Below are 90,395 nucleotides of genomic sequence, written 5' to 3' on the forward strand. Positions count from 1 at the left end.
TACTCGACCGCATCCACGATCACAAGATCAACCGGCTCGACGAGCTCCTGCCGTGGAACTGGACGCCCATTGCCGCCGCTCAGGCCGAGGCCGCCTGATCAGCCGCGGTACCAACCGGGTGGTTACGGAACAAGGGCCGCATCATCGGCCAGAAACGCCCACTTATGCCGCGGCATGTTTGGTCCATTCGCGTCCGTCTCGAGATGGCAGGCAATGCGCGCGACCTCGCGTTGTTCAACATGGCGGTCGACAGCAAGCTTCGCGGCTGCGACCTCGTCGCCCTCCGGGTCCGCGATGTCTTCGCCGCCGGGCGCGTCAAGGAGCGGACCTCGATGATCCAGAGCAAGACCGGCAAGCCGGTCCGGTTCGAGATCACCGAGACCACGAGAGTTTCCCTCGAACGATGGATCGGCGACCCTGAGATGATCGGCCGAGAGTTCCTGTGGCCCAGCCGGATCCATTGCAGTTCGCACCTGTCCACGAGACAGTATGCGCGGATTGTCCGGGGTTGGGTTATGTCTTTGGGCTTGGAACCGAGTGCCTACGGCACGCATTCCATGCGGCGGACCAAGGTCGCGCAGATCTACAAGAAGACGGGCAACCTGCGCGCGGTCCAGCTGCTGCTTGGGCATACGAAGATGGACAGCACGGTGCGCTACCTCGGCGTCGATATCGAGGACGCCTTGTCACTCTCGGAGGGAATAGACCTGTAAACACCCCACCGACCGGGGCCCCAGGCGCCGGTCGGCCCTAAGCGGTCATTCGAATTCGTCCCCGATATGACGGTGAGTTACAGTTCCGAACGTCATCCATGCGGAATTGGCTCGGTCGTGCCAAAAAGCCAATGCCCCAAGTGGAGACGGACAGTGACGACGATCAGGAGCGCAAAGATAGCACAAACAGCGCATGGTGTGGAGCAGCCCATAACCGATGCCCTAGTGCGCCAAAATCACGCTTCCGCACTATCGCAAGTCAAGAAATACCGTTTCTATTCCGCGAGAGCCACACAGTTGCGCCCTGATGCCTTTGCAGCATAGAGCGCGGAATCAGCCCTCGATAGGAGGGATTGCGCGCGCTCCCCGGGCAAATGCGTTGCAACGCCGAAACTCGCAGTGATGCTAACTTCCCCATAGCCGGGAAGCGTGATTGTGCTCTCTCGGATCGCCAACCGTATCCGCTCCGCCAAATGCTCCGCCTCAGCAGCGTTTGTGTTCGGCGCTAGGATAACGAACTCTTCCCCGCCGATTCGGGCCAGCACATCAAACGCCCGGACAATTTCTGTCAATCGCGCAGCGGTCACAATCAAAACACGGTCACCGGCCGCGTGGCCAAAACGATCATTGATGGATTTGAAGTGGTCTAGATCGACTATAATTAGCGAAAGCGGTGCGCCCGTGCGGTCGAACCGGGCCTCTTCTTCCGCTAGACGATCATTGAAAAACCTGCGGTTATGTATGCCGGTAAGAGGGTCGATGATAACATCGCGCTCCAGCTCGGCGAGACGCGCAACATCACTGACAGTCTGCGCAGACAGAAAAGCAACGGATAACACAAACAACGAGCCCAGAACCATTATCGAGCTGATCACGGCGAGTAAGATGGGGTCAGCAGATCTCGGTAGTGCGGCAATTAGGAAAGCATAGCCTGCGATAAAGCCGATGATCATAAGGCCAAGGAACGACCATGAAATGCGGAGGGATCGCGATCGTGTGAGCCTTAACAGTCTGACTACTGGCAAAAGTCCTAGTAGCAGGAAGCCCATTCCAAGTAGGAGCGCCAAACTCGTGAAGTCTATGGCAATCATTTTTTCTCACCTTAGATCGCTATAGTTTTGACCTTGGCTCCAGAGCTCGAAATCAGCTCACACAACTTCTTCGTCTTTACGACTTTCCGTGAAATAGTGATCAATATGGGATGTATACTAACTCGCAAGGCTTCGATTCTAGGACGCATGCGGGTGTTCCCTGTTATGACCGCATGGATTCAAGGTTTCTTGGGGCAGGCAACTCCTGCTATTCTCGCCCGATAGCTTCAATGCGGATGTTCGCGGTTGCTACCAACGGGCCCGAGTAATCATATCGCGGCTCGGTGCGTCATTCTACCTTAGTCCCGATAACTTAGGCGACAGCGCCCCATTACCCCCAAACTAACTATTGCGCTGCAGCCCCAATGGCGTTCTTCCGAGCTTATTGTGGTAGTGAGCTGTTGCCCAGTGAACTTCCGACATCACAACAGCGCCGATGCAACCTTTAGCCGATGCTGACTTATCCACTCCTTCAGTTCTTCTTCAGAGAGGGCTGGGGCGAACAAGAATCCTTGGAGCGCATCGCAGCCCAGGCTGGCCAGAATTTCCGCCTGCGCTTGAACCTCGACACCCTCGGCTGTCATCGGGATGTTCAGCCTCTGGCACATTTCCGCAATGGTCTCTACCAGAGGGTTGGTAGTCACTCCGGAGCTAGCAAGAGAAGCCACAAGTCGACGATCTAGCTTGATTCGATCCGGTCGCATTTTGAGCAAGGTCGTTAGGGAGGCGTTGCCACTTCCGAAATCGTCAAGCTCGATGGTTATTCCAGAAGCCCTGATCTTTTCTACAATTGGTTCTAGCTGCGCGTAGTTCTGGCTGTAATCGACGGTTTCGAGAAGTTCGACGGCGATGTCGCAGGACCACGGTCGGAACTTGTCTACCACCTCTAGGACCCGCACGACCTCAGGCTCGCTCAGGCGCGCATTGAGCGATAGTTTCGGGACGTGTAGCCCATCTGCCTTCAAGCGCTGAACCATCAAAATGGACTCTCGCGCTACAAGTTCCTCAACATCAGTGAGAAGACCGAACTCCTGCGCTAAGGGAATAAAAGTATTCGGAGGGATCCAACCTTCCGTCGGATGATGCCAACGGGCTAATACCTCGACGCCGACAAAGGCATGATCAAGTGCGCTCACCTGAGGCTGGAAATGGGGCCTGATCTGACTTGATGCGATCGCGTCGACCAACTCGTCAGCCATCCACTTCCTTGTCTCAGCCAGCGCCCGCATCTCTGGCGTGAATAGGTGGTATTGACCACGGCCTGACTGTTTTGCCTTCCGCAAGGCTATATCGGCATTCTCGATAAGGCTGACGCAGCCGCGATCGTCTGACATGGACAAGCCTAGGCTCGCCCCGAAGTGGATCTCCTGCTCCTCATAAAGAAGTGGCTTCTCGCATGCGGAAATGATGGCCCGCGCCGTGGCCTCTGCAGTCCCGTCGCCTGGTTGGGCTGATAGGACCATTACGAACTCATCACTTCCAATACGCGAAACATAAGCGCCGTCTGGCGCGATCTCGGACAAGAGTTTAGCGACGTGAACAAGAAGACGATCACCACCCTTGTGCCCGAACAGGTCGTTGACAGTAGTAAAATGGTCAAGATCAATAAGAAGAGCCCAGATTTCCATGCCCGCGTCGATGCGATTGAAAAACTCTTCGATCGCCGCATCGAGCCCGCGCCTGTTACCAAGGCCTGTCAGTTCATCAGTGCGTGACATCAGGTCCGAAAGCTCTTTGGCGGTAATGAGCTGCTGTGTCTTTTCTTTGAGATCGGCGGCCTGCTCCTCGAGTTGGCGTTGCTGGCGCTTCAGGAGCGTAATGTTGGTCCGAAATCCAACTGTTTCGCCGTCGGTGGTCCTCACCTCATGAACCTGTACAAATTCATCGTCCGCAAGGCGCTGCTCGATAGGACCGGTCGGATTGCGATGCATACGTAGGCGCTCTTCGAGCCACTCTTCCTCACGACCAACTGCATCGAGATACTGGCCGCTCTTCAAGCCAAACTTGATAATATCCTCGAACTTCATTCCCTTCTGGATCATGTCAGCAGAGCGCGCGTAAACTTCCTTGTAGCGCGAATTCCATACCAACAGCCGATCTTCTTGATCGTAAATCGCGAATGCTTCTGGCAGGGACTCAATTGCACTCAGAAGTATTTTTCTACTTTGATTATACCGCAAGACTAGGATTAATGCGCTGCCAAGTAGAACAGCCCCAAGCACATTTTGGAGTAGAATTGAGGGAAATACCAGTTTTATAACTTCCCATGATGCAAACATGGGTTGGTCCATAAAAAAGGAAGGAATCACGCAAATACTTGATATGAGGGATGCGAGCGCAATTTTAGGGATTAAGTAAGGCGAAGCGCTATACAAACTGATACGCAGTGCCTTTCCCAATAGAATGCCGGTGAGCGCATAAACGCCTAAGCTTAAGGTTCCGCCAATAACAAAGGGGCCGCCCGCAAGGTAGCGGGCGATGCCGCCAATCAGTGCAGTCAAGATCGCTGCAACGGGCCCACCTACGATTCCCGAAAGAAGCGCGGGCGCGGCCCTTGCATCTAAGATCGAGCCACTATCTGCATGGTATGCTGTAGCAATCAAAACGGCGCTCGTGAGGCCGAAGACCAGTCCCAACAAAAGCCTGTCCAGGAGGCGATGACCTTGCGCTGCCGAAGCGAGATGTCTAATGCCGCCCTCGAGCCCTTTGTTGATAACAACGGTTACAAGGAGCGTGCATAGAGAAAGAATGCCGATGCTCTGTAAGAGGCCGAAGGAGTACTGGAGTTCCATGGAGCTTCCTAAAGGCAAAGAGCTGGGAGCTAAAAAAGCGATGGGTGATATTGCGGAACAATAGAGCCAGAATATCACTCCTAAAATCAACAAAAATCCTTATTTTAACAACAGATACTTCCACTCAGTTAAGGTGCCTCTAGACTTGTGGACGCTTTGCCCCTTTCTTGACGCCGGGGAGGAGAGTTTCAGTGTTCAAGAGAGGCTTGACCGTTCGCGCCCTTGGCGAAATCGCTATCGGGTGCATTGATCACAGCGCGATGGTCTCGTTCTATAGAGACGTGGTCGGCTTGGAGCCGATGCGGGACCCGCAGGACGCGCCTATTGTGTTCTTCCGCATTGCTGACGGTTTCGAAGACCATACGACGGTACTAGCGTTGTTCCGTCACGAAATTGAGGGCGCGGGGCAGACTCGAGCTGGCGACCGACCGCCAGTGAGCGGTCCGGGACCCTCGCCGCATCACATCGCCCTGAGCCTGCCATGGGCGGAACAGGAGGCGGTCATCGCCTGGTACAAAAGACTCGGGCAGGAATACCATGCTCTGCCCCCTGAGAACTGGACCGCCTGAAGGCAAAGACAGTGGTGCCGAACGTCTGCTTTCCGCCCCCTGCGGACAACAATACTGTCGCAAAAGACAACCGCGGCAGATCGGTCATTCCGACCGTCCAAGCGAACTTGACCCAAGTCGTTCCTGAAATGTTCTTTTTGTCCACGCATTTATGTCTCCCGCACCCCTTATTCACGTCAGAAATTGACACCCACAGGGTGCAGATGTCTGATACGTCCGATCGCTGTTCGTGTTCGGGGCGCGCAGTGGGTAGAAGGATTGCATTATGACTTTTCGCTTCATCCATTCGAGCGACCTGCATCTCGGTCGCCGTTTCCTGAGCCTCCCGGAGCCTCCGGACGGCAACCTGCGCGGTCGGCTCATGGAGGCGCGGTTCGACCAGATCCGGCGCCTTGCGGCGGTGGCGCGGGATTAGGGGGCCCGGCATGTGCTTCTGGCCGGCGACACGTTCGACTCCGCCACGCCCTCACCGCAGGTGCTGCGTCAGGCGCTTGCCGCGATGCGCGACGAGACCGATGTCATCTGGTGGCTGCTGCCCGGCAATCACGACAACATGCGCAATGCCGAACCCGTCTGGGAGACAATCCGCGCCGATGCTCCCGGCAATGTCCATGCCTTGCTTGACACCGCCCCGGTCGAGCTTGAAGCCGGAGTCAGCCTCTTGCCCTGCCCCGTTCCCGTTCGGTCCGCCGGGCGCGATCTTACCGAGGGGTTGCCGCAGGTCGAGACGCCCGAGGATGCGCTGCGCATCGGCCTCGCCCATGGCGGTGTCGTGGATTTTTCCGAGAGCGGCGAGCGCATCCCGCCCGACCGCGACAGCACGGCGGGGCTCGATTATCTGGCGCTTGGCGACTGGCACGGGCGGCTGAAGGTCTCGGCGCGCACGCATTACGCGGGCACGCCCGAGCAGGACCAGTTCAAGCATGATGCAAGGGGCGCATGCCTTGCGGTGGCCATCCCGGGACGGAACGGGGAACCCGAGGTGCGGGAGATCGAGACCGGCAGCTTCCTGTGGCGCGATCTGGGCCTCATGCTGCACGAGGGCGAGGATGCGGCGGCCGCGCTCGAGGCGCTGCTGCCCGCCTCGGATCGGCGCAACACGCTCATTCGGATCAAGGCGGAGGGCTGGGCCTCGCTCGCCGAACATGCGGCGCTTCGGGGCACGGTCGCACGCCACGCCCCCGAATTCGCCCATCTCGACCTGCAAGCGGACAGGCTGGGAACCTTGCACAGCATCGCCGACCTTGACGAGATCGACCATGCCGGCGCGATGCGGCTCGCGGCACAACAGCTCATGATGGAAGCCGGAGACCCGGCAATCCGCGAGGAGGACCGCGCGATCGCGGCTGCCGCGCTAAACCGCCTCTACGCGTATGCGAAGGAGGCCTCGAAATGAAGCTGCGCTCAATAACGCTCGAGAATGTCCGGCGGTTCATCGACCCGGTCCGCATCGATGGTATCTCCGATGGGGTCAACGTTCTGAGCGCTCCCAACGAGTTCGGAAAGTCGACCGTCTTCGATGCGCTCCGCGCTCTCTTCTTCGTCACGCATGGCTCGACGAAGAAGGATATCAAACACCTGCGGCCCCATGCCGGAGGCTCTCCGAAGGTCTCCGTCGAGGTGGAAACCGCCGAAGGGCGCTTCGTGATCTCCAAGACCTGGTTCGGAAAATCCGAAGCGAAGGTCACTCGCGGAGACGTTTTGATCGCACAGGCTGACGAGGCCGAAGCCTGGATCTCGCGACTTCTTGGCGGCGGGGATGGTGGCCCCTCCGGCCTTCTCTGGGTGCGACAAGGTCTCGTCGGCCTGTCCGACGGAGAGAAGAATGAACAGACGGCTGCTCTGGAAGCGCGCCGGGATCTTCTGTCTTCGGTGACAGGCGAGGTCGAGGCCATGACTGGCGGTCGCCGGATGGATGCCGCGCTGGCCCGCTGCCGCGAGGAAATCTTGGTCTATGCAACCGCGACGGGGCGCCAGAGGGCCGGAGGGCCATCGGCTGCCGCCCTGCTTGAGGTCGAGACCCTGACACGGGATCGGGATGGCCTTGTCAAGCAGGTCACGGACCTGCAATCTGCGCTCGACGAGCGCAACCGGAACCGGCGGGAGTTGGCCGAACTGGAAGCACCGGATGCCGTCGCAGATCGCAAGGCGCGGCTCGAAGCGGCAAAGGTCGCCTTCCAAGCAGCCGAGACCCATGCAGGCAAGGTCCAAGCCGCCGAGCAGGCTGTCCAGACAGCCACGCTGATCGCCGGCCGAGCGAGACAGGAGCTTCAGACGTTCCGAGAGGTCGTCAAAGCCAGATCGGAAGCACAAACGGCGGATAAGGAGGCCCGTGCCCAGCTCGAAAAGACTGCCGTAACACTTGCCGAGGCTGAGAAGAACCTTGCAGACGCGAAAAACGCTCATGACGCGGCTGAGCAAGAGCGCCGGCAGGCAGATGCTCTTTTGCGCCGTGTGCAAGCGAAGAGCGCACGTGACCGCCGCGCGGAACTCGAAGAGCGTCTCGAGAAAGCCCAGTCTACCCGTGGCAAGGTTGAAGCTGCCAAGGCCGGATCCTCGATCGGGCCCGATGAGAAAGACATGGAACGGCTACGCGGTCTTGATTCCGCGTTAGCGACCGCGCGCGCCCTCAGGGACAGCACAGCGACCAGGGTGACCGTGCGCTACGCCTCTGGCCGTGACGGAAGCGTGGTTCACGCAGGGAAGGTGCTCGCCGACGGCAAGGCACTGACGATCCACTCTGACACGGTGCTGTCGCTCGACGGCCTTGGCGAACTGACGGTGCATCCAGGCGCAGGGCCGGAGGGCATTGGGGATGTCTCCCAGGCCGAGGCGGATCTTGCCGAGGCTCTCAAGGAGCTTGGGGTCTCGTCCCTAGAAGAAGCCGCACGCGCTCACCATGCGCGTCAGCATGCAAACCCCCGCTGGCTAAGCTGGAAGCCGAGTTCATGGCTCATGCCCCGAAGGGCATCGCAGATCTGCAGAAGCAACTCGCCGGCTTGCCCCAGCCGGCGGAAGAGAAGGAGGTCGAAGACTTGCCACCCTTGGAAGAGGCAGAGGCAGAGGCAGCTCTCGACACCAAGAGCGGCATCGTCGCAGAGCTTCGCGCCCAAATGGAGGTGGCGCGGGACTTGAGGGATGAAGCACGCACCAAGCACACAACGGCTCTCGTTCGCCAAGAGGGGGCCGCAAGGGAATTGATCTCGGCCATCGAAGCGATGGACGGCATGCCCCAGACAGATGAGGCCGAACTGGCATCGCAATTCGCCGCAGCAGACGAAAAGCGTGGCCAGGCCGAAACTGACCTGAAAGACGCACAGTCGGCCGCGCCGGACATCGCTGCTGCGAAAGCTGCGCTGACCCGCGCCCAGTCGATCGAGGATGCGGCTCGGAACCGGATCGGCGAGCTGCGACCGGCCATCGCGGCGCTGAACGAACGCATCCGCAACGCCGCCGGCGATGCGGTCGAGGAGCGGCTGCAGGAAACTGCGGACAAGCTCGAGGCGGCCGAGGCGCGGCTGGCCCGGATTGCACGCGAGGTGAAGGTCCTCGAGCGCCTGCAAGCCGCCCTCGAGGGGGCACGCCTCGAAGCCCGCGACCGTTACTTCGAACCTGTCGCCGGCGAGCTGCGCCCGCTTTTGCACCTGCTCTGGCCCGATGCCGAGCTGAATTGGGCCGACGACACCCTGCTGCCGCAATCGCTGATCCGAAATGGCCAGGAGGAGACGGTCGACATCCTGTCGGGCGGCACGCAGGAACAGATCGCGCTTCTGGTGCGGCTGGCCTTCGCGCGGCTCTTGTCGAAGGACGGACGCCACGCCCCGGTCATCCTCGACGATGCGCTGGTCTTTACCGATGACGACCGGATCGAGCGGATGTTCGATGCCCTGCACCGGCAGGCGGGCGATCTGCAGATCATCGTCCTGAGCTGCCGCCAACGCGCCTTCCGCGATCTCGGGGGCAAGGCGCTGAGCATCGCGTCGGCGGCGACCCATGAAGCTTGACCGCGGCCAGATACGCCTCTCGGTGTCGGACCTCATGCGCTTTGCGTCCTGTGCCCATGCCACGCGGCTCGACCTCAAGCGCCTGAACGCACACGCACCCGACAAACACCTACCGCATCGCATCACGGAGGCGGCGGCACACAAGAATGCCGCGGTCTTATGAGGTAGGCATCCAACTCCAAATTCGACATGCTCAAGTGAGGTAAGCAGAACGTGCTAACGGAAATCAGTTCAATAGGTCTTTTGGTTCGCAACAGCATCCTTCAGCTTGCTGAGCTGTTGCGCGATGACTGGACGCCAGGTGCAGTCAGCCTTGTGCTGCTCGTGCTCGCACTTCTCTGCGGTTTTTTGATCCTCATCCAGCGCAGAAAACGGACCAAGGCGCTGCGTTGGGCTGTTAGAACCGTAAGCACAGCGCCAGACAGAAAGGCCTTCGTTGCACAGATTGCCGATGTTCACCGGGCTTTCACCCAGGCTCGGGATGCGAAACCAGGTTTGTTGGGGTTCTTCAGGGATACAGAGTATAAGCGGGCACTCGGCGTTGCTTGGGGCGAATACCATGAGACCATGGTGTTCCCTGAGGCGGACAGCAACGATGTGGTCCGCAACAGCTTGCGACCTTCGACATTCTTTGACCCGGAGGACCTGGGGTTCGCAATAGCGTGGTGGCGCATTCTTCCCGGGCTCTTTGTCTCCATAGGACTCCTGCTCACATTCCTCGGCCTTATCGCCGCTCTTACTGCCATCGTGAGGTGCCCTTAGTTTCCTAGACACCTGCGTCATTCAGTTTCTGCTGTCTGATCTCGAAATCAACGGGCGACAGCATGCCGTTGTTCGTGTGCTTACGCTTCGTGTTGTAGAACAGCTCGATGTATTCGAACACGTCCTGCCTGGCAGCATCGCGGGTCGGGTAAGTGCGACGCCGGACGCGCTCCCGTTTCAGGAGCTGGAAGAAGCTCTCCGCGACTGCGTTGTCATGGCAGTTCCCGCGTCGGCTCATACTCGGTTCAAGGTCGTGCTGGCGTAGGAAGGTCTGCCATTCGCGGCTGGTGAACTGGGACCCCTGGTCTGAATGCACCGTGACCCGGTCAGACGGCTTTCGTCGCCAGACAGCCATCAGAAGAGCTTGGAGCGCCAGGTCCGTCGTCATGCGGGACTGGGCGGACCAACCAACGACGCGGCGCGAGAACAGATCGATGACGACACACAGGTACAGCCAGCCCTCGTGGGTCTTGATGTAAGTGATGTCGGTGACCCAGATCTGATCGGGCGCGGATGTCTCGAACTTCTGTTCCAGTGTCAATCGGCATCCAATCGTGACCCCTTATCGGCGTCCAATATTGACCCCTCTGGGGCTGAGCTGGCCCGGCGCTGCGTAGTCCTCATGTAACGCAGCGGCGGCGAGGTCGAAGGCCATTTCGCCCCGTGGAAAGCCCTGAGCCGCCACCCAATCGTTGAGCCCTTCCAACTCGGCCGCCTCGTCTTCGGTGCCGATCCCACCCAGAAGCACCCGATCGTTGATCCGGGCCGCGCGGGCGCCGTCCAGCAGAGACGTGTCGTCGTGAAGCAGGGAGGCTAGGCAGGCATTGGCTGCGTCCGCCAACAGTTCTTTGCGGGCATCCATGAAGTCGCGGTAGTTTTCGATCCGCCACAATGACGGGTCGTCAGGTATCCATTGCGACCGCAACGCGCCGGGATGGGCGGCCTCGATCTCGGGGAGGTAGTCTTCCGGTCTGCGGTCGGAGATCGAGAGGTTCGTATCCTTGGTCAGGAAGCAGAAATTGGCCAGCGCGTTGACCTCGGAGCGCGCGTAATTCGCGTCGTAAAGCCGGGCGCGCGGAAAGATGTGGTGGACCTCGAGGCGGCTCATCTTGCCCAGCAGGTTGTTCTTCAGGGGGAGGCCGGTGCCCCAGTCCCGCGCCTCGGTCATGCGGGTCAGCATGTAGAGGGCGGGGTAGAACCGCGAACCGACGCTCCATGAATGGAAATGCCCCGGCTCGACGCGCAGGCCACCTTGGGCGAGGCGCAGCTCGGCAATCAGCTTGTCCAGATCGCCGCCGGTTTCGTCGAGGATGCCAAGGTCCTTGTCGATAAAGCTCTCGACAGAGCCGGAGAAGCGGCCCCACATCCCGGTCTGGACGAACCAGAACAGGAGCTTGTCCCGCGTTCTTTCGTCCAGTCGACCGCCCTGTGTGTCGAGATAGCGAACCATCACCGGGATCGCGAATTTCGAGAAGAGGACCCGGTCATGATCGAGACCCAGTCGCCCGCCGATCATGTTCAAGGCGGTGTCGATGTGGCGAACGGCGCGCTTGAGCGCCTCGGCGATGTCGTCGGCACCTTGCGTATGCATGTAGAGGAATTTGGCTTCGCCGGTCAGGACGGTATTCACCGAACGAAGCAGCCAGTCGAGGGTGAAGTCATAGCCATCTGCACGCCAGCGCGCGATGCTGCTTTTCATCGTGTCGCGGGCTTCAGGCCAATCGGAGCATATCTTGGCGAGCGCGAGGTCGCCCTTGGACAGTTTCGTGCCGCCGCTGTTCACCCGGTTGAAGATGTCGACGACCACGTCCAGCGTCTTGTCAGCGCCCGTCACCTCCTCGATGTGAAACGCCTTGTCGCGGATGCCGAGGAGCTGGTTCATGCGACCGACGTATTCGCCGATCTTAGGCAGGTTGTCGGGGTTCTGGCTCAGCGCCGTCAGGAAGTCCCCGATCCCGGCATTGCCCTTCTTCATGACCTCAGTCACGTCGATCCAAAGGGGATCATCGCGCATCTTGATCGGCTGGAAGAACTCGAAATCTTCGGTGGCGAGATTGAACCGTAGATCGGTGAATGCCTTCGCGTTGCCATCGAAGAACTGCGGTGGCTTGCCTCGGATAACTCCATAGAGCGATGTGATCCTCTGTTGGCCATCGAGCAGCAATTTCACGACACCAGGCGCGAGCTTTCCATCGCCGCGATGGGCGGCTGTCGAGGCATCGGTGGCCCACACCAGCAGGCTGCCAACCGGATGTCCTCGATAGAGCGATTGGAACAAACCACGCACCTGCTCCCGTCCCCAGACATACCCGCGCTGGAACTCGGGCAGCGCCATGTGCCCATTGTCGATGTAGTCGAGGATCGGGGAGATCTGCATGAGTATCCCGATATCGGTGTCTGGTCTGTTACTATGTCAACCGAAGCAGCCAAGTGACAAGGACCGTCTGAACGAAGGCCGGCGGCTGATCTGGGAGAAAGAAAAAAAGAACCTAAGAGCGTGCTGCAAGGCAGTGTCCCGGGTGGTGGTGTGGGAGGCCACGCGCGGAGCCTCCGGCGTAGCGCAACGCGGGGCCGTGGGTGACGCGGGCGGTCATCGCCGATCTTCGGAAAAGGTTTGGGTTGCGACACCTGGAACCGAGAACGGAGACGACGCTGACCGAAGAGAGAATGGCGCTGATCGAGCTGGTTGAGAAGCAGGCCGATGGCGACATTGGGCGTGACGCAGGCCTGGCGCAGGTCAGATACGAACCCGGCAGCGTTATATCCCGCGTCAGCACCCAGCGTAAGCCGCCGGGTCGATCCGGGGGAATGACGATGGACGATGGACCATGTCCAGTGCGGCCTTGCGTTCGGCATGACCGTAGGCTTGCGTCAGGTCACCCTGCACGATCAGCCCGTTGCGGTTTTCCATCAGCGCATGGCCGATGAAGCAAAGCACCGCACCCGTGCCGGGGGATTTCTTGTAGAGCCGCGTATCGGGGTCGGTCGTCGAGGCATGGGTGGCATTCGAGCGCTTCTCGCCTTTGAAGTCGACCTCGGCATTTCGGCAGGGTTTGGTGTTGCGGGGCATCTGGTCGGGCTCGGCTGGGGTCTCGGAAAGCGCGGCTTCGGACGTAGCATTCGGGGCGGGTGGATCGCCCGGCCCGTCGTCGTTAGGCAGGGTGGCATCGGCTTTTGGTTGGAAGCCCTTCATCGAGGCCCAAGCCTTCACCAGCGTGCCATCGACCGAGAAGTGTCCGGTGAAATGGGGGCAAGACCAGTTTCTTCTGGGCGCGTTCCCACGGCGTTCTTCCAGCTTGAGGACCCACTTTGGCGAGGACCCCTTTTCAGTAGGGAGGCCAGATGTGCGCTCGCGCGTCCGTTTTCAAAAAGCCGCTCGGACTCCCAGCGCTACCAGCGTTGAAAAGTTTTTTTAAAGTGAGGTGAGAAAAGTTTGCGAGTTACACATCCAGCCGCCAAGCTGGATGTGTAATCGAAACCCGCCCGCGTGCTCAAAAGTGCAACTCGGAAAGGTCGCTTTGGTCTAGTTTCACACCTAAGTCCTGCGACTTCACCTCCGAATTGTCAACCCTGCGGGCCAAAACGGAGAGAAGACGACATGTCTAAGAAGAAGCACCGGTGCCCGAACGGGCAGCCGATGGAGGACCTTACGCAGAAGCCATTGCGCGGCTCTGACGTTCGGTTGATCACGGCCGAGGAACTCAGGAAGCTGCTGGGGATCTCGCGTTCCACGCTGGATCGGGCCATCCGTTCTGATCCTGCATTCCCGCAGCCGCGTAGGCTGTCCAGCGGGCGGCTGATCCGTTTCGTTCACGCCGAAGTGCTGGACTACATCAGCGGATTGCCGTGCGCCGAGTATTCGGACCATGCGTTCGACCCCAACAGCTTCAGCGATTAGGTGAGCGGGTAATGGAAAAGAGAACCGCGAAAAAGGTTGAAGCCTGGCTTACTCAAAATGAGTGGGCCATTGTTAAAGCCCACATGGCTCGTTGCCACGTCGACAGCGTAGCGAATTACGTCAGGCTGGCTGTCTTGGCAGGTTTGCCCTCCCAGAGCATGCAGCGGGATGAGCTCATCAACGAACTGGCTCTGGCGATAAACCGCCTGAGCCGAAGTGAGGTGGCAGGTGCCGCGAAAGAAGTCGCTGTCTGGTTGCCTCACGCAAAGAGGGTGGCCAAGGATTTGCAGAGATCGCGGGCTTTCCAGCACATGTCGGAGGAGGGAGGCGTATGACGCGTCCTTACGTCACCTTCTTTCCGCAGCCGGCGCAGCCCGTCCGCTACGGCATTGACGCGAAAGCAGATGGAGTGCCCGGAACCGTCATCGGCGGCACCATCCCTTGGTCGGGTGTTCCGCAAACCCTTGCCTATCTCAAGTCGTTGCCTGAACCCGAAAGTCTTTCGACGGAAAATCGTTGGCTTCATATCAGCCTTTCCTTGCCTCCGGGGTTTGCGCCTTCCGCGGACGAGTGGGTGGAGATCTGGCAGCGCTGTTTCGACGGTATGGGTTGGGCTAGCCGTTCCATGCTCTGGATCGGCTTCGCCCATCCTGAAAAGTTCTTCGCCGGTTGTCCCGTCAACCATAGCCATTGCACAGCACGTGCTGCGTTTCTTTCCGGTGCGGCTCTTCCGCTGTCGAACATGAAGCGTCGCTGCGACGATGCCGATGCAGCGATCCGTCATCATCTTGGTATCCCGTTTCTGCCTACGTCGCCTCTGGCGTTGAATCTTCCGCAACGTCGACACAAAACTGCTGATCAGGCGTGGATCGCTAGTTCGTTGCAAGACGTCTTCACCCGCAACTTGCCTACGTCGCCAGATCAGCTCGCATATGACCTAGGCCGCTTCATGATTGAAGTGGAGATCAGCCCGAATGGGCATGGATACCCCAGCTATGCCTTCACTCACAATGATGCCATCGAGATCCGCGGCAAGTACCTGAGCGATGACCTGACGCCCACGAGGCTCGCCGCGCGGTTTGAATTTAACAAGAAGATCCTCGCCGCCCGGCGCGACCTCGAGATGCGCCGCTTTCTGGCCGCACTCCCCGCAAACTCCGTCCAGCTCATGAAAGTCCTCAAGGAGATTGAGAATGAACAAGCCCCTTTCGCCGCCGACCATAACCGATCCCTCCCTCGCGAATTTGGAGATCCAGAGGCAGTTGCAGGAACTGCGCGTCAGCTCCCGCAAGATAGATCAAACGACGTGCGTCACGCGCGCCAACACGGAAGAATTGCTGGACCTGAAAGTCCTGCTCGATCAGCCAGATGCGAAGAACCTCGAACTGGCCGAGAGACTGGCTTCGACCCTCGCGGCGATGTCCGACAGCATGACGAGGCTAGAAGCAATGATCGAGAGCCAGGCGGTTCGCCTGATGGAAATGCAGGAGAACTTCTCAGAAAAGCTCACTATCCTCGAGCGGCAGATGAACAGACAGTCCGACCTCTTCGATCAGCTGTTCGAACCGGAGGACGGGGACGGCTCCTGAAACTGGCGAGGGCGGTCGCTCGCGACCTGCGGCTTCACATGAAGATCACGGTGGACCGCCGCACGAGTTCCCTGTTCATCCGGTTTACCGACTCCAGCCAACTCTTTTTTTCCAAGGTTGGTATGAAGCTCACGTCGGCCGCCGCTGAAGGGACTAGCGCGCACCGGTTTGCCATCGCCATGGCAAGTCGCCTCGGCTGGGATAATCTCGTAAAGCGGAAGGGATGGCCAATCTCGCGGCCCGAATGCTCCGGCGATTGGTTCGCTGTCGATCATGAAAAGACCTCGGCAATCCTGCGCGCTATCCTCAGGCATGCAGAAACCCTGCCGGCACAGGATCCGGATGTCGCCGATGCCTTCCGTGTGTTCCGAGACGGCTTGTCCGATTGCTCCGACATCCCGGAACCGGCACCGCAGGATCGTCGTCTGCGGCTTGTCCTGATCGGGGTGGATTTCTGGCAACAAGATGCTGCGCGGAGGTTGAAGCGGGTCTCGGAGATCGCGACCCTCGTGGCACAAGATCCTGCCTTGGTCGTGGTGTGGCAGTCGCCCAAGCATGAAGGTTTCGAATTTTCTCTCGCCTCCATCTTCGTGCAAAAACTTCAGGCCAAGTGGCCAAGTTTTGCGGTTGCACAGACCGACGAGGCCACCGCTCACTCGCCAGCGGAACCGGTCGCTCACGTGCATGAAGCTCCGCCAATCGAGGCGCTTGAAGTCGTCACGGACAAGGCAACGGACATCACCACCGAAAAGACGGCCGACGTTGAAACCGACGAGACGGCGGAAGCTCTGGTGGAAGAGGCAGCCCCCGAGCCCGTTGACCAGGTGCCGTACGAAGATCCCGAGAGCCAGAGCATGGGGTTCTGATCAACTGCGCTGCGATCGCCCCAGCTTAGGGTCGATCACAGCGCAGTTCCATCTGCACCCCGTTACCGGAGGCCCAGTTTCTCGGAGAGCGACGCGGGAGCCGTTCCGCCCGTCACGAAATCGGCCCAGTCCTGCATGAGCTGTGCGCGTTCTATCAGAAGATCATCGCGCATGTACGCTTCTTCTAGGCTGTTCTGGACATGGGCCAGGGCAAACTCGATTGCGTCGCGGTCATAGCGTTTCTGCAGCCGGGCCCACGTCTTGAAGTTCGCGCGAAACCCGTGGCCCGTTAGGTGAGGTTCGAAGCGTTTCACGAGTTGCAGGATGGTGTTCTCGCTGAAGCTGCCACTCTTGGTCTTGGGTTTCGCGAAAACGAGCTTCGCGTCGGGCGCCAGCAAGGCTGCATTTTGCAGGAGGATCTTGGCCTGCGAACTGAGCGGCACACGATGCATGAGCCGGGATTTCATCAAGCCGGCCTCCGTGGTCCAAATACCTGCATCCATGTCGATCAAAGGCCAAGCAGCAAAGCGGACTTCGTTCGTGCGCTTGGCCGTTAACAGAAGAAGTTGGGCCGCCTGCCGCGTGGTCTCATCGCAGGTAACTTCTTCCAGCCATTGCCAAAGTTCGGGCACGCGCTCTACCGGGAGGGCGGCATGATGTTTCGTGCGGCGGCTGGTGTAGCCGAATGCCGTCTTCTTGCAGAACTCGGCAGGATTCACGATCTCGAGATCATGCGTCAGGCGCGCGAGCTCGATGATCTCCTTCAGGCGCGCCAAGGTGCGTGACGCGGTCGTGTTTTTCGTATGCCAGATCGGCCGGAGCGTATCGACGACGTCCTTCCGGCGGATCTCGGTCACCAACCGGTCTCCGAGCTCCGGCAAGACATATGTCGCGATCGTGTTCCAATTCTGGTCGATATGCTTGCCGTTGCTGAGCGTGCCGCGCTTGTTTTCGAACCATGCCGCGGCTGCGTTGCGCAGAAGAAGAGGGTCGCTCGGCTCGGGCAGAGGCTGTTTGCTCTGGCTGCGTTTTCGCGGTGCCACCCGGCCATCGCTCTCCAGCGCACTGTTCGTGGCGTTTTCATCGAGTGCGAGCGCCTGCCTGATCTCGGGAATAGCCATGCCCTCATCGGCCATCGCACGCACACGGGCAGCAACGCCGCGCGCGGCCTTCAGGCTAAGGTCAGGATAATCGCCAAGGGTCACCCAGCCACGGGCTTTGCTCCTCGGTTCCTTGGCAACCTGCACCTGGAACCTCTTCGCTCCGTTCTGAAAAAGCCGCAGGTAAAGCCCGGCGCCATCACCCAGACGTTCCTTTTCCAGCCCGTAACGGGCGCTCTCGATCTGTTTCACAGTCAACGGCATGGGCGCATTTCCTTCTGCTACCGCTTGCCGGCAGGGTATCAAATGGCGGTGGGCTGCTCGAACGCGCCCTGAAGCCTCCTGATGTGTCGTGACGGATATTCGTAATTTAAAACATCAGGTTATGGGTGTGTCCTGACGTTTCGTGAGAGGTGCTGAAGTCCTTCCTCACTTTTCACCTCCTCCGCCATTGGCCGCGATTTTGCCGAGGCGTGGCCGGACATGGCGTTTTCGTCCATTGTCGGTCGCGGCATCTGGTTTGGGGGCTGGGTGATACGGGGGCGGACATTAGGCCGTCAGGAACGTGGTAAACCGGTTAACGAAATCGCCTGGATCTGGCGTCAATCGTTGCGGAAGCGTTAAAATGCGGCGTCATCCGTTTAGAAAGTGTTGACGCTCAGGCCGACGAAAAACTCCGTATCCTCCGCTCTGTACCCCAGGCGCAGCCGGACCGGGCCGTCGCCCAGTTGTTGCTGAACGGCGAAGGTCGTTTCGGTGTAGCTGTCGCTTCCACCGCGGGACAGTTCGAAGGAGAAACCATCGCGCAGGACCATCTGGCCGAGCAGGAACCAAGTCTCGTCGATGGAGCCGATTTCCGCAAGGCCGTAGACCGCTCCGAAATCGGTGGGCTGGTAGCGTTCGAGCGAGAGGCGAAGGCCGAGGTCGAGGTCTTCCGCGCCGACCTCCTTCTGCTCGAAACGCAGCGCGGGGCCGATCTTGAGCGTCGCCAGCCCGCCGAGATCCAGCGCGTAGGTCGTGCTTATGGTGGCCGCCCGACCGTCGTCGTAGGCGGAGACGTTGAGCCCGTAGTTCAGCCGTCCCTGGGCAAAGGTGGCGACAAGGGACTGGTTCTCTGGCCCGAGGTCGGTCTGGATGAAATAGCCGTCCGCGCGGGCGGGCAGGGTGGAGAGGGCGAGGGCCGCGACGAGGGCTGCGGCCGAAACAGAACGGCCCGGGCGCGGCGCGCACAATGTCGCCCCACGCTTGGCGGTGCGTGTTGCGATCCGGATACTACTGCCCGTCATCGTGATCCTCCTGCATCTGTCGGCGCCTTGGCGGGCGCTGGTGCCATCCCGCGCGCCGCGATCCTAGTTTGCCGCCCCAGGGTCGAGGTCGAGCGCGGCTTCCAGCAGGGCCTGTGCGGAGCGCAGGATCGGGTCGTCGTCGCCGCCGCTCAGGCGATCTTGGAGCGTCAGAAGCATGGCCTCGGCCTCGGCGCGTAGGGTCATGTCCACCGGGGTGTCTGCCATGAGGAGGACAAGGGCGAGGGCCGTCGCGTCCTGCGCCATGGTCTGCGCGCCCGCTGCCTGCCCGTCGCCGAGCGCGCGGATCTGGGCGAGCAGGTCCGCCGCCGGGGGTGTGGAACTGTCGAAGGGGTTGCTGGTCAGCGCCTCATTCGTGCCCTGAAGCTCGAGCCGTTCGAGTTGCACCACGATGGCTGTCGAGATGACGAGCGCTGCGATCCAGACGATCTGTTCGCGTGCCGCGTGCAGAGCGCTACGCCGTTTCATCGCGATATCCTTCCATGACGGGTTTGTCGAATTCGGGATCCGGCGACCATGTCGCCGCCCGGATCATCACCCAGAGCGACAGGAAGTTGTTCAGGCTCCAGACGGTATTGGTGATGATGGCGCCAAGGCTGTAGCCCGGTTCGCCCAGCAGGAAATAGATCCAGCCCAGCCCGAGGCTGCCGAGGATGGCGATGGAAAAGGCGATCTGCCACTTCACAAGGCGCAGGAAACGGCCCTCGGTCCGGTCCTTGGGCGTCACGGGAAAGGCGATGCGTTTGCCGCGCAGCACCGACCAGAGCGCGCCCAGCGTCACCGGGAACATCGCCAAGTGCCAGCGCCGCCCGCCCATCACCGATGTGCCCCACAGGCCCACGAGTTGCGCCAGTTCGTTGAGCAGCAGGAACGGGATCAGGTGCAGGAAGAATTCCAGCGAGAAGGTCGCGACCGGCGCGATCCCCGTCGTCAGGAAGATGATCGGTGCGATGAAGAACATCACGTTCCAGATCGGCGACAGGTAGGAATAGAAGGTCGCGCCATACATCAGCTTTTGCGGCAGGCTCAGGCCGCGTTGGAACAGCGGATTGTCGTGGAACACGATGTCGAGCGTGCCGCCCGCATACTTGTAGCGCTGGATCGTCCAGCTGAGCATGTCGCTGGGGGACATCATGCGCGACACGATCTTGGGATGCATCACCGAGCGCCAGCGCCGCCACCGGTCGCTGTGCATCTGGATGGAGGTGTAGATGTCTTCGGAGACGTGAAGTTTGAACGGGGTGAAATCGATCTCGCGGGCGCGGCTCATGCGGGCGCTGTCGTGCACGGCGGCAAAGATCACCGCTTCTCCGGTCAGACGCCGCACGGCCTTGTCATCGGCCAGCGTGTCGCGGTCGACCCGATCGGCCCAGATCCGCACGGCGGTTTCCATGATCGCTTCGCGCCGATGGATCGAGGATGCGCCGCAGCAGAAGGCGGCATTGGCCCAGTTCCGGCGCCGCAAGATGAAATCGTAGAACATCTGCGGATCGTTGGCGAAAGGATCGGTGCCGAAGCGCACCGGCCCGACCAGCCATTCGACCGCATGGCCAAGACGTTCCCCGACCCGTCCCAAGCGCCGACGCCACGCCGCCCAGACTGGCACGCCCGGCGGGATGTCCCAAAACCATTGCGGTGTCTGAACCCAAGCGACACGGGCGTCGCGGAAATAGCCCATCGTCTCGGTCAGGAAATCCGGAAAGAGGATCGTATCGGCGTCGCAGATGATGATGAAATCGCCCGAGGTGCTTTCCATCGCGTTGCGCAGGTTGCCGGCCTTGTAGCCGACATTGTCGTTGCGGGTGATGTAATTGGCCCCCTCGTCTTGTGCCACGGCGGCCATGGCGGGGCGGCGGCCATCGTCGAGGACGTGGATCTTGATGCGGATCTCGTGCGGATAGGCGAGATCCTTGGCCGATCTCAGGCCTTGGCGGACGATTTCGGGGTCTTCGTTATAGGTGGCGAAGAACACATCGACCGCGACCGGGCGATCCGTTCCGTCGCGGTCCTCGATGCCGATGGTGTCGAAGAGCGTCACGGGAAGCTCGCGCTGCCGGGGGCCGCGCGGCGTCCAGAGATTGACCGTGTAGAGAATGAGGCCGAAGAACGCCATGGTTTCCGCCAGCGCCAGCGGGATGGAGAACCACAGGGCATCGGGGTTGAGCGAGGCGGTCCAGCGCCACCAGATGTACCAGGTTCCGAAAACGAGGCTGGAAGTGGCCAGAAACTGCCAAAGCGCGAGGCGCAGGGGCCCCGGTGCATCCGCCACCCAGGGTTCCTGACGTTCGAACCGGGTTTCCCGGGGCCAATCAGGGTCGGGTGCGTCAGGCATTCACGGGATCCTTTTGCGCATGTGCAGGCGGAACAGCGCGTCATCGGCGTGCAGCGTGACCTCGTCCATGGACAGCAGGATGAGCGCCAGACCGCGCCCGCTTTCCGTCAGGCTGTCGAGATTGGCGGGGTCCATGTCGAGGTGGTCGGCGGCGATGCGATCGAAGGAGTCGGGCGGCACGAGGGGCGCGTGATCGAAAATGTCGACGACCAGATCGGGGCCGTCGAGCTTGAGCGTGATCAAGATGTCGTTGTCGTCGCGGTTGTGGACCTGTCCGTGTTTGATGGCGTTGGTCAGCGTTTCCACGACCGCGAGTTCCACGTCACCGGCGAGAAGTTCGTCGAGGTGGGATTGCGCGAAATCGCGGACGATGCAGGCGGCATGCGCGACGGCGGACAGGTCGCGTTCCACCAAGATCGACTTCTCGGGGTACGGGGTCATCGGATCAATCCGCTATCTTGGCCACGGCGTCTTCGACGGAGGGTGCGATCGTGAAGACCTTGTCCATGCGCGTGAGGGTCAGCAGGCGCGCCACGGTGGGTGTCGGACGGGCGATACCGATCATGCCCACGGTGCCCATGCGCTTGATCGCGGCGATCAGCGCGCCCAGGGCCGAGCTGTCCATGAAGCCCACCGCCGCGAGGTCGAGCACGATGTAGCCCTGACCCTGTTCGATCCGTTCGAGCAGCAACAGGCGGAGATCGGGGGAATTGCTTGCGTCCAGCCGGGCTGTCTTGATCGCAAGGACAAGCACGCCCTTGGTCATGGTCTCGGTCGTTTCGATCCCCATTCAGGTTCTCTCCATCACTATCAGGCTGATGTCGTCGTTCAGAAGCGGTTTGCCGGCCCAAGAGGTCAGCGCGGCAAGGATGTCGTGGACGAGGATGTCGTTGGGCCGCGTCCGCGCGGAGCGGATGATGTCGGCCAGCCGTTCCTCGCCGAATACGGTTCCGGCGGGGTTCTGCACCTCGTAGATCCCGTCGGAGAAGACGAAGAGGCGGTCGCCCGGGGCCAGCTGGAAGGGGCTTTCCTCGTAATCGGGGGTGGCGCTGACGCCGATGGGCAGCCCGCCGGTGCCCAGCCACTGCACCGCGCCCTCGGCGGGGACGAGAAGCGGGTTGGGGTGGCCGGCCTGAGCCATGCGCCCGGTTCCGGTTTCCGGATCGACGAACATCACGAGCGCGGTCAGATAGGGCAGGTCGTCGCGCCAATCGGCGTTGAAATCGCGCAAGATGTCGATGGGGCCTATGCCGTCGCCCATCTCCTGCAGGCTGCGCTTGAGGCCGGTATGGGCCGCCGTTGCGACAAGGCATGCGGCCGTGCCGTGGCCTGCCACGTCCAGTTCGAACAGGACGACGCGCCCGTCGGGCAGGCTGAAGTAATCGAAACTGTCGCCGCCGAGATGGTTGGAGGCCCGGAAGAAGGTGAAGAAGCGGAACGGGCCGATGGTGCCGGGTTGGGGCAGTTGGGCCAGTTGCAGGGCCGCGGCGGCGTCGAGGTCGGCGCGCATCTCGCGGTTGGCTGCCGTCAGGTCCCCGGTCAGCTTGCGGCGTTCCTGCTCCAACCGGTCGCGCCGGATCGCGTCGATGCGGAAGACGCGCAGCGCATCCATCACCGCGCGCACATCGACGAAGCGGGTGGCGTGGTCTTCGATCGGGCGCAGGTCGCCGCCGGCAAGCCGCATCAGCGTGTCGCGCAGGGCCGCCATTGGCAGCAGAAGCTGGCGGACGATCATCATGATCGCGAGGCCGTAGATCAGCAGCACGGCGAGGCCGCCGATGGTCGCGATCGTGGCGTCACGTGCCGCACGGTCGATCCGATCGGCTATATGGGCAGAGGCGATCCGGTCGGTTTCTTCGAGGATGTTGCGGATCAGGAAATCCGCCTGTTCGAGCCGTTCGAGCCAGCGCGCCACGACGGTCGGGTTGGCGGTACCGTCGGCCAGTTGGGCGGCGACGGCTTCGAGGTCGGACGAGTAGCCTGCGCGGATCACCTCGGACAGGACCTGGTGCGCGCCGATGGGGATGTCGATGTTGTGCTCAAGGGTGGAGATGAGTTCCAGATCGGGGGCCTGCAACCGGATCAGCGCGCGGTCGAGGGTCCGGACCGAGCCTTCTGACAGGGGACGGTCGCCGGTCAGCGCGTCGATCACGATGTCGGTGATCACCTCGAGGTTCTGGTGCCGTTCGATCGTCCGGTCGCGCACGAGGTGGAGCATTGCCATCTGCACGTCCACGAGGTGCAGCCTGCCGGAAGTTACCCGCCGCTGGTCGGCATAGGCACCCGCAAGGAAATCGAGGTCTGTCGCGATCTGCCGCCTGTCGGAGGCACCGGTCTCGCCCGAGGCGGACAGGCGTGTCCGGAGCGCTTCGGCCTCCTCCAGCAGATCCGACAGGCGCGTTGCGCCGATGCTGTCGCCGCGCATTTCGGCGAGATCGCGCGCGGTGGCCGTTCGCGCGATGACGCCCTGCAGCAAGCCCATGGGATCGCCGAGTTGGTCCACGCCGAGGTCGGTATATCGGATCTGGCGGGCGGCGATTTCGGCGTCGATCATGGCGCTGCGGATCGCGCGGCGCGTCAGGTCGATATCGCGTTCGATGCGGTAATTCCGGAGTGTCTCGAGGCTTTGGACGCCGTTGATGGCAACCGCGCCCAGAAGACCGAGGCCAAAGAGCGAGGTCACGGCCAGAAGGGCGAAACGCAGCGTCAGGCCGCGACGGGACGTTGCCATGCGCTCGGCCATCTTGAAATAGCGCGGCGGCCGGGCCTCGTCGGAAGGCGCGGCAGTGGCGCGGCCCGTTACCCAGCGGACGCCCGACCGGATATGGCCCTCATCTATGGTCAAGGACCCACCTGTGGATGTGGGAGACCGCGCGATCCGCGAAATCGCGCAATTCAGCGCGGTCGCCCAGCGAGAAGGACCCGGGTGCGGGATCGAGAAGGCAGAAGGCGCCGAGGGTCAGTTCGTCGCTGTAGCGGAGCGGCGCCCCGGCATAAAAGCGGATGAACGGGGTCCCCGTGACAAGGGGATTGGTGCGGAAGATGTCGGATTTCAGGGCGTCGGGCACCACGAAAACCTCGTCTTCGAGGATCGTGTAGTTGCAAAAGGCCATGGAGCGCGGTGTGGTCTCGGCCTCTATGCCGGCCCGGGCGCGGAGATGTTGAAGCTCTTCGGAGAGGATCGTAACCGCGGCTGTGGCGACCCTGAAATGGGCGCAGGCTTCTTGGCAGAGTTGGTCCAGTGCCGGATCCTGCAGGGCAGGGGCCAAGCCGGTTTCCCGCAGTCGAAGCAGTCTGAGAAATTCATTATGCTTGACGGGGTAGGCGATGTCCTCCTGTCCGAGTTCCGCCATGCGGCACCTTTTCTTGACGGTAGGAACACTCCATTACGCTACGAATACGATTGACCTTGTCGCGCAGTGGGCGGGACGATGCAAGCCATGGTTACCTTTGTGCGGATTGCGATGGCTGTCATGATGACTATTTCGGCGCTGGGTCTTTCGGCCGGGCGGAGCGATGCCTTTCCGGTCGCAACCTGCGTCAATCTGGGAAATGCGCTGGATGCGCCGAGGGAGGGGGATTGGGGGCCGCCGATCACCTTCGAGGACTTGGTGTGGATCGCGAACCAAGGGTTCGACACGGTGCGCCTGCCGGTGCGCTTTTCGGGCCATTGGGACGGTCGCATCGACCCGCAATTTCTGCGCCGCGTCGACGAGGTGATCGCGCAGGCGCGGTCGGTCGGGTTGCAGGTGATCCTGGATTTGCACCATTTCGACGGCCTGATGGCCGACCCCGTGGGCCAGGCCCCCGTCTTTCACGCGATCTGGACGGAATTGGCGCAGCATTACGCCGGGCACGACAACGGGCTGGTGTTCGAGCTTTTGAACGAACCGCGCGGGGCGCTGGGGGGCGAGAGGCTTCATGCGCTTTACGCCGCGATCATCCCCGAGATCCGCAGGCACAATCCCGAGCGATGGATCATCTTGGGCGGGGGCAACAGCAACGATTTGAACGAGCTTGCGGCCCTGCCGATCCCCGATGGTCGGATCGCGCTGACCTTCCATTACTACGAACCCTATGTGTTCACGCACCAGCAGGCAGAGTGGATCGACATTTGGTTTCCGGCCTCGGGCTGGGGTACGGCGGAAGATGTGGCGGCGGTCCGGGCGGATTTTGATCGCATTCCGGATCTTGGAGCGCCGATCTTTCTGGGGGAATTCGGTGTCTATGAGCGGGCCGATCCCGTGTCGCGGATGCATTGGACGCGGGTGGTGCGCGAGGCCGCCGAGGCGCGAGGCATAGCGTGGTGCCATTGGGCCTATCGGGCCGGGTTCGACATCGTGGATGCGCGAACCGGCGATTGGACGGAAGGGATGCGGGACGCCTTGTTTGGTCCGACGGATCGCTGAAGGGTCGCGTGCCGCCATTAACCCGGCTGGCGCGGTAATTCCGAACCTGTCCGGTTCGGAACAGGCGGGTTTCCCGGTCATTCCCGACGAGATAAACCAAAGTGTGAATAGTAAGTATTTCGTTTGCTTGCTGGCATTCGTTTATTCTGATTAGCGTTCAAGGGCTTCCTCCTATTCCGATATATCCAGCGAACGGCTTATCTTTGGTCAGGCCTTTGGCACGATTGGAGGTGGGCTTTGCCCCTGCAATCGGGCCCGGCATGCAGCACGCCGCGTGGCACAAAGGATCGAGTTTGACGATGAATGCCGGACATGAACGCCAGCGTCTGACGAAACTGCGCCAGCAGAACATCCTTGATTCCATGCCTGAGACGGAATTCGACGCGATCGTCGACCTTGTGCAATCGTCCTTCGGCGCGGATATGGCGGCCATCACCTTCATCGACGAGGACCGCCAGTGGATCAAGGCGTCGCATGGGATCGGCATGTCCGAAACACCGCGCGACATCGCGTTTTGCGATCACACGATCCGCACACCGGAGGTGATGAGGGTCAATGACGCGACGCGTGATGCGCGTTTCGCGAACAATCCCTTGGTCACGTCGGAGCCGGACGTGCGCTGTTACATGGGCGCGCCCATCGCCGTCGACGGCTTCAACATCGGGTCAGTCTGTATCCTTGGTACGACGCCGCGCCTCTTTTCGGAGGCCGAGGCGCGGATGCTGCGCCATTTCGCCCAGATCGTCGCGTCGCAGATCAAGCTGCGGACGGAGGTGAGCCGCGATGCGCTGACCGGGGTTCTGTCGCGCGGGGCGTTTTTCGATCTGCTCGACATCGCGTTTCGCGCCTTTCGGCAAAGGCAGAGCCAATCCTGCCTCGTGGTGCTGGACATAGACCGGTTCAAACGGATCAACGACGACTACGGCCATCCGGTCGGGGACGAGGTTCTGATCGCCATCGCGGAAAAGACGCTGGTGTCGGTGCGTCCCGATGACAGGGTGGGCCGGATCGGCGGCGAGGAATTCGGCATCGTGATCCGCGACGTGGGTGTGGATGTGGCGCAGGTGGTGGCCGAGCGGGTCCGCACCGCGATCGAGACGATCCGCCTGCCGGAACGCGAAACGCTGCGGTTCAGCGCGAGTTTCGGGGTCGCGGCCTTGACCCCCGGGATGGGCAGTGTCGACGCGTGGTATGCGCAGGCCGACAAGGCGCTGTACGAAGCCAAGAACAAGGGGCGCAATCGCGTCGAGTTATGCGTGGTGCCGCCATCCGCGGATGGTGCGTGATTCGCGCAGGGGACAGGCGGCAATATTTTCGCGTCTTTGGATTTATAATTTTATCTTTGGACGAATTCATATCCAAATAGTCTCGGAGTGAGGGAAATCTTTCTGGATATTCTGCGCGAATTGACGTGTCGGCACGGCTTTGCGTGTCGTTTTGGACAATCCGGACGCGCGGCCGTGCGTAATAGTCGACAAATTCCTTTTCCATGAGAATGGAAAAAGCCTAGTTTTCCGGTGTCGCGAATGTGAGTGCGCATTTCCGGGATGGAGAGAATTGGTCGTGACGGGCTGTTTCCAAGACATCTTGCTCGATCTCCCCGTCTATACGAGCGCGACGACGGCATTGGGTCTTGTGGTCCTTGCCACATGGATCTTGCGTCATGAGGATTTCGTAGGGCGCAGGTATTTCGTGGCGACCGTCATCGGGATGATGATCTGGGTCGTGATGGCCACGGTCGAGATGATGGTTCAGGGTCTTGGGTGCAAGATGGCGGCGGCGACGGCGACCTGGCCCGCCATCGCGCTGGTGCCCGTGGCATGGTCTTTCTTCATCTGGCATTTCTGTTTCAATGGCATGACGCGCTGGCAATGGGCCGAGGTCTTTGCGATCGGCCTGATCGTGACGGGGATTTCGGCGGCGGCCTTTACCAATCCCTATCACGGGCTGCTCTACGGGGCGGGCACCGCTCTGGTCACCGAGACGGGGCGGCCCTTTGTGCGGTTCGATCACGGGCCGCTGTTCTACGGGATCGCGGCGTTTTTGTACGGGTTCATGATCGTGAGCCTTGTGGTGTCGGCGACGGGCGCGTTCCGGGCATCGCGGACGCTGCGCCCGCTGATGTTCCTGCTGATGTGCGCGACGCTGGTGCCGATGGTGTCGAACATTTCCTATCTGTTCTTTGATGGGGATATCGCGGGGTTCGACCCCACGCCCTTCGCCTTTTCCTTCGTGCTTCTGGTGTTGACCTGGGCCATCTATGCGGCGCGGGGGCTGGACCTTGTGAGCGTCGCGCGCGACCTGCTGTATTTCAACACGAACGATCCCGTTCTGGTGGTCAATGCGGGCGGCGTGGTGGTCGGCGCGAATGCCGCGTCCTTGCGGTTGATGCCGGAGCTGGGCAAGCACTACCGGCTGAGCGCCGAGGGGCCCTTTGCCCCGATCGCCGAAGTGCTGACCGACACCGGGCCGCATACGCGGCAGACCGATATCAGCGTGCTGGGGCGTTTGTTCAATCTCAGGGTGCTGCCGATCCCGCGCCCCTTGTCGGAGACGGGCGCGCATCTGGGGGCGGTCGCGATCATGACGGACATGACTGCGCTGGAAACGCAGAATGCGCAGCTGAAGGCGGCGCTGGAGCAATCGCGCCTTCAACTGGGCGAGATTTCGCGACTGCGCGAGATCGCGGAAACCACGGCGATGTCGGACCCGCTGACCAAGATCGGCAATCGTCGTGCGCTGGAAATGCGCGCCGATGCCGTAGGGCCGGGGGCGTTTTCGGTGGCGTTGATCGACCTCGATAACTTCAAGGCGATCAATGACAAGCTGGGGCATACCGTGGGCGACAGGGTGCTGAAGAATTTCGCCGCCCTTGTCCGCGATACGCTGCCGCCCAATGCCGATGTGTTTCGTGTCGGCGGCGAGGAATTCGTGGTCATGGCTGTGGGCATGTCGATGGCGGATTTCGTCGGCCTGATCGACACGATGAGATCGCGGCTGGGCGAAGCCGTCGCGCTGCGCGAGCGTGACGAGGCCCTTGTGACCTTTTCGGCGGGCGTGGCGGGCGCGCCGGAGGACGGCACGACGCTGGAAGCGCTTTACGCATGTGCGGATGCGCGGCTTTACAAAGCCAAGGTGGGCGGGCGCGACCGGGTCGTTTCGGAGGGCAACCTGTCTGCGATCCGCGAGGGGCGACGGTTCTCGGGGCCATGACCGGGGTCCGGCTTGCCGGTCATGAGGGGAAGATCGGGGCAGGCGAGTGTCGTGCGCGCAACCGAGGCCACCCCTAGGGGCAGCGGATGATGCGGGGGCCGGGGTTCGGGCGCGGAGTTCAGCGGATCGAAAGCCCGTTGGTCTTCATATTGGTGATCCAGTCGCGCAGGTCCTGTTCCGGCAGAGCAGGCGCGAAGATGAACCCCTGGAAGGCATCGCAACCAAGAGCGGCCAGCGCCAGCGCCTGATTTTCCTTCTCCACGCCCTCGGCGGTCATGGGGATCTTGAGCCGCAGGCACATTTCGGTGATCGATCTCACCAGCGGGTTGACGCCGATGTCATGGCTGTCGAGCGACGCCACCAGCATCCGATCCAGCTTGATCCGGTCCGGGCGCAAGTTCAGGAGCGTGGTCAGCGAGGCGTGGCCGCTTCCGAAATCGTCGAGTTCGATTTCCACGCCGCCCGCCCGGATCTTCTGGATGAGCGGGCCGAGCTGCTTGTAATCATAGGTGTAGTCGACGGTTTCGAGCAATTCGAACGCGATCCGGCATGGCCAGGGCTTGAGCTCCTCAAGCGTTCCGAGCGCGGCCGTGGTTTCGAAGGCCCGGACGCTGACGTTGATCGACAGCTTGGGGATGTCGATGCCATCGGCCTTGAGGCGCTGCACCATCATGATGGAGTCGCGCGCGATGATGCGTTCGATACGGGCGAGGAGGCCGAATTCCTCGGCCAGCGGAATGAAGACATCGGGGGGGATCCAGCCTTTGGTCGGGTGGTGCCAGCGCGCCAGCGCCTCGACACCGACAAGTCCGTAGTTCGCGCTGCTGACCTGCGGCTGAAAATGGGGGAGGATCGCGCCTTCGGCGATGGCCTTGGACAATTCGTCGACCATCCATTTCTTGTGCTCGGCCTCGCTGCGCAATTCCTGGCTGAACAGGCGGTATTGCCGCCGACCGGAGCGTTTCGCACTGCGCAGGGCGATATCGGCATTCTCGATCAGGCTGGTGCAGCCGGGGTTCTGGGTGATGGTGATGCCGATGCTTGCGCCGTAGCGCAGTTCCTTGCCCTCGTAGACAAAGGGTTTGTCGCAGGCGTCGATGATGGCCTGTGCGGTTTGCGCGGCGACGCCATCGTCTTTTTCCCGAAGCATCGCGATGATGAATTCGTCGCTCCCGCTGCGGGCGACATAGGCGTCAGGCGGCGCGCTTTGCTCGAGGATGCGGGCGACATTGTTCAGGACATGATCCCCGCCCACATGGCCGAACAGATCATTGATCGCGTTGAAATGATCGAGGTCGATCAGCAGGACGCAGAGTTCCTTGTCCGGGGTCAGCCGATCCGCGAATTCGACGAGTTTGCGGTTGAGGCCGCGCCGGTTTCCGAGGCCGGTCAATTCGTCCGTCCGGGAGGCGATATCGGATTGCTGCTTGGCGAGGCTGAGTTCCTCGGCCTTTTCCCTGAGGCTTGCGGCCTGATGTTCGAGGCGCTGCTGCTGGCGTTTCAGCAGAGTGATGTTGGTTCGGAAGCCCACGGTTTCGCCATCATCCGTGCGCACCTCATGGACCTGTACGAATTCGTTGTTCGGCAGGCTTTGTTCGACGGGGCCGGTTGGATTGCGATGCCGTTCGAGGCGTTCGGCAAGCCATTCCTCCTCGCGTCCGATGCCGTCGAGATATTGCCCGTTCGCAAGGCCGAAGCGGAGGATGGTTTCGAATTTCATGCCCTGTTGCATGGAGGCGGCGGAGTTTCCATAGACTTCGCGGTAGCGTTTGTTGCAGATGACGAGCCTGTCGTCGGCATCGTAGATGACGAAGGCCTCGGGCAAGGCTTCGATGGCGTGCAGGAGGCGCTTGCGGTTCTGGATGGATCGAAAGAGCAAAAGAAGCGTGCCGCCCAGCAGCGCCGTGCCGAAGATGTTCTGAAGCACCAGGATGGGAAAGACCGTCTTGAAAGCCGGGAAGGCCACGTCGAAAGGTTGATCCACGAAGAAGGCCGGGGTGATCAGGACGGTGCATATGATGGCGATGAGGATGACCTTGGGCATCGCGGCCAATGAGTCGTCGAGCATGTTCAACTTGAACAGTCTGCCCAGAAAGAAACCTGCCAAAGCGTAGGCACCGATGCTCAGCGATCCGCCCACCGCGAAGGGCCCGCCGACATAGTAGCGCGCGAGGCCACCCACCAATGCCGCAACCAAGCCCGCGACGGGGCCGCCGAGGATGCCCGACAGGATCGCGGGGGCGGCGCGGGCATCAACGACCGAGCCCGCGCCGGTCTGATGGGCGGACAGGACCAGTACGGCGCAGGTCGAGCCGAAGACCAGCCCGAGAACCAGCCCGTCCTTGGGTTTGAGGAAGGGGCCCGAGAGGCGCATTTGGCCCAGCCGGTTTTCCGCCCGGCGCTCGATGATGATGACGGCAAAAAGCGTACAAAGCGCTAGGATGCCCAAGCTCTGCAGGAAAATGAATGAAGAGCTTATTTCCAAAAACCAGCCCCTAGATCCGTCTTCGTGGCGTCATCAGTTTACATCTGAGCGGAAAAAATCGAGCTTGTAAGACAAATGAACCGTTCTGCCTCGGCTGTCCTTGGGATGGCGGGCAGTAATTTTCTTCAATATCACGTCCAAGTGCGCGTTGACGCAAGGATTTTTTCGATCGGAGAGATCCTGATCACAAATACGCCATCCATGGTTCATTCCGCATTCGCGGCGGACGGGGGCGTGTCGGTTGGCGATTTGATCGGGGCTGCGGTGGCGTTTTGAAGCGCGGTGTGCGTGGTCGGCAACGGGCGCAGGGCGGCGCGCTGGGCCGCGCGCGGCCTGCCGGTTATGTGGGACCTGCCGCGACGCTGCGAGAAAAAACAGACATACCAGCAGGTTGTGGTCTGCCAGTCGCCGTATGCCAATTCGGCGCGTCGCGGTGATGTGGGTGGTCCGGGGACGATCCGGTTTCAAAGGGAATTCATATTGCCAAATGAGGCAAAAGCTATCGCCGATGTGACATAAATTCAGATTGGCGAAATTTTTGGCAGGCCTTGCCGGATGCTTTTCCCTCCATGGATAGGACTGCGCCAAAAGATAACTTGATCACCACCTGCCTTTTCAATGAGCGATTGATGCGCAACGGTCAATTCGCAGGTTGCAGTCACGGATGGGGCGGATGTCGTGATGTCCGCATCCCGTACAGGGTTCGGTATATTGAGTGAGGTGCGAGACATGTGGCTTTACAGCGTCTTGTCCCGGGTTTTCCCCCGAAGTTTCACGGCCAAGGTCTTTGCGGTCGCCTTTGTCGGGACGCATGTTCCGCTGCTTGTGCTGGTCGGTCAGGCGATTCTGACGAACGGATCGCTGGCAGGTCAGGTGGGTATCTTGCTCTGGGCGTTGGGCGCGACGTTGGTTGGCACGGCCACCACGCTATTGGCGCTGCGTGAAATGCTGCGGCCGCTCTATCTTGTCGAACAGACGATGCAACAGGTGGAAGAGGCGGGGACAAGCCCGCGCCTGCCGTCGCACTACGGTGACGAGGTGGGACGGCTGATGGCGCGGACCAACCGGTTGGTCCTGCATTTTACCGACACGGTCGAAGAGAACCAGAGGCAGGCCAACGAGGATGCCCTGACCGGCCTGCTGAACCGGCGCGGCTTCGATGCCGCCGTGCCGGCCGGGCAGGCGGGAGCGGTGATGGTGCTCGATATCGATCATTTCAAAAGGATCAACGACCGGCACGGGCATGCGGTGGGCGATGATGTCCTGGCGCAGACAGCGGCGTTGATCGCGGCCAATCTGCGGTCGAAGGATATCGTCGCGCGGTTCGGGGGCGAGGAATTCGTGGCCTTCCTGCCCGGTGCCCATGACGCGGAGGCCTGCCGGGTCGCCGAACGGATCCGCAGGGCGATCGAGACCGAGGTGAATGTGGACGAAAGCGCGGTCACGATCTCGATCGGGGTGGCTTTCGTCCAGCCGGGTCAGCATCCCGCGTCGGGCATCGTGAGTGCCGACCGCGCTGTCTACGAGGCCAAGGAGCAGGGGCGCAACAGGGTGAATGTCGCGTCCTAGGGTTTGGCGGTTTCGTGCGGGCCTGCGGCTGCGGATTAGCGGTGGCGGCCGGTGAGGATCTGCCAGCGGCTGTGCTGGACGGCGAAGGGATCGCCGGGCGTCTGGCCATCGGGCGGCATCGTGCCATCCATCAGCCGCCGCGCAAGCAACCAGGCCAGCGCCGCGAAGAGCACCCCGCCCGCGGCCTGACCGACAAGCGCGCCCGCCGCCCCGCCAAGCGCTGCCCCGGCCGTCACGAAGGGCCACGTTCCAAGGGTGTGCCGCCCCCAGTTGATCGCCGTCGACCAGCCGGGCCGCCCGAGATTGTTGAAACTGGCGTTCGAGACGAAGATCACGCCGTTGAAGAAGGAGGCCAGCGCCAAGGGGCCGCAGAACAGGAGGATGAGGGCGCGCGCCTCGCCCTCGGCGGCGAAGAGATCGGTGATCGGCCCGCGCAGGACGAAGAGGATCGCGGCGGCCACGACCACATAGCCCAGCGTGAACAGCACTGCCGCGTCGAAGGCTGCGCGCACCCGGTCGTGGCGGCCGGCGCCGAAATTCTGGCCGATGATCGGCCCGATGGCCCCCGACAGCGCGAAAACCACCGCGAAGGCCAGGGGCGTGAGCCGCCCGATCACGGCCATGCCCGCCACCGCCTCGGTGCCGAAACGGGCGACTTCGCGCGTGACTATGGCGGTGCCGACCGGGGTGGCGATATTGGTCAGGACGGCAGGCACCGCGAGGGCGAGGGCGGCGCGCAGGCCGGTTGCGATCGCGGTCGCATTGGGCAGGGCAAAGGCGTCGTGGCGCGAGATCGCGGTCGAGAGCGCCGCCGCAAGGATGACGAAACGCGCGATCACCGAGGCGATGGCCGCCCCGTCGAGGCCGAGCCCAAGCCCGAAGATCAGGATCGGATCGAGCACCGCGTTGACCGTGCCGCCATAAAGCGTCGCCAGCATCGCGCGCCGGGCGTCGCCATGCGCGCGCAGCACCGCCATGGCGATCATCGCCACCGCCATCACGGACATGGAGGGCAGGATGATCGTCAGGTAGCGGGCGGCCAGACGCGCGACCTCGCCCTCGGCGCCGAGCAGGCCCAGAAGCGCGGGCAGGGCCGGGATCGCGGCCAGTGGCACGAGGATGCCGACCGCGATGCCGATGGCCGAGACCGTCGTGGCATGGCCACCTGCAAGCGCGCTATCGCCCGCCCCGATGGCCCGCGCGCAGAGCGAACCGGCCACGATCGCCAGCCCGATGTTGATCGAATTGGTGAAGAACAGGATCGTGCCGGCATAGCCGATGGCGGCCGCGAGCGCGTCGTTTCCAAGCATGGCGATGAAGACCATGTCCACGAAATCGACGGCGAAGACCGCCATCAGGCCGATGCTGGAGGTCAGCGACATGACCACGACATGGCGCATCAGGCTGCCTTGCAGAAATACGGCGGGAGAGCCGGACATGGGTCAGCCTTCGGATTCGGCCGCGATGTCCTGATCGCGGGGGGTGGGGGGCGTCCAGCCGCGCTCGCTCCGTTCCCGGAAGCTGCCGCCGCGATGGCGCAAGGCTTCGGTCTGCGCCTCCATCAATTCGCGGGCGCGGGCGCGATAGGCCGGGTTCTGCTGTTCCGGCAGGTCCGGATCGAAGAGTGGCGCAAGTTCGGCCAGCGCGCGCCGGTCGTCGGTGGTGAAGGCGCGGGCCAGCCGCTCGGCCTCGAACGGATGCATCCCGAGCGCCTCGTAGGCCGAGCGCCCGGCGCGGACCGAACTGTCGAAGGTTTCGCGGATGATGTCGTGGGCGCCCGCGGCATAGAGTTCGTAGACATGGCGCCGGTCGCGCGCGCGGGCGACGATGTGGACGCGCGGATGTTCGTGCCGGATGCGGCGCACGAGCGCCGTGGCCTGTGCCGGATCGTCGATGGCCACGACGAGGAGCCGCGCCTCGGCGATGCCCGCGGCCTCCAGCAGGTCGGCGCGCGTGGCATCACCGTAGAAGGCGCGCACCCCGAAGGCGCGCAGCAGGTCGAGCTGTGCCGCGGAATGGTCGAGCACCGTCGTCTCGTGCCCCGCCGCCAGCAGCATCCGGTTGACGATGCCGCCAAACCGCCCGTGCCCTGCGATGATGACGTGGCCGGGTTCGGGCGCGTCCGCCTCGCGCGGTTCCTCGCGGTCGAAGCGGGGCCGGATCAGCCGGTCATAGGCGATGAAGAGCGCGGGCGTCAGAAGCATGGAAAGCGTCACCACCAGCGTCAGCCGGGGCGCGATGTCGGGCGGCAGCACCGCCGCCCCGATGGCGAAGGCAATGAGGACAAAGCCGAATTCCCCTGCCTGCGCCAACCCCAGACCGAGCAGCCACGCATCCCCGCCGCGCAGCCGGAAGATCCGCGCGAGAAGCAGGAGAACGCCGCCCTTGATCGCCATCACCGCAAGCGCCAGTCCAAGGATGGGCAGGGTTTCGGCGGCGAGGAGGCCGAAGTCGATGCTGGCCCCGACGGTCATGAAGAACAGGCCGAGAAGCAGGCCGCGGAACGGGTCGATGTCGCTTTCGAGTTCGTGGCGGTATTCGCTGTTGGCCAGCACCACGCCGGCAAGGAAGGTGCCGAGCGCCGGGGACAGCCCCACCAGCGTCATCAGGAGCGCGATGCCGATCACGAAGAGAAGGGCCGTGGCGACGAAGATCTCGCGCAGGCGTGCGGCCGCGATGAAGCGGAAGGCGGGGCGGGTGAGGAACATGCCGCCTGCGATCACGAGGCCGATGGCGGTGACGGTCACGAGGGCCACTTGCCAGCCTGCCAGCCCCTCGACCAGCGAGAGGCTGGAGCCGTGCGCGGCATCGCCCCCGTGGCCGCCCGCGCCGTGCCCCGCGAGATCGGGCAGCGCCAGAAGCGGGATCAGGGCCAGCATCGGGATGACGGCGATGTCCTGAAACAGAAGGACCGAGAAACTTGCCTGCCCGCCGTCGCTGCGCATCAGGCCCTTTTCCGAGAGGGTCTGAAGCACGATGGCCGTGGAGGAGAGCGACAGGATCAGGCCGACCGCCACGCCGATCCGCCAATCCTGTCCCAGCGCCAGCATGCCCGCGGCCAGAAGGGCCGTGGTGAGCACGACCTGCAGCCCGCCAAGCCCCAGAAGGCGCGCGCGCATCGCCCAAAGCGTCTGGGGCTGAAGCTCGAGCCCCACGAGAAACAGCATCATCACCACGCCGAATTCGGCGAAATGCTGGATCGCGATGACATCGACATGGAGAAGCGCCAGAAGCGGGCTGAGCGCGATGCCCGCGAGCAGGTAGCCCAGCACCGATCCAAGGCCGAGGCGTGTGGCGATGGGCACCGCGACGACGCCGCCGACGAGGAACAGGAAGGCGAGCAAGAGGAATTCGGACATCGGCTCAGGCCTCCGCGATGGGCAGGGTGTCGTGGGTCAGGATCGGCAGGCCCATTGCGGCGTCCCGGTCGAGCCGGTCGTCGCGCAGGGCCGCAAGCAGCCGTGCAAAGCCCGTCGCATGGGCCGCCGGATCCGCCCGGAGCGCGCCGTAGAGAACGTAGGGCGGCAGGAAGTCCATTCCCGAAAGGCGCGCGGTCTGTTCGAAGGGGGTCAGGAAGCTGCGCAGATCGTGATGCTGATAGCCATCGGGGCGGTAGGCATCCTGTGGTCCGCCCGCCGAGATGGCGAGCAGGAGCGTCTTGCCGCGCAGCGCCGTGCCGCCCTGCCCATAGGCAAAGCCGTGTTCCCAGACGAGATCGATCCATTCCTTCACCAGCGCCGGGCAGGAATACCAGAACAGCGGGAATTGCAGGACGATCACGTCATGGTCGCGGAGGCGTTGCTGTTCGGCGTCGATGTCGATGTCGTAGCGCGGATAGGCGGCGTAGAGATCCACGCGCGTGATCCCGTCGACGCCCTCGGTGGTTCGCCAGAGCGCTGCGTTGATGCGCGAGGCCGAGACACCGGGATGGGCGAAATACTGGATGATGCGTGCCATGGCGTCTTCCTTGGTCGGGACGGGCCACCGGGGCGGCGATTCTCGGCTATCGTAGCCTGCTTTCAGGGACATCATGCGAAATGGTTGGGCGCGCCATCCCGACCGGGACGCAGGCGGGCGAGGTATCAGCGCCCCAGCGCCGCAACGACGAGCTCTGCCGCCGGGGTGCCGGAATATTGCTGTTGCCCGGTGATCAGGTTGCCGTCGCGGATGGCGAAGGGTTTGAACTGGCCCGAGACGACGAAATTGGTGTCGGGCAGATTGCGCGCCTCGTCCTCGATCCAGAAGGGCTGGATCTTGAGGCCGACGACATCGTCGGCGAAGGCTTCCTCGGAATTGGCGAAGCCGGTCCATGTCTTGCCCTTGACCAGCAGGTCGCCGGTCGACAGGCGCGTCCGGAGCAGGATGCAGGTTCCGTGACAGACCACGGCGACAATCTTGCCCGCCTCGTAGGCGCGGGCGACGAAGGCGTGGAGCTCGGTGTCGTCGATCATGGTCACCATGGGTGATTGGCCGCCTGCGACAAAGATCGCGTCATAGCCGGCAAGGTCCACATCCGAGATGGATTTCGTTCCAACAAGCAGGGCGGCATGGGCGGGCGAGGTTTTGAAACCGAGCGAGATCAGGTCATGCGCCGAATAGCCCGAGGCGTCCGCGGGGTCGGAATAGCCATCGGCCACCAGATCGCCACCCTTGGGGCTGACGATGTCGACGCCGTAGCCCGCCTCGGTGAAGACCCAGTAGGGATGGGTGAGTTCGGCCCACCAGAAGCCGATGGGCCAGCCGGTGGTGGGCGAGGTGCCGGGATTGGCCGCAATGAGCAGCACGCGCTTTTGGCGATGGGTGTCGATTGAACCGGACATTCGGTATCCTTTCTTACGAGGTTGGTCGAAGGAGGGCGCGCGCGGGAAGCGCAGCGCCCGGAGGCAGGACGTCGGTGGACTGGGGCCGCAAGGGGCCCTAGGGATCATGCGGGCGGTGTGTCGTGCGGCGTGACCCGTGGCAGGTCGTACCAATCGGGTTTCGACTGTTCCCAGAGATTGCGGAGGATGCCCCGGCCGGTCGGGCCGTCGATCAGGCCCGCCGAAACAAGCCACCGGCCTGCCGGTGTCACTTCCTTGAGGACACGCGCGCCGCAGGTGCCGCAAAAGGCGCGGCGCGCTTCGGCGGAAGATTGGTACCAGACCAGCGCCTCGGCCCCCTCAAGGACGATCTCTGCCTTGGGGGCGGCAAGGAAGGCATTGAAATTTCCGTGAAGTTTCTGGCAATCGCTGCAATGGCAGGCCAGCACCCCGGCGGCCGTGGCAGGCAGGCTGAGGCGGACGGCGCCACACTGGCAAGTTGCGGTCAATCGGTCGGTCATCGGTGTCTTTCTCCTGCGTCGGGTGTGGGGGTCAGGCGGCAGGCGGCGCTTGGGCTTCGACCGCGGCAAAGGCCCACGAGCGGCCTTTTCCGCGCAGCATCGCCTGATTGATCCAGACCATTCCGAAGGGTTCGAGAAGCCGCGCCTGCACCAGCCTGCCCGCATCCAGCGGGTCGAAGCCCAGATCTTCCAGGATCTCCGCGACCGCCAGCTTGGCCGCTGCATCGTCGCCGGCCATGAGCATGGCAGGGCGGTGCGGCAGGCGGGCGGCATCGGCCACGACTTCGGCCCCGACCTGATTGAGCGTCTTGACCACGCGCGCCCCGGGTAGCCAGCCCTGCACCTTTTCCCCGCCCGAGTTGGTGAAGCCGATGGTCAGGCCCAGACCCTGCGGGGTGCGGCCAAGCGGGTTGGTCGCGTCGATGACGATCTTGCCGTCGAGGGGCCCCAAGGTGGGCAGAACTTCCTCGGTCGCGGCCCATGGCAGCGCGAGGATGACGAGCTCGGAGGCTTGGGCGGCGTCGGCTGCGGCCGCGATGGCGGCCCCGGTGTCGGAGGCCAATTTGCGCGCCGTCTCTGCCTGCGGGTCGCGAACGCCGAGGATCAGGTCATGCCCCTTTCCGGCCAGCCCGCGCGCGACGGCACCGCCCAGAGCGCCCGTTCCCAGGATCGCGATATGCATGTCGTAATTCCCTTGCCTGCTGCGTTGTCGCCAAGATAGGACCGGCTGGAGTGAAAGAATAACGAATTGGAATCATGTCTGACTTAAGCCAAACGGAACTCAGGCGGCTCGATCTGACACTCCTGCTGGTGTTCCTCGGCCTTGTGCGGCATCGCAAAGCAGCGGCGGTGGCGGTCGAGCTGGGGCTGACGCAGTCGGCCATCAGCCAAGCCCTGCGACGCCTGCGTGACATTTTCGGGGATGACCTGTTCCTGCGCCGACCCCACGGCATGGAGCCCACGGCCACGGCCCTTGCGTTGGAGGCGCCGATCGCGCGCGCGGTCGAGGCCTTGCGTGGTGCGCTTGGTGCGGCGCAGGCCTTTGACCCGGCAGCGGCGCAAGGGGTGGTGCGTTTGGCCGCCCTTGATGCGGAACAGGCGGTGTTGGTGCCTGCGCTGGCCGCAAGGTTGCGCGTCTCGGCGCCGGGTCTGTGCCTGTCGGTCCTGCCGCTGGGGCGCGGCGATGCGGTGGAGGCGCTTAGCGAGGGTCGGGTCGATCTTGCGCTCGGGTTTCTGTGGGACCGGCCGGAGGTGATCCGCGAAGAGACCCTGTACCACGAGTCCTTTCTTGTCGCCGGTCGCCCCGACGTGTTGCCCGAAGCCCCGCGCCTGACGCTCGAGGCCTATGCCGCCGCCGATCATGTCCTGATTTCACCGGGTGGCGATCTGCGCGGCATCGTCGATACGCGGCTGGAGGCGATGGGTCTGTCGCGGCGGATCGTGCTGGGTCTGCCGGCCTTTCTGCCGGCGCTGTCCGCCGTGGCGGCATCAGATGCGGTCGTGACCCTGCCCGCGCGCCTTGCCCGCGCCTTTGGCCCGGGTTTCGGCCTTGTTCTGGCCGCGCCGCCCCTTGAATTGCGCCGTTTCCCGGTCTCGGTGCTTTGGCATCGGCGCAACGATGCGGAGGCGCGCAGCCTGTGGTTGCGGGCGCAGTTGCGCGATCTGGAGCAGGCCGAAACCGGGGCCAAGCCCGGGGCGGGCTCAGGCGCAGCACCGGGGTGATCCGGTCCGGGGCACCAGCGCCCCCGGGTTGCTCTTTTGTGCCCTGACGGAGAATGCGGACGTACCGACAGGGCCGCTGCTGGTGGGCATGTTGGAATCGGTGACGCCGTGCCACGCGCCCCGGGGTCTTGGCGGGCTAGCCGTCGACTGGGCCGCGCCGCAGCAGGTAGGTGTCCATGATCCAGCCATGGCTTGCCCGTGCCTCGGCCCGCATCGTGACGATGCGCGGCGCGGTTTCCGCCAAGGGGCCGGAGGCGAGGATCTGGTTGTCCATGCCCAGATAGGCCCCCCACCAGATATGCAGCCCCTCGGGGTTCAGGCTGCGGAAGGAACATTCGCCGTCGAGCATGACGACGATCGTGTCGGCCCCGTCGGGAAAGCCATGGTCGCGCAAGCGCCGGCCCGTGGTGACGGTGACCGCCCCATTGACGGTGTTGAAGGGGATGGCATGGGCCGATGTCAGGGCCTGAAGCGCGGTGATGCCGGGGATGACGCGCAGGACCGGACGAGGGTCAAGCCGGGCGGCGATCCGCAGGGTGGAATCGTAAAGGCCGGGATCGCCCCAGACGAGCAGCGCGACCGGGCCTTGCGGGTTGGCCCGTTCCAGCGCCTTGGACCAGATCAGGGCGATCTCGTCATGCCAGCGGGATACGCGCGTCGCATAGGGCAGGCTGTCGTCGCGGACCGGCATGTCGAATTCTACGACCGGGGCCGTGCTGTCGCAGGCGGCGAGGATCATGTGACGCAGATCCGCGAGGTCCGATTTGTCCGGACCCTTGCGCGGCACGAGCACCAGCGCCGCCTCACGCAGCGCGCGGCGGGCCTGCAAGGTGACGTGCTCGGGGTTGCCGGTGCCGATGCCGATCAGCCAAAGCTCGGTCACGCCAGCCCCTCCGCATCGGCAAGCGATCCGTAGAAGATGAGCGCAGGCTTGGGGCTGAACCCTTGGGCGAGATCGGCGGCAAGGGCTGCCACGGTGGTGCGGCGGCTCTGCGCCTCGGGCGTGCCCACGGCCTCGGCCAGCAGGGCGGGGGTGTCGGGCGGCAGGCCGCGCGCGATCAGCAGTTCGGCCAGCGCCGGAAAGGTCCGCTTGCCCATGAAGATCACGGTGCAGGCCAGCGGATCGGCCAGCGCGTCGAGGTTGAGGTCGGGGGGAAGCTGCCCGCTTGCGTCATGGCCGGTGACGAACTGGACGCGCCGCGCGGTCAGACGCCGGGTGAGGGGGATACCGGCGGCGGCGGCGGCGGCGAAGGGCGAGGCGACGCCCGGAACGATCTCGAACGGGATGTTTTCGGCGCGGAGCGCGATCAGTTCCTCTTCGAGCCGCCCGAAAAGCCCGCCATCGCCCGATTTCAGGCGCACGATGCGCCCGCCTGCCAGCGCGTAATCGACCAGAAGGCGGCTGACGTGATCCTGTCTGGGCGAGGGGCGCCCGGCGCGTTTGCCGACGCCCACCAGATCGGCTCCGGCGCGCGCGAAGGTCAGGATCGGCCCGGCCGAAAGATCGTCATAGAGGATCGCATCCGCGCGCTTGATCCGGTCGACGGCCTTGAGCGTCAGAAGCTCCGGGTCGCCGGGGCCAGAGCCCACGAAGCTGACGAAGCCGGTCATGCCGCATCCTCCGCGATCAGGTGAAAGAAGGTGCCGGTCACGTTGCCTCGGTGGGAGCCGGTTTCGGGAACCGGGTTTCCATCGGCGTCGGCGACGCGGGCCAAGGGCGCATCGGGTTGGTCGAGGATGGTGGAATAATGGAATTCATGACCCCTGAGCGCCGCCCCCGCCGCATGGCCGGGCAGCGCGCGGGACAGGACTGCGCGGCGGTAGCCGAGGTGGAATTTGCGCGTCTCGTAGGAGGTGACGAGCCCCAGAAGCCCCGCCATGGCGTGGCGATGCCCCGCCTTGTCGATCAGCGCCGCCCCAAGCGCCATGTAGCCGCCGCATTCGCCGTGGATGGGGCGGGTTTGCGCATGGTGGCGCAGCCCCGAAAGGAAGGTTCCGGCGGCGGCGAGTGTGCCTGCGTGAAGTTCCGGGTAGCCGCCGGGCAGCCAGACCAGATCGGCCGAAGGATCGGGCGCCTCGTCCGCCAAGGGCGAGAAGGGGAGGATTTCCGCGCCGGCGGCACGCCAGCCTTCGAGAAGATGGGGATAGGTGAAGGAAAAGGCCGCATCCTGCGCCAGCGCGATGCGTTGGGCGGGCGGGGGCGGGAGACTGCCTGCGGCGGCGGGCTGCCCGCCAAGGGCTGCCGCCTTGATCGCGGCCAGATCGACGTTTTCGCGCAAGAAGGCTGCGTAGCCTGCGATGGCGGTGTCGAGATCGGGGTGTTCGACGGCCTGAATGAGACCCAGGTGACGCTCGGGCAGGGCCAGATCGCCCCGGCGCGGCAGGGCGCCCAGAACTGGCAGCCCCGCGCGGTCCATGCCCAGACGGGTCAGGCGTTCGTGGCGGGGGCTTGCGACGCGGTTCAGGATCACGCCCGCGATGCGCAGATCGGGGTCGTATTGTGCAAAGCCCAGGGCGGTTGCGGCCGCGGATTGCGCCTGCCCGCCCACGTCGAGGACAAGGATGACGGGCCAGCCCATCGCCTTGGCGGTTTCCGCGCTGGATCCGAACCCCGAACGCCCGCGCGTGGCGACCCCGTCGAACAGGCCCATGGACCCTTCGGCGATGCAGATGTCGGCCCCCGCGGCCTGCGCGGCGATGGCGCCGAAAAGCGCCCCGTCCATCGCCCAAGTGTCGAGGTTGTAGGAGGCCCGCCCGCTGGCTGCGCGGTGAAAGGCCGGGTCGATGTAATCGGGGCCGGATTTGAAGGGCTGCACGCGCAGGCCATCCTCGGCCAAGGCCCGCAGAAGGCCCAGCATCACGGTCGTCTTGCCGGTGCCCGAGGCGGGGGCGGAGACGATCAGGCCGGGGGGGATCGTGCCCTCAGTCATCTTGGGGGCTCCATTCGGCCCATGGGCTGTCGGCGCTTTGCGGGCGGTAGCGGCGGTCGTAATCGGCGGCGTAAAGGCGGCTTTCGGTGAAGTCGGTGGCGGCAAGGGCGCGGCCCACCATGATCAGGGCGGTGCGTTCGATGCCTTGGGGCAAGGCTGCTTCGATTGTCGACAGGGTGGCGCGCAGGATGCGTTCGTCGGGCCAACTGGCGCGCCAGACCACGGCCACAGGGCAATCCGCGCCGTAATGCGGGATGAGGTCGGCCACGACCGTGCCGAGGTTCTGGATCGAGAGGTGGATGACCAGCGTCGCGCCGGTCGCGCCGAAGGCTGCCAGTGTCTCGCCCCCGGGCATCGACGAGGCGCGGCCCGGTGTGCGGGTCAGGATGACGGATTGCGCCACACCCGGCAGGGTCAGTTCGGCCCCGAGCGTGGCGGCCGCAGCCGCGAAGGAGGGGACGCCCGGCGTGACCGTGTAGGGGATGCCCATGGCGCGCAAGCGGCGGGTCTGTTCGCCCATGGCCGACCAGACGGACAGGTCGCCGGAATGGAGGCGGGCCACATCCTGACCCTGTGCATGGGCTGCGGCGATTTCCGCCATGATCGCGTCGAGGTCGAGGGGCGCGGTGTTCACGATCCTCGCGCCCGGCGGGCAATGGGACAGGACCGCCTCGGGCACGAGCGAACCGGCATAGAGGCAGACGGGGCAGGCGGCGATCAGATCGCGCCCGCGCAATGTCAGAAGATCGGCGGCACCGGGTCCCGCCCCGATGAAATGCACGGTCATCGCTCGTTCCTTTCCGCAAGGGCGCAGGTGGCCATCCCATCCGCCGAGATCTGCCGCGCCACGATCAGGCGCGCGCCCGGTCCGGCGGCGGCCAGCGCCGCGGCCTCGGCCATGCTGCCGGTGCCCCGCGCCGCCAGCGAGGCCGCAGATACCGTCTGCGTCAGTTGGGCCGCAAGATCGGCGCTGTCAACACCGCGGGCGGGCAGCCCCAGATCGACAGCAAGGCGTTGGAAGGTGGGGGTTTCGGCCTTGTCTTTCGCGGTGGCGATCAGCCCCACCTGCCGCGTGTGCCCGGTGCGGTCGAGCGCGTCGCGCAGGCTGGCCACATCGGCCGCGCCGCGAAAGCCGAAGCCCGCCACGATCACAGCGTGACCCGCCATTGCACGATGGGCCGCGCAGGCGACCAACCGCGTTTCGTGCCGAGGGGCGTGGCCTCGGCCAGTTCGACGCGCATAAGATCGCCGCCGAGCCGCGCGCTCCATTCGGTCAGGAGCGCCTCGCTCTCCAGCGTCACGGCATGGGCCACCAGCCGTGTGCCGGGGACAAGGCGTTGCGTCAGGTCCTGCATCAGCGCGTCGGACAGGCCGCCGCCGATGAACACCGCCTGCGGGGCGGGCAGGTCAGAAAGGGCGGCCGGCGCGGTGCCCTCGATCACGGTGAGGCGGTCGAGCCCGTAGCGGTCGGCATTGGCGCGGATGCGGGCGGCGCGGTCGGGGCGGGGTTCGATGCTGATCGCGGCAAGGCTGGGGTGGGACAGGCACCATTCGATGCCGATGGAGCCCGACCCGCCGCCGATGTCCCAGAGCGTTTGACCGGGCAAAGGGGCCAGCGCCGACAGCGCCAGCGCGCGGATCGGCCGTTTGGTGATCTGGCCATCGGTGTCGAAGAAATCGTCCGCGATGCCCGAGGCACGGGGGAGGGGGGCGCCCGTGCCCGCGGCCTCGATGGCCACGGCGACGGGATGGGCGAAGGTGCCGTGCAGGGTGTGCGCCGTTCCGCCCGTGATCCGCTCGCGCGGGCCGCCAAGCGCCTCGAGCACGGTCAGGCGGCTGTCACCGAAGCCTTCGGCCACAAGATACGCGGCCAAATCCGCCACGGCCTGACCGTCACGCAGAAGCACGAGGGCGCGCTGGCCGGGGGCGAGAAGCGGGCGCAGCCGCGCAAGCGGGGCCGCATGGAGGCCAAGGCAGGTCGTGGTCTCCAACGGCCAGCCAAGGCGGGCGGCGGCAAGGGAAAAGGTCGATGGCCCGGGCAGGGCGCGCCATTCGTGCGGATCAAGCCGGGCGGCTATGACCGACCCGGCCCCGAACCAGAACGGATCGCCCGAGGCCAGAACCACCACGCGCCGCCCGCGAAACCCTTCGAGCAGCGGCAGGCCATCGGCGAAGGGGACGGGCCAGTCCACACGCTGGGCCCCGAGATCGGGCAGGAGGCCCAGATGACGCGGCGGGCCCATGACGATCTCGGCGCTTTCGAGCGCGGCGCGGCTTGCAGGGGGCAGGCTGTCCGGGCCATCTTCGCCCAGACCGATGATGGTCAGCCACGGAGCCTCAACCATGACCTGCAACCTCCTGATCCTTGCCGGAACGACCGAGGCGACGGGATTTGCCCGCGTCGCCGCCGAGCGGGGATTGTCCGGAACGGTGTCCTTTGCGGGCCGGGTCGAGCGCCCCTTGCGCCAGCCGCTGCCGCAACGGGTGGGGGGCTTTGGCGGCGTGGCGGGGCTGGTCGCCTATCTGCGCGAGGCGCGGATCACCCATGTGATCGACGCGACACATCCCTTTGCCGTGCAGATGAGCCGGAACGCGGTCGCGGCTTGCGCCGAGGCAGGCGTGCCGCTGGTCGCCCTGACGCGTCCGGCATGGGTGCCGCAGGCGGGCGACAGCTGGGTCCGCGTGCCCGATATCGCGGGGGCGGTCACAGCGCTGGATCGTCCGGCGGCGCGTGTGATGCTGGCGGTGGGGCGGATGCATCTCGATGAATTCGCGCCCAATCCGCAGCATCACTACCTGTTGCGGCTGGTCGATCCGCCCAAGGGCGCGCTGCCCTTTCCGCAGGCCGAGGTGATCGTGGACCGTGGACCCTTCGATGCCGAGGCAGACCGCGCCTTGATGGAGCAATTCGGGACGGAAATCTTGGTGTCCAAGAACGCGGGCGGGACCGGCGCCCATGCCAAGATCGCGGCTGCGCGTGCGCTGGGCCTGCCGGTGATCATGATCGACCGCCCCGAAGCCCCCGCGCGGCGGGAGTTGCATGACCCGGAAGAGGTGTTCGACTGGATCGCTCACTGCGGCACGGACCTTGGGGTGTAGACGATGGGTGAGCCCGCGCGCGCGATGAGGCGGGTGGCCGAAGAGCCGATCAGGACGACGGTCTGCATATCGGCCATGTCCGGCGTGGCATCGGCAAGCGGCACGACCCGAAAGGCTTCGTCGGGCGTGGTGACGGCGCGGGCGAAGATGATCAGGCGCTCGGGCTCGCAGCTTTGCCGCAAGAGGTCGAGCGCGCGGACAAAGCCCTCGGGCCGGGACTTGGAGCGGGGGTTGTAGAGGGCGATGGCGAAATCGGCCTCCACCGCGAGGCGCAGGCGCTTTTCGATCAGCGCCCATGGCTTGAGATTGTCGCTGAGGTTGATGGCGCAGAAATCATGCCCCATGGGCGCGCCGATCCGGGCCGAGGCCGCGAGCATGGCGGTGATGCCGGGCAGGACGCGGATGTCGAGATCGCGCCAGGGAGCGGGGCCCGCCTCCACCGCTTCGAAGACGGCGGCGGCCATGGCGAAGACGCCGGGATCGCCAGAACTGACGACCACCACGCGGTGGCCTGCCGTGGCAAGCTCCAGCGCATGGCGGGCGCGGTCCAGCTCCTGCCGGTTGTCGGTTTCGTGGAGCGTCAGACCCGCGCGCGGGGCGATGCGGCGGACGTACGGGATATAGCCAAGGATATCGGTAGCTTCAGCCAAGGCTGCTGTCACCTCGGGTGTCACAAGCGACGGATCGCCGGGGCCAAGGCCCGCGATGACGACCGAGCCCCTCATGGCCGCCGTCCTTGTCCATGGACGATGACGATGGAGAAATAGGGGGCGGCGCGGTCACCTGCGTCGCGCAGGGGGAGGGCGCGTTCCTCGTCCATGCTGGCGCATTCGACAAGCCACGCCTGGTCCGCCTTTCCAGCCTGTGCCAGAGCGCGGCGCACCTTGGGCAGGTTGCGGCCGACTTTCATCACCACGATGGCATCGGCGGCAGCCATGCGTTGGGCCAGATCCTCCTCGGACATGGTGCCCAGAAGCACGCATAAGACATCATCGCCCCAAGTGATCGGGATGCCCGTCGCGGTCCATGCCGCCGACATGCCGGTGATCGCGGGGACGACGTAAACCGGTAAATGGTCCCTTACCCGCGTGTAGAGATGCATGAAGGATCCGTAAAAGAACGGATCGCCCTCGCACAGAACGACAATATCCGCGCCGGTTCGTGCCGTTTTGCGAATGTCCTCGGCGACCTCCTCGTAAAAGCCCGCGAGGCTTTCGGCATAGGCGGGATCGTCGAGCGGGATTTCGGTCGTGACGGGGTATTCCATCGCGATCTCGACCACGTCGGGGCGCAACATCCCTTCGACGATGGTGCGGGACCGGCCGGGGCGTCCGGCCTTGCGGAAATAGGCGATATGGGTGGCGTTGCGGACCAGACGGTCGGCGCGCACGCTCATCAGCTCGGGATCGCCGGGGCCGAGGCCGACGCCGTAGATGGTGCCCGCGCTCATTCCGCGCGGCTCGCGATGGCGTTGATGGCTGCGACCGTGATCGCGCTGCCGCCCAGCCGCCCCTCGACGATGACGCAGGGCGCGGCCTGCGCCTCCCACAGCGCTTGCTTGGATTCCATCGCGCCGACGAAACCCACGGGGCAGCCGATGATCGCGGCGGGGCGGGGGCAGTCGGGATCTTCGAGCATTTCGAGGAGGTGGAAGAGCGCTGTCGGGGCATTGCCGATGGCGACAAGCGCGCCGGCAAGGCGGGGCCGCCAGAGTTCCAGCGCGGCGGCGGAGCGGGTCGTGCCGAGGCGGGCGGCCAGATCGGCCACTTCCGGGTCATGGAGCGTGCAGATCACGTCATTGCCTGCGGGCAGGCGTTTGCGCGTCACACCTTCGGACACCATCCGCGCGTCGCAGAAGATGGGCGCGCCGCCTTCCAGCGCCGTGCGGGCCGTGGCGACCATGCCGGGGGAAAAGCGCACATGCGCCTCGAGCCCTACCATTCCAGCGGCGTGGATCATGCGGACGGCGACCTGTTCCTCGTCGGGGGCGAAGCGCGCCAGATCGGCCTCGGCCCGGATGGTGGCAAAGCTTTCGGCGTAGATCGCCGCGCCGTCCGTTTCGTAAGTATAGGGCATCGTCTATCCGGTGATGAGGTCGGGCAAGTCGGCGGGCGAAAGCCCATGGCGGTCGGGGTCATCCCATGGGGTGCCATGGGTGACAAGGTCAAACAGGCCCGCGCGGCCGACGAGCGTCAGGTCTGAGGCGGCGGGATGGGCGCAGCCCTTGGCACAACCCGAGACATGGAGCGTGGCGCCGGGGGCGAGGTGTTTCGCCAGATCGCGGGCAAGGCGGCGGGTTTCGACGCTGGCCTGCGGGCAGCCGGGCGCGCCGGTGCAGGCGTGGATGCGCAAAAGCGGATCGGTGGGATTTGTGATGAGCGTGCCCTGCGCGGCGAAAGCGGAGGGTTTGGTCAGACCGGGCAGAAAGAGCATGCGCCACGGTGTGATGCGGAGCGGGCCGGGGGCCGCCGCCGCGAGGGTGCGCAGGTCGTCGGGGCCAAGCTGGCCGAAGCCTGCCGCGACCAGAAGGCCGGTCGGCACCGGTCCGGGTTGCGGGGCGGGCAGGGCCGCGTTGGGGGCCAGTTCGCCTGTGAAGGCCTCGGGCAGGGTGTGGCCCGCGCCAAGGTGGCGGGCCATCCGCCCGCGCCCGTCCGCGCCGATGCCGCCCGAGGCGATGAACCACCGCGCGAGGTCGAGGGCGATTTGCGCGGCATCTTCCGGCGTTCTGACAGCAAGGCCCGTGGCGCTTCCATCGGCGCGCAGGATCAGGGTGCCGCCCGATGCCTCGATCCTGATATCGCCGCTGGTCGCGGCAAGGTGCCGGTTTGCGCCTGCATCGACGACGAAGCCGAATTTGGAGGGCAGAGGAGCCAGATCGGCGGCGGCAAGGCCGGTGGCCAGATGCGTGGAGATTTGGGTCTGGCGATCATCCGCGCCGCCCCGGAACGGGTCGATGACGATGTTGCGCCGCCCCTCCACCCCCGGATCGGCGTCGAGAAGGCCGAGACGGGCGAGTGCGTCGAGGAGGGGGGCGTGGGTTCCTTGCGTCACGCCGCGCAATTGCAGGTTGGCGCGGTTCGTCAGGTCGATGAGGCCGTTGCCGTAGCGTTCCGCAGCCTCGGCCAGTCCCAGTGCCTGATCTGGCGTCAGTTCGGCCAAGGGCGCGCGCACCCGCACCACCAGCCCGTCGCCCGAGGCCATGGGCCGATGTGCGCCGGGGCACCATCCACGGATTTCGGGCGAGGTCATTCCCCGGCCTCCAGCGCGGCGAGGATCGAGTTGCGCCGCGATTGCCAGAGGCCAGCGGCGTGCAGTTCGGCAAAGCGGGCGCGCATGGCGGCCAGCGCCTCGGGATTGGCCCGTTCGAGGAAGTCGGTGACGGCGGGATCGCCCAGCGTCGCCTCCCAGAATTGGTCGAAAAGATGGGGGCCGACGACGCCCGCCAGATGCGCGAAGGCCGCCATGTTTTCCAGTGTTGCCGCGATTTCGGCGGCGCCGCGGAAATCGTGACGCATCATCCCGGCAATCCAGCCGGGGTTGGCGGCGCGGGCCTGCACGACGCGGGCGATTTCCTCGGTCAGGGGGCGGGCGCGGGGGCGGGCGGGGTCGGTGTTGTCGAGATGGTAGAGCCGGGCCGCGCCCCCCGCGATGGCTTGGGCGGCGGCAAAGCCCGCCTCGTGGGTGGCATAATCCTCGGCCAGAAGCAGGTCGGTTTCGGGCAGGTCCTGAAGATGGACGAAAGTGTCGGCCTGCGCCACGCGGGCCTTGAGCCCGTCCATGTCGCGGGTCTGTTTGTCGCCATCGAGCGCCCAGGCGGAGGCGGCAAGCCATGCCTCGCCCGCCGCCATGCGACCCTCGTCGGAATAATCGCCAAGATGCTGGCCCATGCCGAGGCCGAAACTGCCCGGGGCAGGGCCGTAGACGCGTGCGCCCTCCTGCCCGGCATAGGGGTTCCAGTCGGGGGCCTCGTCGCGCTGGGCCAACACACGGACGGCTTGCTGGAAAAGGGCGGAGAGGGTCGGGAAGACATCGCGGAAGAGGCCCGAGACGCGCAGCGTCACGTCGATGCGGGGGCGGTCAAGCTCGGCTATGGGCACGACCTCGATCCCCGAGACGCGTTCGGAGCCTGCGTCCCAGACCGGCCGCACGCCCAGAAGCGCCAGCGCCATGGCGAATTCCTCGCCCGCCGTGCGCATCGTGGCCGAGCCCCAAAGATCGATGAGGATGCCGCGCGGCCAATCGCCTTCGTCCTGCAGATGCCTGCGGATCAGTTCGTCGGCCAACGCCACGCCCTGCCGGAAGGCCGCGCGCGTGGGCACGCTGCGCGGGTCGGTGGTGTAGAGGTTGCGCCCGGTCGGCAGGACATCGGTTCGTCCCCGGTAGGGCGAGCCCGATGGTCCCGCCTCGATCCGGCGACCCGCCATTGCGTCGATCAGCGCGCGTGCCTCGCCCGTGGCGGCGGCGGCGCTGTCGAAGGCGGCCTGATCCGCCTGCGCGCGACCCCAGATGTGGAGGCCGTCGCCGAATTGGCTTTCCTTCACGTCGCAGACGAAGCGGTCGATCCGGGTGATCGCCTCGGCGGTGGAGGCGGCGGGGTCGATGCCAAGATCGCCCTCCACCCCGAGGCTGCGGGCCTCGTCGCGGATATCGGCCATCAGCCGGTCGCGGCGGCGCGGGTCGAGCCCGTCGGCATTGGAAAATTCGTCGAGCAGCGCCTCGAGCCGGGCGAGCCTGCCGGGCGTGCCGGAGGGTTTGAGGGGTGGCGGCACATGGCCGAGCGTCACCGCCCCGATGCGGCGCTTGGCCTGAGCGGCCTCGCCCGGATCGTTGACGATGAAGGGATAGATGACGGGCAGCGGGCCGATCAGCGCCTCGGGCCAGCAAGCCCCAGAGAGGGCCACGGATTTGCCCGGGAGCCATTCCAGCGTGCCATGCGCGCCGACATGGACAAGCGCATCGGCGCGGTCGCGGAGCCAGAGGTAGAAGGCGACATAGGCATGGCGGGGAATGCGCGCGAGATCGTGGTATTCCGCGTCGCGGGCGGCGGGCGTGCCGCGTTCGGGTTGCAGCGCCACAAGTGCCTGACCGCGCCGCGTGGCGGTGAAGGCAAAGCCATCGGCGGTGGCGTCGGGATCATCCTCGGGCGCGCCCCATGCGGTTTGCAGATCGTCGCGCAAGGATTGGGGCAGGTAGGCGAGGGCCGCGCGATAGGCGTCCATCGGCCATGTGATGCGCTCTTGGTCCAGCGCCTTGTGCAGGGCGGGGCCGGGGGGCGTGGCATGGCCTGCGCGGGCCAGATCCTCCAGCATCGCCTCGGTCGAGGCAAGCGCGTCGAGGCCCACGGCATGGGCCATGTTCCATGCCCGTCCCGGATAGGTCGAAAGGACCATCGCGATGCGCCGCTCGGCGGGCGGGGTGGTCGACAGGCGATGCCACGCTGCCACCTTGTCCGCGATGGCGGTGATGCGCGCGGGATCGGCGGCATGGGCGTAGCGGGCGAATTGCAGATGCGGGTCGCGCTGGGCCGGTTCCTTGAAGGAGGCGACACCGGCAAACAGCCGCCCGTCGACCTCGGGCAGGACGACATGCATGGCGAGATCGGCGGGCGACAGGCCACGGTCGGATTCTTCCCAAGCGGTGCGGGTCGCGGTGGAGAGTGCGACTTGGAACACCGGCACATCGGCTGCGTCGAGCGGCGAACGCCCGGCATCGCCGCGCCCCGAGAACGATGTGGCATTGACGATCGCCACCGGGGCAAGGCGGCGCAGTTGCCCCTCCAGCCATTCGCGGGCGCCCGGTGCCTTGAGCGAGGGGGCGAAGAGGCCAAGGGCGCGGAAGCCCCGCGCGCGCAGGGCGGCAAAAAGCGCCTCGATCGGGGCGAGATCGGCGGCAACGAGGTAGGAGCGGTAGAAGACTACGGCGACCAGCGGCGCGTCATCGGCAAAGGTCGCGGGCGCGGGGCAGGCTACGCCATCCTCCGGCGTCCACGCGCCGACCGATGGCAGCGTCTTGGCGCCCGGTACAGGGCCTGCGTAAAGCCCTGCGGCGAGCGCCATCTGGGCCAGCGCCGCCTGTGCCGCAACCGCGCCGCCGGTGTCGCAGAGCTGCGCCAGTCGGCGCAGCGTGGAGGCGGGCACGGTCGAGATCGCGTCGAGCCGGGCGTCGGGCCGTCCGTCTGCGGGCAGGACGGCCAGCGCGATCCCCTTTTCGCGGGCGAGCGCCTCGATCTGTTGCAGGCCGTAGGGCCAATAGGGCACGCCCCCGATGAGCCGGATCAAGATGCCTTTGGCCCCCGCCAATGTCTGTTCGACATAGGTGTCGACCGACAGCGGGTGTTTCAGCGCCACGATATTGGCGAGCCGCAGCGAGGGCAGCCGCCCCTCGGGCCCGCCACCGCGATGCCAGCCCGCCGCGAAAGCCCCCAGATCGCTGTCCGAGAGCGAGAGCACGACCAGATCGGCGGGCGATTGCCCCAGATCGGTCGGTGTCTCGGTCTCGTCGAGCCCGTGGCTCTCGCGGAAGATGACATGCATGGGGGCGGTCCGGCGTCGCTCCGCGGCCCTATTCGGCGGCCTGCGCTTCGGGGATCAGGATACCCCGGATCGCGGCTTCGTCGATATCGTGATGTTCCGCGATCACCACGAGGCGACCGCGCCGCCCCTCGGCCGCGGTCCAGGGGCGGTCGTATTGGTGGCGGACGCGCGCGCCCACCGCCTGCACCAGCAGCCGCATCGGCTTGCCCGCGACGGCGGCATAGCCCTTGACCCGCAGGATGTTCTGGCTCCGGGCCAGATCGGCGATCCGGGCGACGAGGTCCGCGGGATCCGCGATTTCGGGGATGTCGATCACGATGCTGTCGAAATCGTCGTGTTCGTGGTCGTCATGGCCGTCGTGGTGGCTGGGCCGGGCGTCCATGTCATCTTCGGCGGCGGCCTCGAGCCCGAGGATCACGCGCGGGTCTACCGCGCCTTCGGCCACTTCGATGATGGGGAGCTTGCGGGGCGCTTCGGCCTCGATCAGGGCGCGGGCGCGGGCCACGCCTTCGGGTCCGGCGAGATCGGGCTTGGTCAGAAGCACGATATCGGCGCAGGCGATCTGGTCCTCGAACACTTCGGAGAGCGGCGTTTCATGGTCGATGCTGTCATCGGCAAGGCGCTGGGCATCGACGGCGGCGACATCGGGGGCGAAGCGGCCCGCGGCCACGGCCTCGGCATCGGCCAGCGCGATGACGCCGTCCACGGTGATCTTGGAGCGGATCGCCGGCCAGTCGAAGGCTTTCAAAAGCGGTTTGGGCAGGGCAAGGCCCGAGGTCTCGATCAAGATGTGATCGGGGCGGGGGTCGAGCGCCATCAGCGCCTCGATCGTGGGGATGAAATCATCGGCGACGGTGCAGCAGATGCAGCCATTGGCCAGTTCGACGATGTTTTCGACCGGGCATTCGGGAATGGCGCAGCCTTTGAGGATCTCGCCATCGACGCCGACATCGCCGAATTCGTTGACCACGATGGCCAGACGCTTGCCGCCGGGGTTTTTCATCAACTGGCTGATGAGCGTCGTCTTGCCCGAGCCCAGAAAGCCCGTGATCACGGTGACGGGAAGTTTTTCGAGATTGGCCATGTCACATCTCTCCGAGATTGGGGGCAGGGGGGGCAAGCGGGGGAACCCGCGCGATGCAATTCTTGCGGAAATGTTCGGGCCGTTCGCGCCACGGCACAACGCCATCGGCGGTCGCGGCGTATTTCGTGACCCCCTCGCGGATCAGGTCGGGGTGCTGGGCGGGATCGAGATTGCCGTAGACATAGGTCCAGCGACCCGGGCCGCGCAGCGCGACGGTGCAGCCGCGCGAACAATTCGACAGGCATTCGACCGGCGTGATCGTCACGCCCTCGATCCCCTGTTCGGCCAGCGCGCGGCACAGGATCGTCCCGGGCCGTTCGGCATCTTCCGGCGCCTCCATCCCCTGTCTGCATTTCGTGCAGACAAGCAGTTCCACCGGCTCTGCGGCTCGCGCCATGCGCTGTCCATCCATTCCATCGTCGGTGTCGGGCATGTCACGGGCCGAAGGGCAGCACCAAGCGGCCGCCGATCCGACACCGGGGCACCCCGCCCGGGTTGCTTCGTCGTGCTGGCAGGTCTCCCGGCTTGCGGATGTCAGGCTGTCCTCCGGGGAGGGGGTCCTGTCGGTCGCCCGGCCTTCCCGACCCTTCGATCTGGGGTCAGTGGCCATGGGGCGACCTCTCCGGTCACGGTCGCGGGGGCGGCTGCGGTTCGGCCCCGCCTTGGGGCCTCGCGCATTCCCTTTTCACCTGTTAGCACAGGCACCAGCAGGGACAGATGCTCAGGCCCCACCGGCACTGTCAAGTTTCAAGGAGCCCTTCCGATGGATGACGTGACCCTTCGCCACAACCAAAAGATGAAGCGCATCAAGGCGGCGCGTGACGAGATGATGAAGACCAAGACCGAGGAAAAGGGTCTGATCATCGTCCATACCGGTGCGGGCAAGGGCAAATCCTCGAGCGGCTTCGGCATGATCATGCGCTGCATCGCCCACGGGATGCCCTGTGCCGTGGTCCAGTTCATCAAGGGCAATTGGGAGACGGGGGAAAAGACCTTCCTGCGGGAGCGTTTCGCGGAAGACTGCCGGTTCTACGTCTCGGGCGAAGGGTTCACCTGGGAAACGCAGGACCGCGAGCGCGACGTGGCGGCGGCGCAGAACGGCTGGCGCATGGCCAAGGAACAGATCCTCGACCCCGAGATCCAGTTCGTGCTTCTGGACGAGATCAACATCGCGCTGCGCTACGATTACCTCGACATCGACGAGGTGGTCGATTTCTTGCTGACGCAAAAGCCGCGCATGACCCATGTCTGCCTGACAGGCCGCAACGCCAAGCCCGAACTGATCGAGGCCGCCGATCTGGTGACCGAGATGACGCTGACCAAGCATCCGTTCAAGGACGGGGTGAAGGCGCAGAAGGGCATCGAATTCTGATGGGCTGCCATCCGATGCGGGGGCGCTGATGACCCGCGCGCTGATGATCCAGGGCACCGGCAGCAATGTCGGCAAGTCGCTTTTGGTGGCGGGCCTGTGCCGGGCGGCGCGCAAGCGCGGTCTGTCGGTCGCCCCGTTCAAACCGCAGAACATGTCGAACAATGCCGCCGTCACGGGCGATGGCGGCGAGATCGGGCGCGCGCAGGCCTTGCAGGCCTGGGCGGCGGGTCTTCGGCCCCATACCGACATGAACCCGGTGCTGCTCAAGCCCGAAACCGATGTGGGATCGCAGGTGATCGTGCAGGGGCAGCGGCTCACGACGGCGCGGGCGCGCGATTACCAGCGGCTGAAGCCGCAGCTCATGGCAGCCGTGCTGGAAAGCTTCGGGCGGCTCAAATCCGCCCATGATCTTGTGCTGGTCGAGGGCGCGGGTAGCCCGGCCGAGGTCAATCTGCGCGCGGGCGATATTGCCAACATGGGGTTTGCGCGCGCGGCGGACGTCCCCGTGGTGCTGGCGGGTGATATCGACCGGGGCGGCGTGATCGCGCAGATCATCGGCACGCAGGCCGTGATCGCGCCCGAGGATGCGGCGATGATCGCGGGTTTCCTGATCAACCGGTTTCGGGGTGATCCGTCGCTGTTCGACGATGGCTATGCGCTGATCGCGGAGCGGACCGGATGGCGCGGCTACGGGGTTTGCCCGTGGTTTCCCGATGCGTGGAAACTGCCCGCCGAGGATGCGCTGGACCTCGCCAAGCCGCGCCGGGCCGAGGGGTTTCATGTGGTTTGCCTGACGCTGAGCCGGATCGCGAATTTCGACGATCTGGATCCGTTGGCGCAGGAACCGGGGGTGCGGCTGACCATGCTGGGCGCGGGGCAGGCCATCCCCGGCGACGCCGATCTGGTGATCTTGCCCGGCACGAAATCGACGCGGGGCGATCTGGCCTATCTGCGCGCGCAGGGCTGGGATCTGGACCTTGCCGCCCATGTGCGGCGCGGCGGTCACGTGCTGGGGATTTGCGGCGGCTACCAGATGCTGGGCCGCGAGGTTGCCGACCCCGATGGGATCGAGGGGCCTGCCGGGGCCGATCCGGGGCTGGGGCTGTTGGACGTGGCCACCGTGATGACGCAAAAAAAGCGCCTGACCGAGGTTGTGGCCACGCATTGCGCCACCGGCGCGGGCTTTCATGGGTACGAGATCCATATCGGGGAAACCGACGGCCCCGACCGCGCGCGGCCCTTTGCCCGTGTCGCGGGCATGGCCGAGGGTTCGGTCAGCGCGGATGGCAAGATCGCGGGCAGCTACTTGCACGGCATGTTCCGCGATGACCGGTTCCGTGCGGCTTATCTGGCGGGGTTCGGGGTGCAATCGGCGACCGATGGCTATGACGCGGGCGTCGATGCCACGCTCGATGCGCTGGCGGCGCATCTGGAAACCCATCTCGATGTCGAGGGGTTACTGGCCGCTGCCCGCTAGGGCGTTTTCCAGCCTGTCCCATCCTGCGGCATGGCCGGGCAGACCCAGACGCAGCCAGCCCGTGCTGTAGGGAAAGGCGCGCGTCCAGATCCGGGCGCGGGCAAGGCGGTCGCGGGCGGCCATCGCGTCGCCGGTCTCGAAGGTGCGAAAGAGCGTCGTACCGCCGACAAGCGACCAACCGGCGCGGGCGGCGATCGCGTCGAGCCGTTCGGCATCGCGGGCAAGGCGGGCGCGCGTGGCCTGTTGCCATGTTTCATCGGCCAATGCCGCTGTTCCGGCCACGATGGCCGGACCGCTGACCGCCCACGGGCCGGACAGCGCGCGCAGGCGGTCGAGCGCTGCCGCCCCGCCGAGCGCGAAGCCCAGCCGCAGACCGGCCAGCCCATAGAACTTGCCGAAGGAGCGCAGGACCAAGGCCCGCTCGCCCAGATCGTGCAGCTGCGGGCAGAGCGACAGGTGGGGTGTGGGATCGGCAAAGCTTTCGTCGACGACCAAGAGGCCCACATCGCCTGCCAGCCGCGCCAGACCCTCGGGCGGCCAGACGCGCCCGTCGGGGTTGTTGGGGTTGACCACCACGGCCAGATCGGCGCCTGCCATGGCGGAGAGGTCGCTTGCCGCGCGCACCTGCCAGCCCTGCGCGGCAAGGGCTGCGGCATGTTCGTTGTAGCTGGGGCTGAGGACGGCGGCGGTGCCTGCGGGACGCAGCCGGGGCACGAGCTGGATCGCGGCTTGCGCGCCTGCAAGCGCCACGATGCCCGTCCGCGCGCCATAGGCCTTGGCGGCTGCCCGTTGCAGCGCGCTCATATCCGTGGCGGTGGGCAGGGCGTTGAGCGCATGGGGCGGGATCTGGGGCATCGGATAGGGCAGGGGGTTGATGCCGGTCGACAGGTCGATCCAGTCTCCGCCCCCATAAGCGGCGCGCGCCCTGTCCAGATCGCCGCCGTGATCGCGTGCCTGCCCGGTCATCCCCTAGCCTCCCGCAAGGGCCATGAGCGCCAGCCCCGCCCCGCACAGGATCATCGCCCGCACATAAAGCGCAAGACCCCGCGCCATGTCCTGCGGCACCGGGTCAGGGGATGCTGCGTTCACCCATGGCTCGGGCGAAACCGTGTCGCCATAGGCGCGCGGCCCGGACAGGCGGATGCCGAGCGCGCCCGCCATCGCCGCCTCGGGCCAGCCCGCGTTGGGCGAGCGGTGCTTGCCCGCGTCGCGCCACATCGCGCGCAGCGCCGCACCGGGGCGGGAGGCGACCAGCGCAAAGGCCAATCCCGTCAGCCGTGCGGGGATCAGGTTCACCAGATCGTCCAGCCGCGCCGAGACCTTGCCGAAATCCTCGTAGCGGGCATTGCGGTGGCCGATCATGGAATCGAGCGTGTTGATCGCCTTGTAGGCGGCGATGCCCGGCAGGCCGAAGATGGCCCCCCAGAAGAGCGGCGCGACGATCCCGTCCGAGGCGTTTTCGGCAAGGCTTTCCAACCCCGCTCGCGCGACGCCCGCCGTGTCGAGGCGAGTGGGATCGCGCCCCACGATCATGGAGACGGCATGGCGCGCGCCCTCCAGATCGCCCGCCGCAAGCGGACGGGCCACCGCGATCACATGGTCATGGAGCGAGCGCGCCGCGATCAGTGGCCATGCGAGGATCGCGCCCAAGGCAAGACCGACGAACCCGTCTGGCTGCGCCGCCTGAACCGCCAGCGCGGGTAGGGTCGCCGCCCCGACAACCACAAACGTGCAGGCCGCGCCACGCGCCCTGCGGGACGCGACGCCGCCCCGGTTCCAGCGGGTTTCGATGGTAGTGATCAGCGCGCCGATCCATGTCACGGGATGCCCGATCCGGGCATAGACCCGCGCGGGCCAGCCGATCAGCGCGTCGATGCCGAGTGCCAGTGCCATCATCGCGGCGAAACTCATGTCCGCCCCCCGGTTTCGAAGTGCATCACGTGGTCGTAGCCCGCCGCACGCATCGCGGCGCCGGCCGTTTCGGGCAGGGTGCCGGGGGCAAAGATCAACGCCCGGGCCGAGCCGGTATGCGCCCGCGCCCAGCCAAGTGCGCCAAGGCGTTGGGCAAGGCCCTCGGTCGGATCATCCCCGGGGCCACGACGCGCCGTGGTCCGGCTGGCCGACAGGCTGGCAAGGCGCGCGGCCTCGGACAGGTGGGGGCCTTGTGACCATTCCGCGATCAGGTCGTCGACCGGTGGGAAGTCGTGGTCTCCCGGATCAGTGCGGTATGGCGCGCCCCAGAACCCGCCGAGGATGGTGGCCCTTGGCGGGGGCGGCAGCGGCGCGAGGGCGGTGGCGCTGCGCGGGGCCCAGAGCACGGAATCAGGTGTGTCCAGCATCAGGGGATCGACCGCACCTTCGACCGACAGGCAGGCTGCGGCGCAGCGCGCCTCGTCGCCGCCCGCCGCGCGCGCCAGCGCCACGAGCGCCGCCGTCGACATGCCCGCGCCCCCGCCGGGCGGCAGGTCGGGGGCGATGGTGATCTTGCCCCTTGGTGCAACCCCGACCGCTTCGAGCAGCGCCTTGGCCCGTGGTGTCCCGATCAGTCCCGCGGGATCGTCGAGCGCGAGCTGGGGCGCATCTTGCCATGTCGCCCGCACCCCCCTGTCGCGGCAATCGAGCGTGACCAGCGCAAGCGAGCCGCCGACAAGGCCCTGAATCCATTCCCCGAAATGTCCCGCGACGAAAACCATGGCTCAGAGATAGTGCCGCGCGGCGCGGCAGGCGCAGCCGATGTGCCGGGACATGACGCCGCGCCCCGGACGCGCCCGCCCCGTGGCGAAAGGGCGGCGCGGCATCTGCGTCGGATCGGTCGAAGCTTGGGCCAAGATCGGGGTTTCCAAGGTTGTGCAAACCTGCTTTTTCACGAAGCCATGGCAAAGTCGATCCTCATCACGGGCGGGGCCCGTTCGGGCAAAAGCCAACTGGCCGAGCGCATGACGCTGGGGCTGGGCGACCCCGCGATCTACATCGCCACCGCCGAAGCCTTCGATGCCGAGATGGAGGATCGTATCGCCCGTCACCGTGCCCGGCGCGGGCCGGAATGGACCACGGTCAACGCGCCGCTCGATCTGGTTGGTGCTCTCCGCGACAGCGATGGGCAGGGCAAGCCGCGGCTTGTCGATTGCGTCACGCTCTGGCTCAGCAACCTGATGCTCGGCGATCACGATTGGGAGGCGACGGTTGCGGAACTGACCGATCTGGTTCCACGCCTGAGCGCCCCCGTTGTCTTCGTCACCAACGAGGTCGGATCGGGCATCGTGCCCGAAAACGCCTTGGCCCGCGCCTTTCGCGATGCTGCGGGCCTGTCCAATCAGCGCCTCGCGCAGATCTGTGATGAAGTCTGGTTCTGTGTCTCTGGCCTACCCCTGAAAGTGAAACCGCAATGACCGACCTGTCCCACATCGCCCGGCTGGACGATATCCTTCGCCTCGATCTGCCGAGCCCCGATTCCGCTGCGATCGAAGCCGCCCGCGACCGTCAGGCCCAACTGACCAAGCCGCCCGGGTCGCTTGGTCGGCTGGAGGATCTGGCGGCGTTCATGGCCGGATGGCGGGCAACCGCGCGGCCCCGGATCGAGCGCGCGCAGGCTTTGGTTTTCGCGGGCAATCATGGCATCTGCGCGCAAGGTGTGAACCCGTTTCCACAAGCGGTGACGGCCCTGATGGTCGCCAATTTCGAGGCGGGCGGTGCTGCGATCAACCAGCTGTGCAAGGTGGCGGGGGCTGATCTGACGGTCGTGCCGCTCGACCTTGACCGGCCCACCGCCGATTTCACCCAAGGCCCCGCGATGACCGAGGACGAATGTCTTGACGCGCTGCGCCGGGGGGCGGCGGCCGTCGATCCGCAGGCCGATGTCCTGATCCTCGGTGAGATGGGGATCGGCAACTCGACTGTCTCGGCGGCACTGGCGCTGGCCGTTTGCGGCGGTGCGCCGGACGATTGGGTCGGGCGCGGCACGGGCAGCGATGCCGAGGGCGTCGCGCGGAAGGCAGAGGTCATCGGGCGCGGTCTCGCGCGTCACATGGGGCTTGCCCCCTTGCAGGCGCTGGCGGCGCTTGGCGGGCGTGAACAGGCGGCGATCTGCGGCGCGGTTCTGGCCGCACGGATGGCGCGTATTCCCGTGATCCTCGACGGCTACATCTGCACGGCGGCCGTGGCCCCACTGCACGGCGCGCGCGCCGACCTGCTCGACCATTGCCTGATTGGGCATCTGAGCGCGGAACCGGGTCATGCACGGCTGGTCGCGGCCATGGACAAGCCGCCGATCCTGTCGCTGTCGATGGCGTTGGGCGAGGGGACGGGGGCGGCTCTGGCGCTGGGCGTGCTGCGCGGCGCGCTGGCCTGCCATGACGGCATGGCGACCTTTGCCGAGGCGGGGATCGGCTAGGTCTGACGTCTCGGAAGGGTGTTCAGCCGAACCGGGGTTGGGCTGCAACCGCCAAACCCCGGCAAAGGCGCGGCGTGGGCAAGTGTGGCAGGCGAAACCGTCAAAGCCGTTTCCCCGCCGATCGGGTCGGGTGGCGCGCAGCCGGCCGCAGCGATCAGGCGGTGCCGCGCACCCTGTCGCCCTGTCCACCGCCCCGTGCGGTGCGCAGGATCAGCCGGATGTCGGGCAAGATGCCGCGCAGCGCGATGTAATCGGCGTCGCGCCGGGCAAGGCGGACCGGGTCGCTCATGTCGATCCCTTCCACCTGCGCAAGGCCACTGATGCCGGGCAGAACCTCCAGCACGCCACGCTTGCGCCGTTCTTCGATCAGCTGGGTCTGGACCGGCAGGCAGGGGCGCGGCCCGATCAGCGCGATCTCGCCACGCAGGATGTTCCAGATCTGTGGCAATTCGTCGATCTTGGTGCGTCGCAGGAAGGCGCCCACCCGCGTGACCGACGCGGCCGAGACCTCATGCGTGCCCGCCTGCGTCGTGCCGACCTGCATGGTGCGGAATTTCCAGCAGGTAAAGACCTTGCCGTCCCGCCCGATGCGCGGCTGCCCGAAGAGACCCGGTCCGGGCGTATCGCGCTTGACCGCCACCCATGCGGCCAGCAGCACCCACCAAAACCCCAGAAGGATGGTGAGGGCGAAGACGTGATCCACCAGCCGCATAAAGGCGGCATAGACCCAATTGCCCCGTTGCGCCTCGGTCAGGATCAGGCGGTGATCCTCGCCGGGCGGCGCACCTGCCACCAGATGGGCGGCGATGCGGTCGATCCCGATAGTCGGGCGGAGCGCGGCCAGAATGCGAAAGGCAGGGCTGCGCAGCGCCGGGGGCAGGCGGTTCAGCGGCGCGAGCTTTCCCGCGAAACTGTCGCCCTGCACGGCGGGCAGGTAGAGGATCGACACCTCCGTCGCGCCCGCCGCTGCGAGAACGGCAGCCGCACCGCGCCGCTTGCTTTCGGCATAGGGGCTGGCGTTGCGCGGGTCGAGCGCGTGGATCGAGGAGACATAGACGAAGCGCCCGATCCCCGCCGCCTGCGCCGCGCGCAGCTGGTCCAGCGCGACATCCACGTTCACCGCATCGAAATCGGCCTGCGATCCCGGCCTGTCATTGTTGCGCGCGGCAAGGTGCAGGACAAGATCAACGCCTGCATCCGCGAGCGTTTCGGTCGTGCCATGCGGCAGACCGGGGAAAAGCCGCGCGAGGACCTCGGTGTCCCGCCCGAGAAGCAGCAGGTCGATCCCCGCCGCCTCCAACCGGGGGACAAGCTGGCGCCCAACGAACCCCGATGCACCCGTGATCGCGATCTTCATGGCGCCCCCTCCAGGTCAACGCCCATCGCTGCGCTGCCCTCGGCCTCCAGCGACGGATGAGCGGTCGGGCTGTAGCCCGTTCCCGCCTGCCGCAAGAGCGCCTGCACCGCCTCCAGATCCTCGTCCGAGGTGGCGCGGTCGAGGGCGTCGAGCAGCGGGGCAAGCTCGGGCATGGGCAGGTAGCCTTCCTGTGCGGTCATGATCTTGGGATGCGCCGTCGGCTTCGCATCGGCGCCGATCAGCAATTCCTCGTAGAGTTTCTCACCGGGGCGCAGACCCGTGATCCGCACCGCGATATCGCCCTCGACCCCGGTTTCTTCCTCCATCTTGGGCCTCAGGCCCGACAGCGCGGCCATGCGCAGCGCAAGGTCGAGGATCCGCACGGGCTGCCCCATGTCCAAGAGGAAGACATCGCCGCCCCGCGCCATGGCGCTGGACTGGATCACCAGCTGCGCGGCTTCGGGGATCGACATGAAATAGCGCGTGATCTCGGGATGGGTCACGGTGATCGGCCCACCCTTTTCGATCTGTTGCCGGAACAGCGGGATGACCGAGCCCGAGGAGCCCAGCACATTCCCGAAGCGCACCATCGAGATGCGGGTGTCATCTTGCGCCTCGGCAAAGGCCTGACAGACCATTTCGGCCACGCGCTTGGACGCGCCCATGATGTTGGTCGGTCTCACGGCCTTGTCCGTCGAGATCAGCGTGAACGAGGTCACGCCCGCCGCGATCGCGGCCTCGAGCACGGTCTTGGTGCCGAAGACATTGTTGCGCAGCCCTTCTGCGACATTGCCCTCGACCAGCGGCACGTGCTTGTAGGCGGCCGCGTGGAACACGGTCTGAACGCAGTGGCGTGCCAATGTCTCGGACAGGCGGCGCTGCGATTGGACGGAGCCCAGCACGGCATGGATCCGCGGCGGATCGGCCAAGGTGGAGGCCAGCGCCAGAAGCTCCATCTGGATCGTGTAGAGCGCCGGTTCCGAATGGTCGAACAAGATCAGGTCGCACGGCGCTTCGCGCAGGATCTGGCGGCAGAGTTCGCTCCCGATGGAGCCGCCCGCGCCGGTGACCATGACGGCCTTGCCCCGGATATTGGCCGACATCAGCTCCGGCACGGGGTCGACAGGATCGCGCCCCAGCAGGTCTTCCGCCGAGACATCGACGATGTCGGACGTGCGTGCGCGCCCGGTGATGATGTCTTCCATGTTGGGCACGGTGCGGACCCGTACGCCGAAATCGGCCAGATGCTCGATTATCTCGCGGCGCCGTGACCGGGGCGCGCGCGGCATCGCCAGAAGCGCCAGCTCGATCCCGAAATTCTCGACCAGACCGGGGATGTCCTGCGGTGCGATCACGCGCAGGCCGTTCACCTCGTTGCCATGGAGCGCCGGGTTGTCGTCGACCAGCGCGAGCGGCAGGTAGTCGTGGCCGCGCAACAGCGAGGCGACCAGTTGCTGGCCGGATGTGCCCGCCCCGTAGACGACCACCGGTGTCAGACCCTGGCGCAATTCGCGCCGGAACAATTCGCGCAGCACGAACCGCAACCCCCCGACAAGGATCAGCGCCAGCATCGCGTAGATGCCCGGCACCGAGCGCGGCACGGCAAGGGTGAAGGTCTGCGACACGATGAACAGGACCACTGCCGAAACAGCGATGCCGCGCGCGATGGTCACGAAGGCCCGGGACGAGATGTAGCGGATTACCGCCCGGTAAAATCCCGTCACCGCGAAGAACATGATGGTGACGGGCAGGGTCACGCCGATGGCAATCCAGATGCGCGGGTCCGGCAGGAAAAAGAAACTGTCGTAGCGCAGGCCCATCGCGAGGATGAAGCTGGCCACCAAGAGGACGCAATCGGCCCCGACCTGCAAGATGCGCTTGTGCAGGCGCGACAGCGACAAAAGCCGAGCCAGACCGCCGGGGGCGGGTGGGTTTCGCGACCTTTTGGGGGGGCTCGTCGGCATCCGTGCGATCATCCTGATGTCAGCGCGCGGTCAGGATCTGACCATGATCCCGTGGTTGGTTGCAGCCCCGACATCTGCGCGCCAAAGGCGTGAGACGCCCGGCGGGCTGACGAGGTAATGACCCGTCCGGGCCAAGGCTGCAAGATCAAACGCCTGCCGGACAGGCCCTAAGGCACCGCTGCGACCCAGTTTTGCGCCCGCGCCGCCATGGTGCCGGATCGAAAGACGACGATCTTGCAACCACTTCGCGGTTGCCCTGCCGCGGGACCGTGTCACATTCACGCCGACGCCACCCATCCCGCTCCGGAGTTTCCGATGACACGCCCCCGTGCCGCCTTTGCCGTTCCCGGCGATCTCGAAACCCTCACGGGGGGGTATATCTACGACCGCCGCCTGCTGACCGAGATGCGCAACCAAGGCCGCGATGTGGCCCACATCCGGCTCGCCGGGTCCTTTCCCGATCCCACGCCCGCCGACATGGCCGACGCGGCCGAGCGTCTGGCGCGCGTTGCATCCGATTGCCCGGTCCTGATCGACGGGCTGGCGATGGGCGCGATGGACAGATCGGTGCTGACGGGCATGGCGGCGCCGATCGTGGCCTTGGTCCACCATCCCCTTGCCCATGAAAGCGGGCTTGCCCCTGCGGCGCGCGATCATCTTTACCGGACCGAGCGCGACAATCTCGCGCTGGCCGCCCATGTCGTCGTGCCGAGCCCCCATACTGCCGCGCTGCTGGTGTCGGATTACGGCGTTCCTGCCGATCACATCACCATCGCACGGCCCGGCACGGATCGCCCGCTTGGCCGGGTGGCGAAATCCGACCCGCCGCTGATCCTGTCGGTCGGCATTCAGGTCCCGCGCAAGGGGCATGACGTGCTGATCCATGCGTTGGCCCGGCTGCGCGACCATCGCTGGCAGGCCGTTATCGCGGGATCGGCACTTGACGCGGATCACGCCGCGCTGCTGGCGCAGTTGATCACCGATCACGGGCTCTCCGGGCAGGTCCGGTTGGCCGGACGCGTCTCGGGCGAGGAACTGGCCCGCCTCTATGGACAGGCAAGCGTCTTTGCCCTTGCCACCCGCTACGAAGGCTATGGCATCGTGTTCGACGAGGCGATGGCCCATGGTCTGCCGATCGTGACCTGCGCGACGGGTGCCGTGCCCGATACCGTCGCGCCGGGGGCGGGGCTGCTGGTGCCCCCCGATGACCCCGAGGCCTTTGCCGACGCCCTTGCCAAGGTTCTTGTCGATGCTGTCGCCCGCGCGGGCATGGCCACGGCTTCGGCGCTGGCAGGGGCGGCACTGCCGGGGTGGGACGCCTCCGCGCGCCTGGTGGGCGCGGTCTTCGACAAGGTGTCGGCGCGTGGATGATGCCGCCGATCTCGCCCTTGCCGAACGGCTTGCGGCGGAGGCCGGCGCGGGCCTTCTGAGCGCTTGGACAGACCGCGCGGGGCTGCATGTCACCACAAAACGGGCCGGCGATTTCGTGTCCGAGGCCGACCGCGAGGCCGAGGCACATCTGCGCGCGGGCATTTCCGGCGCGCATCCCGACGATGGCTGGCTGGGCGAGGAAACCGGTGCGCGCGCCGGAAACGGGCGGCGCTGGATCGTCGATCCGCTGGACGGAACCACCAATTTCTTGCGTGGCATCGGGCATTGGGCGGTGTCCGTCGCGCTGGAGCGCGATGGCGACCTGGTGCTGGGTGTGGTGCATGATCCGGTGCGCGGCGAAACCTTCAGCGCGTGTCGGGGCAGGGGGGCCACGCTGAACGGCAGGCCCATCGCTGTGTCGGGCACCGCCGATCTGTCGGCGGCGCTCTTTGGTACGGGCATTCCTTTCGGCGGCATGGATCATATCGACGATCACGCGGCCGATATCGCCCGGCTGATGCCGCATTGCGCGGGGGCGCGCCGGATGGGGGCAGCGGCGCTCGATCTGGCCTATGTCGCGGCAGGGCGGCTGGACGGGTTTTGGGAACGCAGGCTCCAACCTTGGGATATCGCCGCAGGCCTCGTCCTCTTGCGGGAGGCCGGGGCCATCGTCGAAGGCTGGGACAAGGACGAACGCCCCGAAGATACCGGAACCGTCGTTGCGGCGACGCCTGCTCTTTTTAGCGGATTCGCGACGATTCTGAGGGGTTAGCCCCTTATCCCCCGCGCCTGCCTCGGCGCCGGGTTTCCTGCTCCGGCATGTCAGATCGCGGAATTGTGATCGTAACCGCGCCATCCCGTGAAACCGGACGGCCCTTGGCCTGCGTGGCTTTGGCCGACGCCATGTGCTGTGGCGGGGGTTTGCGCCATGCCGCTCTGCGGCAGCGGACTTGCCGCGGGCGCATTCGATCTAGATAGCGAGCTTCGACAGGATAACAGGATGATCATGCCGACCAGCCCAGCCGCCAAGGCCGGGTCCGCTACCGCCGCGGTCCCCCGGTGCCACTCCGAAGTCCCCTTCGTGCCCGCTCTCGCGCCGAGAGCGATCGAACAGCTGCACCGCCTGCGGGGGGACCTCAAGGTCGGGCTGCCGGTCCTGTTGCGGCACGATGGCGATACCGTGCTGCTGGCGCTGATCGAATCCCTGACAGAATCGCGTTACACGGCGATGACAGAGCTCGGGCAGCCCGAGCTGATCATCACCCGCCGCCGGGCCGAGGCGCTGGGGATCCATCCGCCGATCCAGGGCGACACCCTGCGCTTCCGCCTGCCTGCGGGCGCGGATCGCGGCTGGTTGGCCTCGGTCGCCGGGCAGGGCGGGGCGAACGGAGCCGACATGGGCGCGGGCCTGCCCATCTTGCAGGCCGCGACAGCCCTGCACCGTGCCGCCATCGAGATCGCGCGGACGATGGAGGTTCTGCCCGCGATCCTTGCCATTCCGCTTTCCGACAGGGACGAGACGGAGATTGCCGCGCTTGGCCTGTCGTCCATGTCGTTTGCATCCGTCACCGAGGCGCTGGACGAGGTGCGCAGCCAGACCCGCGTCAGCTCGGCCCGACTGCCGATGGATGTCTCGTCCTCGGGGCGGGTGCATGTTTTCCGTCCCGATGATGGTGGCACGGAACATTACGCCATCGAGGTCGGAACGCCCGATTTCTCGGCTCCCGTGATGGTGCGCCTGCATTCCGCCTGTTTCACCGGCGACGTTCTGGGCAGCCTGAAATGCGATTGCGGCCCGCAATTGCGCGCCGCCATGGCCGCCATGGCCGAGGCGGGCGGCGGCGTGCTGATCTATCTCAATCAGGAAGGCCGCGGGATCGGGCTTGCCAACAAGATGCGCGCCTATGCGTTGCAGGATGCAGGGCTCGACACGGTCGAGGCGAACCACTGGCTCGGCTTCGAGGATGACCGACGCGATTTCCGCGTCGGTGCGCAGATCCTCGGCCGCCTCGGGATCGGGCGGGTGCGCCTGATGACGAACAATCCCGCCAAGATGGCCAGCCTGTCCGCGCTTGGGGTCGAGGTGGTAGAGCGTGTGCCCCTGCGCGTCGGCAAGACGGCGCAGAACGCGCATTACCTCGCGACCAAGGCCGCGAAATCGGGGCATCTGCTGTGATGCAGGCGCCCGCGCTCTGGTGTGTCGGCCCCGGTCGGGCTGAATTGCGCCCGGGCGCATTGGGCGAGGGCGTGGCCGTCGACATGTTGTTCAGCGGCATCAGCCGTGGCACCGAACGGCTGGTGTTCGAGGGCCGGGTGCCTGACACGGAACATGACCGGATGCGCGGTCCGGCGATGGAGGGGGATTTTCCCTTTCCGGTCAAATACGGTTATTGCGCCGTCGGCCGCGTGGCCGAAGGCGATCTTGCCGGACGCGCGGTTTTTGCGCTCCATCCCCATCAGGCGCGGTTTCGCCTGCCGCAATCGGCGCTGACACTCCTGCCCGATGCCCTGCCGCCCGGCCGTGCCGTGCTTGCCGCCAATATGGAAACGGCCCTCACGCTCCTGTGGGACAGCGGCGCGAGCGCGGGCGACCGGATTGCCGTGATCGGCGCGGGCGTTCTGGGCGCGCTGACCGCCCATCTTGCCGCCCGCCTGCCGGGGGCCGAGGTGACGCTGGTCGATACCAACGCCGACCGCGCCACGCTGGCCGCGCAACTGGGCTGCCGCTTTGCCGCGCCCGAGGCCGCGCCGCAGGATTGCGACGTGGTCTTTCACCTGTCGGCTTCCGCGCCCGGCCTTGCGACCGCCATCGCCAGCGCGGGGCGCGAGGCGACCGTGCTGGAGGGCAGCTGGTACGGGGCAGGGGATACGCCCGTGCCGCTTGGCGGGGCCTTTCACAGCCGCCGCCTGCGCCTTGTGGGCTCGCAGGTGGGACAGATCCCGCCCGCCCGCGCGCCGCGTTGGACTTATGCCCGCCGCCTTGCCAAGGCGCTGGACCTGTTGACCGATCCCGCGCTCGACGTTCTGATCTCGGGCGAAACCGCCTTTGCCGACTTGCCCGTCCGCTACGGCGCGATCCTGTCGGACCCCGCCACACTTTGCCACCGCATCCGCTACGACGCCCAGTAAGGAGACACCATGTTCGCCGTCGAAGTCCGCGATCACATCATGATCGGCCACTCCCTTCCCTCGCCCGTCTTCGGCCCTGCCCAAGGGCTGCACGGCGCGACCTTCACGGTCGACGCGGCCTTTTTCACGCAGGATATCGATGACCACGGGCTGGTGGTCGACATCGGCCTCGCGACCGAGGCGCTGGCCGAAACGCTGGCCCCGTTGCGCTACAAGAACCTCGACGAGGTGCCTGAATTCGCGGGTAAGTTCACCACGACCGAATTCCTGTGCGGTCATATCTTCGCGGCCATGGCCGACCGTGTCCGCGCCGGAAAGCTGGGCGATGGCGGCCGGGTGCGCAAGCTGCGCATCACGCTGCACGAAAGCCATGTCGCCCGCGCCTGGTACGAGGCGGAGGTCTGATCCATGGGCTTTTCCGCCGATTGGCTGGCGTTGCGCGATCCCGCCGACCGGGCGGCACGCGATGTCGCGCTGGCGCGGCGGGCGGCGGCTGCGGCGGGACCTGCGCCGCTGATCGTCGATCTGGGCTGCGGCACCGGGGCGACATGGCGGGCGCTGTCGCCCGTCCTGCCCGAGGGTGCGCGGTGGCGCTTCGTCGACAATGACCCGGCGCTGCTGGCCATCGCTGCTGCGGCGGCGGGTGACAGCGCCGAGACGGTCATGGCCGATCTCGCCGATCTCGACAGCCTGCCGCTGGCGGGCGCTACGCTGGTGACGGCCTCGGCCCTGCTCGATCTGGTGTCGGCTGAATGGGTGGCGGGGTTGGTCGCGCGCCTTGGGGTGCCGTTTTACGCCGCGCTCAGCTATGATGGGCGGATGAGCTGGACGCCCGAGGATCCGCGCGATGCCGCCATCACCGCGGCCTTCAACCGTCACCAGACGGGGGACAAGGGGCTTGGTCGGGCGCTGGGCCCCGAGGCCGCCGATCACGCCGTCCGCGTGTTCGAGGCGGCGGGCTTTACCGTTACATTGGCCGACAGCCCTTGGCAGCTTGGTCCCGATATGGCCGCGCTCCAGCGTGAATTGTGCGACGGCATCGCCGCCGCCGCCGCCGAGACGGGCCTGAGCGACGCCACCGCATGGAGCCACGCCCGCAGCGCCGGGGCCGCCGCGTCGCGCTGCCTCATCGGGCATCTCGATCTTCTGGCCCTGCCGCCCGCCCGTTCACCGGAGAGAGCCCATGTGCAGCATTGACGTGACCCCCCGCGTCTGGGAGCGGCTTTTGGCCGTGCGCCAAGGGTTGGCCTGCGCGTGTTGCGGACGGTGGAGCCCAGGTGAACGCGCCGCGCTTGCGCTCTACGGCCCGCTCGCGCGCCGCGACCTCGGGCCGGTCACCGTGGCGCAAATCGGACAATCGCTTGACGGGCGCGTGGCCACGTTCACGGGTGATGCGCGCGATGTTTCGGGGCCCGATGGTCTGGCGCATCTGCACCGCATCCGGGCGCTGGTCGACGGGGTGGTGATCGGCGTGGGCACCGCGCTTCATGATACGCCGCGCCTGACCGTGCGGCTCTGCCCCGGCCAGAACCCGGCCCGTATCATCATCGACCCCAAGGGCCGTTTGCCCGATGATGCGCCAGTGCTGGCCGACGACGGCGCGCGCCGCCTTGTGGTGCAGGCCGTCGACCGTGCGCGCCCCGAAGGCGTCACCGCGATCACGCTTGCCTCTCACGACGGGCAGTTGGACCCGGCCGAGATCCTTGCCGCGCTCCATGCCGAGGGGATCACATCGACGCTGATCGAAGGCGGCTCGATCACCATCGCCCGGTTTCTCGAGGCGGGTCTGCTGACCCGGCTTCAGGTCGCCATCGCGCCGCTTCTGATCGGGGGCGGCCCTCAGGGTCTGACCCTGCCCAGCCCCAGCGCCAAGCTGTCGGATGCGATCCGCCCCGACATGCGGGTTTTTTCGCTGGGGTCGGACGTGGTGTTCGATTGCGGCCTCAGCGCCGATGCCTTGGCCGCCACGGAACCGCTGCACCTGCGCACCAACCGCCAAGCCCGCGCCTGACGTCAGCGCACCCGCCGCCGTCAGAGACGACCGCAACTTGGGCGCAAACCGTCTATCCGGCTTGCGATCTGCCTCAACCGGGCGACATGCCCCGCAGCCGTTCCGACCGGCGGCGCAGCATTTCCACCACCGTCAGCAGGCCGATCGACACCACGACAAGGATCGTCGCCACGGCGAGGATCGTCGGGCTGATCTGCTCGCGCAGGCCGGTGAACATCTGCCACGGCAGGGTCTGCTGTTGCGCCGATCCGACGAAGATCACCACCACCACCTCGTCAAAGGAGGTGATGAAGGCGAACAGCCCACCCGAGATCACCCCCGGCAGGATGAGCGGCATCTGCACCCGGAAAAAGGTCGTGACCGGATTGGCCCCGAGGCTTGCTGCCGCCCGCGTCAGCGACCTGTCAAAGCCCACCAGCGTTGCGGTCACCGTGATGATGACAAAGGGAATGCCAAGCGCCGCATGGGCCAGAACGACGCCCCAGTAGGTGCCCTGCAACCCGACGCGCGAGTAAAAGAAATACATCCCCGCCGCCGAGATGATCAGCGGCACGATCATGGGCGAGATCAGCACCGCCATGATCGCGCCCTTGAAGGGCACATGGCTTTGCGACAGGCCGATGGCCGCCAGCGTGCCGAGGCTGACCGACAGCAAGGTCGCCACCGGCGCGATAGTCATCGAATTGCGCAAGGCCTGTTGCCAATCGGGATTGGTCAGGAAATCGCGGTAGTGGCGCAGGCTGTAGGCCTCCGGGTCAAAGGCCAGCATGCCGGGTGTGAAGGTAAAGAAGTTCTCGGCGTTGAAGCTGAGCGGGATCACGACAACGATCGGGGCCATCAGGAAAAAGAAGATCAGCCCGCAGATCACGCGGAACCCGTAGAACCACAGGCGTTCGCCGGTCGTGGCATAGGGCGGCAGTTTGGTATCCATTTTCTCTTACCCCAGCTTGACGTTGTCGATGCCCACGATCCGGTCGTAGAGCCAGTAGAGAACCAGCACGAGCGCCAGCAGGATCGACCCAAGTGCTGCGGCCAGACCCCAGTTCAGACTGTCGGAGATGTGGAATGCGATCCGGTTCGAGATGAAGATGCCGGTCCGGCCGCCCACGATCTCGGGCGTGATGTAATAGCCGATCGACAGGATGAAGACGAGAATGCAGCCCGCGCCGATACCCGGCACCGATTGCGGGAAATAGACCCGCCGGAACGCGGTCCAGTTCGTCGCGCCCAGCGATTTCGCGGCGCGCATGTAGCTGGGCGGGATCGTCTTCATCACCGAGTAGAGCGGCAGGATCATGAAGGGCAGCAGGATGTGTGTCATCGCCACGACTGTGCCGACCTGATTGTTGATCATCGCCAGCCGCGCGTCATCGGCCACCAGCCCGATCCACACCAGCAGGTCGTTGATCACGCCTTCTTGCTGCAACAGCACCTTCCAGGCGCTCGTCCGCACGAGGAGCGAGGTCCAGAACGGCAACAGGACAAGGATCAGCAGCATGTTCGACGTGCGCAGCGGCAAGTTCGACAGCAAATAGGCGATCGGATAGCCCAAGATCACGCACAGCCCCATGATCGTCAGCGACAGCACCATGGTGCGCTGGAACAGCAGCATGTAGATGCGCTGGTTTTCCTCGACGACCTCGATCCCGCTGGGCGTCAGTTGCAGGTCTACGGCGGCAAGGAAATACCCGGCCGTATAGGGGTCGGAAAAGGTCTGGATCGTGGTCCAGATCGGCATCTCCGCCCAGCCTTCGTCGATATCGGCAAAGGTCGCGCGCAGGTCGACAGGCGTGAAGCTGGCTACGGCGGCGGCAGCCTCTTGCAGTCTTACAACTTCGGCCCGTGCGAATTCGGGTCCTTCGACGGCACCGACCTCGGCCCCCGCGCTCAGATCGCGGTAAAGCGCGAGAAAGACCGTGTTCCACGGCTCTTCTGTCGTCGGGCTGTCGGGGTTGCGGGCTTCGGCCTGCAAGGCCAGCGCAAAGGACCGGTAGGCATCCGCAGTCTCGGGCAGCAGGTCCGCGATGCCGGGCGCAAGCTGAAAGACCGGCTCGCGCGCCTCGGTCTCGGTCGCGGCCCATGCCGCCTGCTCCGCGATCCAGTCGGGATCGGCCATCAGTCCGATCCATGTCGCGGGCTCTTCCCATGCGGGGTCGAGATCGATGAACTGGTCGGCATAGCCTTCGCCCACATCGTCGATGCCCCGGCCCGAGCGGCGGAAGATCGAGCTCAGGCCCGTTTCCTCGTAATTCAGGCGCGAACCCAGTCGCGTGTGGATACGCCGTTCGACCGCCGCATGAAGGTCATAGGCCAGCGCGGCGTAGATATCCTCGGAGGGCAGGTCTTCGGCGTCCCAATCCTCGAGCGCGATCACGGTGCGCGGCAGGGTTTCCGACACGATCTGGTTTTCGACCGACCGGAACAGCATGTCGAGGATCGGTGCGACGAACGTCACGAGCAAGAAGATCAGCAAGGGCGCGATCAGCGCCAGCGCCCGCAGCTTCTGTGCCCTCAGCGCCCGGTTCAGGCTCTGTTTCAGCGGCCTTCCGTCGGCGGCCAGCATCGGGCCGGTCTGGGCCGCGTCGTCGCGGCGGGCCTCGGCGGCGGCCTGGCTCAGATTGCCTGCGGTGGCGTCGCTCATGGGGCAAAATCCTCGGGCAGCGGAAAAGGGGATGCCGGGGCGGTCGCGCCGCCCCGGCATGTGTCATGGAAAGCCGGCGATTACTGGGCCAGCCACGCCTGGAAGCGTGCGTCCAGATCATCGCGGTAATCGGCCCACCACAGGTAGTTGAACACGATCACACGCTCGGAATTGGCCGGGTTCGTCGGCATATGCGGTGCCATCTCAACACCCAGCTCGGCATGGGTGCCGACCAGCGGTGCCGAGGAGTTGCGCGCCGGCCCATACGAAATATAGGCCGCCTGATCCGCCAGACGCTGCGTGTCGGTCCCGAAATAGAGGAAGTCGAGCACGCGGTTCAGACGATCCTCGGGCAGACCCTCGGGGATCACCCAACCGTCAAGGTCAAACACCTGTGCATCCCACAGCATCTCGATCGGCTGGTCCTGCTCGACGATGGCCGAGAACAGGCGCCCGTTGTAGGACGAGCCCATCACAGCTTCGCCGTCGGCCATGAACTGGATCGCTTCGGCGGCAGAGGTCCACCACAGCGTGTCTTCCTTGATCCGGTCGAGCATGGCAAAGGCGCGGTCGATGCCTTCCTCGGTTTCCAGCACGTCGTAGATGTCTTCCTGTGCGACACCGTCACACAGAAGCGCCCATTCGAGGTTGTTGATCGGACGGCGTTCCAGCGTGCGCGTGCCGGGGAAATTCTCCGTGTCGAACAGCGCGCAGACGCTGTCGGGCGTGCGGCCTTCCCATGCGGCAACGTCGGTGCGATAGCCGTTGGTCGTCGAATAGACGATTTGCGGGATGAAGCAGTCCGAAACGATCAGGTCGCCAAAATCTTCGGATGCAGGCGTGCCATCGGGCGCGGGCGCGAGGATCTCATCGTGGTCGACCTCCATCGCCAGACCCTCGTCGCAAAGCCGGATGGCATCGGCGGCCACCACGTCGACAAGGTCCCAGGTCACGTTGTTGGCCTCGAACATCGCGCGCATCCGCGCCACGGCCTCGGGGCTGCTTTCGTCCCAGACGATGGTCACGTCAGGGTTCGCCGCCTGGTAGGGGTCGGTATAGGCGTTGATCTGGCTGGCCTGGTAGGCCCCGCCCCAGCTGACGAAGGTGACCGTATCGGCCATCTCCTGTGCATGGGCGGCAGGGGCCAGCAACATCGCGGCGGCCCCGGTTTTCAAAAGGGATTTCAAGGTCATCTTGTCTCACTCTCCTTGGTTGGACTTCGGGTTTGTGATCGAATGAACGCGCTCGGAGCGGCCATGGCCCCGGTCTCAGGCGTCAAGCGCGCGGCAATCCTGCGGCAGCCAGCCGATCTCGATCCGCTCGCCCGGTTTCAGGCGGCGCTGATCGGGGGCGTTGCGGGTCTTGACCACGAAATCCTCGTGGCCCGCGACCCGCAGGCGGGTGCGATAAATGTCGCCCATGTAGATGAACTCGACCACTTCGGCCTTCAGCGTATGGGCGTCGGGCGCAAGCCGGTCCTTGTTCATCTCGACCCGCTCGGGCCGGATCGACACCTTGGTGCGCTGGCCCACCTCGGACACGTTCACCGGCAGGGCGTCGATCAATTCGCCATCGTCGAGCCTTACGACGCACATGTCCTCGTGCATCTCGGCGACCGTGCCCTCCAGCGTGTTGTTCTCGCCGATGAACTGGGCCACGAAACTGTTCTGCGGCTGTTCGTAAAGCACGTCGGGCGCGTCCAGCTGCTGGATGCGGCCATCGTCGAAGACCGCGACCCGGTCCGACATGGTCAGCGCCTCGGTCTGGTCATGGGTCACATAGACCACCGTGATCCCCAGCCGATGGGCAAGGTTCGTGATCTCGAATTGCATCGTTTCGCGCAATTGCTTGTCGAGCGCACCCAGGGGCTCGTCCATCAGCACCAGCTCCGGCTCGAACACCAAGGCACGGGCGAGTGCGATCCGCTGCTGCTGGCCGCCCGACAATTGCGCCGGCCGGCGTCCGCCGAAATCGCCCATCTGCACCATGTCGAGCGCGCGCATCACCTTGGCTTCGCGGTCGGACTTGCCGATCTTGCGCACTTCGAGCGGGAAGGCGAGGTTTTCGGCCACGGTCATATGCGGAAAGAGCGCATAATTCTGGAACACCATCCCGATGCCGCGCTTGTGCGGCGGGATATTGTTGATCGGGTTGCCGCCCAGCGTGATCTCGCCATGGGTGGCGGTCTCGAACCCCGCCAGCATCATCAGGCAGGTCGTTTTGCCCGAACCCGATGGGCCGAGCATGGTCAGGAACTCACCCTTGCCGATCGCGAGGTTCAGATCCTTCACGACCAACGTTTCACCGTCGTAGCTTTTCTGCACGCGGTCGAAGGACACGAACGCGTCTTGCATCTCCGATGGCAAATCCAAACTCCCTGCTTCGCGGCACGATGTCGCTTTTGTACAAGTCGTTTTTAGACCATTCTTGACGCTGTGACGCAACCGGCCCAGCCGGGTTCGTGCAAAATAGAGCCTCAAAACATTGAACTAAAACAAAATATTTAGGATTTGGGCCCGATCAAATTCGGGTAGATGCTTAATATGAAGGCACAAAAACGACACGATTCCGGTACGGATGCGTGTCGTTTTTCATGGGCTTGCGAATGCGCGCCGGGGCTGCGCCTCAATCCTTGACCAGCAATTGCCGCGGGACATGGGCGAGGCATTCCACCCCGGTCTCGGTGATCAGGATCGATTCCGTGATCTCGAAGCCCATGTCCTCAAGCCACAGGCCGGTCATGAAATGAAAGGTCATGCCGGGTTCCAGCACGGTCCTGTCGCCCGCCCGCAGGCTCATGGTCCGCTCGCCCCAATCGGGGGGATAGCTCAACCCGATGCCATAGCCGGTGCGGTTGTCCTTGATGATGCCATGCCGGGCCAGCACGCCAAAAAACGCCAGCGCGATATCCTCGCAGGTGTTGCCGGGGCGTGCGGCCTCCAGCCCCGCCTCGATCCCTTCCAGCGTCGCGGCTTCGGCATCGCGGAAGGCCTGCGTCGGTCGCCCCAGAAACACCGTGCGCGACAACGGGCAGTGATAGCGCCGATAGCAGCCCGCGATCTCGAAGAACGTGCCTTCCCCGGCCTGTAACGGCCTGTCGTCCCATGTCAGGTGCGGCGCGCTTGCCTCCCGCCCCGAGGGCAGCAGCGGCACGATGGCCGGGTAATCGCCGGCAGGTCCGTTTCCGCCCCGGATGCCGCTGTCGTAGATCTCGGCCACGAGGTCGGATTTGCGCATCCCGACCTCGACCACGTCGAAGATGCGCTGGTGCATCCGCTCCACGATGAAGGCTGCTTGCCGCATATAGCCGATCTCGGCTTCCGATTTCACCGCGCGCTGCCAGTTGACCAGCGCGGTGGCATCGACGAACCGCGCTTCGGGCAGGTTTCGCGTCAGGCTGACGAAAGCCGCCGCCGAGAAATAGTAATTGTCCATCTCCACGCCGATGCGCAGCCGCCCCCACCCCCGGTCACGCAGCACGCCCGACAAATAGTCCATCGGATGCAGATCGGGGTTCTGAACATAAAGATCCGGGTAGCCCAGAATGTGGCTGTCGCGCAGCCAAGAGGTCAGGCGCGCGCCATTGGCATCTTGCCCCCGCCCGAACCAGATCGGGTCGCCATGCGGCGGCACGATCACGCATTGATGGACGTAAAAGGACCAGCCGTCATAGCCCGTCAGCCAGTTCATGTTCGACGGGTCGGTGACGATCAACAGATCGCAGCCCCGCGCCGCCATCGCATGGCGCGTCTTGTCCAGCCGGGCGGCATATTCCTCGGGGGTGAACCGGAACATCTGGGCGGTCATCGGCACCGTCCTTGGCTGTGAATGGCAAGGGGCGGGCCCGCGTAACGGCGTGTCCCACCCCTCAAGCCTGACATGCCATCGCCTGCGACCATGCCGTCATGGCGACCCTCGCGGTCCCCGAAACGACATCCTGCCGGTTCCGCGCCCGTTCCGAACGCTCTGCCTTTACCGCGCATCTGATGGGTGTGCTCGGCCCAGACAGCGCGGCCCGGTTCGCATGTTCCTGCATGACGGGCCATTGACCCGTCGGAATGACGCTTTCAGGGGACAGGGCCGATACCCGCAAGCGCGGGGGGGCAGGCTTGCGGCTCAGGTCAGCCTTGCCGGGAACCCTTCGGCGCGCAGATCGGTGCCAAGCGCATCCTCCAGGAGCTTGACGATCTGGGTTGATTGCGCCTCGCCGCCATAAACGGCGCGGCCCTTGAGAAAGGTCTGGTTGGTCATGCTGGCCAGATCCAGCGGCACGCCGAATTCGCGGCCAAAGCCCATGGCGAAGCCCAGATCCTTGAGCGCAAGGTCCATGGAAAAGGCGATGTCGTAGCTGCCGTTCAGGATCAGCTGCCCCTCGGTCTCATGCACGAAGGAGGTGCCAGAGGAGGCGGCGATCGCCTCCCACGCGGTCTTGAGGTCAAGGCCCCCGCGCTTGGCCAGCATCAGCGCTTCGCCATCGGCCACCAGATGGATGAAGGCCAGCATGTTGGTGATCACCTTGATGATCGCGGCACTGCCCAAGGGGCCCATATGGAACAGCCTGTTGCCGATGACCTCAAGCGCGGGGCGGTGCAGCGCCACCAGATCGGCATCGCCGCCCGCAAGCACCGTGATCTCACCCCGTGCGGCCAGATGGACGCCACCCGTCACCGGGGCCTCGAGCAGCCGGATACCTGCGGCCTCGGCCACGGCACCAAGGCGGATGATGTCGTCGCGCCCGAGTGTGGAATTCTCGATCCATGTGCTGCCCGGTTTCATCTTGGGCAGGATGTCCCCCAGCACCAGTTCCGACACGGCGGGCGAGGGCAGGCAGGTGAACACGTGATCGGTGACGGCCGCGACCTCGGCGGCGCTTCCGGCGACGGTTGCGCCCATCTCGGACAGCCGCAGGGCGAGGCTTGGGTCGCGGTCGTAGACGGTCACCTGATGACCGGCACGGATCAGGCTCGCCGCGATATGCCCGCCCAGATTGCCCAAACCGATATAGCCGTAATTCATGATCCGTATCCCACCAATGCCTTGATTTCGCAAAAGTCGTGAATGCCCCAATCGGCATATTCACGTCCGTTGCCCGACTGTTTGTAGCCGCCGAAAGGCGCGAAAGTATCCCAATCGGGGCCGTTGATGTTGACCTGTCCCGCGCGCAGTCGGCGCGCAACCGCGCGGGCTGCGCCGTGCGGACCCGAGGCATAGGCGGCAAGGCCGTAAACCGTGTCATTGGCCATGGTGACGGCGTGATCGACGTTCTCATAGCCGATGATCGACAGGACAGGGCCAAAGATTTCCTCGCGCGCGATGGTCATCTCGTGGGTTACATGGCCAAAGACCGTGGGTCGTACGAACCAGCCCATGTTGATCCCGTCCGGTCTGCCCAATCCGCCCGCGGCAAGGGTCGCGCCCTCCGTGATGCCGGTCGCAATCAGCCCCTGCACCTTGTCCCATTGCGTGCCCGAGATCAGCGGCCCCATGGTGACGGCCGGATCGGTCGGATCGCCGATGACGACGGTGTCGGCGGCCGCCTTGGCCGCGTCCATCGCGTCCGCCATCTTGTCCATGGGCACGAACATCCGCGTCGGCGCATCGCAGCTTTGGCCGGTATTGCCGAAACAGGCGAGCGTCCCTGCCGCGACCGCAGCGGCCAGATCGGCACCGGGCAGGATGATATTCGCCGATTTCCCGCCCAATTCCTGCGCCACGCGCTTGACCGTCGGGGCGGCCGATTGCGCGACCGCAACCCCCGCCCGCGTCGATCCGGTGAAGGAGACCATGTCGACTTGCGGATGCGCGGTCAAAACCGCGCCGACATCCGCGCCCGTGCCTTGCACAAGGTTGAAGACACCGGGCGGCACCCCTGCCTGATCGCACAATTCGGCAAAAAGGAGCGCCGACAACGGCGCCAGTTCCGACGGTTTCAGCACCATGGTGCAGCCAGCGGCAAGCGCCGGGGCGACCTTGCACACGATCTGGTTCATCGGCCAGTTCCACGGCGTGATCAGTGCGCAGACACCGATCGCCTCGCGCAAAATCCGGGTCGCGCCCCGCTGTTCTTCCCAATGGAAATCGCGCGCGGCCTGGATCGTGGTTTCCAGATGGATCTGGCCCGCCCAAGCCTGCGCCTCGCGGGCTGCCGTGATGGGCGCACCCATCTCGGTCGACATCGCCCGCGCGATCTCGTCGAACCGGGCGGTATAGGCTGCAAACAGCGCCTCGAGCAGTGCTACCCGATCCGCCAAAGCCCAAGCCGAGAACCCGTCAAAGGCCCCGCGCGCCGCCATCACCGCGCGATGGGCGTCATCGCCATTGCCCAAGGCCAGATCGCCAAGGCTTGCCCCCGTGGCGGGGTTCTCGACCGCCATGCGCGCGCGGCCCAAGGGGGCGACCCATGCGCCGCCGACATAATGCTGGGACAGCCGGTGCAACATGACCTTACCGGAAATAGATGTTGAACCGTTTGCGGATCGCCACGTCGATCTCGGGCGAGACCTGGCAGCCCGCGCTGGCAAGGATCGCGTTCTTGCGCGCGATCGCAGTGTCAAGCAGCAGGGGTTGGCCCGCCTCGACCCATTCCTTGGGGCTCATCCGGTTGCCGACCTTGGGATAGACATATTCCGTCTGCATCAAGCCCAGCGTCTGATCGGTGCCAAGGTAATGTCCGGGGCCACCCAGACAGACCTGCTTCATCGCCTCGATCGAGGTGCTGTCCTCGGTCACGTCGATGCCGCGCACCAGCCGCATGGCCTGGCCCAGGATATCATCGCCCAAAACGAGGCTTTCCAGACAGAACCCCAGAAGCGAGGCATGCATGCCCACCGTTTCGTAGCACAGGTTGAGGCCCGACAATCCCGCCAGCGCATTGGTGATGCCCTGTTCCCAACCCGCCTGCATGTCGGGCAGCTTGCTGTCGGAAATCCCCGAGGCAGCGCCCCCAGGCAGGTCGTAGAACCGGTGCATCTGCGCGCAGCCCGCCGTCAGCAGCGCCTGTTCGGCCGATCCGCCCGACATCGCCCCCGTGCGCAGATCGCTGACAAAGGGCCATGTACCGAAGATCGCAGGCGCGCCCTTCTTGATCGCGTTGACATAGACGACACCCGCAAGACATTCGGCCACGGCTTGCACGATCGCCAGCGCGATGGGGGCAGGGGCCGTGGCCCCCGCTTGGCCCGCCGACAAAAGCAGCATGGGCATGCCACGGCGGACGCAATCCTCCATCGTGATGCAGGATTCCTCGGCGAATTTCATGGGCGGCACGACGAAGCAGTTGGAATTGCTGACGAATGGCCGCTCCAGCCATTTCTCCTCGCCGCCCGCAACCATGTGCAGCATCTCGAAGCAATCGGCGACATGGGCCGGATCGCTGAAGGATGTCCCCACATGCTTTTTCGTGCCCGCAAGGCAGGCGTAAAGCGTGTTGAGGTCCATCTCCCGATTGTCCTTCACATCGCGGCAGACCATCGTGCGCTGATAGAAATGGATATTGTCGAGGTTATCGACGAGCCGCGCACCGTCATAAAGATCCTGCGCGGTCGACTCGCGGTATTCATGCGTGACCGGGTCGACGATATGCACTGCCGCTCCCGCCGTCCCGAAATGCACGTTGGTCCCCGACAGGTGCATGTCATGCTTGGGGTCGCGCGCATGCAGCGTGATGTTGCGCGCGGCGACCGCCAGCATGTCCTCGACCAGCGCGCGGGGAAAGCGGATGCGCCCGTCATCGCCCCGGATCGCGCCCGCACCCGTCAGGATCTCGACCCCCGAGGGCGGCGCATCGGCCAGCCCGATCACCTCCAGGGCTTCAAGCGCGCTTTGATGGATCTTTTCCATCCCGGCATCGCTCAACGGGCGATACTGCCCGCCGGACATGCCGGGGCGAACGGGGCGTTTGTCCTCGGCCAAGGGGGCCGCGCGCAGCGCCACCCGCGCCGCCCGCCCGCCCGCGCGCCGCGCGCGCGCGGGCTCGCAGGTTGCGCCGATAACCGGCATGTCGGTTTGTGCTATCTGGCTGTCCGGTATCATGGTCACATCCGCACCCGTTCGGCTTTGGGGTCATAAAGGGGGGTCAGGCTGGCGCGGGCCTTGTGCCGCACGCCGGCCACTTCGATTTCGTAAGCGCTGGCAAGAACTTGCTCGGCTGTCTCGCCGGGGCAGGGGACATAGCCCATCCCGATGGCACCGCCCAAGGCATGGCCGTAATTGCCGCTTGTCACCGGGCCCACGATCTTGCCGTCGCGCAAGATCGCCTCGTTGTGGAACAGGAGCGGCTCGGGGTCTTCGAGCTGGAATTGCAGCATCATCCGAAGAAGCCCGGCATCTTGCTTGCGCATCACTGCGTCGCGGCCGATGAAATCGCCCTTGGCGGGTTTCACCGCAAAGCCCAGACCCGCCTCCAGCACATGATCCTCGTCGGTGATGTCATGGCCGAAATGGCGATAGGCCTTTTCGATCCGGCAACTATCCAGCGTGTGAAGGCCACAGAGCTTCAGCCCGTGATCCGCACCCGCATCACGCAAGGTCTCGAAAACATGGGCGGCCATGTCGGTGGAAACGTACAGTTCCCACCCCAATTCACCGACGTAGGAAATGCGATGCGCGCGGGCCAGCCCCATCCCGATCTCGATCTCGCGCGCCGTGCCGAAGGCGAAACCCTTGTGGCTCAGATCATCGGGGCTGACGGCGCACAACAGGTCGCGCGCCTTGGGGCCCATGACGCAAAACACGGCCTCAGACGCTGTCATGTCCACGATGGCGACCGCATGATCGCCTTGATGGCGGCGCAGCCATGCCAGATCGCGTTGCAGCGTGGCCCCCGGCACGACCAGCAGATAGGCGGTTTCCGACAGACGCGTGACCGTCAGATCGCTTTCGATGCCGCCGCGATCGTTCAGCATCTGGGTATAGACGACCCGGCCCTTGGTCACATCCACCTGATTGGCGCAAAGCCGGTTGAGGAAGGCAGATGCGTCCCGCCCCTCGACCCGGATCTTGCCAAAGGATGTCATGTCGAAAAGGCCCACGCCATTGCGTACCGCCATATGCTCGGCACGCTGGTTGCCAAACCAGTTCTGGCGGCCCCAGCTGTAGCGATATTCCCGTTCCTGCCCCGGTTCCGCAAACCAGTTTGCGCGTTCCCAGCCCGCCACCTCGCCGAAAACCGCGCCTGCGGCCTTGAGATGTTCGTGAATGGGCGACCGCCGCACGCCGCGCGCGGTCTCGACCTGCCGATAGGGCCAGTGATCGGCGTAAAGCAGGCCCAGCGTCTCGGTCACGCGCTCCTTCAGGTAGCGGCGGTTGCGCTGGAAGGGCTGGGCGCGGCGGATATCCACCTCCCACAGGTCGAAGGGCGGCTCGCCCTCCGCGATCCAATGGGCCAGCGCCATGCCCGCGCCACCCGACGAAACGATCCCGATCGAATTGTAGCCCGCCGCGATCCAGTAGCCCTTCAGCTCCGGCGCTTCGCCCAGATAGTAGCGGTCATCGGGGGTGAAGCTTTCGGGCCCGTTGAAAAAGGTATGGATGCCCGCCGTTTCGAACATCGGCATACGCTTGGTCGCCATCTCGAGGATCGGCTCGAAATGCTCGAAATCTTCCGGCAGGGCGTCGAAACAGAAATCTTCGGGAATACCGCCCATGCCCCATGGCTTGGCGCGTGGCTCGAATGCGCCCAGCATCATCTTGCCAGCGTCCGATTTGTAATAGGCGCATTCATCCGGCACCCGCAGAACCGGCAAATGCCCAAGTCCTTCGATGGGTTCGGTCACAAGGTAGAAATGTTCGCAGGCATGCAGCGGCAAGGTCACGCCGGATTGGGCGGCCAGATCGCGGCCCCACATGCCGCCGCAATTGATCACCACATCGGCGGCGATATGGCCCTGTTCGCTGCCGTTGTCCCAGTTCACGCCGGTCGCACGCGCGCCGTCATCGGTGACGCCCGTGACCTTGACGCCTTCAAGGATCGTGGCGCCCGCCATCCGCGCGCCCTTTGCCAGCGCCATGGCGATATTGGCCGGGTCGCATTGCCCATCCCCCGGCAGATGCAGTGCGCAGGTGACATCGCCGATTTCGACATGCGGATACATCGCGCGCACTTCGGCCTTGCTGATTTCATGCACCTCGACACCAAAGGTGCGGGCGACGGTCGCCTGCCGCAGCAATTCCTCGCGCCTATCCGCCGTCAGGCCCAAGGAGATGGACCCCACCTGCCGCATGCCGGTGGCGACACCCGTTTCCGCCTCGAGCTTGGTGTAGAGGTCGGCGGAATACTTGGCCAATCGCGTCATGTTCTGGCTGCCGCGCAACTGGCCCACCAGACCCGCCGCATGCCAAGTGGTGCCGCAGGTTAGCTGCTTGCGCTCCAAAAGCACGATGTCGGTCCAGCCGAGCTTGGCCAGATGATAGGCGACCGAACAACCCGAGACACCGCCGCCGATGATGACTGCGCGTGCGTGCGTTGGGGGTTTTGCCATGATGTCAGGCCCTCAACCGGCTGTTGTCGGGGTCCCAAAGCGGGCCATCGGGCTGCACCACCGCCGCGCGGCGCTGCCCGTAGATATCGACCTCGATCTCTGTTCCCGGCACGGCCAGATCAGCGCGCACCATGCCCAGCGCGACCGACCCGCCGACGCGGTAGCCCCATGCCCCCGAAGTGGTTTCGCCCACGACCTGCCCGTCATGCCAAAGCGTCGACATATAAGGCGCATCCGCCGCCCCTGCATCCACGCGCAAGGTGACGAAGCGCTTGGTCACGCCCGCCTGTTTCTCGGCCAAAAGCGCCTGTTTGCCGGGGAAATCCTGCGCCTTGTCGAAGCGGATGAACCGATCAAGACCGCCCTGCAGCAGGCTGTAATCCGTGGACAAATCGCCCTTCCAGGCGCGGTAGCCCTTTTCGATGCGCAAACTGTTCAGCGCGAACATGCCGAAGGGCTTGGCCCCTTGGGCCAGCACCGCCTCGTAAATCGCTGGAATATCACCGTTCTCGGCATGAACTTCCCAGCCCAACTCACCGGCAAAGGACACACGCGCAAGCATGCAGGGGCGGCCAGCGACATTGGCGGCCTGATGGCTCAGCCATGGCAAGGTCAGATCGGCCGTTGTGCCCACGGCCGCGAACAAATCGCGCGCGCGGGGACCGGTGACGATCAATGTCCCGTAGTCGCGGCTGTGATCTTTCAGCGACAGCCCTTCGGGCAGATCGCGGGCCAACCATTCGAAATCATGCCATTGCGCGACCGCAGCCGTGATCAGGGTAAAGGCATCTTCGTCATGACGCAGGATCGACATCTCGGTCAGGATGCGGCCCCGCTTGTCGGGGAAATAGCCAAGGTTCATCCGCCCGACCTTGGGCAAGGCCCCCGCGATCTTGCCCGACAGCCAATCGGCCGCTCCCGCGCCCGTCAGTCGGAAGCGCGAAAACCCCGGCAGGTCCAGAACCCCCACATCGTCGTGCACAGCCTCGCATTCCTCGCGGATGCGCGCCTCCCACGGGCCTGCGCGGTTCCAGGTCTGGGTCGCTTCCTCCGACGTGTCATCGCCCGGTTGCGCGAACCAATTGGCGCGTTCCCAACCGCCATAGGCCCCCATCTGCCCGCCCAGCGCCTTCACCCGTTCATGGATGGGCGACACCTTGCGGTCCGGGGCGGCAGGCCAGCGATGCCACGGGAAATGCATCGCGTATTCGTGGCCGTAGACCTCCATCCCCTTGGCCACACAGTAATCGTGGTCGGTGTAATCGGTGAACCGGCGCGGATCGCACGACCACATATCCCACTCGGTCGCGCCCTGCGTGATCCATTCGGCCAAGACCTTGCCCGCGCCACCGCCCTGCGCGATGCCGAAGGTGAAAACACAGGCTTCGAAGGCATTGGGCACCCCCGGCATCGGCCCGATCAGCGGGTTGCCATCAGGTGTATAGGGGATCGGGCCGTTGATGACGCGCGCCAGACCCGCTTCGGCCAGAAGCGGCACACGCGCCATCGCATCCTCGATCTGGAAGGACAGCCGTTCCAGATCATCAGGGTAAAGCTGGAAGCTGAAATCCTCGGGCATCGGGTCCGACGGGTCGACCCAATGCGCCCGGCATGGCCGCTCGTATGGGCCAAGGTTGAAGCCGTTCTTCTCCTGCCGGAGGTAATAGGACGTGTCGACATCGCGCAAAAGCGGCAGCTTGTGTCCCGCCTCAGCCGCCCAGTCGCGGATTTCCGGCACCTCGTCGAAGACCATGTATTGATGGCTCATCACCATCATCGGCACGGTCCGCCCGCCATAGGGCTTGAACCATTCGCCGACGCGCTGGGCGTAATAGCCTGCGGCATTGACCACGATCTCGCAGCGGATATCGCCCTTTTCGGTCTGCACGATCCAGTCGCCGTTCTCGCGTCTGACACCCGTGGCGGGGCAAAAGCGCACGATCGTGGCCCCCAGATCACGCGCGCCCTTGGCAAGTGCCTGCGTCAGCTGCGCGGGGTCGATATCGCCATCGGCCGGATCGTAGAGCGCGCACTTGATGTCATGGGTCTCGATGAACGGATATTTCGCCTTGATCTCGTCGGGTGACAGGATCTCCAGAGACATGCCTTGATAAAGCCCCATGCCGCGCGCGCGGGCGAATTCCTGCATCCGCTCGTCGGAATGGCCCAACCGGATCGAGCCTGTCACATGGTAGTTCATCGGGTAATCGACCGCCGCGCCAAGCCCGCGGTACAGCTCGGTCGAATAGCGCTGCATGTTCATGATCGACCACGAGGTCGAAAAGGTCGGCACATTGCCCGCCGCATGCCAGGTGGACCCTGCGGTCAGCTCGTTCTTTTCCAGCAGCACGCAATCTGTCCAGCCCGCCCGCGCCAGGTGGTACAGCGCCGACACACCGACCGCCCCACCGCCGATGATCACCACGCGTGCCTGACTTGGTACCTCCGACATGCGCTTTCCCCCCTTGGTCTTGGGGTCGAGTATTCCCGCTGGCAAAGAACAGTTCAATTCGTCAGAAGAATGTGTATTGATCGGAAAAATCGATCAGGGGGCGCCATGAACCTCGAGCAGATCCACACCTTTCTGGACCTGTGCGAGACGCGCAGCTTCAACCGTACGGCAAGCCGGCTGGGCGTCACGCAATCGACCATCTCGGGCCGGGTTCAGGCGCTCGAGACGGCGCTGGGCTGCAAGCTTCTTGAACGCAGCCGCGCAGGTACGGAACTGACCACCGAAGGCTTGCGCTTCGAGCCGCATGCCCGCGCGATGCGCAATGGCTGGACGGTGGCGACACAGGCGGTCAAGGGCGCGGGCAATGCCGCGATGGCCATGCGCATCGGCATCCAGCATGATCTCTTGGGCGATCAGGTGGCCCAATGGGTCAAGGCGGTGCAAGGCGCGGTGCCCGAGACCGCCCTCTATGTCGAGGCCGATTATTCCGCCCAGATGTGCGCCGATGTGCGCGACGGCCAGCTTGATCTTGCCATTCACTACACCCCAAAGCCGCATCCGGATCTGTATTTCGAAACGCTGGGCGAGGTGGCCTATGTCATGGTCTCGACCGAGGCCACCGATCTGTCCGATATCCGGCCTGACAGCTACATCTTGCCCAATTATGCACCGGCCTTTTCCACCACCCATGCTGTGCTTTTGCCGACCTTGTCGATGGGGGCCGTTTCGAGCGGGCAAAACGCGGTTATCCGGGGCCTTTTGCTGGCCTTGGGCGGCAGCACCTATGTCCTGAGAGAGACGGCGCGCGATCTGGAACGGGCAGGATTTGCACGGCCCGTCGCCCGTGCGCCACGGATCGAACAGCCCGTCTATGCCGCCATCCATCTGCGCAACCGTCACCGGGGCGCGCACCGCCGAATCTTGCGCGCGCTCAGGGCGCATCTCGCCGGTCGGTCGGCCTGATCCCCAGAGCGCGCGCCGCGGATCGCGCGGCGGGCGGACACTGGCCACAGGTCTGACGTCCCGCGGAAAACGGACCTTCCGGCAGGGTGCTCGGCGTCCGACGGGACCCATGTTGCTCCCTGCGCATGACGTACCGAAACCGATCGAAAGCAAGTCTGAAAGGGTGGCGGCCCTTTGCGGGGCCTTCCGGGGCCAGTCATGGCCCTCGGTCGTGGTCTTTGTGATCTTGGGAAACTGGCTGGGGTGGTAGGAGCCCTTTACTGTTGTTGTTCCTTCTCACCTTTTCCTCTGCCTCCCTATCCTCTGGGGCGATTACTGGGGCAATCAGGGTGCCTCGGGTGCCGTTTCGAGGGCTCTGGTGGCGGCACGGTCACGGGGCCGTCTGAAGGCCCGCCCGCTCACAGTCTGGCAGGAAGCCCCGGACGCGTCGCTCTGACGGTCTGATCGCGCCTCTGCCGTCAACCGAGCCATGTCGCAGGCGTAGTCTTCAGCGGTCCCGTCGGGGTACCCATTGTTCCTTGTCCTTGGTCAACCTCACCGGAGAGACAACGATGAAAAAAGAAAAAGGGAAGAAGGCCCCCCGGCGTTGCCGCCGGAGGGTTGGTTATGGTCGTCCTGAACGGATCACATAGTCAGCCAGCACTTCCCAGTAGTGGTGCCGGTCCCGGTAGCCCTGAGCCCGGGCTGCAAGGTCTTCCGCTTCTTCCCTCGACAGCCCACCGTCGAACTCAGCGATGGCCGCCCGCTCCTCGAAGGCGTCGATGTCAGGAAGGCGGTTCATCCCGGCAACCTGATCGCGTCGACTATCACCCGCTTCTGCTCGTCGCTGATACCTGCCGAGTAGATCGAGTAGGTTAGCCGGTTCTCCGACCGGGCCGACTGGTGGCCGACAAGGGACGCGGTGAAGTGCTCAGGAACGCCCGCCCGTTCGCACTGGGTGATGAACCACTTCCGGGTAGAGTGAAACACCAGCCCGGGACGGTCGAGACCCAGCTGCCCTCGGAGAAAATGCTTGCTCAACTGACACTAAGCCGCCACCACTACGTGGTGAAGACCGGCAAGACCGACTGCTAGGATCGAGTAGTTGCGCAGTTGGTGAGCCATAAGCCCGAGGTAAATTTATAGGATGTCTCTGACAACCGAACAGCAACTACTGATCGAACAGCGTGTCGCCAACGACGGAAAGTCGACCTTGGTTGCTTATCTAATCTGGTTTTTTGCGGGTTTCTTTGGAGCACATCGCTTCTATCTCGACAAAGGAAATAGCGGCTTTCTCATGTTGGTGTTTGCTGTCTTTGCCTGCGCCGCTCTTCTTGGGGGGACGCTACTGTTTCTTGTGGTTCCATCGTTTGTTTGGGTGGTAATTGACTTTTTTCTTATTCCGAGCATGGCCAGCCAGAGCCGCGACGAACTCAGAACAAGACTGATGCGCAACGCAGACAGTGATCAGTAACAACAAGCATATCTGGCGCCGTGGCAGACTTGCGCTAGAATTTCAACGCTGGACCGATCAGTGCGGCGCCGCTGCCGTCTCCCTTGCACTAGGTCACGTATTTGCCAGTTCGTAGCGACTGCAAGGTGCGTCCCTATCCTCTGGGGCGGTTACTGGGCCAATCTTAACGTCTATGGTTGATCAGGGAACAGGTGGGGTCTGTCTGGCAATGGAGGGCATAATGATCTTCGCGCTACTGGTGCTAGGGCTCATCATCATGGCCTTCTACAGCGCCAATCTTCTCAGAAAGGAAGGCTTCTCACTCTACAACTTCTTTTCTGTGGTGAACATCGTGCTGATCATCATGATCCTGATCACCAAAACATGAGCGACCGATGAACAGACAGGGACCGCCTGACAAAGACACCGGGAAGCCTGAAGCCGCGCCTCAAGCAACCCCGGTCAGACCGAAACAGGAAAGCGCTTTCGAGGGCTGGCTGAGAGACGAAGAACGAAGCCCATACGGCTGGATCTGGCAGGCCCTTGCGTCGGTCATATTGCTTGCTGTCCTGCTGTTCTTGGAATGACCCGCCAGCGGCCCACGGAGTGCTACACAGGCACCTTCTTTGGCTTGGCACTACTGTACCCATTGAAGGCTCCGTCTTGCCGCCCTCGGAACCACTCCAAAAAAGACAAGGTAGCGAGACCCCGACGCAGCCGAAGCCGCGCCGGAGGGTTGTTTATGGTCGTCCCGAACGGATCACATAGTCAGCTAGCACCTGCCAGTAGTGGTGCCGGTCTCTATAGGTCTGAGCCCGTGCCGCTAGGTCTTCCGCCTCCTCCCGTGTCAGCCCACCTTCGAACTCAAGGATGGAGGGGGCGTAGGGAGAAGCCCTGCCTTGAATTTCTGAAGCGTTCAACGCAAGCTTTCGATGGCGGCAAGCCAAAGGATTAAATGATATGGATAGCGACGCGAACTTCTTTGACAACATTTTGACAATACTCACGCTCGCGTGGGGCGTCGTGCTCGGGCTTGCCTTGGCGAGTTTGATCGTAGAGTTCTCGGCTAAAGCAATAAAGAAACATTCGCTACCAGTTGGCCGCACAATCCTCAACGTCACTTTCTTCGCGCTTATCTACTTCTCAATGTTTGTTTGGGATCCCCCGCTCGCACCTATGCTTTCTGAGATGCACTCCACGGTAAATATTGGCGCCCAGTTGGCCCTCGCGCTGATGGTTGGAATACCATATGTGGTGATAGGCCTAGTGTTCATTCTGTTTAGCGCTCGTTCAACTGAATCTGTGGGTGTTGAGAAGGCAGGTCGAGAAGACAACAAAGAGCGTGAGGTAGCAGAGAGCGATCAAGAGATGATGGCGCGTATTCGTCGCGAGGAGGAATATCGGCTCCAAGTGCGTCGGACCCTCGAAGGGGAAAAGAATACTGATGCCAATAGCTAGTCCTACCTGTCACCCGTCCCTTAGTTAAACTTGTGGCTTCGTCTCTATAACCTCAACTGAGGAACCCCCTGTATCTAAATAAAGAAACCTAGATACAGGAGATGACCATGCTGACCACCTTCGCCGTCTGGGCGGCGCTGGGCTTGTCTGCCCGGACCGTACTCGGCCACGTCTTGCGGTTGAAGCTACGCCGCCGCCTAGCGATCCCTCAAAGCCTTGCCGGGGCGACTATCTACACCGCCGGGGCCCTGTCGCTCTTCGCGTTGATGCCCTTCGCCCCCGCCCTGATCCCGGTGCCGTTTGGGGTGATCTTTGGGTTCTTCATCCTCGACGCCGTGCTGGTCAAAGCGTGACGCCATGGATCGAACCACACTCAAACCCGGTGCGGTCGTAACCACCCGGTTGGTACCGCGGCTGATCAGGCGGCCTCGGCCTGAGCGGCGGCAATGGGCGTCCAGTTCCACGGCAGGAGCTCGTCGAGCCGGTTGATCTTGTGATCGTGGATGCGGTCGAGTA

83 protein-coding genes, 2 pseudogenes and 1 riboswitch are annotated in these 90,395 nt (G+C 64.8%); of the genes and pseudogenes, 32 read left to right on the forward strand and 53 right to left on the reverse strand.

Annotated features, from left to right (window positions below; genetic code table 11):
* The first annotated feature begins 164 nt into the window (after positions 1–164).
* Positions 165–713, forward strand: a complete 549-nt coding sequence (locus tag QQK63_RS15015; protein ID WP_277822278.1) for a tyrosine-type recombinase/integrase — start codon at positions 165–167, stop codon at positions 711–713.
* 275 nt (positions 714–988) lie between these two features.
* Here the strand turns inward: QQK63_RS15015 and QQK63_RS15020 are convergent, their stop codons facing one another.
* Together QQK63_RS15020 and QQK63_RS15025 are read right to left on the reverse strand one after the other, a co-directional pair.
* Positions 989–1,666 (reverse strand): GGDEF domain-containing protein, encoded by a 678-nt coding sequence (locus QQK63_RS15020; protein ID WP_277822276.1) that lies wholly within the window; start codon positions 1,664–1,666, stop codon positions 989–991.
* Between the two features lie 560 nt (positions 1,667–2,226).
* Positions 2,227–4,596 carry a putative bifunctional diguanylate cyclase/phosphodiesterase gene (locus tag QQK63_RS15025; protein ID WP_277822274.1) on the reverse strand — a complete coding sequence of 790 codons (2,370 nt, stop codon included), beginning with the start codon at positions 4,594–4,596 and terminating at the stop codon, positions 2,227–2,229.
* 206 nt (positions 4,597–4,802) lie between these two features.
* On the opposite strand from QQK63_RS15025, the gene QQK63_RS15030 reads away from it, so the two are divergent.
* From QQK63_RS15030 to QQK63_RS15050, 5 genes are all read left to right on the forward strand, one after another.
* On the forward strand, positions 4,803–5,165 hold the full coding sequence (locus tag QQK63_RS15030; RefSeq protein ID WP_277822272.1) for a VOC family protein: 363 nt from the start codon (positions 4,803–4,805) through the stop codon (positions 5,163–5,165).
* Positions 5,166–5,430: 265 nt separating this feature from the next.
* Entirely contained in the window at positions 5,431–5,580 is a 150-nt protein-coding gene (locus tag QQK63_RS15035; protein WP_277822270.1) for a hypothetical protein, read from the forward strand.
* 12 nt (positions 5,581–5,592) lie between these two features.
* Complete coding sequence (locus tag QQK63_RS15040) at positions 5,593–6,561, forward strand: metallophosphoesterase family protein (RefSeq protein WP_277822268.1); 969 nt, start codon at positions 5,593–5,595, stop codon at positions 6,559–6,561.
* Entirely contained in the window at positions 6,558–8,300 is a 1,743-nt protein-coding gene (locus tag QQK63_RS15045; protein ID WP_277822265.1) for a hypothetical protein, read from the forward strand. Before QQK63_RS15040 ends, QQK63_RS15045 begins: the two co-directional genes overlap by 4 nt.
* A gap of 92 nt (positions 8,301–8,392) precedes the next feature.
* Complete coding sequence (locus tag QQK63_RS15050) at positions 8,393–9,169, forward strand: ATP-binding protein (protein WP_277822263.1); 777 nt, start codon at positions 8,393–8,395, stop codon at positions 9,167–9,169.
* 231 nt (positions 9,170–9,400) lie between these two features.
* Here the strand turns inward: QQK63_RS15050 and QQK63_RS15055 are convergent, their stop codons facing one another.
* The 4 genes and pseudogenes from QQK63_RS15055 to QQK63_RS15070 form a co-directional block, all read right to left on the reverse strand.
* Positions 9,401–9,730, reverse strand: coding sequence for a hypothetical protein (locus QQK63_RS15055; RefSeq protein WP_277822261.1), 330 nt, complete (start codon positions 9,728–9,730; stop codon positions 9,401–9,403).
* A 205-nt stretch (positions 9,731–9,935) separates the two neighbouring features.
* Positions 9,936–10,466, reverse strand: a pseudogene (locus QQK63_RS15060) (IS3 family transposase); the annotation flags it as partial.
* Positions 10,467–10,493: 27 nt separating this feature from the next.
* Positions 10,494–12,308, reverse strand: coding sequence for a GmrSD restriction endonuclease domain-containing protein (locus tag QQK63_RS15065; RefSeq protein ID WP_277822259.1), 1,815 nt, complete (start codon positions 12,306–12,308; stop codon positions 10,494–10,496).
* 326 nt (positions 12,309–12,634) lie between these two features.
* Positions 12,635–13,166 (reverse strand): annotated as a pseudogene (locus QQK63_RS15070) (transposase); the annotation flags it as partial.
* Between the two features lie 363 nt (positions 13,167–13,529).
* Here QQK63_RS15070 and QQK63_RS15075 point away from each other — a divergent pair.
* On the forward strand, positions 13,530–13,829 hold the full coding sequence (locus QQK63_RS15075; protein ID WP_277822257.1) for a helix-turn-helix transcriptional regulator: 300 nt from the start codon (positions 13,530–13,532) through the stop codon (positions 13,827–13,829).
* An 11-nt stretch (positions 13,830–13,840) separates the two neighbouring features.
* Positions 13,841–14,164, forward strand: a complete 324-nt coding sequence (locus QQK63_RS15080) for a hypothetical protein (RefSeq protein ID WP_277822255.1) — start codon at positions 13,841–13,843, stop codon at positions 14,162–14,164.
* A 602-nt stretch (positions 14,165–14,766) separates the two neighbouring features.
* Here QQK63_RS15080 and QQK63_RS15085 read toward each other — a convergent pair.
* Entirely contained in the window at positions 14,767–15,030 is a 264-nt protein-coding gene (locus QQK63_RS15085) for a hypothetical protein (protein ID WP_277822253.1), read from the reverse strand.
* On the opposite strand from QQK63_RS15085, the gene QQK63_RS15090 reads away from it, so the two are divergent.
* On the forward strand, positions 15,023–15,418 hold the full coding sequence (locus QQK63_RS15090; RefSeq protein WP_277822251.1) for a hypothetical protein: 396 nt from the start codon (positions 15,023–15,025) through the stop codon (positions 15,416–15,418). The genes QQK63_RS15085 and QQK63_RS15090 overlap by 8 nt on opposite strands.
* Positions 15,419–15,456: 38 nt before the next feature.
* Positions 15,457–16,284 (forward strand): hypothetical protein, encoded by an 828-nt coding sequence (locus QQK63_RS15095; protein WP_277822249.1) that lies wholly within the window; start codon positions 15,457–15,459, stop codon positions 16,282–16,284.
* Between the two features lie 62 nt (positions 16,285–16,346).
* On the opposite strand, the gene QQK63_RS15100 is transcribed toward QQK63_RS15095, so the two are convergent.
* The 8 genes from QQK63_RS15100 to QQK63_RS15135 form a co-directional block, all read right to left on the reverse strand.
* The gene (locus tag QQK63_RS15100) at positions 16,347–17,648 is read right to left on the reverse strand and encodes a tyrosine-type recombinase/integrase (protein ID WP_277822247.1); all 1,302 of its coding nucleotides are present in this window, start codon (positions 17,646–17,648) and stop codon (positions 16,347–16,349) included.
* 377 nt (positions 17,649–18,025) lie between these two features.
* Entirely contained in the window at positions 18,026–18,670 is a 645-nt protein-coding gene (locus tag QQK63_RS15105) for a hypothetical protein (RefSeq protein WP_277822245.1), read from the reverse strand.
* Between the two features lie 63 nt (positions 18,671–18,733).
* Positions 18,734–19,156: a hypothetical protein gene (locus QQK63_RS15110; protein ID WP_277822243.1), complete on the reverse strand. Its 423-nt coding sequence runs from the start codon at positions 19,154–19,156 to the stop codon at positions 18,734–18,736.
* A complete protein-coding gene (locus QQK63_RS15115) occupies positions 19,143–21,020 on the reverse strand; it encodes a glycosyltransferase (protein WP_277822241.1) in 1,878 nt (625 codons plus the stop codon). Before QQK63_RS15115 ends, QQK63_RS15110 begins: the two co-directional genes overlap by 14 nt.
* Positions 21,021–21,461: an ATP-binding protein gene (locus tag QQK63_RS15120; RefSeq protein ID WP_277822239.1), complete on the reverse strand. Its 441-nt coding sequence runs from the start codon at positions 21,459–21,461 to the stop codon at positions 21,021–21,023. It lies immediately after the preceding gene.
* Between the two features lie 4 nt (positions 21,462–21,465).
* On the reverse strand, positions 21,466–21,810 hold the full coding sequence (locus tag QQK63_RS15125) for an STAS domain-containing protein (protein WP_277822237.1): 345 nt from the start codon (positions 21,808–21,810) through the stop codon (positions 21,466–21,468).
* Entirely contained in the window at positions 21,811–23,865 is a 2,055-nt protein-coding gene (locus QQK63_RS15130) for a PP2C family protein-serine/threonine phosphatase (RefSeq protein WP_277822235.1), read from the reverse strand.
* Complete coding sequence (locus tag QQK63_RS15135; protein ID WP_277822233.1) at positions 23,852–24,373, reverse strand: GAF domain-containing protein; 522 nt, start codon at positions 24,371–24,373, stop codon at positions 23,852–23,854. Before QQK63_RS15135 ends, QQK63_RS15130 begins: the two co-directional genes overlap by 14 nt.
* Before the next feature lie 87 nt (positions 24,374–24,460).
* On the opposite strand from QQK63_RS15135, the gene QQK63_RS15140 reads away from it, so the two are divergent.
* The 3 genes from QQK63_RS15140 to QQK63_RS15150 all read left to right on the forward strand — a co-directional run bounded on the left by QQK63_RS15140 (position 24,461) and on the right by QQK63_RS15150 (position 28,642).
* The gene (locus QQK63_RS15140) at positions 24,461–25,429 is read left to right on the forward strand and encodes a glycoside hydrolase family 5 protein (protein ID WP_277822231.1); all 969 of its coding nucleotides are present in this window, start codon (positions 24,461–24,463) and stop codon (positions 25,427–25,429) included.
* A gap of 299 nt (positions 25,430–25,728) precedes the next feature.
* Positions 25,729–26,715, forward strand: a complete 987-nt coding sequence (locus QQK63_RS15145) for a sensor domain-containing diguanylate cyclase (RefSeq protein ID WP_277822229.1) — start codon at positions 25,729–25,731, stop codon at positions 26,713–26,715.
* Positions 26,716–26,992: 277 nt separating this feature from the next.
* Entirely contained in the window at positions 26,993–28,642 is a 1,650-nt protein-coding gene (locus QQK63_RS15150) for a histidine kinase N-terminal 7TM domain-containing protein (RefSeq protein ID WP_277822227.1), read from the forward strand.
* 118 nt (positions 28,643–28,760) lie between these two features.
* Here the strand turns inward: QQK63_RS15150 and QQK63_RS15155 are convergent, their stop codons facing one another.
* Together QQK63_RS15155 and QQK63_RS15160 are read right to left on the reverse strand one after the other, a co-directional pair.
* Complete coding sequence (locus QQK63_RS15155) at positions 28,761–31,016, reverse strand: putative bifunctional diguanylate cyclase/phosphodiesterase (protein WP_277822225.1); 2,256 nt, start codon at positions 31,014–31,016, stop codon at positions 28,761–28,763.
* A 144-nt stretch (positions 31,017–31,160) separates the two neighbouring features.
* Positions 31,161–31,715, reverse strand: a complete 555-nt coding sequence (locus tag QQK63_RS15160; RefSeq protein ID WP_277822223.1) for a hypothetical protein — start codon at positions 31,713–31,715, stop codon at positions 31,161–31,163.
* Positions 31,716–31,856: 141 nt separating this feature from the next.
* Here QQK63_RS15160 and QQK63_RS15165 point away from each other — a divergent pair, with 141 nt between their 5' ends.
* Complete coding sequence (locus QQK63_RS15165) at positions 31,857–32,696, forward strand: GGDEF domain-containing protein (protein WP_277822221.1); 840 nt, start codon at positions 31,857–31,859, stop codon at positions 32,694–32,696.
* A gap of 35 nt (positions 32,697–32,731) precedes the next feature.
* Here QQK63_RS15165 and QQK63_RS15170 read toward each other — a convergent pair whose 3' ends face one another.
* From QQK63_RS15170 to QQK63_RS15195, 6 genes are all read right to left on the reverse strand, one after another.
* Positions 32,732–34,135: an MATE family efflux transporter gene (locus QQK63_RS15170; RefSeq protein ID WP_277822219.1), complete on the reverse strand. Its 1,404-nt coding sequence runs from the start codon at positions 34,133–34,135 to the stop codon at positions 32,732–32,734.
* A gap of 3 nt (positions 34,136–34,138) precedes the next feature.
* A complete protein-coding gene (locus QQK63_RS15175; protein WP_277822217.1) occupies positions 34,139–36,055 on the reverse strand; it encodes a cation:proton antiporter domain-containing protein in 1,917 nt (638 codons plus the stop codon).
* A gap of 4 nt (positions 36,056–36,059) precedes the next feature.
* Positions 36,060–36,653 (reverse strand): NAD(P)H-dependent oxidoreductase, encoded by a 594-nt coding sequence (locus tag QQK63_RS15180; protein WP_277822215.1) that lies wholly within the window; start codon positions 36,651–36,653, stop codon positions 36,060–36,062.
* A 125-nt stretch (positions 36,654–36,778) separates the two neighbouring features.
* Positions 36,779–37,516, reverse strand: coding sequence for a type 1 glutamine amidotransferase domain-containing protein (locus tag QQK63_RS15185; RefSeq protein WP_277822213.1), 738 nt, complete (start codon positions 37,514–37,516; stop codon positions 36,779–36,781).
* Between the two features lie 104 nt (positions 37,517–37,620).
* The gene (locus tag QQK63_RS15190; protein ID WP_277822211.1) at positions 37,621–38,016 is read right to left on the reverse strand and encodes a GFA family protein; all 396 of its coding nucleotides are present in this window, start codon (positions 38,014–38,016) and stop codon (positions 37,621–37,623) included.
* A 31-nt stretch (positions 38,017–38,047) separates the two neighbouring features.
* Positions 38,048–38,698 (reverse strand): NADPH-dependent F420 reductase, encoded by a 651-nt coding sequence (locus tag QQK63_RS15195; RefSeq protein ID WP_277822209.1) that lies wholly within the window; start codon positions 38,696–38,698, stop codon positions 38,048–38,050.
* A 74-nt stretch (positions 38,699–38,772) separates the two neighbouring features.
* Here QQK63_RS15195 and QQK63_RS15200 point away from each other — a divergent pair, with 74 nt between their 5' ends.
* Entirely contained in the window at positions 38,773–39,738 is a 966-nt protein-coding gene (locus QQK63_RS15200) for a LysR family transcriptional regulator (protein ID WP_277822207.1), read from the forward strand.
* A 136-nt stretch (positions 39,739–39,874) separates the two neighbouring features.
* On the opposite strand, the gene cobF is transcribed toward QQK63_RS15200, so the two are convergent.
* From cobF to cbiE, 6 genes are read right to left on the reverse strand one after another with little or no spacing between them, the layout of a single operon-like run.
* Positions 39,875–40,621: a precorrin-6A synthase (deacetylating) gene (gene cobF / locus QQK63_RS15205; protein ID WP_277822205.1), complete on the reverse strand. Its 747-nt coding sequence runs from the start codon at positions 40,619–40,621 to the stop codon at positions 39,875–39,877.
* Positions 40,618–41,349: a uroporphyrinogen-III C-methyltransferase gene (gene cobA, locus QQK63_RS15210; RefSeq protein WP_277822203.1), complete on the reverse strand. Its 732-nt coding sequence runs from the start codon at positions 41,347–41,349 to the stop codon at positions 40,618–40,620. Before cobA ends, cobF begins: the two co-directional genes overlap by 4 nt.
* The gene (locus tag QQK63_RS15215; RefSeq protein WP_277822201.1) at positions 41,346–42,668 is read right to left on the reverse strand and encodes a cobyrinic acid a,c-diamide synthase CobB; all 1,323 of its coding nucleotides are present in this window, start codon (positions 42,666–42,668) and stop codon (positions 41,346–41,348) included. Before QQK63_RS15215 ends, cobA begins: the two co-directional genes overlap by 4 nt.
* A complete protein-coding gene (gene cobM / locus QQK63_RS15220) occupies positions 42,661–43,455 on the reverse strand; it encodes a precorrin-4 C(11)-methyltransferase (protein WP_277822199.1) in 795 nt (264 codons plus the stop codon). Before cobM ends, QQK63_RS15215 begins: the two co-directional genes overlap by 8 nt.
* Positions 43,452–43,820: a cobalamin biosynthesis protein gene (locus QQK63_RS15225; RefSeq protein ID WP_277822286.1), complete on the reverse strand. Its 369-nt coding sequence runs from the start codon at positions 43,818–43,820 to the stop codon at positions 43,452–43,454. Before QQK63_RS15225 ends, cobM begins: the two co-directional genes overlap by 4 nt.
* Entirely contained in the window at positions 43,817–45,013 is a 1,197-nt protein-coding gene (gene cbiE, locus QQK63_RS15230) for a precorrin-6y C5,15-methyltransferase (decarboxylating) subunit CbiE (protein WP_277822197.1), read from the reverse strand. The genes QQK63_RS15225 and cbiE overlap by 4 nt, the downstream gene beginning before the upstream one ends.
* Between cbiE and QQK63_RS15235 the strand changes: the two genes are divergently transcribed.
* Positions 45,012–45,767, forward strand: a complete 756-nt coding sequence (locus QQK63_RS15235) for a cobalt-precorrin-6A reductase (protein ID WP_277822195.1) — start codon at positions 45,012–45,014, stop codon at positions 45,765–45,767. The two genes, cbiE and QQK63_RS15235, sit on opposite strands and share 2 nt — an antisense overlap.
* Here the strand turns inward: QQK63_RS15235 and cobJ are convergent.
* Genes cobJ through QQK63_RS15270 form a run of 7 tightly spaced genes read right to left on the reverse strand, consistent with a single transcriptional unit; the run spans position 45,740 to position 53,817 of the window.
* Positions 45,740–46,492: a precorrin-3B C(17)-methyltransferase gene (gene cobJ, locus QQK63_RS15240; protein ID WP_277822193.1), complete on the reverse strand. Its 753-nt coding sequence runs from the start codon at positions 46,490–46,492 to the stop codon at positions 45,740–45,742. The genes QQK63_RS15235 and cobJ overlap by 28 nt on opposite strands.
* Complete coding sequence (locus tag QQK63_RS15245) at positions 46,489–47,217, reverse strand: precorrin-2 C(20)-methyltransferase (RefSeq protein ID WP_277822191.1); 729 nt, start codon at positions 47,215–47,217, stop codon at positions 46,489–46,491. Before QQK63_RS15245 ends, cobJ begins: the two co-directional genes overlap by 4 nt.
* Positions 47,214–47,843 (reverse strand): precorrin-8X methylmutase, encoded by a 630-nt coding sequence (locus QQK63_RS15250; protein WP_277822189.1) that lies wholly within the window; start codon positions 47,841–47,843, stop codon positions 47,214–47,216. Before QQK63_RS15250 ends, QQK63_RS15245 begins: the two co-directional genes overlap by 4 nt.
* Positions 47,844–47,846: 3 nt before the next feature.
* Complete coding sequence (cobG, locus tag QQK63_RS15255) at positions 47,847–49,016, reverse strand: precorrin-3B synthase (RefSeq protein WP_277822187.1); 1,170 nt, start codon at positions 49,014–49,016, stop codon at positions 47,847–47,849.
* Complete coding sequence (gene cobN / locus QQK63_RS15260) at positions 49,013–52,300, reverse strand: cobaltochelatase subunit CobN (protein ID WP_277822185.1); 3,288 nt, start codon at positions 52,298–52,300, stop codon at positions 49,013–49,015. Before cobN ends, cobG begins: the two co-directional genes overlap by 4 nt.
* Before the next feature lie 28 nt (positions 52,301–52,328).
* Entirely contained in the window at positions 52,329–53,384 is a 1,056-nt protein-coding gene (cobW, locus tag QQK63_RS15265; protein ID WP_277822183.1) for a cobalamin biosynthesis protein CobW, read from the reverse strand.
* Position 53,385: 1 nt separating this feature from the next.
* A complete protein-coding gene (locus QQK63_RS15270) occupies positions 53,386–53,817 on the reverse strand; it encodes a DUF1636 domain-containing protein (protein WP_277822181.1) in 432 nt (143 codons plus the stop codon).
* Between the two features lie 61 nt (positions 53,818–53,878).
* Positions 53,879–54,108: riboswitch (cobalamin riboswitch) on the reverse strand.
* 39 nt (positions 54,109–54,147) lie between these two features.
* Here QQK63_RS15270 and cobO point away from each other — a divergent pair.
* Together cobO and QQK63_RS15280 are read left to right on the forward strand one after the other, a co-directional pair.
* Positions 54,148–54,756 (forward strand): cob(I)yrinic acid a,c-diamide adenosyltransferase, encoded by a 609-nt coding sequence (cobO, locus tag QQK63_RS15275; protein ID WP_277822179.1) that lies wholly within the window; start codon positions 54,148–54,150, stop codon positions 54,754–54,756.
* Between the two features lie 28 nt (positions 54,757–54,784).
* Positions 54,785–56,233, forward strand: a complete 1,449-nt coding sequence (locus QQK63_RS15280) for a cobyric acid synthase (RefSeq protein WP_277822177.1) — start codon at positions 54,785–54,787, stop codon at positions 56,231–56,233.
* Here the strand turns inward: QQK63_RS15280 and cobD are convergent.
* From cobD to QQK63_RS15300, 4 genes are read right to left on the reverse strand one after another with little or no spacing between them, the layout of a single operon-like run.
* Complete coding sequence (cobD, locus tag QQK63_RS15285; protein ID WP_277822175.1) at positions 56,213–57,199, reverse strand: threonine-phosphate decarboxylase CobD; 987 nt, start codon at positions 57,197–57,199, stop codon at positions 56,213–56,215. The two genes, QQK63_RS15280 and cobD, sit on opposite strands and share 21 nt — an antisense overlap.
* A 3-nt stretch (positions 57,200–57,202) precedes the next feature.
* Positions 57,203–58,144 (reverse strand): adenosylcobinamide-phosphate synthase CbiB, encoded by a 942-nt coding sequence (gene cbiB, locus QQK63_RS15290; RefSeq protein WP_277822173.1) that lies wholly within the window; start codon positions 58,142–58,144, stop codon positions 57,203–57,205.
* Positions 58,141–58,926, reverse strand: coding sequence for a propanediol utilization protein (locus QQK63_RS15295; RefSeq protein WP_277822171.1), 786 nt, complete (start codon positions 58,924–58,926; stop codon positions 58,141–58,143). The genes cbiB and QQK63_RS15295 overlap by 4 nt, the downstream gene beginning before the upstream one ends.
* A gap of 3 nt (positions 58,927–58,929) precedes the next feature.
* Entirely contained in the window at positions 58,930–59,076 is a 147-nt protein-coding gene (locus tag QQK63_RS15300) for a hypothetical protein (protein WP_277822169.1), read from the reverse strand.
* A 30-nt stretch (positions 59,077–59,106) separates the two neighbouring features.
* Here QQK63_RS15300 and cobU point away from each other — a divergent pair, with 30 nt between their 5' ends.
* Both cobU and cobT read left to right on the forward strand, forming a co-directional pair.
* Complete coding sequence (gene cobU, locus QQK63_RS15305; protein ID WP_277822167.1) at positions 59,107–59,622, forward strand: bifunctional adenosylcobinamide kinase/adenosylcobinamide-phosphate guanylyltransferase; 516 nt, start codon at positions 59,107–59,109, stop codon at positions 59,620–59,622.
* A complete protein-coding gene (gene cobT, locus QQK63_RS15310; protein ID WP_277822165.1) occupies positions 59,619–60,623 on the forward strand; it encodes a nicotinate-nucleotide--dimethylbenzimidazole phosphoribosyltransferase in 1,005 nt (334 codons plus the stop codon). The genes cobU and cobT overlap by 4 nt, the downstream gene beginning before the upstream one ends.
* A gap of 154 nt (positions 60,624–60,777) precedes the next feature.
* Here cobT and QQK63_RS15315 read toward each other — a convergent pair whose 3' ends face one another.
* Both QQK63_RS15315 and QQK63_RS15320 read right to left on the reverse strand, forming a co-directional pair.
* Positions 60,778–61,980: a hybrid nucleoside-diphosphate sugar epimerase/sugar transferase gene (locus QQK63_RS15315; RefSeq protein ID WP_277822163.1), complete on the reverse strand. Its 1,203-nt coding sequence runs from the start codon at positions 61,978–61,980 to the stop codon at positions 60,778–60,780.
* A complete protein-coding gene (locus QQK63_RS15320) occupies positions 61,977–63,944 on the reverse strand; it encodes a polysaccharide biosynthesis protein (RefSeq protein ID WP_277822161.1) in 1,968 nt (655 codons plus the stop codon). Before QQK63_RS15320 ends, QQK63_RS15315 begins: the two co-directional genes overlap by 4 nt.
* A 315-nt stretch (positions 63,945–64,259) precedes the next feature.
* Here QQK63_RS15320 and QQK63_RS15325 point away from each other — a divergent pair, with 315 nt between their 5' ends.
* The 7 genes from QQK63_RS15325 (at position 64,260) to QQK63_RS15355 (ending at position 70,455) form a co-directional block, all read left to right on the forward strand.
* Positions 64,260–65,315 carry a glycosyltransferase family 4 protein gene (locus QQK63_RS15325; protein WP_277822159.1) on the forward strand — a complete coding sequence of 352 codons (1,056 nt, stop codon included), beginning with the start codon at positions 64,260–64,262 and terminating at the stop codon, positions 65,313–65,315.
* The gene (locus QQK63_RS15330) at positions 65,308–66,087 is read left to right on the forward strand and encodes an inositol monophosphatase family protein (RefSeq protein ID WP_277822157.1); all 780 of its coding nucleotides are present in this window, start codon (positions 65,308–65,310) and stop codon (positions 66,085–66,087) included. The genes QQK63_RS15325 and QQK63_RS15330 overlap by 8 nt, the downstream gene beginning before the upstream one ends.
* A gap of 228 nt (positions 66,088–66,315) precedes the next feature.
* Positions 66,316–67,491 (forward strand): GTP cyclohydrolase II, encoded by a 1,176-nt coding sequence (ribA, locus tag QQK63_RS15335; RefSeq protein WP_277822155.1) that lies wholly within the window; start codon positions 66,316–66,318, stop codon positions 67,489–67,491.
* Positions 67,491–68,444: a zinc-dependent alcohol dehydrogenase gene (locus tag QQK63_RS15340; protein ID WP_277822153.1), complete on the forward strand. Its 954-nt coding sequence runs from the start codon at positions 67,491–67,493 to the stop codon at positions 68,442–68,444. Before ribA ends, QQK63_RS15340 begins: the two co-directional genes overlap by 1 nt.
* Before the next feature lie 9 nt (positions 68,445–68,453).
* A complete protein-coding gene (locus QQK63_RS15345) occupies positions 68,454–68,849 on the forward strand; it encodes a 6-pyruvoyl trahydropterin synthase family protein (protein WP_277822151.1) in 396 nt (131 codons plus the stop codon).
* A gap of 3 nt (positions 68,850–68,852) precedes the next feature.
* A complete protein-coding gene (locus tag QQK63_RS15350) occupies positions 68,853–69,641 on the forward strand; it encodes a class I SAM-dependent methyltransferase (protein ID WP_277822149.1) in 789 nt (262 codons plus the stop codon).
* Positions 69,628–70,455: a RibD family protein gene (locus tag QQK63_RS15355; RefSeq protein ID WP_277822147.1), complete on the forward strand. Its 828-nt coding sequence runs from the start codon at positions 69,628–69,630 to the stop codon at positions 70,453–70,455. Before QQK63_RS15350 ends, QQK63_RS15355 begins: the two co-directional genes overlap by 14 nt.
* 73 nt (positions 70,456–70,528) lie before the next feature.
* Here QQK63_RS15355 and QQK63_RS15360 read toward each other — a convergent pair whose 3' ends face one another.
* From QQK63_RS15360 to QQK63_RS15405, 10 genes are all read right to left on the reverse strand, one after another.
* A complete protein-coding gene (locus tag QQK63_RS15360) occupies positions 70,529–71,386 on the reverse strand; it encodes an ABC transporter permease (RefSeq protein WP_277822145.1) in 858 nt (285 codons plus the stop codon).
* A gap of 6 nt (positions 71,387–71,392) precedes the next feature.
* A complete protein-coding gene (locus tag QQK63_RS15365; RefSeq protein WP_377135747.1) occupies positions 71,393–73,096 on the reverse strand; it encodes an ABC transporter permease in 1,704 nt (567 codons plus the stop codon).
* An 80-nt stretch (positions 73,097–73,176) separates the two neighbouring features.
* A complete protein-coding gene (locus QQK63_RS15370) occupies positions 73,177–74,289 on the reverse strand; it encodes an extracellular solute-binding protein (RefSeq protein ID WP_277822143.1) in 1,113 nt (370 codons plus the stop codon).
* A 75-nt stretch (positions 74,290–74,364) separates the two neighbouring features.
* Positions 74,365–75,450: an ABC transporter ATP-binding protein gene (locus QQK63_RS15375; protein WP_277822141.1), complete on the reverse strand. Its 1,086-nt coding sequence runs from the start codon at positions 75,448–75,450 to the stop codon at positions 74,365–74,367.
* Between the two features lie 271 nt (positions 75,451–75,721).
* The gene (doeA, locus tag QQK63_RS15380; protein WP_277822139.1) at positions 75,722–76,903 is read right to left on the reverse strand and encodes an ectoine hydrolase DoeA; all 1,182 of its coding nucleotides are present in this window, start codon (positions 76,901–76,903) and stop codon (positions 75,722–75,724) included.
* 309 nt (positions 76,904–77,212) lie between these two features.
* On the reverse strand, positions 77,213–78,112 hold the full coding sequence (locus QQK63_RS15385; protein WP_277822135.1) for an NAD(P)-dependent oxidoreductase: 900 nt from the start codon (positions 78,110–78,112) through the stop codon (positions 77,213–77,215).
* A complete protein-coding gene (locus tag QQK63_RS15390) occupies positions 78,109–79,536 on the reverse strand; it encodes an aldehyde dehydrogenase family protein (RefSeq protein WP_431312821.1) in 1,428 nt (475 codons plus the stop codon). The genes QQK63_RS15385 and QQK63_RS15390 overlap by 4 nt, the downstream gene beginning before the upstream one ends.
* A gap of 4 nt (positions 79,537–79,540) precedes the next feature.
* On the reverse strand, positions 79,541–81,094 hold the full coding sequence (locus QQK63_RS15395) for a trimethylamine methyltransferase family protein (protein WP_277822280.1): 1,554 nt from the start codon (positions 81,092–81,094) through the stop codon (positions 79,541–79,543).
* 35 nt (positions 81,095–81,129) lie between these two features.
* Positions 81,130–83,574 (reverse strand): GcvT family protein, encoded by a 2,445-nt coding sequence (locus QQK63_RS15400; protein ID WP_277822133.1) that lies wholly within the window; start codon positions 83,572–83,574, stop codon positions 81,130–81,132.
* Positions 83,575–83,578: 4 nt separating this feature from the next.
* Positions 83,579–86,026 carry a GcvT family protein gene (locus QQK63_RS15405; RefSeq protein WP_277822131.1) on the reverse strand — a complete coding sequence of 816 codons (2,448 nt, stop codon included), beginning with the start codon at positions 86,024–86,026 and terminating at the stop codon, positions 83,579–83,581.
* A gap of 105 nt (positions 86,027–86,131) precedes the next feature.
* On the opposite strand from QQK63_RS15405, the gene QQK63_RS15410 reads away from it, so the two are divergent.
* Complete coding sequence (locus tag QQK63_RS15410; protein ID WP_277822129.1) at positions 86,132–86,989, forward strand: LysR family transcriptional regulator; 858 nt, start codon at positions 86,132–86,134, stop codon at positions 86,987–86,989.
* A gap of 604 nt (positions 86,990–87,593) precedes the next feature.
* On the opposite strand, the gene QQK63_RS15415 is transcribed toward QQK63_RS15410, so the two are convergent.
* Positions 87,594–87,770, reverse strand: a complete 177-nt coding sequence (locus QQK63_RS15415; RefSeq protein ID WP_277822027.1) for a hypothetical protein — start codon at positions 87,768–87,770, stop codon at positions 87,594–87,596.
* Positions 87,771–88,115: 345 nt separating this feature from the next.
* On the opposite strand from QQK63_RS15415, the gene QQK63_RS15420 reads away from it, so the two are divergent.
* From QQK63_RS15420 to QQK63_RS15435, 4 genes are all read left to right on the forward strand, one after another.
* Positions 88,116–88,442 carry a TM2 domain-containing protein gene (locus QQK63_RS15420; RefSeq protein ID WP_277822029.1) on the forward strand — a complete coding sequence of 109 codons (327 nt, stop codon included), beginning with the start codon at positions 88,116–88,118 and terminating at the stop codon, positions 88,440–88,442.
* 220 nt (positions 88,443–88,662) lie between these two features.
* The gene (locus QQK63_RS15425) at positions 88,663–88,809 is read left to right on the forward strand and encodes a hypothetical protein (protein ID WP_277822031.1); all 147 of its coding nucleotides are present in this window, start codon (positions 88,663–88,665) and stop codon (positions 88,807–88,809) included.
* A 572-nt stretch (positions 88,810–89,381) separates the two neighbouring features.
* Positions 89,382–89,879 carry a hypothetical protein gene (locus tag QQK63_RS15430; RefSeq protein ID WP_277822032.1) on the forward strand — a complete coding sequence of 166 codons (498 nt, stop codon included), beginning with the start codon at positions 89,382–89,384 and terminating at the stop codon, positions 89,877–89,879.
* 107 nt (positions 89,880–89,986) lie between these two features.
* Entirely contained in the window at positions 89,987–90,232 is a 246-nt protein-coding gene (locus tag QQK63_RS15435; protein ID WP_277822035.1) for a hypothetical protein, read from the forward strand.
* Positions 90,233–90,395 lie beyond the last annotated feature (163 nt).

It is taken from the genome of Roseicyclus marinus, assembly GCF_030163795.1.
Classification (GTDB): Bacteria; Pseudomonadota; Alphaproteobacteria; order Rhodobacterales; family Rhodobacteraceae; genus Roseicyclus; species Roseicyclus marinus.

What these genes read in the sequence shown, in the direction of transcription:
- cobM (WP_277822199.1), bottom strand. Translation starts at nt 43,455, where the DNA reads ATGACCGTGCATTTCATCGGGGCGGGACCCGGTGCCGCCGATCTTCTG.
- QQK63_RS15190 (WP_277822211.1), bottom strand. Translation starts at nt 38,016, where the DNA reads ATGACCGACCGATTGACCGCAACTTGCCAGTGTGGCGCCGTCCGCCTC.
- QQK63_RS15400 (WP_277822133.1), bottom strand. Translation starts at nt 83,574, where the DNA reads ATGGCAAAACCCCCAACGCACGCACGCGCAGTCATCATCGGCGGCGGT.
- QQK63_RS15015 (WP_277822278.1), top strand. Translation starts at nt 165, where the DNA reads ATGCCGCGGCATGTTTGGTCCATTCGCGTCCGTCTCGAGATGGCAGGC.
- QQK63_RS15295 (WP_277822171.1), bottom strand. Translation starts at nt 58,926, where the DNA reads ATGGTTTTCGTCGCGGGACATTTCGGGGAATGGATTCAGGGCCTTGTC.
- cobU (WP_277822167.1), top strand. Translation starts at nt 59,107, where the DNA reads ATGGCAAAGTCGATCCTCATCACGGGCGGGGCCCGTTCGGGCAAAAGC.
- QQK63_RS15020 (WP_277822276.1), bottom strand. Translation starts at nt 1,666, where the DNA reads ATGATCATCGGCTTTATCGCAGGCTATGCTTTCCTAATTGCCGCACTA.
- cobW (WP_277822183.1), bottom strand. Translation starts at nt 53,384, where the DNA reads ATGGCCAATCTCGAAAAACTTCCCGTCACCGTGATCACGGGCTTTCTG.
- cobA (WP_277822203.1), bottom strand. Translation starts at nt 41,349, where the DNA reads ATGACCGGCTTCGTCAGCTTCGTGGGCTCTGGCCCCGGCGACCCGGAG.
- QQK63_RS15185 (WP_277822213.1), bottom strand. Translation starts at nt 37,516, where the DNA reads ATGTCCGGTTCAATCGACACCCATCGCCAAAAGCGCGTGCTGCTCATT.
- cobT (WP_277822165.1), top strand. Translation starts at nt 59,619, where the DNA reads ATGACCGACCTGTCCCACATCGCCCGGCTGGACGATATCCTTCGCCTC.
- QQK63_RS15200 (WP_277822207.1), top strand. Translation starts at nt 38,773, where the DNA reads ATGTCTGACTTAAGCCAAACGGAACTCAGGCGGCTCGATCTGACACTC.
- QQK63_RS15250 (WP_277822189.1), bottom strand. Translation starts at nt 47,843, where the DNA reads ATGCCCTATACTTACGAAACGGACGGCGCGGCGATCTACGCCGAAAGC.
- QQK63_RS15280 (WP_277822177.1), top strand. Translation starts at nt 54,785, where the DNA reads ATGACCCGCGCGCTGATGATCCAGGGCACCGGCAGCAATGTCGGCAAG.
- QQK63_RS15105 (WP_277822245.1), bottom strand. Translation starts at nt 18,670, where the DNA reads ATGACGGGCAGTAGTATCCGGATCGCAACACGCACCGCCAAGCGTGGG.
- cbiE (WP_277822197.1), bottom strand. Translation starts at nt 45,013, where the DNA reads ATGGTTGAGGCTCCGTGGCTGACCATCATCGGTCTGGGCGAAGATGGC.
- cobD (WP_277822175.1), bottom strand. Translation starts at nt 57,199, where the DNA reads ATGACCGGGCAGGCACGCGATCACGGCGGCGATCTGGACAGGGCGCGC.
- QQK63_RS15410 (WP_277822129.1), top strand. Translation starts at nt 86,132, where the DNA reads ATGAACCTCGAGCAGATCCACACCTTTCTGGACCTGTGCGAGACGCGC.
- QQK63_RS15405 (WP_277822131.1), bottom strand. Translation starts at nt 86,026, where the DNA reads ATGTCGGAGGTACCAAGTCAGGCACGCGTGGTGATCATCGGCGGTGGG.
- QQK63_RS15140 (WP_277822231.1), top strand. Translation starts at nt 24,461, where the DNA reads ATGGTTACCTTTGTGCGGATTGCGATGGCTGTCATGATGACTATTTCG.
- cbiB (WP_277822173.1), bottom strand. Translation starts at nt 58,144, where the DNA reads ATGAGTTTCGCCGCGATGATGGCACTGGCACTCGGCATCGACGCGCTG.
- QQK63_RS15245 (WP_277822191.1), bottom strand. Translation starts at nt 47,217, where the DNA reads ATGAGCGCGGGCACCATCTACGGCGTCGGCCTCGGCCCCGGCGATCCC.
- QQK63_RS15320 (WP_277822161.1), bottom strand. Translation starts at nt 63,944, where the DNA reads ATGCCGACGAGCCCCCCCAAAAGGTCGCGAAACCCACCCGCCCCCGGC.
- QQK63_RS15350 (WP_277822149.1), top strand. Translation starts at nt 68,853, where the DNA reads ATGGGCTTTTCCGCCGATTGGCTGGCGTTGCGCGATCCCGCCGACCGG.
- QQK63_RS15120 (WP_277822239.1), bottom strand. Translation starts at nt 21,461, where the DNA reads ATGACCCCGTACCCCGAGAAGTCGATCTTGGTGGAACGCGACCTGTCC.
- QQK63_RS15340 (WP_277822153.1), top strand. Translation starts at nt 67,491, where the DNA reads ATGCAGGCGCCCGCGCTCTGGTGTGTCGGCCCCGGTCGGGCTGAATTG.
- QQK63_RS15170 (WP_277822219.1), bottom strand. Translation starts at nt 34,135, where the DNA reads ATGTCCGGCTCTCCCGCCGTATTTCTGCAAGGCAGCCTGATGCGCCAT.
- QQK63_RS15370 (WP_277822143.1), bottom strand. Translation starts at nt 74,289, where the DNA reads ATGACCTTGAAATCCCTTTTGAAAACCGGGGCCGCCGCGATGTTGCTG.
- QQK63_RS15395 (WP_277822280.1), bottom strand. Translation starts at nt 81,094, where the DNA reads ATGCCGGTTATCGGCGCAACCTGCGAGCCCGCGCGCGCGCGGCGCGCG.
- ribA (WP_277822155.1), top strand. Translation starts at nt 66,316, where the DNA reads ATGATCATGCCGACCAGCCCAGCCGCCAAGGCCGGGTCCGCTACCGCC.
- QQK63_RS15270 (WP_277822181.1), bottom strand. Translation starts at nt 53,817, where the DNA reads ATGCCCGACACCGACGATGGAATGGATGGACAGCGCATGGCGCGAGCC.
- cobG (WP_277822187.1), bottom strand. Translation starts at nt 49,016, where the DNA reads ATGACCTCGCCCGAAATCCGTGGATGGTGCCCCGGCGCACATCGGCCC.
- QQK63_RS15375 (WP_277822141.1), bottom strand. Translation starts at nt 75,450, where the DNA reads ATGCAAGACGCGTTCGTGTCCTTCGACCGCGTGCAGAAAAGCTACGAC.
- QQK63_RS15155 (WP_277822225.1), bottom strand. Translation starts at nt 31,016, where the DNA reads ATGCGCCTCTCGGGCCCCTTCCTCAAACCCAAGGACGGGCTGGTTCTC.
- QQK63_RS15390 (WP_431312821.1), bottom strand. Translation starts at nt 79,536, where the DNA reads ATGTTGCACCGGCTGTCCCAGCATTATGTCGGCGGCGCATGGGTCGCC.
- QQK63_RS15435 (WP_277822035.1), top strand. Translation starts at nt 89,987, where the DNA reads ATGCTGACCACCTTCGCCGTCTGGGCGGCGCTGGGCTTGTCTGCCCGG.
- QQK63_RS15115 (WP_277822241.1), bottom strand. Translation starts at nt 21,020, where the DNA reads ATGCCTGACGCACCCGACCCTGATTGGCCCCGGGAAACCCGGTTCGAA.
- QQK63_RS15345 (WP_277822151.1), top strand. Translation starts at nt 68,454, where the DNA reads ATGTTCGCCGTCGAAGTCCGCGATCACATCATGATCGGCCACTCCCTT.
- QQK63_RS15090 (WP_277822251.1), top strand. Translation starts at nt 15,023, where the DNA reads ATGAACAAGCCCCTTTCGCCGCCGACCATAACCGATCCCTCCCTCGCG.
- QQK63_RS15365 (WP_377135747.1), bottom strand. Translation starts at nt 73,096, where the DNA reads ATGAGCGACGCCACCGCAGGCAATCTGAGCCAGGCCGCCGCCGAGGCC.
- QQK63_RS15315 (WP_277822163.1), bottom strand. Translation starts at nt 61,980, where the DNA reads ATGAAGATCGCGATCACGGGTGCATCGGGGTTCGTTGGGCGCCAGCTT.
- QQK63_RS15420 (WP_277822029.1), top strand. Translation starts at nt 88,116, where the DNA reads ATGTCTCTGACAACCGAACAGCAACTACTGATCGAACAGCGTGTCGCC.
- QQK63_RS15355 (WP_277822147.1), top strand. Translation starts at nt 69,628, where the DNA reads ATGTGCAGCATTGACGTGACCCCCCGCGTCTGGGAGCGGCTTTTGGCC.
- QQK63_RS15360 (WP_277822145.1), bottom strand. Translation starts at nt 71,386, where the DNA reads ATGGATACCAAACTGCCGCCCTATGCCACGACCGGCGAACGCCTGTGG.
- QQK63_RS15055 (WP_277822261.1), bottom strand. Translation starts at nt 9,730, where the DNA reads ATGGTATTCGCCCCAAGCAACGCCGAGTGCCCGCTTATACTCTGTATC.
- QQK63_RS15235 (WP_277822195.1), top strand. Translation starts at nt 45,012, where the DNA reads ATGACCTGCAACCTCCTGATCCTTGCCGGAACGACCGAGGCGACGGGA.
- QQK63_RS15165 (WP_277822221.1), top strand. Translation starts at nt 31,857, where the DNA reads ATGTGGCTTTACAGCGTCTTGTCCCGGGTTTTCCCCCGAAGTTTCACG.
- QQK63_RS15325 (WP_277822159.1), top strand. Translation starts at nt 64,260, where the DNA reads ATGACACGCCCCCGTGCCGCCTTTGCCGTTCCCGGCGATCTCGAAACC.
- QQK63_RS15065 (WP_277822259.1), bottom strand. Translation starts at nt 12,308, where the DNA reads ATGCAGATCTCCCCGATCCTCGACTACATCGACAATGGGCACATGGCG.
- QQK63_RS15175 (WP_277822217.1), bottom strand. Translation starts at nt 36,055, where the DNA reads ATGTCCGAATTCCTCTTGCTCGCCTTCCTGTTCCTCGTCGGCGGCGTC.
- doeA (WP_277822139.1), bottom strand. Translation starts at nt 76,903, where the DNA reads ATGACCGCCCAGATGTTCCGGTTCACCCCCGAGGAATATGCCGCCCGG.
- QQK63_RS15385 (WP_277822135.1), bottom strand. Translation starts at nt 78,112, where the DNA reads ATGAATTACGGCTATATCGGTTTGGGCAATCTGGGCGGGCATATCGCG.
- QQK63_RS15415 (WP_277822027.1), bottom strand. Translation starts at nt 87,770, where the DNA reads ATGAACCGCCTTCCTGACATCGACGCCTTCGAGGAGCGGGCGGCCATC.
- QQK63_RS15125 (WP_277822237.1), bottom strand. Translation starts at nt 21,810, where the DNA reads ATGGGGATCGAAACGACCGAGACCATGACCAAGGGCGTGCTTGTCCTT.
- cobN (WP_277822185.1), bottom strand. Translation starts at nt 52,300, where the DNA reads ATGCATGTCATCTTCCGCGAGAGCCACGGGCTCGACGAGACCGAGACA.
- QQK63_RS15075 (WP_277822257.1), top strand. Translation starts at nt 13,530, where the DNA reads ATGTCTAAGAAGAAGCACCGGTGCCCGAACGGGCAGCCGATGGAGGAC.
- QQK63_RS15110 (WP_277822243.1), bottom strand. Translation starts at nt 19,156, where the DNA reads ATGAAACGGCGTAGCGCTCTGCACGCGGCACGCGAACAGATCGTCTGG.
- cobJ (WP_277822193.1), bottom strand. Translation starts at nt 46,492, where the DNA reads ATGAGGGGCTCGGTCGTCATCGCGGGCCTTGGCCCCGGCGATCCGTCG.
- QQK63_RS15025 (WP_277822274.1), bottom strand. Translation starts at nt 4,596, where the DNA reads ATGGAACTCCAGTACTCCTTCGGCCTCTTACAGAGCATCGGCATTCTT.
- QQK63_RS15100 (WP_277822247.1), bottom strand. Translation starts at nt 17,648, where the DNA reads ATGCCGTTGACTGTGAAACAGATCGAGAGCGCCCGTTACGGGCTGGAA.
- QQK63_RS15425 (WP_277822031.1), top strand. Translation starts at nt 88,663, where the DNA reads ATGATCTTCGCGCTACTGGTGCTAGGGCTCATCATCATGGCCTTCTAC.
- cobO (WP_277822179.1), top strand. Translation starts at nt 54,148, where the DNA reads ATGGATGACGTGACCCTTCGCCACAACCAAAAGATGAAGCGCATCAAG.
- QQK63_RS15095 (WP_277822249.1), top strand. Translation starts at nt 15,457, where the DNA reads ATGAAGATCACGGTGGACCGCCGCACGAGTTCCCTGTTCATCCGGTTT.
- QQK63_RS15135 (WP_277822233.1), bottom strand. Translation starts at nt 24,373, where the DNA reads ATGGCGGAACTCGGACAGGAGGACATCGCCTACCCCGTCAAGCATAAT.
- QQK63_RS15180 (WP_277822215.1), bottom strand. Translation starts at nt 36,653, where the DNA reads ATGGCACGCATCATCCAGTATTTCGCCCATCCCGGTGTCTCGGCCTCG.
- QQK63_RS15215 (WP_277822201.1), bottom strand. Translation starts at nt 42,668, where the DNA reads ATGACTGAGGGCACGATCCCCCCCGGCCTGATCGTCTCCGCCCCCGCC.
- QQK63_RS15430 (WP_277822032.1), top strand. Translation starts at nt 89,382, where the DNA reads ATGGATAGCGACGCGAACTTCTTTGACAACATTTTGACAATACTCACG.
- QQK63_RS15080 (WP_277822255.1), top strand. Translation starts at nt 13,841, where the DNA reads ATGGAAAAGAGAACCGCGAAAAAGGTTGAAGCCTGGCTTACTCAAAAT.
- QQK63_RS15050 (WP_277822263.1), top strand. Translation starts at nt 8,393, where the DNA reads ATGCCCCAGACAGATGAGGCCGAACTGGCATCGCAATTCGCCGCAGCA.
- QQK63_RS15045 (WP_277822265.1), top strand. Translation starts at nt 6,558, where the DNA reads ATGAAGCTGCGCTCAATAACGCTCGAGAATGTCCGGCGGTTCATCGAC.
- QQK63_RS15035 (WP_277822270.1), top strand. Translation starts at nt 5,431, where the DNA reads ATGACTTTTCGCTTCATCCATTCGAGCGACCTGCATCTCGGTCGCCGT.
- QQK63_RS15145 (WP_277822229.1), top strand. Translation starts at nt 25,729, where the DNA reads ATGAATGCCGGACATGAACGCCAGCGTCTGACGAAACTGCGCCAGCAG.
- QQK63_RS15195 (WP_277822209.1), bottom strand. Translation starts at nt 38,698, where the DNA reads ATGCATATCGCGATCCTGGGAACGGGCGCTCTGGGCGGTGCCGTCGCG.